96 protein-coding genes, 1 pseudogene and 1 riboswitch (2 of these 98 only partly in view) are annotated in these 114644 nt (G+C 71.1%); of the genes and pseudogenes, 60 read left to right on the forward strand and 37 right to left on the reverse strand.

Annotated features, from left to right (window positions below; translation table 11 throughout):
- The 4 genes in view from murD to ABD093_RS15165 are tightly spaced (at most 35 nt apart) and all read left to right on the forward strand, a layout consistent with a single transcriptional unit that may run on beyond the window.
- Positions 1 to 1030 carry the 3' portion of a UDP-N-acetylmuramoyl-L-alanine--D-glutamate ligase gene (gene murD, locus ABD093_RS15150; protein WP_343925528.1) on the forward strand. It extends 500 nt beyond the left edge of the window, so only the last 1030 of its 1530 coding nucleotides appear in the window; the start codon falls outside the window, past its left edge; its stop codon occupies positions 1028 to 1030.
- Complete coding sequence (ftsW, locus tag ABD093_RS15155; RefSeq protein WP_343925530.1) at positions 1027 to 2574, forward strand: putative lipid II flippase FtsW; 1548 nt, start codon at positions 1027 to 1029, stop codon at positions 2572 to 2574. Before murD ends, ftsW begins: the two co-directional genes overlap by 4 nt.
- Positions 2571 to 3662, forward strand: a complete 1092-nt coding sequence (locus ABD093_RS15160; protein WP_343925532.1) for a UDP-N-acetylglucosamine--N-acetylmuramyl-(pentapeptide) pyrophosphoryl-undecaprenol N-acetylglucosamine transferase — start codon at positions 2571 to 2573, stop codon at positions 3660 to 3662. The genes ftsW and ABD093_RS15160 overlap by 4 nt, the downstream gene beginning before the upstream one ends.
- A 35-nt stretch (positions 3663 to 3697) precedes the next feature.
- Complete coding sequence (locus ABD093_RS15165) at positions 3698 to 5314, forward strand: UDP-N-acetylmuramate--L-alanine ligase (protein WP_343925534.1); 1617 nt, start codon at positions 3698 to 3700, stop codon at positions 5312 to 5314.
- A 103-nt stretch (positions 5315 to 5417) separates the two neighbouring features.
- Here ABD093_RS15165 and ABD093_RS15170 read toward each other — a convergent pair whose 3' ends face one another.
- The gene (locus ABD093_RS15170; RefSeq protein ID WP_226849659.1) at positions 5418 to 5639 is read right to left on the reverse strand and encodes a hypothetical protein; all 222 of its coding nucleotides are present in this window, start codon (positions 5637 to 5639) and stop codon (positions 5418 to 5420) included.
- A gap of 139 nt (positions 5640 to 5778) precedes the next feature.
- Between ABD093_RS15170 and ABD093_RS15175 the strand changes: the two genes are divergently transcribed.
- From ABD093_RS15175 to ABD093_RS15235, 13 genes are all read left to right on the forward strand, one after another.
- Positions 5779 to 6516 (forward strand): cell division protein FtsQ/DivIB, encoded by a 738-nt coding sequence (locus ABD093_RS15175; RefSeq protein ID WP_343925536.1) that lies wholly within the window; start codon positions 5779 to 5781, stop codon positions 6514 to 6516.
- Positions 6517 to 6747: 231 nt separating this feature from the next.
- Positions 6748 to 8076, forward strand: coding sequence for a cell division protein FtsZ (gene ftsZ / locus ABD093_RS15180; RefSeq protein ID WP_193116264.1), 1329 nt, complete (start codon positions 6748 to 6750; stop codon positions 8074 to 8076).
- Positions 8073 to 8807, forward strand: coding sequence for a peptidoglycan editing factor PgeF (gene pgeF, locus ABD093_RS15185; protein WP_193116263.1), 735 nt, complete (start codon positions 8073 to 8075; stop codon positions 8805 to 8807). The genes ftsZ and pgeF overlap by 4 nt, the downstream gene beginning before the upstream one ends.
- A 180-nt stretch (positions 8808 to 8987) precedes the next feature.
- Entirely contained in the window at positions 8988 to 9476 is a 489-nt protein-coding gene (locus tag ABD093_RS15190; RefSeq protein WP_193116262.1) for a cell division protein SepF, read from the forward strand.
- 8 nt (positions 9477 to 9484) lie between these two features.
- Entirely contained in the window at positions 9485 to 9775 is a 291-nt protein-coding gene (locus tag ABD093_RS15195; protein ID WP_193116261.1) for a YggT family protein, read from the forward strand.
- A 131-nt stretch (positions 9776 to 9906) separates the two neighbouring features.
- Positions 9907 to 10623, forward strand: coding sequence for a DivIVA domain-containing protein (locus ABD093_RS15200; protein ID WP_193116260.1), 717 nt, complete (start codon positions 9907 to 9909; stop codon positions 10621 to 10623).
- Positions 10620 to 11255 (forward strand): signal peptidase II, encoded by a 636-nt coding sequence (gene lspA, locus ABD093_RS15205; RefSeq protein ID WP_343925540.1) that lies wholly within the window; start codon positions 10620 to 10622, stop codon positions 11253 to 11255. The genes ABD093_RS15200 and lspA overlap by 4 nt, the downstream gene beginning before the upstream one ends.
- Complete coding sequence (locus ABD093_RS15210; RefSeq protein WP_343925542.1) at positions 11252 to 12175, forward strand: RluA family pseudouridine synthase; 924 nt, start codon at positions 11252 to 11254, stop codon at positions 12173 to 12175. Before lspA ends, ABD093_RS15210 begins: the two co-directional genes overlap by 4 nt.
- 123 nt (positions 12176 to 12298) lie before the next feature.
- Positions 12299 to 13030, forward strand: coding sequence for a hypothetical protein (locus tag ABD093_RS15215; RefSeq protein WP_343925544.1), 732 nt, complete (start codon positions 12299 to 12301; stop codon positions 13028 to 13030).
- A gap of 394 nt (positions 13031 to 13424) precedes the next feature.
- Positions 13425 to 16979, forward strand: a complete 3555-nt coding sequence (gene dnaE, locus ABD093_RS15220) for a DNA polymerase III subunit alpha (protein ID WP_343925546.1) — start codon at positions 13425 to 13427, stop codon at positions 16977 to 16979.
- Positions 16980 to 17076: 97 nt separating this feature from the next.
- Positions 17077 to 17955: an endonuclease/exonuclease/phosphatase family protein gene (locus ABD093_RS15225; protein ID WP_193116256.1), complete on the forward strand. Its 879-nt coding sequence runs from the start codon at positions 17077 to 17079 to the stop codon at positions 17953 to 17955.
- A gap of 22 nt (positions 17956 to 17977) precedes the next feature.
- On the forward strand, positions 17978 to 19264 hold the full coding sequence (locus ABD093_RS15230) for an acyl-CoA dehydrogenase family protein (RefSeq protein ID WP_193116255.1): 1287 nt from the start codon (positions 17978 to 17980) through the stop codon (positions 19262 to 19264).
- A gap of 5 nt (positions 19265 to 19269) precedes the next feature.
- Entirely contained in the window at positions 19270 to 20208 is a 939-nt protein-coding gene (locus ABD093_RS15235) for an epimerase (RefSeq protein WP_193116254.1), read from the forward strand.
- Between the two features lie 159 nt (positions 20209 to 20367).
- Here ABD093_RS15235 and ABD093_RS15240 read toward each other — a convergent pair whose 3' ends face one another.
- Complete coding sequence (locus tag ABD093_RS15240; protein WP_343925550.1) at positions 20368 to 21930, reverse strand: flotillin family protein; 1563 nt, start codon at positions 21928 to 21930, stop codon at positions 20368 to 20370.
- A gap of 123 nt (positions 21931 to 22053) precedes the next feature.
- Between ABD093_RS15240 and ABD093_RS15245 the strand changes: the two genes are divergently transcribed.
- Positions 22054 to 23508 (forward strand): MFS transporter, encoded by a 1455-nt coding sequence (locus ABD093_RS15245; RefSeq protein ID WP_377802323.1) that lies wholly within the window; start codon positions 22054 to 22056, stop codon positions 23506 to 23508.
- A gap of 436 nt (positions 23509 to 23944) precedes the next feature.
- Here the strand turns inward: ABD093_RS15245 and pgi are convergent, their stop codons facing one another.
- Positions 23945 to 25642, reverse strand: a complete 1698-nt coding sequence (gene pgi, locus ABD093_RS15250) for a glucose-6-phosphate isomerase (RefSeq protein ID WP_343925554.1) — start codon at positions 25640 to 25642, stop codon at positions 23945 to 23947.
- 203 nt (positions 25643 to 25845) lie between these two features.
- Between pgi and ABD093_RS15255 the strand changes: the two genes are divergently transcribed.
- The 8 genes from ABD093_RS15255 (at position 25846) to ABD093_RS15290 (ending at position 35527) form a co-directional block, all read left to right on the forward strand.
- Positions 25846 to 27495, forward strand: a complete 1650-nt coding sequence (locus ABD093_RS15255) for a peptide ABC transporter substrate-binding protein (RefSeq protein ID WP_193116250.1) — start codon at positions 25846 to 25848, stop codon at positions 27493 to 27495.
- 138 nt (positions 27496 to 27633) lie between these two features.
- Positions 27634 to 28563 carry an ABC transporter permease gene (locus ABD093_RS15260; protein ID WP_343925557.1) on the forward strand — a complete coding sequence of 310 codons (930 nt, stop codon included), beginning with the start codon at positions 27634 to 27636 and terminating at the stop codon, positions 28561 to 28563.
- On the forward strand, positions 28553 to 29512 hold the full coding sequence (locus ABD093_RS15265; RefSeq protein ID WP_193116248.1) for an ABC transporter permease: 960 nt from the start codon (positions 28553 to 28555) through the stop codon (positions 29510 to 29512). Before ABD093_RS15260 ends, ABD093_RS15265 begins: the two co-directional genes overlap by 11 nt.
- Positions 29509 to 31470: an ABC transporter ATP-binding protein gene (locus ABD093_RS15270; protein ID WP_343925560.1), complete on the forward strand. Its 1962-nt coding sequence runs from the start codon at positions 29509 to 29511 to the stop codon at positions 31468 to 31470. The genes ABD093_RS15265 and ABD093_RS15270 overlap by 4 nt, the downstream gene beginning before the upstream one ends.
- Before the next feature lie 111 nt (positions 31471 to 31581).
- Positions 31582 to 32406, forward strand: coding sequence for a hypothetical protein (locus tag ABD093_RS15275; protein ID WP_193116246.1), 825 nt, complete (start codon positions 31582 to 31584; stop codon positions 32404 to 32406).
- Between the two features lie 115 nt (positions 32407 to 32521).
- Complete coding sequence (typA, locus tag ABD093_RS15280; RefSeq protein ID WP_193116245.1) at positions 32522 to 34444, forward strand: translational GTPase TypA; 1923 nt, start codon at positions 32522 to 32524, stop codon at positions 34442 to 34444.
- A 4-nt stretch (positions 34445 to 34448) separates the two neighbouring features.
- On the forward strand, positions 34449 to 34889 hold the full coding sequence (locus ABD093_RS15285) for a hypothetical protein (RefSeq protein WP_193116244.1): 441 nt from the start codon (positions 34449 to 34451) through the stop codon (positions 34887 to 34889).
- Positions 34886 to 35527 (forward strand): CDP-alcohol phosphatidyltransferase family protein, encoded by a 642-nt coding sequence (locus ABD093_RS15290; protein WP_343925563.1) that lies wholly within the window; start codon positions 34886 to 34888, stop codon positions 35525 to 35527. Before ABD093_RS15285 ends, ABD093_RS15290 begins: the two co-directional genes overlap by 4 nt.
- Positions 35528 to 35573: 46 nt before the next feature.
- Here the strand turns inward: ABD093_RS15290 and ABD093_RS19730 are convergent.
- Positions 35574 to 35798 (reverse strand): annotated as a pseudogene (locus tag ABD093_RS19730) (hypothetical protein); the annotation flags it as partial.
- A gap of 126 nt (positions 35799 to 35924) precedes the next feature.
- Here ABD093_RS19730 and fdxA point away from each other — a divergent pair.
- The 3 genes from fdxA to ABD093_RS15305 are packed head-to-tail and all read left to right on the forward strand — an operon-like array spanning position 35925 to position 38864.
- Positions 35925 to 36254 carry a ferredoxin gene (gene fdxA, locus ABD093_RS15295; RefSeq protein WP_193116242.1) on the forward strand — a complete coding sequence of 110 codons (330 nt, stop codon included), beginning with the start codon at positions 35925 to 35927 and terminating at the stop codon, positions 36252 to 36254.
- A gap of 12 nt (positions 36255 to 36266) precedes the next feature.
- The gene (gene dapC / locus ABD093_RS15300; RefSeq protein WP_193116241.1) at positions 36267 to 37460 is read left to right on the forward strand and encodes a succinyldiaminopimelate transaminase; all 1194 of its coding nucleotides are present in this window, start codon (positions 36267 to 36269) and stop codon (positions 37458 to 37460) included.
- 51 nt (positions 37461 to 37511) lie between these two features.
- Complete coding sequence (locus ABD093_RS15305; RefSeq protein ID WP_193116240.1) at positions 37512 to 38864, forward strand: citrate synthase; 1353 nt, start codon at positions 37512 to 37514, stop codon at positions 38862 to 38864.
- A gap of 139 nt (positions 38865 to 39003) precedes the next feature.
- Here the strand turns inward: ABD093_RS15305 and ABD093_RS15310 are convergent, their stop codons facing one another.
- The 4 genes from ABD093_RS15310 to ABD093_RS15325 form a co-directional block, all read right to left on the reverse strand.
- Positions 39004 to 39696: a glycerophosphodiester phosphodiesterase gene (locus ABD093_RS15310; protein ID WP_193116239.1), complete on the reverse strand. Its 693-nt coding sequence runs from the start codon at positions 39694 to 39696 to the stop codon at positions 39004 to 39006.
- 59 nt (positions 39697 to 39755) lie between these two features.
- Positions 39756 to 40631, reverse strand: a complete 876-nt coding sequence (locus ABD093_RS15315; protein ID WP_193116351.1) for a hypothetical protein — start codon at positions 40629 to 40631, stop codon at positions 39756 to 39758.
- 79 nt (positions 40632 to 40710) lie between these two features.
- Complete coding sequence (dapD, locus tag ABD093_RS15320) at positions 40711 to 41709, reverse strand: 2,3,4,5-tetrahydropyridine-2,6-dicarboxylate N-succinyltransferase (RefSeq protein ID WP_193116238.1); 999 nt, start codon at positions 41707 to 41709, stop codon at positions 40711 to 40713.
- 86 nt (positions 41710 to 41795) lie between these two features.
- A complete protein-coding gene (locus ABD093_RS15325) occupies positions 41796 to 42467 on the reverse strand; it encodes a winged helix-turn-helix domain-containing protein (RefSeq protein ID WP_193116237.1) in 672 nt (223 codons plus the stop codon).
- Between the two features lie 132 nt (positions 42468 to 42599).
- Between ABD093_RS15325 and ABD093_RS15330 the strand changes: the two genes are divergently transcribed.
- Complete coding sequence (locus ABD093_RS15330; protein WP_193116236.1) at positions 42600 to 43871, forward strand: MFS transporter; 1272 nt, start codon at positions 42600 to 42602, stop codon at positions 43869 to 43871.
- Positions 43872 to 43917: 46 nt separating this feature from the next.
- On the opposite strand, the gene ABD093_RS15335 is transcribed toward ABD093_RS15330, so the two are convergent.
- Positions 43918 to 44874 carry a hypothetical protein gene (locus tag ABD093_RS15335; RefSeq protein ID WP_193116235.1) on the reverse strand — a complete coding sequence of 319 codons (957 nt, stop codon included), beginning with the start codon at positions 44872 to 44874 and terminating at the stop codon, positions 43918 to 43920.
- 62 nt (positions 44875 to 44936) lie between these two features.
- Here ABD093_RS15335 and ABD093_RS15340 point away from each other — a divergent pair, with 62 nt between their 5' ends.
- The 5 genes from ABD093_RS15340 to ABD093_RS15360 all read left to right on the forward strand — a co-directional run bounded on the left by ABD093_RS15340 (position 44937) and on the right by ABD093_RS15360 (position 49050).
- Positions 44937 to 46697 (forward strand): FAD/NAD(P)-binding protein, encoded by a 1761-nt coding sequence (locus ABD093_RS15340; RefSeq protein ID WP_193116234.1) that lies wholly within the window; start codon positions 44937 to 44939, stop codon positions 46695 to 46697.
- 58 nt (positions 46698 to 46755) lie between these two features.
- Positions 46756 to 47865 (forward strand): succinyl-diaminopimelate desuccinylase, encoded by a 1110-nt coding sequence (gene dapE, locus ABD093_RS15345; RefSeq protein ID WP_193116233.1) that lies wholly within the window; start codon positions 46756 to 46758, stop codon positions 47863 to 47865.
- 40 nt (positions 47866 to 47905) lie between these two features.
- A complete protein-coding gene (locus tag ABD093_RS15350; RefSeq protein WP_193116232.1) occupies positions 47906 to 48643 on the forward strand; it encodes an LOG family protein in 738 nt (245 codons plus the stop codon).
- Complete coding sequence (locus tag ABD093_RS15355) at positions 48640 to 48801, forward strand: hypothetical protein (RefSeq protein ID WP_193116231.1); 162 nt, start codon at positions 48640 to 48642, stop codon at positions 48799 to 48801. The genes ABD093_RS15350 and ABD093_RS15355 overlap by 4 nt, the downstream gene beginning before the upstream one ends.
- Positions 48802 to 48879: 78 nt before the next feature.
- Positions 48880 to 49050 carry a DUF3117 domain-containing protein gene (locus tag ABD093_RS15360; RefSeq protein ID WP_193116230.1) on the forward strand — a complete coding sequence of 57 codons (171 nt, stop codon included), beginning with the start codon at positions 48880 to 48882 and terminating at the stop codon, positions 49048 to 49050.
- A 93-nt stretch (positions 49051 to 49143) separates the two neighbouring features.
- Here ABD093_RS15360 and ABD093_RS15365 read toward each other — a convergent pair whose 3' ends face one another.
- The gene (locus ABD093_RS15365; RefSeq protein ID WP_193116229.1) at positions 49144 to 49806 is read right to left on the reverse strand and encodes an O-methyltransferase; all 663 of its coding nucleotides are present in this window, start codon (positions 49804 to 49806) and stop codon (positions 49144 to 49146) included.
- 133 nt (positions 49807 to 49939) lie between these two features.
- On the opposite strand from ABD093_RS15365, the gene ABD093_RS15370 reads away from it, so the two are divergent.
- Positions 49940 to 50365 carry a twin-arginine translocase TatA/TatE family subunit gene (locus ABD093_RS15370; protein ID WP_193116228.1) on the forward strand — a complete coding sequence of 142 codons (426 nt, stop codon included), beginning with the start codon at positions 49940 to 49942 and terminating at the stop codon, positions 50363 to 50365.
- Positions 50366 to 50450: 85 nt separating this feature from the next.
- On the opposite strand, the gene ABD093_RS15375 is transcribed toward ABD093_RS15370, so the two are convergent.
- From ABD093_RS15375 to ABD093_RS15390, 4 genes are read right to left on the reverse strand one after another with little or no spacing between them, the layout of a single operon-like run.
- Positions 50451 to 51599, reverse strand: a complete 1149-nt coding sequence (locus ABD093_RS15375) for an Mrp/NBP35 family ATP-binding protein (protein ID WP_343925570.1) — start codon at positions 51597 to 51599, stop codon at positions 50451 to 50453.
- Positions 51596 to 52333, reverse strand: a complete 738-nt coding sequence (locus ABD093_RS15380; protein WP_377802324.1) for a DUF1003 domain-containing protein — start codon at positions 52331 to 52333, stop codon at positions 51596 to 51598. Before ABD093_RS15380 ends, ABD093_RS15375 begins: the two co-directional genes overlap by 4 nt.
- Positions 52333 to 53661 carry a magnesium transporter MgtE N-terminal domain-containing protein gene (locus ABD093_RS15385; RefSeq protein WP_343925572.1) on the reverse strand — a complete coding sequence of 443 codons (1329 nt, stop codon included), beginning with the start codon at positions 53659 to 53661 and terminating at the stop codon, positions 52333 to 52335. Before ABD093_RS15385 ends, ABD093_RS15380 begins: the two co-directional genes overlap by 1 nt.
- Positions 53658 to 55193 (reverse strand): aminopeptidase P family protein, encoded by a 1536-nt coding sequence (locus ABD093_RS15390; protein ID WP_343925574.1) that lies wholly within the window; start codon positions 55191 to 55193, stop codon positions 53658 to 53660. The genes ABD093_RS15385 and ABD093_RS15390 overlap by 4 nt, the downstream gene beginning before the upstream one ends.
- 37 nt (positions 55194 to 55230) lie before the next feature.
- On the opposite strand from ABD093_RS15390, the gene ABD093_RS15395 reads away from it, so the two are divergent.
- Together ABD093_RS15395 and ABD093_RS15400 are read left to right on the forward strand one after the other, a co-directional pair.
- A complete protein-coding gene (locus ABD093_RS15395; RefSeq protein WP_343925576.1) occupies positions 55231 to 56112 on the forward strand; it encodes a PHP domain-containing protein in 882 nt (293 codons plus the stop codon).
- On the forward strand, positions 56113 to 56742 hold the full coding sequence (locus ABD093_RS15400; protein WP_343925578.1) for a MarC family protein: 630 nt from the start codon (positions 56113 to 56115) through the stop codon (positions 56740 to 56742).
- Positions 56743 to 56851: 109 nt separating this feature from the next.
- Here the strand turns inward: ABD093_RS15400 and ABD093_RS15405 are convergent, their stop codons facing one another.
- The 4 genes from ABD093_RS15405 to ABD093_RS15420 all read right to left on the reverse strand — a co-directional run bounded on the left by ABD093_RS15405 (position 56852) and on the right by ABD093_RS15420 (position 61650).
- The gene (locus tag ABD093_RS15405) at positions 56852 to 58789 is read right to left on the reverse strand and encodes a DEAD/DEAH box helicase (RefSeq protein ID WP_343925580.1); all 1938 of its coding nucleotides are present in this window, start codon (positions 58787 to 58789) and stop codon (positions 56852 to 56854) included.
- Between the two features lie 63 nt (positions 58790 to 58852).
- The gene (locus ABD093_RS15410; RefSeq protein ID WP_343925582.1) at positions 58853 to 60700 is read right to left on the reverse strand and encodes a metallophosphoesterase family protein; all 1848 of its coding nucleotides are present in this window, start codon (positions 60698 to 60700) and stop codon (positions 58853 to 58855) included.
- A gap of 6 nt (positions 60701 to 60706) precedes the next feature.
- Positions 60707 to 60928 carry a DUF3107 domain-containing protein gene (locus ABD093_RS15415; protein WP_343925584.1) on the reverse strand — a complete coding sequence of 74 codons (222 nt, stop codon included), beginning with the start codon at positions 60926 to 60928 and terminating at the stop codon, positions 60707 to 60709.
- 71 nt (positions 60929 to 60999) lie between these two features.
- Positions 61000 to 61650 (reverse strand): TetR/AcrR family transcriptional regulator, encoded by a 651-nt coding sequence (locus ABD093_RS15420; RefSeq protein WP_343925586.1) that lies wholly within the window; start codon positions 61648 to 61650, stop codon positions 61000 to 61002.
- Positions 61651 to 61770: 120 nt separating this feature from the next.
- On the opposite strand from ABD093_RS15420, the gene ABD093_RS15425 reads away from it, so the two are divergent.
- On the forward strand, positions 61771 to 65040 hold the full coding sequence (locus tag ABD093_RS15425) for a PD-(D/E)XK nuclease family protein (RefSeq protein ID WP_343925588.1): 3270 nt from the start codon (positions 61771 to 61773) through the stop codon (positions 65038 to 65040).
- Complete coding sequence (locus ABD093_RS15430) at positions 65037 to 68414, forward strand: ATP-dependent helicase (protein WP_343925590.1); 3378 nt, start codon at positions 65037 to 65039, stop codon at positions 68412 to 68414. The genes ABD093_RS15425 and ABD093_RS15430 overlap by 4 nt, the downstream gene beginning before the upstream one ends.
- Before the next feature lie 19 nt (positions 68415 to 68433).
- On the opposite strand, the gene ABD093_RS15435 is transcribed toward ABD093_RS15430, so the two are convergent.
- Positions 68434 to 69414 carry a phosphotransferase gene (locus ABD093_RS15435; protein WP_343925592.1) on the reverse strand — a complete coding sequence of 327 codons (981 nt, stop codon included), beginning with the start codon at positions 69412 to 69414 and terminating at the stop codon, positions 68434 to 68436.
- 49 nt (positions 69415 to 69463) lie between these two features.
- Here ABD093_RS15435 and nudC point away from each other — a divergent pair, with 49 nt between their 5' ends.
- The 3 genes from nudC (at position 69464) to ABD093_RS15450 (ending at position 73264) form a co-directional block, all read left to right on the forward strand.
- Positions 69464 to 70381, forward strand: coding sequence for an NAD(+) diphosphatase (gene nudC / locus ABD093_RS15440; RefSeq protein WP_343925594.1), 918 nt, complete (start codon positions 69464 to 69466; stop codon positions 70379 to 70381).
- A 59-nt stretch (positions 70382 to 70440) separates the two neighbouring features.
- Positions 70441 to 72561: an ATP-dependent DNA helicase UvrD2 gene (locus tag ABD093_RS15445; RefSeq protein WP_343925596.1), complete on the forward strand. Its 2121-nt coding sequence runs from the start codon at positions 70441 to 70443 to the stop codon at positions 72559 to 72561.
- A 409-nt stretch (positions 72562 to 72970) separates the two neighbouring features.
- A complete protein-coding gene (locus ABD093_RS15450) occupies positions 72971 to 73264 on the forward strand; it encodes a WhiB family transcriptional regulator (RefSeq protein ID WP_193116214.1) in 294 nt (97 codons plus the stop codon).
- 337 nt (positions 73265 to 73601) lie between these two features.
- Here ABD093_RS15450 and ABD093_RS15455 read toward each other — a convergent pair whose 3' ends face one another.
- Positions 73602 to 73760, reverse strand: coding sequence for a DUF5679 domain-containing protein (locus ABD093_RS15455; protein WP_010551122.1), 159 nt, complete (start codon positions 73758 to 73760; stop codon positions 73602 to 73604).
- A 530-nt stretch (positions 73761 to 74290) separates the two neighbouring features.
- On the opposite strand from ABD093_RS15455, the gene ABD093_RS15460 reads away from it, so the two are divergent.
- Positions 74291 to 74926 carry a M48 family metallopeptidase gene (locus ABD093_RS15460; RefSeq protein WP_343925598.1) on the forward strand — a complete coding sequence of 212 codons (636 nt, stop codon included), beginning with the start codon at positions 74291 to 74293 and terminating at the stop codon, positions 74924 to 74926.
- Here the strand turns inward: ABD093_RS15460 and ABD093_RS15465 are convergent.
- Positions 74914 to 75516, reverse strand: a complete 603-nt coding sequence (locus ABD093_RS15465; RefSeq protein ID WP_343925600.1) for an NUDIX hydrolase — start codon at positions 75514 to 75516, stop codon at positions 74914 to 74916. The genes ABD093_RS15460 and ABD093_RS15465 overlap by 13 nt on opposite strands.
- On the reverse strand, positions 75506 to 77191 hold the full coding sequence (locus ABD093_RS15470; protein ID WP_343925602.1) for a zinc-dependent metalloprotease: 1686 nt from the start codon (positions 77189 to 77191) through the stop codon (positions 75506 to 75508). The genes ABD093_RS15465 and ABD093_RS15470 overlap by 11 nt, the downstream gene beginning before the upstream one ends.
- Positions 77192 to 77277: 86 nt before the next feature.
- On the opposite strand from ABD093_RS15470, the gene ABD093_RS15475 reads away from it, so the two are divergent.
- Positions 77278 to 78426, forward strand: a complete 1149-nt coding sequence (locus ABD093_RS15475; RefSeq protein WP_343925604.1) for a YlbL family protein — start codon at positions 77278 to 77280, stop codon at positions 78424 to 78426.
- Entirely contained in the window at positions 78426 to 79118 is a 693-nt protein-coding gene (locus ABD093_RS15480; protein ID WP_193116210.1) for an HAD family hydrolase, read from the forward strand. Before ABD093_RS15475 ends, ABD093_RS15480 begins: the two co-directional genes overlap by 1 nt.
- A gap of 26 nt (positions 79119 to 79144) precedes the next feature.
- Here ABD093_RS15480 and ABD093_RS15485 read toward each other — a convergent pair whose 3' ends face one another.
- Positions 79145 to 79684 (reverse strand): hypothetical protein, encoded by a 540-nt coding sequence (locus ABD093_RS15485; protein ID WP_193116209.1) that lies wholly within the window; start codon positions 79682 to 79684, stop codon positions 79145 to 79147.
- A 46-nt stretch (positions 79685 to 79730) separates the two neighbouring features.
- On the opposite strand from ABD093_RS15485, the gene ABD093_RS15490 reads away from it, so the two are divergent.
- The 4 genes from ABD093_RS15490 (at position 79731) to ABD093_RS15505 (ending at position 86427) form a co-directional block, all read left to right on the forward strand.
- Entirely contained in the window at positions 79731 to 80312 is a 582-nt protein-coding gene (locus tag ABD093_RS15490) for a hypothetical protein (protein WP_193116208.1), read from the forward strand.
- 88 nt (positions 80313 to 80400) lie between these two features.
- Positions 80401 to 82083 (forward strand): energy-dependent translational throttle protein EttA, encoded by a 1683-nt coding sequence (gene ettA / locus ABD093_RS15495; protein ID WP_193116207.1) that lies wholly within the window; start codon positions 80401 to 80403, stop codon positions 82081 to 82083.
- A 342-nt stretch (positions 82084 to 82425) separates the two neighbouring features.
- A complete protein-coding gene (glgP, locus tag ABD093_RS15500) occupies positions 82426 to 85065 on the forward strand; it encodes an alpha-glucan family phosphorylase (protein ID WP_343925607.1) in 2640 nt (879 codons plus the stop codon).
- Positions 85066 to 85101: 36 nt separating this feature from the next.
- On the forward strand, positions 85102 to 86427 hold the full coding sequence (locus ABD093_RS15505) for an ABC transporter substrate-binding protein (RefSeq protein WP_319021486.1): 1326 nt from the start codon (positions 85102 to 85104) through the stop codon (positions 86425 to 86427).
- A 5-nt stretch (positions 86428 to 86432) separates the two neighbouring features.
- Here ABD093_RS15505 and ABD093_RS15510 read toward each other — a convergent pair whose 3' ends face one another.
- The gene (locus ABD093_RS15510) at positions 86433 to 86819 is read right to left on the reverse strand and encodes a cupin domain-containing protein (RefSeq protein WP_193116205.1); all 387 of its coding nucleotides are present in this window, start codon (positions 86817 to 86819) and stop codon (positions 86433 to 86435) included.
- Between the two features lie 97 nt (positions 86820 to 86916).
- Positions 86917 to 87010, forward strand: a riboswitch (TPP riboswitch).
- On the opposite strand from ABD093_RS15510, the gene ABD093_RS15515 reads away from it, so the two are divergent.
- The 4 genes from ABD093_RS15515 (at position 86993) to ABD093_RS15530 (ending at position 91609) form a co-directional block, all read left to right on the forward strand.
- On the forward strand, positions 86993 to 88669 hold the full coding sequence (locus tag ABD093_RS15515) for a bifunctional hydroxymethylpyrimidine kinase/phosphomethylpyrimidine kinase (RefSeq protein WP_343925610.1): 1677 nt from the start codon (positions 86993 to 86995) through the stop codon (positions 88667 to 88669). It overlaps the preceding riboswitch by 18 nt.
- Positions 88666 to 90099 carry an MFS transporter gene (locus tag ABD093_RS15520; protein ID WP_319021485.1) on the forward strand — a complete coding sequence of 478 codons (1434 nt, stop codon included), beginning with the start codon at positions 88666 to 88668 and terminating at the stop codon, positions 90097 to 90099. Before ABD093_RS15515 ends, ABD093_RS15520 begins: the two co-directional genes overlap by 4 nt.
- The gene (thiM, locus tag ABD093_RS15525; protein WP_193116203.1) at positions 90096 to 90914 is read left to right on the forward strand and encodes a hydroxyethylthiazole kinase; all 819 of its coding nucleotides are present in this window, start codon (positions 90096 to 90098) and stop codon (positions 90912 to 90914) included. The genes ABD093_RS15520 and thiM overlap by 4 nt, the downstream gene beginning before the upstream one ends.
- A gap of 20 nt (positions 90915 to 90934) precedes the next feature.
- On the forward strand, positions 90935 to 91609 hold the full coding sequence (locus tag ABD093_RS15530; protein ID WP_343925613.1) for a thiamine phosphate synthase: 675 nt from the start codon (positions 90935 to 90937) through the stop codon (positions 91607 to 91609).
- Between the two features lie 4 nt (positions 91610 to 91613).
- Here ABD093_RS15530 and ABD093_RS15535 read toward each other — a convergent pair whose 3' ends face one another.
- On the reverse strand, positions 91614 to 92570 hold the full coding sequence (locus ABD093_RS15535; RefSeq protein WP_193116201.1) for an acyl-CoA thioesterase: 957 nt from the start codon (positions 92568 to 92570) through the stop codon (positions 91614 to 91616).
- Between the two features lie 69 nt (positions 92571 to 92639).
- On the opposite strand from ABD093_RS15535, the gene ABD093_RS15540 reads away from it, so the two are divergent.
- The gene (locus tag ABD093_RS15540) at positions 92640 to 93221 is read left to right on the forward strand and encodes a thioesterase family protein (RefSeq protein WP_193116200.1); all 582 of its coding nucleotides are present in this window, start codon (positions 92640 to 92642) and stop codon (positions 93219 to 93221) included.
- A gap of 27 nt (positions 93222 to 93248) precedes the next feature.
- Here ABD093_RS15540 and ABD093_RS15545 read toward each other — a convergent pair whose 3' ends face one another.
- From ABD093_RS15545 to ABD093_RS15560, 4 genes are read right to left on the reverse strand one after another with little or no spacing between them, the layout of a single operon-like run.
- Positions 93249 to 93689 (reverse strand): globin, encoded by a 441-nt coding sequence (locus ABD093_RS15545; RefSeq protein WP_343925615.1) that lies wholly within the window; start codon positions 93687 to 93689, stop codon positions 93249 to 93251.
- 40 nt (positions 93690 to 93729) lie between these two features.
- Positions 93730 to 94680 carry a mechanosensitive ion channel family protein gene (locus ABD093_RS15550; RefSeq protein WP_193116198.1) on the reverse strand — a complete coding sequence of 317 codons (951 nt, stop codon included), beginning with the start codon at positions 94678 to 94680 and terminating at the stop codon, positions 93730 to 93732.
- Positions 94673 to 95734, reverse strand: a complete 1062-nt coding sequence (locus tag ABD093_RS15555) for a FecCD family ABC transporter permease (protein ID WP_343925618.1) — start codon at positions 95732 to 95734, stop codon at positions 94673 to 94675. The genes ABD093_RS15550 and ABD093_RS15555 overlap by 8 nt, the downstream gene beginning before the upstream one ends.
- Positions 95731 to 96837: a FecCD family ABC transporter permease gene (locus ABD093_RS15560; RefSeq protein ID WP_343925619.1), complete on the reverse strand. Its 1107-nt coding sequence runs from the start codon at positions 96835 to 96837 to the stop codon at positions 95731 to 95733. The genes ABD093_RS15555 and ABD093_RS15560 overlap by 4 nt, the downstream gene beginning before the upstream one ends.
- 106 nt (positions 96838 to 96943) lie before the next feature.
- Between ABD093_RS15560 and ABD093_RS15565 the strand changes: the two genes are divergently transcribed.
- Positions 96944 to 97945 carry an ABC transporter substrate-binding protein gene (locus tag ABD093_RS15565; RefSeq protein WP_343925621.1) on the forward strand — a complete coding sequence of 334 codons (1002 nt, stop codon included), beginning with the start codon at positions 96944 to 96946 and terminating at the stop codon, positions 97943 to 97945.
- 123 nt (positions 97946 to 98068) lie between these two features.
- Here ABD093_RS15565 and pepN read toward each other — a convergent pair whose 3' ends face one another.
- Complete coding sequence (gene pepN / locus ABD093_RS15570; RefSeq protein ID WP_343925623.1) at positions 98069 to 100630, reverse strand: aminopeptidase N; 2562 nt, start codon at positions 100628 to 100630, stop codon at positions 98069 to 98071.
- Between the two features lie 151 nt (positions 100631 to 100781).
- On the opposite strand from pepN, the gene ABD093_RS15575 reads away from it, so the two are divergent.
- The gene (locus tag ABD093_RS15575; protein ID WP_343925625.1) at positions 100782 to 101282 is read left to right on the forward strand and encodes a beta-class carbonic anhydrase; all 501 of its coding nucleotides are present in this window, start codon (positions 100782 to 100784) and stop codon (positions 101280 to 101282) included.
- A gap of 89 nt (positions 101283 to 101371) precedes the next feature.
- Positions 101372 to 103156: an ATP-binding cassette domain-containing protein gene (locus ABD093_RS15580; protein WP_343925627.1), complete on the forward strand. Its 1785-nt coding sequence runs from the start codon at positions 101372 to 101374 to the stop codon at positions 103154 to 103156.
- A gap of 94 nt (positions 103157 to 103250) precedes the next feature.
- On the opposite strand, the gene ABD093_RS15585 is transcribed toward ABD093_RS15580, so the two are convergent.
- The 3 genes from ABD093_RS15585 to ABD093_RS15595 form a co-directional block, all read right to left on the reverse strand.
- Complete coding sequence (locus ABD093_RS15585) at positions 103251 to 103904, reverse strand: ribonuclease FAU-1 family protein (protein WP_343925629.1); 654 nt, start codon at positions 103902 to 103904, stop codon at positions 103251 to 103253.
- A gap of 253 nt (positions 103905 to 104157) precedes the next feature.
- Positions 104158 to 105264: a fatty acid desaturase family protein gene (locus ABD093_RS15590; protein ID WP_343925631.1), complete on the reverse strand. Its 1107-nt coding sequence runs from the start codon at positions 105262 to 105264 to the stop codon at positions 104158 to 104160.
- A 63-nt stretch (positions 105265 to 105327) separates the two neighbouring features.
- The gene (locus ABD093_RS15595) at positions 105328 to 107151 is read right to left on the reverse strand and encodes a sensor histidine kinase (protein WP_343925633.1); all 1824 of its coding nucleotides are present in this window, start codon (positions 107149 to 107151) and stop codon (positions 105328 to 105330) included.
- A gap of 38 nt (positions 107152 to 107189) precedes the next feature.
- Here ABD093_RS15595 and ABD093_RS15600 point away from each other — a divergent pair, with 38 nt between their 5' ends.
- Positions 107190 to 107870, forward strand: a complete 681-nt coding sequence (locus tag ABD093_RS15600) for a response regulator (protein WP_343925635.1) — start codon at positions 107190 to 107192, stop codon at positions 107868 to 107870.
- Positions 107871 to 107901: 31 nt separating this feature from the next.
- Here the strand turns inward: ABD093_RS15600 and ABD093_RS15605 are convergent, their stop codons facing one another.
- Both ABD093_RS15605 and ABD093_RS15610 read right to left on the reverse strand, forming a co-directional pair.
- Positions 107902 to 108408 carry a DNA-binding protein gene (locus ABD093_RS15605; RefSeq protein ID WP_343925637.1) on the reverse strand — a complete coding sequence of 169 codons (507 nt, stop codon included), beginning with the start codon at positions 108406 to 108408 and terminating at the stop codon, positions 107902 to 107904.
- Positions 108405 to 109727, reverse strand: a complete 1323-nt coding sequence (locus ABD093_RS15610; RefSeq protein WP_343925639.1) for a protein kinase domain-containing protein — start codon at positions 109725 to 109727, stop codon at positions 108405 to 108407. Before ABD093_RS15610 ends, ABD093_RS15605 begins: the two co-directional genes overlap by 4 nt.
- Positions 109728 to 109909: 182 nt before the next feature.
- Here ABD093_RS15610 and ABD093_RS15615 point away from each other — a divergent pair, with 182 nt between their 5' ends.
- Entirely contained in the window at positions 109910 to 111214 is a 1305-nt protein-coding gene (locus tag ABD093_RS15615) for a hypothetical protein (RefSeq protein WP_343925641.1), read from the forward strand.
- A gap of 61 nt (positions 111215 to 111275) precedes the next feature.
- Here ABD093_RS15615 and ABD093_RS15620 read toward each other — a convergent pair whose 3' ends face one another.
- Positions 111276 to 113120: an ABC transporter ATP-binding protein gene (locus tag ABD093_RS15620; RefSeq protein WP_193116184.1), complete on the reverse strand. Its 1845-nt coding sequence runs from the start codon at positions 113118 to 113120 to the stop codon at positions 111276 to 111278.
- Positions 113117 to 114644, reverse strand: partial view of an ABC transporter ATP-binding protein gene (locus ABD093_RS15625; RefSeq protein WP_319021483.1) — the 3' portion only. It continues 275 nt past the right edge of the window; the window shows 1528 of its 1803 coding nt (coding positions 276–1803); its start codon lies beyond the right edge, outside the window; the stop codon is at positions 113117 to 113119. The genes ABD093_RS15620 and ABD093_RS15625 overlap by 4 nt, the downstream gene beginning before the upstream one ends.

A 114644-nucleotide genomic window follows, 5' to 3' on the forward strand; every position in this document is an offset into this window, starting at 1 on the left:
CGTCGCCTGCGGCAACGTCGGCCTGCCCGTGATCGAGGCGGCCCTGGATCCCGAGGGCTTCGACGTGCTCGCCATCGAGCTCTCCAGCTTCCAGCTGCACTGGACGCAGAACCTCGACTGCGAGGCCGCCGCCGTGCTCAACATCAGCGCCGACCATCTCGACTGGCACGGCGGCGCCGAGCAGTACGCGCTGGCCAAGGGGCGGATCTTCCACGGTGTCGGCACCGCGTGCATCTACAACGTCGCCGACGAGATCACCAGACGGCTGGTCGAGGATGCCGATGTCCTCGAGGGGGCCCGCGCGGTCGGGATCTCCCTGGGCACGCCCGACCTGTCCGAGATCGGCGTGATCGACGGGATCCTCGTGGATCGAGCCTTCCTCGCCGAGCGGCGCACAGCCGCCGCCGAGCTCGCCACGCTGGAGGACCTCGCCCACCTCGGCCCGCACGGAGCCGGGCCCCACCTCGTGCTCGATGCCCTCGCCGCGGCGGCTCTCGCGCGGGCCCATGGCGTCCCGGCCGAGGCCGTGCGCGACGGGCTGCGGGCCTATCGCGTGGGCTCCCACCGGGCGCAGCTGATCGCGACGATCGACGACATCAGCTTCATCGACGACACCAAGGCCACCAATCCGGCCGCCGCCGCCGCCTCCCTGCACGCCGCGGACCGCGTCGTGTGGATCGCCGGTGGCGACACCAAGGGCGCCGATCTCGATGTGCTGGTCGCCGCTACGACGGACCGCCTGGTCGGAGTCGTGCTGCTCGGCGTGGACGACCAGCCGTTCCGTTCCGCTCTGGGGCGACACGCCCCCGAGGTCCCCGTCCGTCGCATCGATCCGGGTGACACTGACGATGTCGCCGGGCGCTCCCGACTCATGGAGGACGCGGTGCACGCCGCCCGCTCCCTCGCCTCGGCAGGGGACGTGGTGCTGCTGGCACCGGCAGCCGCCTCCATCGATCAGTTCCGTGACTACGCGGAGCGGGGGGATCTCTTCGCGGCGGCCGTCCATCGACTGCCAGGAGCGAGCACATGACGATCGAGGAGACCCGACGGGACACCCGTCGGTCCACCGGCGTCGTGCGTCCCGATGAGGACCAGCCGCTCGGCAGCATCGGCTCCCGCATGCGGGACGGCGTCGGCTCCTGGCTGAAGTCCCCGGCGCTGGACTTCTACGGCCTGATCGTGATCGGCACCCTGCTGATCAGCCTGGGCCTGATGATGGTGCTGTCCTCCTCCGCGGTCCTGAACATCTCCCGCGGGAACTCCGGGTTCGCCGGGCTGTTCCGCCAGGGGACCTTCGCCGCTCTGGGTCTGGTGCTGCTCATCGTCGCCGCCCTGCTGCCTCCGGCCTTCTACCGCAAGGCGGCCTGGCCCCTGCTCGCGCTGGGCCTCGCCCTGCAGTGCCTGGTCTTCGTGCCGGGCTTGGGATGGGCGGTGGACGGCAACCAGAACTGGATCCGCATCGCCGGCCAGACCCTCCAGCCCTCGGAGTTCCTCAAGCTCGCCCTCGCCGTGTGGCTGGGGGCCCTGCTGGCCACGAAGCGGCCGTTGCTGCACAAGCCCGGCCATCTGCTGTTCCCGCTCGTCCCCGGGGTGCTCGCTGCGCTGGGCCTGGTGATGGCTGGCCACGACCTCGGCACGATGATGATCATGGCCCTGCTCGTCGCCGGCGCCGTGTGGGTCTCCGGCGTCCCGCGACGCTGGTTCCTGGCAGCCGGGGTCGCGGGTCTGGTCGCAGTCATCGGCCTGACGGTCACGAGCGCGAACCGCATGGCACGCATCGGGAACTGGATCCACGGGATCTGCGAGGGCGATTCCTGCTACCAGTCCGATCAGGGCCTCATGGGCCTTGCCGAAGGCGGCTGGTGGGGCAAGGGCCCCGGGCAGTCCGCCCAGAAGTGGGGTCGTCTCCCCGCCGCGGAGGACGACTACATCTTCGCGATCATCGGCGAGGAGCTGGGCCTCATCGGCACCCTCGGCGTGCTTCTGCTCTTCACCGTTCTCGCGCTGATCCTCTTCCGCATGATCACGCGGATCGACGATCACTTCATGCAGATCACGATCGCCGGGATCAGCGCCTGGCTGTTGGGCCAGGCCTTCGTGAACATGATGGTCGTCACCGGGATGCTGCCCGTGATCGGGGTGCCGCTGCCGTTCATCTCCTCCGGCGGCTCCGCGCTCCTCGCGTCCATGGCCGCGCTCGGGGTGCTGATCTCCTTCGCGCGCCGTGAGCCCGGCGCCCCCGAGGCGATCAGCGCCCGGATGGCCTCCGTGCGCAGCTCCGTCGGCGTGCTGCCCGCCCCGCGGGACGCCGCGCCCAGCTCCGCGAGGCGGACCGCCAGGTCGAAGCCCTCGTCGGCGACGACGAAGGCCACCGGGAGCAGCAAGAGACACACGGCCGCTCAGAGCGGCTCGAACACGAAGAGCGCACAAAGCACGAAGAACACGAAGAACACGAAGAGTACGAAGGGTGCCCAGCGCTCCAGGTCCTCGGCGGCCTCGGGGACGTCCCGCTCCTCCGCACGGTCGAGCACATCGGCTGCTCGTCGTTCCCCCTCCTCCCGAAGGACCCGATGACCACGACCACTCCGCCCCGCATCCTGCTCGCCGGGGGTGGCAGCGCCGGGCACGTGTCCCCGCTGCTGGCCACCGCCGCGCAGATCGTCCGCCGCACCCCGGAGGCCGAGGTGCTCGTGCTCGGCACCCCCGACGGGCTCGAGACCGACCTCGTCCCCGCCGCCGGGTTCGAGCTGCTCACCATCGACAAGGTCCCCTTCCCCCGGCGCCCGAACGGCACCGCGCTGCGCTTCCCAGGTCGCTTCGCAGGGACCCTGCGCCAGGTGCGGGCGATCCTGCGCGAACGGCAGATCGACGTCGTCGCGGGTTTCGGCGGCTATGTGTGCCCGCCCGCCTATCTCGCGGCGTTCTCCGCCCGCCTGCCCGTGGTCGTCCATGAGGCCAACCGGCGTCCGGGGCTCGCGAACCGGCTCGGTGCCCGCCGCGCCGCCGAGGTGCTCACCGCCTTCGACGGCTCGAGCCTGCCCGGCGCCCGCCGGATCGGGATGCCGATGCGCGACGGCATCGCCCACCTCGATCGTGCTGCCCGCCGCGCCGCCGCACGGGAGGCCTTCGGTCTGGACCCCGACCGGCCCGTACTGCTCGCCACCGGCGGATCCCTCGGCGCCCTGCGGCTGAACACCGCGGTCTCCGAGGCCGCGGAGAGCTTCCTCGACGCCGGCGTGCAGATCCTCCATGTCACCGGGCGTGGCAAGGCGGAGGGCCTCGTCGAGCGGCCCGGCTACAGGGTCGTCGAGTACGTGCTGTCGATGGAGGACGCCTACGCCGCCGCGGACCTCGCCCTGACCCGGTCCGGCGCCGGCACGGTCAGCGAGCTGACCGCCGTGGGGCTGCCCTCCCTCCTGGTGCCGCTCCCGATCGGGAACGGCGAGCAGGCTCTGAACGGGCAGGACGTCGTGGCCGCCGGTGGCGCACTGATGGTGGCGGACGCGGATCTGGATGCTGAGGTGCTGCGCACGCAGGTCCTCCCGCTGCTCCAGGATGCCGAGCGCCTGGGGGCCATGGCAGAGGCGTCCCGCGCCTTCGGCATCTCCGATGCCGCCGAGGTGATGGCCGACGTCGTGACCGGCGTCGCACGCCGAGCCTGACCCGGTCTCCCGACCGATCCGACTACGGTGATCCCATGAGCTCCGCTGCAGTCCCCACCGGCCCCTCCTCGCAGCGCGCGCCGCGCACGATCCTGCGTCCCGGGGACGTCATCACGCAGCCGGCGTGGCCCACGGATCGTGCGATCCGCAGCGTCCACGTGATCCGCATCGGAGGCGCCGGGATGTCCGCCGTCGGCCGCCTCGCGCTGGAGGCCGGGCTCCGCGTGAGCGGCTCGGACTCGCAGGACGGCCAGTTCATCGCCCCGCTGCGCGAGGCGGGCGCCCGGATCACCCTCTCCTTTGACGCCGCGTCCCTGGGTGACGATGTCGACGTCGTGGTGGTCTCCACCGCAGTGCGCGCCGACAATCCCGAGGTGATCGCCGCCCACGAGCGCGGGATCCCGGTCATCCACCGCGCCGCCGCCCTGGCAGGTCTGCTGGCCGGCCGCGACCTCGTGGCCGTGGCCGGCACTCACGGGAAGACCTCCACGACCGGGATGGCCGTGATGGCGCTGCGCGGTGCCGGCCTCGATCCTGCCTGGGCGCTCGGCGCCGCGGTCCCGGACCTCGGTCGCAACGCCGGCTTCTGCGCCGACCCGGTCCTGACTGGGTCGGGCGCGGGTGCCCCGGGCGGCACCGAGGGGTCGGACGCCTCCGGTGCGACCCGCACAGCGAAGAGCGGCTCGACGGCTCCCGTCGTGATCTCGACGGCTCCCGCGGTGATCGAGGCCGATGAGTCCGACGGATCGTTCCTCGCCTTCGCCCCGCGCTCCCTCGTGGTCACCAACCTGGAGCCGGATCACCTCGACTTCCACGGCGACGAGGAGACGCTCACGGCGGCCTTCGACACCCTCACCGGGCAGATCGTCCCCGGCGGACAGCTCGTGGTGTGCGACGACGATCCCGGTGCCCGCGCCCTCGGCGCACGGGCCGCGCAGCGCGGCGTCGCCGTGACGAGCTACGGCACCGGCGCGCACTGCGACTGGCAGGTGCTCTCCGAGAGCAGCAGCGCGGGGGGCACCCAGCTCGAGCTCGCTACACCCCGCGGCACGCTCCGCACCTCGCTCTCGGTCGCCGGGCATCACAACGTGCTCAACGCCCTCGGCGCGCTCGCGGCGTCCGCCGCTGCGGTTCCCGACGCCGAGCTCAGCGCCCTCGCGACGGGCCTGTCCGTGTTCACGGGCGCGTCGCGGCGCTTCGACGTCGCGGGGACCGTCGGCGGCGTCACGGTGGTCGACGACTACGCCCATCACCCCCGGGAGGTCGCCGCGACCATCGCCGCAGCCCGCGGCATCGTCGAGGACCAGGGGCGCGGCGGCCGCGTGCTCGTGGTCTTCCAGCCGCACCTGTTCTCCCGCACCCGGGACTTCGCCGCAGACTTCGCGACCGCGCTGGCCGCTGCCGATCGCACCTGGGTGCTGCCCGTCTACGCGGCGCGCGAGGATCCCCATCCGCGCATCGACGCCCGCACCATCACCGATCACGTGACCGGCGAGGCGGTTCTGCCCGTCGCCGGGCCGGAGCAGGTCGCCGCCGCAGTGCGTGATGCCGCCGCGCCCGGTGACCTCGTGCTCATGCTCGGCGCCGGGGACATCGTCGAGACCACTCCGTCGGTGCTGGCGGCGCTGGGCGACGGTGCGGAGGAGCGCTGATGGCACGGCGTCCCTCGGTGCCACGCCCCCGCACCACCGCACGGCGGCCCAGCACCGCACAGACCCCGCGACGACCGGCGCCGGGAGCGGGGCCGGGCTCGGGTCACGGGATCACGCCCGCACCGGGGGACGGCGCCACAGCGCGCCCCGCGCCGTCGACCCGCCCCGCACGGTCTGCCGGCTCGGCACGCTCCGCACCCTCCGAACCCTCCGCACCCTCCGCGGCCTCTGCGCCGTCAGCATCCTCGACGCGTTCCGCGTCATCGGCACGCTCCGGCACGTCCGCTGCATCGGCTCCCTCGGCCAGCTCCGCTGCGTCTGCCACCTCCGCTGCATCCGCGAACCCGGCGCCCCGCGCCGCCGCGCGCACGCCGCGCACCTCGAGCGCCGCCGTCGGTCGACCGGGCCCGCAGGCGCCCGCCGAGACTTCCGCAGCCGATCCCGGCACCGGGGGCGGCGGCCGGGTGGTCCAGGCCGCGGGGCGCTTCCGGGAGATCGTCGCCGGGCGGCCCTGGCGCCGTCGCCGACGGGCGATCATCGCCGGCGCATCAGGTCTCGTCGTGCTCCTGGTCGCGGCGGTCCTCGTCGCCATCTTCCTGCCGGCCCTCCAGCTGCGGGAGGTCTCGGTCTCCGGCCTCGGCTACGTCCAGGAGGACGAGGTGCGCTCCGTGCTGGATCAGGACCTCGGCGACAGCGTCCTGCTCCTGCCCACCACGGACATCGCCGAGCGCGTCGAAGCGGTGCCGGGGGTCGAGAGCGCAGAGGTGCACCGCTCCTGGCCCGACGGCGCCACGGTGACGATCACCGAGTCGGAACCGGTCGCCGTCCTCACCACGACGGATGGGACCTCCGCCGTGATCGACGGCTCCGGGCAAGAGCTGCCCGCCGACGCAGGGGAGGGCGCCGAGCTCATCCCGCTGACCGTCGACGGAGGATCCGCGGATCCGGAGGGTGCCGCCACCGCACTCAGCGAGGTCCTCGCGAGCATGCCGGACAGCCTGCGCGGCTCCGTCCAGACGATGACCGCCTCGAGCGCGAGCGATGTCCAGCTGGTCCTCGCCCTCGAAGACGGCGGCACGAAGACCGTCGTCTGGGGGGACGCCGCCGATTCGACGCTCAAGGCCGAGGTGGTCCTGGCACTGATCGAGCAGCCCGGCACCGAGATCGACGTCTCCTCCCCGGTCGCACCCGTCACGCGCTGACCCGCCGGTTCGGCCCGGGCAGGGTGAGGCTTTCCACGGTTCGGGGCCGACACGCGCCCGACACGCACCCGTGGTGTTTGCGTGGGAGTGAAGTCCTCCCTAGCGTCAAAGGAAAGAAGAGGTGCCCCGAACTCCAAACCTCGAGTCGAGGTTGAGGGTTTCGGCAGTCGGTGACCAGGCGCGACGCAGGCTCCTCTTCGCAGGTGAACGACAAGAGCAAGGACCTCAAACGTGGCCGGAACCCAGATCTCCCTAGCAGTCATCAAGGTCGTCGGCGTCGGCGGCGGAGGTGTCAACGCTGTCAACCGCATGATCGAGTCCGGTCTCAAGGGCGTCGAATTCATCGCGATCAACACCGACGCCCAGGCGCTCCTCATGTCGGACGCGGACGTCAAGCTCGACGTCGGCAAGGAGATCACGCGCGGTCTCGGCGCCGGCGCCGATCCCGAGGTCGGCAAGCGCGCGGCCGAGGACCACGCCGAGGAGATCGAGGAGGTCCTCCGCGGGGCCGACATGGTCTTCGTGACGGCCGGCGAGGGCGGCGGGACCGGCACCGGCGGCGCCCCCGTCGTCGCCAAGATCGCCCGCAGCCTCGGGGCGCTCACCATCGGTGTCGTCACCCGCCCGTTCACCTTCGAGGGGCGTCGCCGCTCCACCCAGGCGGATTCCGGCATCGCCGGCCTGCAGGCCGAGGTCGACACTCTCATCGTGATCCCCAACGACCGCCTCCTGTCCATCGCGGACAAGCAGGTCTCCATGCTCGACGCCTTCAAGAGCGCCGACCAGGTGCTGCTGTCCGGTGTCCAGGGCATCACCGATCTGATCACCACGCCGGGTCTGATCAACCTCGACTTCGCTGACGTGAAGTCGGTCATGCAGGGCGCCGGCAGCGCCCTGATGGGCATCGGCTCGGCGCGCGGCGACGACCGCGCCCTCCAGGCCGCCGAGCTCGCGGTCTCCAGCCCGCTGCTCGAGGCATCGATCGACGGCGCCTACGGCGTGCTGCTCTCCATCCAGGGTGGCAGCGACCTCGGCCTGTACGAGGTCTCCGAGGCCGCTCGTCTGGTCCAGGAGGCCGCTCACCCGGACGCGAACATCATCTTCGGCTCCGTCATCGACGACGCCCTGGGTGACGAGGTCCGCGTGACCGTCATCGCCGCCGGCTTCGAGAGCGGTGGCCCGGCCCAGCGTCAGGACGTCACCCCGCAGCAGCGTCCGGCCCCGCGCCAGGAGCCGGTGCAGCCGCCGCGCGCCGCCCAGGAGCCGCGTCCGGCCGCCACGTCGCAGCGTTCGCCGTCGGGCTCCGGTGCCGCCGCAGCCCCGGGTGCCTGGGGCCTGCCGCAGCAGACCTTCTCCCCGACCCGTCCGGGGTCGGACGATCCGGAGACCGAGGTGCTCGAGTCCACCGAGGCCGATCAGGAGTACGCCGCGCCGCAGCAGTCGCAGTTCCCGCCGCAGCCCGCGCCCCGCGCGCCGCAGCAGGAGCCGGTGCGCCCCCCGCGCATCGAGGAGCCGCCGTCGGACGATGACGACCTCGATCTGCCGTCGTTCCTCAAGTGACATCAGCTCTCCCAGCACGGGCCTCGCGACTTCGCGGGGCCCGTGCCCTGTTCACGGGGCGTGCCGGGGGAGTGGGGGCCGGCGACTACGCCACCTTGAACCTCGCACGCCACGTCGGCGATGACGACGGCGTCGTCGAGCGCAACCGGGCGCTCGTCGCCGCCGAGATCGGTCTCCCGCTGGTGTTCGTGGATCAGGTCCATTCCGCGGACGTCCACGTGCTGCCCGAGACCGGCCCCGTCCCCGTGCTCACCGCCGATGCACTGGTGACACGTCGTCGCGATGTGGCGCTGGCGATCATGGTCGCGGACTGCCTCCCGGTGCTGCTGTCCGACGAGCAGGCGGGCGTCATCGCCGTCGCCCATGCCGGCCGAGCCGGTCTGCTCGGCGGCGTGCTCCAGAACACCCTCGCCGCGATGGCCGAGCTGGGAGCGGCTCCCGCGCAGATCTCCGCGAGCATCGGCCCGTCGATCTGCGGGCGCTGCTACGAGGTCCCGGAGGAGATGCGCGCGGACTCCTCGGTCGCTCTGCCTGCCACGTGGTCCGTCACACGGTGGGGAACCCCTGCGCTCGACCTGCGTGCGGGCGCCCTCAGCGTGCTGACCGCCGCCGGCATCCCCGCGGCGGAGATCGATGAGGATCACCCCTGCACCCTCGAGCGCGAGGAGTTCTTCTCCTATCGGCGGGAGTCCCGCACAGGCCGGCTCGCCGGGGTCATCCGCCGCCGCTGACCGCCGCCGCACAGGCGAGACATAGGAGGTGGCACGGGGCGCGACACGGGTGGCGACACGCCGACGGCCTCCCTGGGCAGAGGAAACCCCTGCGGTACTTTCGAGGCACAGGGCTCCCACGCACTCCCCGTGCTTCCCCGGAGCCCCGGTCAGCGTGAACAACAAACTGGGAGATCTGCGATGGGTAACTGGCGCAACGCCATGGTCGCTCTCGGCCTCGCCAACGAGGTCGACGATGAATACTACGAGGACGAGCGGCAGCGCCCGGAAGAGGCCGCCGCTCCGGCTCGCCGCACCGAGCGAGGCGCCGAGCCCGCACCCGAACGGGAGGCTCAGGTGACCCCGATCCGCCAGCGTTCGAATGTTGTGGCCATGGCCCCGGCAGTGGAGGAGTCGATGCACCGCATCACCACCATCCATCCGCGTTCCTACAACGACGCGAAGGCGATCGGCGAGTCCTACCGTGACGGCGTGCCCGTCATCGTGAACCTCTCCGACATGCAGGACGGCGATGCCAAGCGCATGGTCGACTTCTGCGCCGGTCTCGTCTTCGGTCTGCGCGGCAGCATCGAGCGGGTCACCTCCAAGGTGTTCCTGCTCTCGCCGGAGTTCGTCCAGGTCGACGGAGATACCTCTGCCGACGAGGGCAGCTTCTACAACCAGAGCTGAGCGCCTTCATGCAGCTTGTCGCGGGAGTGCTGTACCTCGCAGTTCTGCTGTACCTGATCGTGCTCATCGCGCGCCTGGTCCTGGAGTGGATCCAGTCCTATGCGAGGGACTTCCGCCCCCGGGGCATCGTCCTGGTGCTCTTCGAGGTCGTGTTCACGCTGACCGATCCTCCGGTGAAGGGCCTGCGACGCCTCATCCCGCCCTTGCGCCTGGGCTCGATCGTGCTCGATCTGAGCCTCATGATCCTGCTCGTCGTGGGGTGGATCCTGCTCTCGGTCCTGGCCGCTTTCGCGGGCTGACGGGGCGCGCCGCGACCTCGCGGCCCCCTCACGGCTTTCCTCAGCAGTCGTGGCAGGCTCCCACTATCCGCTAGGCTGACGGAACCGCGCGTCAAGCGCACGACGACCCCTGACTGATGAGAAGGTGACCCATGGCTCTGATGCCCGATGACCTGCTGTCCAAGCGGTTCACGCCGGTTCGGTTCTCCGAGGGCTATGACATGGACGAGGTGGACAACTACCTCGATAACGACATCCTGCCGCGCCTGCAAGAGCTGATCGACGAGAACAACCGACTGACCAAGGAGCTCGAGGAGGCGCACAACCGCCTCGCCGAGGTCGAGTCCGCGCCGGCCCCCGTGGCCGCCGAGTCTGCCGAGACCCCTGCGGTCGAGGACGACGTCGTGGCGGACGATGTCGTGGCCGACGAGGCCCCGGCCGCGTCGACGGACGAGTCGGATCTCGACGCGACGGCGGCGAACACCGTCGTGGCAGATGCCCCCGCCGAGCAGTCCTCCGCTGCCGCCGCAGCCGCTCCCGCCGCCGCGGGTGGCGCGGACGCCGCTGGCATCATCGCCCTGGCGAACCGTCTGCACGACGAGTACGTCAAGAACGGTGAGGACGAGCGCGATCGCCTCATCACCGAGGCCAACGACGAGCACAAGCGCATCGTCGGCGAGGCCGAGGAGAAGTCCCGCAGCACGCTGGCCGAGCTCGAGACGAAGAAGGCGGACCTCGACAAGACGATCGAGGGCCTGCGCACCTTCGAGCGCGACTACCGCAACCGTCTGCGCAACTACCTCGAGAACCAGCTCCGCGATCTCGACACGAGCGAGACGCAGGACAAGCAGGCGAACTTCGGTCTGTGAACCACGCTGATCAGTCGTCGACGAGCGCCGGGCCCACGGGGTCCGGCGCTCGTCGCCGTCCGAGCCGGGGTGTGGTCCTCGGCGGCATAGCAGCCGTGGGTGTGCTGCTGGCCGTCGTCGACCAGCTCACCAAGAACTGGGCCGTCGCGAACCTGCCGGAGCTGGACCCCCAGCCGTTCCTCGGCGAGATCCTGCACCTGACCCTGCTGTACAACTCCGGTGCGGCCTGGGGCATGGGCTCCGAGATCACGCCCGTGGTGACCGGCTTGCAGATCGCGATCGTGATCGGCGTGATCGTCTTCGCCGTGCGCTCGGTCCGCTCGCTCTGGTACACGCTCGCCCTGGGCCTGATCCTCGGCGGCGCCCTGGGCAACATCCACGACCGCCTGCTGCGCCCTCCCGGTCCCTTCCACGGCGCGGTCGTCGACTTCCTCGAGCTGCCCCACTGGCCCGTGTTCAACGTGGCCGACATGGCGGTGGTCGGAGGGGCGATCCTCGTCGTGCTGCTCGGCGTGATCGGACTTCCGGCGGACCCCGCCGAGGCCGAGGACACCACGGGGGCCGACGACTCTGCTCGGGCCGATGACGTTGCTCGGGCCGACGACGTCGAGCACCCGGAGGAGACCCGGTGAGCTCCTCGCGCACCCTCATGGTCCCCGACGGGCTGGCCGGTGAACGGGTCGACGTCGGCATCTCCCGGATGCTGGGCCTGTCCCGCACCCGCGCCGCGGACCTCGTGATGGCAGGTCAGGTCCTGGTCGATGGCAGCGTCCCGGCGCGCTCCACCCGGCTTGAGCCAGGCTCGATGGTCGATGTGGAGCTCCCGGACGAGCGGCCCGCCGCGCAGGTGCGACCGCAGATCGCCGACGGCATGAGCCTCGTCCACCAGGACGAGGACATCGTGGTGGTCGACAAGCCCGTCGGCGTCGCCGCGCACCCCAGCGCCGGCTGGTCCGGGCCCACCGTGCTCGGTCATCTGGCCGCGGCCGGCGTGGGTATCCGCACCAGCGGTGACCCCGATCGGCAGGGGATCGTGAGCCGCCTCGATGTCGGAACCAGCGGCCTGATGGTCGTGGCCCGCACCGAGCGCGCCTACACCACGTTGAAGGACGCCTTCCGCGCCCGGGAGGTCGGCAAGATCTACCACGCCGTCTGCCAGGGCACACCGGATCAGGCCGCGGGAACCATCGAGGCGCCGATCGGTCGGTCCCCGAACCACGACTACAAGTTCGCGGTGCTTCAGGACGGCAAGCACTCCGTCACCCACTACGAGACTCTCGAAGCCCTGCACGGCGCGACGCTGCTGAAGGTGCGCCTGGAGACGGGGCGCACCCACCAGATCCGCGTGCACATGGCAGCCCTGAAGCACCCGCTGGTGGGAGATCCGCAGTACGGCTCGGATCCGGGACTCGCGCAGAAGGTGGGGCTGATCCGGCAGTGGCTGCACGCGATGGAGCTGACCTTCGTGCACCCGGCCACGGGTCGCTCCGTCACGTACACCTCCCAGTACCCGCAGGACCTGCAGGACGCGCTCGACGCCCTTCGCGCCTGAGCGCGTGCACGTGCTCGGTCGTGCCCGTGCCTGTGCCCGTGGTCCGTCGTGACCGTGAGCGTGGCCGTGCTCGAGGTCGCGCTTGCGTCGGGGCGAGGGCCGGAGCCGGGGTAGCGTCGAGGCATGACCGACGAGCAGACCTCCACCGCGCTGAGCCCCACGCGGGATGCGGCCCTGGCCCGAGCAGATTTCCCCTTCACGAAGGTGGCGCGACGGCTCGGCATCGACCCGGCTGAGGCCGAGGTCGCCCTGCGGGACGATGACCGTGCTCGCGCCGCGATCGCGCGCACCGTCCACGACTTCCTGGAGGTGGACGACGCCCGTCGGGCCGGGAAGGCGCCCGCCACCGCGATGGCCCTGGACCCCGACTTCCCGACCGGGGTGGGGATGGCCCTGGTCGGCGCGGCCGTGCTGTGGGAGGCCCGCGATCTGGTGCCGAAGGTTGCGCTGAGGGTCGCCAAGGACCACTACGAGGACGGGGCGGACGAGCTCGCCGCGAGCTACATCGCCCTGGTCCAGGAGTCCGTGGACCCGGGGGAGGACAGCCGTGGCGACGCCCTCGCCTGGGCCGCGCAGTCCCTGCTCGTCTCCGTGCTGCAGCGCTCCGGACCCCCGGCCCAGGCCGACGAGATCGCCCGCGACCTCGCCGCCCACGCGATCCCGATCGACCTGTGGCGTGACGACGACCCGAGCCTGCCGGACGACTCCATGTCCTGGCACGGCGGCGCCTTCGTGGGCGGCATCCCGCCGCGTCGGGACGAGCGCAGCCTGAGCTTCGAGGACGTCCACGACTACATGAACACCTTGTTGGCCGAGACGCGCCGTGAGCAGGAGGCCGAGGGCGACGGGGCGTGAGCCTCGCTTCCCACACGTCGCTGCTCAGGAGCAGGCGCCCGCTCCGCGTGCTCCGTGCACAGGTGCCCACTCCGCGTGCTCCGTGCGCAGGCAGTTCGATCGTGCGGTGACGCAAAAGGTGCCATCGGAGTGGAACCTTTCTGAGCATGGCGGGCTGGGAAGCCGGCAGGCTGGGGAGCTGGGGAGCTGGCGGGCTTGCGGCCGGCGGCTGGCGGCTGGCGGCTGGCGGGCAGGCGGGCCGTCGGGGGAGAGCCCGTTCGGGACGCGCAGGGCTGCTTCTGGGGAGTCGGCCTCGAGGCCCCGAATATTCCCGACCCGTCGGACGCGCCGGGGTGACCTCCCCGACGCCCATCTGATGGCATGTCGGGTGTCCGGACTGGCTAGTCTGGAGGGCATGTCCGACGATTTCGTGCACCTCCACGTCCATACCGATTATTCGCTCCTGGACGGGGCCGCGAAGATCGACAAACTCGTCGACGAGACCGTCCGCCAGGGCCAATCGGCCGTCGCGATCACGGACCACGGCTACCTGTTCGGCGCCTATGAGTTCTACAAGACCGCCAAGGCGGCCGGCATCAAGCCGATCATCGGCATCGAGGCGTATGTGACGCCGGGGACCAGCCGTCATGACCGCACCCGCATGCAGTGGGGCACCCGGGAGCAGCAGCTCGCCGGCGACGACGTCTCTGCGCGCGGCGCGTACACCCACATGACCCTGCTGTCGCGCTCCACCGAGGGCATGCACAACCTGTTCCGTCTGGGCTCGGCCGCCTCGCTCGACGGGCAGATGGGCAAGTGGCCTCGCATGGACCGCGAGATCCTCTCCAAGTACTCCGAGGGACTCGTCGCGACGTCCGGCTGCCCCTCCGGCGAGGTGCAGACCAGGCTGCGCCTGGGTCAGTTCGACGAGGCGGTCAAGGCCGCCGGCGAGTTCCAGGACATGTTCGGCAAGGAGCACTACTTCATCGAGCTGATGGACCACGGACTGTCCATCGAGCAGCGCGTGACCAAGGACCTGATCGAGGTCTCCAAGGCCGTCGGCGCGCCGCTGCTGGCCACCAACGATCTCCACTACGTCACCGAGCAGGATGCGACGATCCAGGACGTCCTGCTGTGCATCAACTCCGGCTCGCGCCTGAACGACCCCGACCGGTTCAAGTTCGGCGGCTCCGGCTACTTCCTGAAGTCCGCGCAGCAGATGCGCGAGCTCTTCCGCGAATTCCCCGAGGCCTGCGACAACACCCTGCGCGTCGCCGAGATGAGCGAGGTCGAGTTCCGCACCACGGACGACGGCGCCAACTACATGCCCAACTTCCCGACCCCGGAGGGCGAGGACGAGGAGTCCTGGTTCATCAAGGAGATCCAGCGCGGGCTGGAGTACCGCTACCCCTCGGGCATCCCCGACGAGGTGCAGGCTCGCGCCGACTACGAGGTCCGCGTCATCCTGCAGATGGGCTTCCCCGGCTACTTCCTGGTGGTCTCCGACTACATCAAGTGGGCCAAGGAGCAGGGCATCCGTGTGGGTCCCGGCCGTGGCTCCGGCGCCGGCTCGATGGTCGCGTACGCCATGCGCATCACTGATCTCGACCCCCTCGAGCACGGCCTCCTGTTCGAGCGGTTCCTGAACCCCGACCGCGTCTCCATGCCCGACTTCGACGTCGACTTCGATGATCGCCGCCGCGGCGAGGTCATCGAGTACGTGGAGCGCAAGTACGGCGACGACCGCATCGCACAGGTCATCACCTACGGCGTCATGAAGACGAAGAACTCCCTCAAGGATGCCTCGCGCGTGCTCGACTACCCGTATGCGATGGGGGACCGTCTCTCCAAGGCGCTCCCGCCCACGGTCATGGGCAAGGACATCTCCATCAAGGGGATCTTCGACCCCGAGGACAAGCGCTACGCCGAGGCGGGGGAGTTCCGCCGGATCCACGACGAGGACCCCGACGTCCAGAAGGTCGTCGAGATCGCCAAGGGCGTCGAGGGCCTGACCCGCGGCTGGGGCGTCCACGCCTGCGCGGTGATCATGTCCAGCCACCCGTTGACCGACATCGTCCCGATGATGCGCCGTCCCTCCGACGGCCAGATCATCACGCAGTTCGAGTACCCGACGCTGGAGACCCTCGGCCTGCTGAAGATGGACTTCCTGGGGCTGCGCAACCTCACCGTGCTCTCCGACGCGGTCGCGAACATGGAGCGCAACGGGAAGGTCCCCCCGGACCTGGAGACGCTGCCCTTCGACGATGAGAAGACCTACGAGCTCCTGCAGCGCGGTGACACCCTGGGCGTGTTCCAGCTGGACGGCTCGGGCATGCGCACCCTGCTGCGGCAGATGAAGCCTGACCAGTTCGGCGACATCACCGCCGTCTCGGCGCTGTACCGCCCGGGTCCGATGGGCATGAACTCCCATACGAACTACGCGCTGCGCAAGAACGGCCTGCAGGAGATCACGCCGATCCACCCGGAGCTCGAGGAGCCGCTCTCGGAGATCCTCGGCGAGACCTACGGCGTGCTGGTCTACCAGGAGCAGGTCATGCAGACGGCGCAGAAGGTCGCCGGCTACAGCCTGGGTCAGGCCGACATCCTCCGCCGCGCGATGGGCAAGAAGAAGAAGGCGGAGCTGGACAAGCAGTTCGCCTCCTTCGAGGCCGGCATGAAGGACAACGGGTACTCCACCGCCGCGGTGACGGCGCTGTGGGAGACGCTGATGCCGTTCGCGGACTACGCCTTCAACAAGTCGCACTCCGCCGCCTACGGGGTGGTCTCCTACTGGACCGGCTACCTCAAGGCGAACCATCCCACCGAGTACATGGCGGCGCTGCTGACCTCCACCCAGGAGAACCGCGACCGCCTGGGGCTGTACCTCGGCGACTGCCGGCACCGCGGCATCACGGTGCTGCCGCCGGACGTCAACCAGTCCGACCTGTACTTCTCCGCCGTGGGGGAGGACATCCGGTTCGGCCTCTCGGCCATCCGGAACGTCGGCGCGAACGTGGTCGAGGAGATCATCAAGACCCGTCAGGAGAAGGGCGCGTTCACGTCCTTCACCGACTTCCTGGACAAGGTGCCGCTGAGCGTCTGCAACAAGCGCACCATCGAGTCGCTCATCAAGGGCGGCGCCTTCGACGAGCTCGGCGCGAACCGTCGCGCCCTCGTGCTCATCCACGAGGACGCGGTCGACTCCGTGGTCGACGTGAAGCGCAAGGAGGCCCAGGGGCAGTACGACCTCTTCGGCGACGTCTTCGGCGACGCGGGCGGGGACGACGTGGCGACCGGATCCGCGGCGACCATCGTGATCCCCGACCTGCCCGAGTGGGATCGCAAGGAGAAGCTGGCCTTCGAGCGCAACATGCTGGGCCTGTACGTCTCAGACCACCCTCTGTACGGCCTCGAGCACGTCATCGCCCAGAACTCCTCGACCTCGATCAGCTCCCTCGCGGATGACGGGGCCGTCGAGGACGGTGCCATGGTCACGATCGCCGGGCTGATCACCACCCTGCAGCGCAAGACCACCAAGAAGGGCGACATGTGGGCGATCGCCACGGTCGAGGACCTCGAGGGGTCGATCGACTGCCTCATGTTCCCCTCGACCTATCAGACCGTCGCCACCGAGCTCGCGGAGGACCTCATCGTCTCGATGAAGGGCCGCGTGGACACCTCCAAGGGCATGCCGGAGCTGCGCGTCATGGAGATGACGATCCCGGAGACCGGGGGCGGGCCCGACGGTCCCGTCACCATCGCTCTGCCCGCGATGCGCGCCACGACGAAGGTGGCCCAGCAGCTGCGCGGGGTGCTCGAGGACAACCCCGGCTCCAGCGAGGTGCGCCTGCGCCTGCAGGAGCCCGGCCGCACCACGCTCATGCAGCTCGACAAGCGGCTCTCCGTGAACCCGTCGGCCGCGCTGTACGCCTCGCTGAAGACGCTGCTGGGACCCAGCTGCCTGCAGTGACTCGGCGGGTGAGAACGCCGCGACGTGCGACAGCGCCACGACGGGCGACAGCGCCACGACGGGCCTGACACGACGCGAGTGACACGACAGGAGTGAGATGACAGGCGCGCTGCGGGTCGGGACCTACAACATCCACCACGGGGCCGACGGCAAGGACCGTCTGGACCTGGGTCGCACCGCTGCGGCGATCGCCGCCCTGCGGGCCGACGTGATCGGCCTGCAGGAGGTCGACGTCGGCTACGGTCCCCGATCGGACTTCGAGGACCAGGCGGCCCGCCTGGCGGAGCTGCTGGGCCTGCAGATGTGCTTCGGGGCGGCGATCGACCGTGCCGGCGCCGACAGGGCCAGCGGCGATCGCGCTGTCACCGGCCGGACTGGGGCCGACGTGACCTCTACTCATGGGGGAGAGCGGCAGCAGTACGGTCTCGCGCTGCTGACCCGGCACGAGATCGTCGCGCACGCGATGCATCCGCTGCCCGGCCATCCGGCCCTCGGCGCGCTCCACGAACCCCGCGGTCTGCTGAGCACCACGGTGCACCCAGCTGGCCAGGAGCCCATCGACGTGCTGGTCACGCACCTCGACCACGAGGACCCTCGGCACCGCACCGCGCAGGTGCTGAGGATCCTCGAGCACGCCGCAGCCCTGGAGGGTCCCGCCGTGCTGCTCGGGGACTTCAACGCCGACCCCGGGGCCCCGGAGCTCGCACCCCTGTCGGCGAGCGGGTGGCGGGAGGCCGCCACCGACCTCTCCCCGGACCCGCCGCGCTCGCCGCTGGCCTCGATGCTCGCGGCGGCGCGGCCGCTGGGGAGGTTCCCGGGGCGGGCGACCTTCCCCTCCCGCCTGCCCCTGCGCCGCATCGACTCGATCTGGGCGCGCGGCGGCCTCGAGGCGACGGCGCTCGAGGTCGGACCCAGCCGCGCCTCGGATCACCGCCCCCTGGTGGCGGCCTTCGAACGGGTCCCGACCGCACGCTGAGCGGCACCACTATCGTGGGGACATGAGCGCTCCAGAACCTGCCACGGACCCGGCGACGATCCTCCCCGACGACCTCCTGGACACCTTCCGGGAGCGCGCGGTGGTCCACGACCGCGAGAACACCTTCCCGCGCGAGGACCTCGCCGATCTGCGCGAGGCCGGCTTCCTGCGCCTGCTGGTGCCCTGGGAGCTGGGCGGGCTCGGCGCGAGCCTGCTGGAGGCCAGCAGGATCCAGCGACGCCTCGCGCAGGCCGCGCCGGCGACCGCCCTGTCGATGAACATGCACCTCGTGGTCACCGGCGCAGCCCTGCATGCCCATCGCCTCGGCGTCGGCCCCGTGCGCACGATCCTCGAGGACGCCGCTGCCGATCGCCTGTTCGCCTTCGGCATCTCCGAGGCCGGCAACGACGCGATGCTCTTCGACTCCGGGACCAGCGCCGAGACGGAGGAGGACGGTGGATACCGGCTCACCGGCACCAAGATCTTCACCTCCCTCGCTCCCGTCTGGGATCGCATGGTCGTCCACGGCCGGGTCGCCAGCGCCAGCCTCACGGATCCCCGGCTCGTCTTCGGCGTGCTCGAGCGGACCGAGGACGTCGAGACGCTGGACGACTGGGATACGCATGGCATGCGCGCCTCCCAGTCCCGCACCACCCGCCTGCACGGGGCCCGGATCGAGCCCGACCGGATCCTGACCGACACCCCCGTCGGCCCCAACCCCGACCCCTTCGTGATGGGCATCTTCGGCGCCTTCGAACTGCTGATCGCCTCGGTCTACACCGGCATCGCGGAACGCGCCGTCGCCGTCGGGGCGCAGATCGCCGCGACGCGCCGCAACGTCACCCGGGACCTGGTCCACGCCGACGACCCCGACATCCGCCGGCGCCTCGCCGACGCCGCGATCGGCATCGACGGCTCGGTGCTGCAGATCGAGAAGGTGATGGCCGACCTCGACGCCCTGGGAACGGGGGAGACCGGACCCGGGATCACCGATCACGGAGCACGGTGGTTCCTGCACTTCTCCGGCGTGAAGGCCCGCTCCACCGAGGCCGCGATCAGCGCCGTCGACCAGGTGCTGCGCGCCAGCGGCGGCTCCCAGTTCTTCCGGCGCAGCGAGCTCGAGCGGCTCTCGAGGGATGTGCGCGCGGGCATGTACCACCCCAGCGACGACGAATCCGTGCACGCCACCTACGCGAGGGCGCTGCTCGGTGAGATCGGTGCGACTGGTTCGATCGGTGCGACAACCACGATGGGTACGACGGACACGACCGGTGCGACCGGCACGGCCGACGCCCCTCAGGATCGCTGAGCGCAGTGAAGGTCATCATCGCCGGCGGCTCCGGCACCCTCGGGCGAGCCCTGAGCGAAGCTCTCACCGCTGCCGGGCACGAGGTCGTGGTCCTCACCCGATCCCCGCGCCCGGAACGGGAGCGCGGCATGGTTCGCGACGTCCGGTGGGATGCCCGCACTGCGGGCGGCTGGACCGCCGAGCTCGCCGGCGGAGAGGTCGCAATCGTCAACCTCGCCGGGCGGCTCGTCGATGCCCGGCCCACCCCGGCGACCATCGCGGATCTCACCCGATCCCGGGTCGAGGCGACGAGAGCGCTGGTGACGGCGAGCCGCGATCTGGATCGGCCCCTGCGACGCTGGGTGCAGGCCTCGACCACGGCGATATGGTCCGACGCGGGCGAGGAGAGACTGGACGAGAGCAGTCCGATCCCCATCGGCCTGCCTCAGATGACCGGGGTCGCCGAGCAGTGGGAGCGGGCCCTGGACGGAGCGCACAGCGACCACACGGCCATCCTGCGCACCGGCGTCGTGCTGGAGGCGAACACCCCGGCGCTGGACCGCCTGCTGCTCCTGGCCGAGCTCGGCCTCGGCGGACCCGTGGGCACCGGTCGCCAATGGGTCTCCTGGATCCACGTCCGGGATTGGGTGCGGATCGTCCTGACGGCTCTCGGACTCGAGGGGCCCGAGCTGCCAGCAGGGGTGGTGGTCGCCTCGGCGCCCCATCCGGTGCGCAACGCCGAGCTGATGCGCATCCTGCGCCGGGCGGTCGGCCAGCGGATCGGTCTGCCCACTCCCGCCCCCGTGCTCCGGCTGGGCGCGCTGCTGCTGCGCACGGACCCTGCTCTGGGGCTCACGGGGCGTCACGCCACGTCGAGCGTGCTCGACCGGACCGGATTCCGGTTCGAGCACCCTCATCTCGAAGGGGCAGTCCGGGATCTGCTGCCACCGCGTCCTTCTCGCTGAACTGCGGCCTTGCGCAGCTGCCGCTCGAGGATCCCGGGCGCTCTGCGGCGCCCAGCCCGCTCTGTCTCGTCTCGCCGAGCCGATCCGCTGCCGCGAAGGAAGAACGCCCCGGGCCCTCCGCGAGGAGGGACCGGGGCGTTCCGCGGGACGTCGAGGCGATCAGGCCTCGTCGGCGGGAGCGGAGTCGTCCTCGGCGTCGGCGAGATCGCCGAAGCCGGACGTCTGCTCGGCCTGGTCGGCCTGCTCACGCACCTCGCGGCCGCCATCGGCGGCACGCTGGAGCGTGTCCTGGAAGTCCACACCGGTGGTGGACTTGACCATGTCGAGCACCTGAGCGAGACCGAGCGAGATGTTCTGCCCGATCTTGGACTCACCATCGGTGGAGAACACCGACAGGTTGGAGATGTTCGAGTACGGCGCGGCGAGCTCGTTGGCGACCGCAGGCAGCACCTCGAGCACCTGGTTGAGCACGGCGGCGTCGTTGAACTGCTTGTACGCCTCGGCGCGAGCACGCGTGGTCTCCGCCTCGGCGTCACCCTTGGCGCGGATCGATGCACCTTCGGCGTCACCCTTGGCACGCAGGGCATCAGCCTCGGCCTGACCCTCGAGGCGCACAGCCTCGGCGTCCTTCGAGCGGCGCTGCAGCTCGATCTCGGCCTCCGCACGACCCCGTGCCTCGATGGCGTGGGCCTCGGCGTCCGCGGTGACCTTGCGGGACTCGGCGCGGTTGCGCTCGTCCTGCAGCTGGGCCTCCGACTCGGCGATGTGCGCGTACTTCTTGGAGTCCGCATCCTGCTGCTCGGCGTAGCGCTTCGCCTCGGCCGGCTTGTGGACCTCGGCGATCAGCTGCTTCTCCCGCAGGTCGTTGTTGCGGACCGCGATGAGCTCCTCCTGCTCGATGATCTTCTGCTGCTGCGCGGCGCGCGCCAGCGGACCGGAGGCATCGGCGACGGCCTGACGGGCGTCGGTCTGCTCCTTGATCTCGGCGTTGCGGATGTCGAAGGACTGCTTCGACTCGGCCTCCTGCTGGAGGTTGAGGTTCGTGGCCTGGGTCGACTCACGATTCGCGTCGGACTCGGCGATCGCGGCGCGCTTGGCGACCAGGGCGGCCTCGGGCCGGCCCCAGTCCCGCAGGTACGAGCCGTCGTCCTCGATCGAGGAGATCTGGAAGGTGTCGATGACCAGACCCTGGTTGTTCATCGAGTGCTCGGCCTCTGCCTGCACCTGGCCGGCGAAGGAGGCGCGGTCACGGATGATCTGCTCGACGCTCAGCGTGCCCACCACGGCGCGGAGCGTGCCCGAGAGGATCTCCTGGGTGTAATGGTCGATCTGCTGCTGCTGATCGAGGAAGCGCTGCGAGGCCTTGCGGACGTCCTCGATGTTGCCCCCGACCTTGACCTGCGCGACGCCGCGCAGGCGCAGGAAGATGCCGTTCATCGAGTAGCCCTCGACCTCGACCGGGATCTGGCGCGAGCTCAGGCTCAGCACGAAGGCACGGTCGACGATCGGACGCACGATCGCCCGACCACCGATGATCACCCGGGCGCTGCCGGACTCGAGGTCGATGTCGCCGGTCGGGCTGGCCTTCGCGTTGCGACCGGTGATGATGAGCGCCTCGTTGGGCGCCGCGATCCGGTAGCTGCGCATCAGGATGAGCAGCAGGATCAGGATGACGACGATGATGACGACCGCGCCACCGATGAGTGGTATCAGTGCTTCCATGGGTTCCCCTCGAGTTTTTCAGGCATGCCTCCATCATCCTTTCATCGAAAGGGCAGGGGCGGGGCTGTGCTCCAGGACCGGGGCCGTCTCGTGACCTGACGGCCTGCCGACCGTCGTCTCACGATGTGTCAGATTCGTCCGCATGGCGGGATTTCGGGTCTACAGTCGATCGCCGTGAGTACCGCCCCGTCCCCGTCCCCGTCCACCTCGGCACCCGAAGCCGCCCCCGCGAACACCCGCGGCCGCGTCATCACCGCCTCGATGGTCGGCACGACGATCGAATTCTTCGACTTCTACGCCTACGCGACCGCCGCCTCGCTGGTGTTCCCCGCTCTGTTCTTCCCCACGCAGACCCCGGCGAACCAGCTCTTGAGCTCTTTCGCGATCTTCGGCGTCGCCTTCGTGGCCCGCCCGTTGGGCTCCCTGGTCTTCGGCCACTTCGGGGACCGCGTGGGCCGCAAGACCACCCTGGTCGCGAGCCTGCTGGTGATGGGCATCGCGACCTTCCTCATCGGGGTGCTTCCCACAGCGTCGACCCCCGGCTTCACCGTCCTCGCCCCGGCGATCCTGGTGCTGCTGCGGTTCTGCCAGGGCATCGGCCTGGGCGGCGAATGGTCCGGGGCGGCGCTGCTGGCCACCGAGAACGCCCCGCCCGGCAAGCGCGCGCTCTACGGAACCTTCCCGCAGCTCGGCGCCCCCATCGGGTTCATCCTGTCCAACCTGCTGTTCGTGGTCCTCAGCCTGCAGCTGACCGACGAGCAGTTCATGTCCTGGGGCTGGCGCCTGCCGTTCCTGCTGTCCTCGATCCTGGTGATCGTGGGCCTCTGGGTGCGCCTGAAGCTCATGGAGAGCCCGGCCTTCCAGAAGGTCATCGACGAGGAGCGAGTGGCCGCCATCCCGATCGCACGCGTGTTCCGCACCGCCTGGAAGCCGCTGATCCTCGCTACGGTCGCCATGGTCGCGACCTATGTCCTCTTCTACCTGATGACCGCCTTCCTCATGGTGGTCGGGACCACCGAGGCCGACGAGGGGACCGCCCGCGCCGCCGCCGAGGCCGCCGGCAAGCCCTTCGACGCCGCGGGCTTCGCTCCCGGACTCGGGTACGACCGCCCGCAGTTCCTCACCATGCTGATCATCGGCGTCGTGTTCTTCGGCATCTTCACCCTGGTCTCCGGTCCGCTCGCAGATCGACTCGGCCGCCGCAAGCTGCTGCTGACCGTCACCGCCGCGATCGGAGTCTTCGGGCTCCTCATCGAGCCGATGGTGCAGGCCGGAACGGTCGGGGTGATGGCGACCCTGATCCTCGGTTTCACGCTCATGGGCCTGACCTTCGGCCCGATGGCGGCGTTCCTGCCGGAGATGTTCGCCTCGGACGTGCGCTACACCGGCAGTGCCGTCAGCTACAACATGGCCTCCGTGATCGGCGCGGCCCCCGCGCCCTACGCGATGATCGCCCTGTGGCAGCTGCTGGACGGTCCGCTGTGGCTCGTGGGAGGTTACCTGACCCTCGCGGCGATCATCACGATCGTGGCCCTGCTCATCGGCAAGGAGACCCGCGAGGTCGACTACCTGGCCTGAGCCGCGAGATCGGCTGAGCTGAGGAGCGTGGCCGGACTGGAACCTAGCCTCCGGCCGGACCGTCGTCCTCAGCACGTTGGACGAGTGTGGCCAGCTCGGAACAACGACGGCGCCCCCGGACCTGCTCCGGGGGCGCCGTCGTCGTTCCTCGCGGTGGGCGTGCCCGCCCGTCGAGGTTCTGCAGGGGCTGTCTATGCGCTGAGGTGGCGATATCGCCAGCTCCCCTCAGCATCGGCCCGCGCAGGACATGCGGGTCCACGCGGGACATATCGGCCCGCGCAGGACATGCGGGTCCACGCGGGACAAATCGGCCCGCGCAGGACATGCGGGTCCACGCGGGACATATCGGCCCGCACGGAACATACCGGCCCGCACGGGACATGCCGGGCCGAGCGGAACGTGCCGACGGGCGGTCGCCGGTGCTCGGCCCGTGCGCTCAGCCCTGCTGGCGGTGCTCGTGGTAGTAGCGGATCAGTGCGGAGGTCGAGGAGTCCTCGGCGGAGATCGCCTGCTCATCCCCGGCGACGGCGGGGGCGAGGCCCTTGGCGAGCTGCTTGCCCAGCTCCACGCCCCACTGGTCGAAGGAGTTGATGCCCCATACGACGCCCTGCACGAAGGTGATGTGCTCGTACAGCGCGATCAGCTGGCCCAGCACCGACGCGGTGAGCTTCGGGGCCATGATCGAGGTGGTGGGGCGATCGCCGGAGAACTCGCGGGCCGCCACGAGAGCACCCTCGGTGCCCTCGGCGCGCACCTCCTCGGCGCTCTTGCCGAAGGCGAGCGCCTTGGTCTGGGCGAAGAAGTTCGCGAGGAACAGCTCGTGCACGTCCTGCTCCCCGTCGGCCAGGGCATGGTTCGGGGTGGCGAAGGCGATGAAGTCCGCCGGGATGATCCGGGTGCCCTGGTGGATCAGCTGGTAGAAGGCGTGCTGGCCGTTGGTGCCGGGCTCGCCCCAGAACACCTCGCCGGTCTCGGTGGTGACGAGGGAGCCGTCCCGGCGGGTCGCCTTGCCGTTGGACTCCATGGTCAGCTGCTGCAGGTACGCGGGGAAGCGGTGCAGGTACTGGGAGTAGGGGAGCACCGCGTGGGTCTCCGCCTCGAGGAAGTTCACGTTCCAGATGTTGAGCAGGCCCATCAGCAGCGGCACGTTCTTCTCCGCGGGGGCGGTGGCGAAGTGCTCGTCCATGGCGTGGAAGCCGGCCAGCAGCTCCTCGAAGGTGTCCGGGCCCAGCACGGTGGCGAGCACGGTGCCGATCGCGGAGTCGACGCTGTAGCGGCCGCCCACCCAGTCCCAGAAGCCGAAGGCGTTCTTGGGGTCGATCCCGAAGGCCTCGACCTTGTCCAGCGCGGTGGAGACGGCGACGAAGTGCTTGGCGATGGCCTCCTTCTCCTGCTCGACGGTCAGGCCGGCGTTCTCGCGCAGCCCCTGCAGCAGCCACTCGCGCACGAGGCGCGCGTTGGTGAGGGTCTCCTGCGTGGTGAAGGTCTTCGAGGCGACGATGACCAGCGTGGTCTCGGGGTCGAGATCCCGGGTGGTCTCGTAGGCGTCCGTCGGGTCGATGTTCGAGAGGAAACGGGCGCTCAGGCCGGCCTGCGCCTGGGGCTTCAGCGCCTCGTAGACCATGACGGGGCCCAGGTCCGAGCCGCCGATGCCGATGTTGACGACGGTCTCGATGCGCTTGCCGGTCACGCCGGTCCACTCGCCGGAGCGCACGGAGTCGGCGAAGTCGTAGACCCGCTGCAGGGTCTCGTGGACGTCCTCGTCGATCTGCTGTCCGTCGACCTCGAGGGCGGGGGAGGCGCCGGCGGGGCGGCGCAGCGCGGTGTGGAGCACCGCGCGGTCCTCGGTGGTGTTGATGTGGGCGCCGGCGAACATGGCGTCGCGGTGCGCCTCCACGCCGACCTCACGGGCGAGCTGCTGCAGGAGCTCGAGGGTCTCGGCGGTCACGAGGTTCTTGGACAGGTCGACGTGGAGGTCCGCGGCGTCGGCGCTGAAGCGCTGCGCACGCTCGGGGTCCGCGTCGAACCATTCGCGCAGTGACCCGGTCAGCTCGAGGTTGTGCGCCTCGAGGGAGGCCCACGCGTCGGTGCTCGTGGGATCGATGGGGGCGGAGGGCGTGGTCGGAGCAGTCATGAGGCCATTCAACACCCTTCACGAGAAGAACGTCGTGCCCGGTCAGTGTGTTTTAGCTGCCCTGGTCAAGGTGGTTGAAAAGGGCCCGAGACCGATTTGTGACCGACTGATGGATAGTTCTTGACAGGTGAGGGTGCACACTGAGGGACGCGTCGTGCGCAACGGAGCGCGACGAATCCAGCTCAGTCATCCCAGGAGATCCCATGGCTATTTCGCGACGATCGATGATGCTGGGCACCGCCGCCGGCGGTGCCGCAGCTGTCACCTTGGCCGCCTGCTCCGGCGGCGACACCGGTTCCGGTTCCGGCAGCGATGCCGGCGGAGGAACGGGCGAGCCCATCCTCGCCAACGGCACCGAGCCGGAGAACCCCCTGGTCCCGACGAACACCAGCGAGGTGGGCGGCGGTCGAATCATCACGTCGGTCTTCTCCGGGCTCGTCTACTACGACGCCGAGGGCAAGGTCGAGAACGAGGTCGCGGAGTCCATCGAGTCCGAGGACAACCAGAACTGGACCATCACGATCCGTGAGGGTCTGAAGTTCTCCGACGGCACCGCGCTCACCGCGCAGAACTTCGTGGACGCCTGGAACTTCGGCGCCAACACCGCCAACGCCCAGAAGAGCCAGTCCTTCTTCCAGCCCATCGAGGGCTTCGACGAGGTCGCCGCCGATGACGCGACCAAGGACCTCACGCTCTCCGGTCTGAAGGTCGTCGACGACACGAGCTTCACCGTCAAGCTGGTCTCCACGCAGGCCGACTTCTCCTCGCGCCTGGGCTACTCGGCCTACTCGCCGATGCCGCCCTCGGCTTTCGAGGACATCGACGCCTACGGCGAGGCCCCCATCGGCAACGGCCCCTACATGGTCGACTCCTGGACCCACGACGCCGAGATCGTGCTCGTCCCGAACCCGGAGTACGACGGCCCCCGCGCCGCCCAGAACTCCGGCGTCACCTTCGTCGTCTACGCGGATGACGAGACGCTCTACAACGACATGCTCTCGGGCAACGTCGACGTCTCGGACATCATCCCGACCTCGGCCCTGTCCACCTTCGAGGACGAGCTCGGTGACCGCGCCATCAACGCCCCGGGCGCGGTGTTCCAGTCCTTCACCATCCCGCAGGACGATCCGGACTTCTCCGGGGAGGCGGGCAAGATCCGCCGCCAGGCGCTCTCGTACGCCATCGACCGCACGGCGATCTGCGACTCGCTGTTCTACGGCACCCGCAGCCCCGCGACGGACTTCGTCGCCCCCGTGATCGATGGCGGCGGCGCCACCGACATCCCCGGCGCGGAGGTCCTCGAGTTCGACGAGGCCAAGGCCAAGGAGCTGTGGGCCGAGGCCGAGAAGATCCAGCCCTTCAAGGGCCCCTTCACCCTGGCCTACAACGCCGACTCCCCGCACAAGGACTGGGTCGAGGCCGTGTGCAACTCGGTCAAGAACACCCTCGGCATCGAGGCCACGCCGAACCCGTTCCCCGCCTTCGGCGAGTTCCGTGAGCAGATCACGGCCCGCACGATGGAGGGTGCCTTCCGCTCCGGCTGGCAGGCGGACTACCCCTCCGTCTACAACTTCCTCGGCCCGATCTACTCCTCCGCCGCGGCGGACGGCAAGGGCAGCAACGACGGCGACTACAAGAACCCGGAGTTCGACGACCTGCTGAAGGAAGGCCTCGCCGCACCGGACATCGACGCCGCGAACGAGAAGTTCCACGCCGCCGAGGCCATCCTCATGGAAGATCTCCCGGCCTTGCCGCTGTGGTACCAGAACACCTTCGGCGGGTTCTCGGACCTGGTCTCGAACGTGGAGTACGGCTGGGACACCGTCCCGCTGTACTACGCGATCACCAAGTGATCCTCTGATCGCGACCTCCGGCGGGAGGCGGCCCTGGTGCCGTCTCCCGCCGTCGCACGTCCATGTGCCGGGGCCATGGACGGACGGCTGTTCCCCTTCTTTCCTCGCCCCGCGCTCCCTCAACCGAAGGTGACCGACGTGATCTGGTACATCGGGCGGCGACTGCTGCAGATGATCCCCGTCTTCCTCGGCGCCACCCTCATCGTCTACCTGATGGCCTTCGTCTCCTCCGGCGACCCCATCGCGGCGATCGCGGGTGACAAGCCGATCTCCCCGGCCGTGGCCGACAAGCTGCGCGCGCAGTACAACCTCGACAAACCCGTGCTCATCCAGTGGCTGATCTATCTGGGGAATCTCTTCCAGGGAGACTTCGGCATCGGGTTCAACGGCCGGCCGATCATCGACCAGATCAAGGCGGCCTTCCCCGTCACCTTCCGGCTCGCGATCATCGCCGTCGTGATCGAGAGCGTCTTCGGCGTGGTCGCCGGTGTCATCTCGGGTCTGAAGAAGGGCACGCTGATCGACACCACGCTGCTGATGGTGTCGCTGCTCGTCATCGCGGTCCCCACCTTCGTCATCGGCTTCATCGCCCAGTTCGTGCTCGGCGTGCAGCTCGGCGTCGCCCCGGTGAACGTGGGGCGCGACCCCTCGTGGCAGAACCTGCTGGTACCCGGCGCCGTGCTCGGCGCCGTGTCGTTCGCCTATGTGCTGCGCCTGACCCGCACCTCGATCGCCGAGGTCGCCACCGCGGACCACGTGCGCACGGCGACCGCCAAGGGACTCTCCCGCGGCGGGGTCGTCTCCAAGCACATCCTGCGCAACTCCCTGATCCCGGTCGTCACCTTCATCGGTGCGGATCTGGGTGCGCTGATGGGCGGCGCGATCGTCACGGAGGGCATCTTCAACATCAGCGGCATCGGCTCGCTGCTCTTCCGCGCCATCAACGACGGCGAGAGCCCGATGATCGTGTCCGTGGTGACGCTGCTGGTGATCATCTTCCTGGTCGCCAACCTGATCGTGGACCTGCTCTACGCCGTTCTCGACCCGAGGATCCGCTATGCGAAGTGAACCCGTCACCCGTTCCGTCCGACCCGCGGCGACGCACTTCGTCGCCCCGCTGGACGAGACCCCCCTGCAGGCGGTCGACGCCGTGGACACCACGTCCGCGCCCCGCTCGATGTGGGCGGAGGCCGGCCGCAACCTGGTCCGCAACCCCGTCTTCCTGATCTCCGCGGCACTGATCGTGGTCATCCTGTTCGTCGCGGCTTTCCCGGGTCTGCTGACCGGGCAGGACCCGAACTACGGGGACATCTCGAAGGCCAATCAGCCGCCGAGCAGCGAGCATCCCTTCGGGACCACGAGGCAGGGCTATGACGTCCTGGCCCGCGTGCTCTACGGGACCCGCACCTCGGTGATGGTCGGCTTCTTCACGATGATCCTGGCGACGCTCATCGGCGGCGTCCTGGGTGCCCTGGCCGGCTATGTGGGCGGCGTCTTCGATGCGATCCTGTCCCGCGTCACGGACATCTTCTTCGCGATCCCGCTGATCCTGGGGGCGATCGTCATCGCCAACCGGGTCGAGTCGATGAACGTGCCGATGGTGATCCTGGTGCTGGGCGTCTTCGGCTGGACCAACGTCGCCCGCATCATGCGCGGCTCGGTCATCTCGGTGAAGAACCAGGACTTCGTGACCGCCTCGACGGCACTGGGCGCCAACTCGGTGACCAACCTCGTCAAGCACGTCGTGCCCAACGCGATCGCCCCGGTGATCGTCACCGCCACCGTGAACCTCGGTGTGTACATCGTGGCCGAGGCGACGCTGTCCTTCCTCGGCGTGGGCCTTCCTGCGAGCTCGGTCTCCTGGGGCGGGGACATCTCCGACGCCCGACCGGCGCTGCGCACCCAGCCGATGATGCTCTTCTACCCCTCGATGGCGCTCGCGATCACCGTGCTGAGCTTCATCATGCTCGGCGACGCGGTGCGCGACGCCCTCGATCCGAAGGCGAGGAAGCGATGACCACCTCCACGAACACCGCAGCAGCCCCCGACGCGGGGAGCGCAGCGGGCAACGACCCGCTGCTGGAGATCTCTGATCTCGAGATCACCTTCGGGACCACGAACGGAGAGGTCCGCGCCGTCCGTGGGGCGAGCCTGTCCGTCTATCCCGGCGAGACGGTCGCGATCGTCGGCGAGTCCGGCTCCGGCAAGTCCACGACGGCGATGAGCATCGCCCGCCTGCTTCCGAAGAACGGCTCGATCACCGGCGGCAGCATCCGCTTCGGCGGCCGGGACATCACCGCGGTCCCGACCCGGGAAATCCTCGCCCTGCGCGGCAGCGAGATCGGGCTCGTCCCGCAGGACCCGATGAGCAACCTCAACCCCATGTGGAAGGTGGGCGCCCAGATCACCGAGGCGCTCGCCGCCAACGGGGTCGCGCGGGGGGCCAAGGCCCGTGCCCGTTCCGTGGAGCTGCTCGAGGAGGCCGGCCTGCCCGATGCGGCGCGCCGGGCGAACCAGTACCCTCACGAGTTCTCCGGCGGCATGAAGCAGCGCGCCCTGATCGCGATGGGCCTGGCGGCCCGTCCCAAGCTGCTCATCGCGGATGAGCCGACCAGCGCGCTCGACGTGACCGTGCAGCAGCAGATCCTCGATCACCTCGACACCCTCACCGAGGAGCTCGGCGTGGCGGTCCTGCTGATCACCCACGATCTGGGCCTGGCCGCTGAGCGCGCCCAGCACCTGGTGGTCATGTACAAGGGCCAGATCGTCGAGTCCGGTCCCGCGATCGAGCTGCTGCAGAACCCGCAGCATCCCTACACGAAGCGGCTGATCGCGGCGGCGCCCTCGCTGGCGTCGCGTCGTCTGGTCTCCGGATCGGGCACACCCGCGGCGGAGGAGACGGACGGGGCCTCTGCTGTGCAGCGGCCGACGTACTCCGCCCCGAAGCTGTCGGGTCCGAAGGTCCCGTCGCTGACGGTCTCCACCCCGACGGGCCCCACCCCAACCGACCCGTCGACGCAGGCCGAGCACGCGGGCCCGCAGTTCGGCTACGGCGAGGTGAGCTCCGATGCCGTGATCCAGGTGCAGGACCTCACCAAGGAGTTCCCGATCCGCGGGAACGTGCCCTGGAAGACCACGCCTTTCACCGCAGTCGACAAGGTCTCCTTCGAGATCGAACGCGGTACCACCACGGCGATCGTGGGGGAGTCCGGGTCGGGCAAGTCCACCGTGGCCCAGATGGTCCTGAAGCTCCTCGAGCCGACCTCGGGGCGCGTGCTCTTCGAGGGCAAGGACGTGACCACGTACAAGGGCAAGGAGCTGAAGTCGCTGCGTCGCCGCGTGCAGCCGATCTTCCAGAACCCCTACGGCACCCTGGACCCGATGTACTCGATCTACAACACGATCGAGGAGCCGTTGCGCCTGCACGGCATCGGGGACTCGAAGAGCCGTGAGGCGAAGGTCCGCGACCTGCTCGACAAGGTCGCGCTGCCGGCGGAGATGATGCGTCGCTATCCCAACGAGCTCTCGGGCGGCCAGCGCCAGCGCATCGCGATCGCGCGCGCCCTGGCCCTGGATCCGGAGGTCGTGATCTGCGACGAGGCGGTCTCCGCGCTCGACGTGCTGGTCCAGTCCCAGGTGCTCGAGCTGCTCAACGATCTGCAGTCCGAGCTGGGGCTGTCCTACCTCTTCATCACTCACGACCTCGCCGTGGTGCGGCAGATCGCCGACCGCACGTTGGTCATGGAGAAGGGGAAAGTCGTCGAGCAGGGGACCACCGATGAGGTCTTCCACGCCCCGCAGCAGGACTACACCAAGCGCCTGCTGGCGGCGATCCCCGGCGGCTCCATCCCGCTCGCGGGGTCGGAGACCATCGACGTCGACGCCCCGGACGCGGCGGTCGAGGACGAGCAGGTCGACGGTTCGCCGCAGGACGACGGCGTCATCGACCCGTTCTCCGAGGCGGGCCACGTCTGAGCACTCTCTGATCCGGCGAGCACCTGATCCGAGGAACGATCGCTCCCACGAGCGATTGCTCCTCACAGCGGCTGTTCCCGAGAGTGAGTGAGCCCAGGAGTGAGTGAGCCGATGAGCGAGGACCCCGCTGCGGCGGATCGTGCGCGGGCCGAGGACTCGGCCCGCGCACGAGCGGCGAAGGAAGCTGCCTGGTCCTCCCTCACCCGACCTCGTCTCTCGCGCAGCATCAGCGGTTCGCGGAGCAGTGGCTTCGGCGCGTCCCGCAGCAGCGGCGTCGGCGGCGTTGTCGGCGATCTCCTGCTGGAGATCGCCCTCGCTGTCGGCGTTCATGCGCTCTGGCCGCTGCTCGCGCGCTGGATGTCCTTCCGCCGAGCGGCCGCCCTCATCGCGGGCATCGGGGTCGGGATGCTGTGGGGTGCTCTCGTCATCCCACGGTGGGCGTTCCCCGCGATGCGGGACACCGACGGGAGCATGGTCGGTCCGCTCCTGACGGGCGAGGTGGCGTCGATCACACTCGCACTGCTGCTCCTGGTCTTCGGCGGAGGGATGATCGCACTGCTCGCCGGTCAGCGGCGGCAGCTGGCGGCCTCGGCGGGGGCGGACCGCGGCGACTCTCCCGCCGACGAACCGGTGCAGAATCCGCCGATCCGTCGGGAATCCGTCCGCGGATCGGCTCGGGCGAGTCTTATGAGGGGCGTGAGGTGGCTGGAGCTCGTGGCGATCGCGGCCTCCTGGATGTTCGCAGTCTCCCTCCTGACCTGCTCCTTCTTCTACGCGGATCCGGTCACCGTCGCCGAGCACGTGGCAGGGGAGGAGCCCGGCTCCGTCTGGAGCCATCCGGTCGCCGTCCAGCTGGTGCTCGGGACGCTCATCGCGCTGACCGTCGCCGTGGTCGCGGGTCGGACAGCGTCGAACGTCTCATCGACAGACCGCTGACCTTTGTGCTCCAGGCCGATAGACTCACCGAGGCCCTGGAGCGGGCCGCACAGCGGTGCGGTCAGGCGCTGCACGGTCCCCGACCCGACGCGCAACCTGAAACGAGCCCTCGCGTATGACTCTCCGCCTCCGCAACGACCTGCGAAACGTCGCCATCGTCGCCCACGTCGACCACGGCAAGACCACGCTCGTCGACGCCATGCTGACCCAGGGTGGCGCATTCGGCGACCACGACACGCACGATGAGCGGGCGATGGACTCGGGCGAGCTGGAGCGCGAGAAGGGCATCACCATCCTCGCGAAGAACACGGCGATCCGCTACGTCGGCCCGTCGGCCGCAGGGATCGGCGAGCCCGATGGCATCACCATCAACGTCATCGACACCCCCGGCCACGCCGACTTCGGCGGCGAGGTCGAGCGCGGCCTGTCCATGGTCGACGGTGTCGTGCTGCTGGTGGACTCCTCCGAGGGCCCCCTCCCGCAGACCCGCTTCGTGCTGCGCAAGGCGCTGGCCGCGAAGCTCCCCGTGATCCTCGTGGTCAACAAGGTCGACCGTCCCGACGCCCGCATCGAAGAGGTCGTCGGCGAAGCCACCGACCTGCTGCTGGGCCTGGCCTCCGACCTCGCCGAGGAGATGCCCGACATCGACCTCGACGCCGTGCTGGACGTGCCCGTCGTCTACGCCTCCGGCAAGGCCGGCCGCGCGTCGACCACGCAGCCCGCCGACGGCACCCTCCCCGAGGAGGAGACCGTCGAGCCGCTGTTCAAGACGATCCTCGAGTCGATCCCGGCTCCGAGCTACGATGACGAGGTCCCGCTGCAGGCGCACGTGACCAACCTCGACGCCTCGCCGTTCCTGGGCCGCCTCGCGCTGCTGCGCATCAAGAACGGCGAGCTGGCCAAGGGCCAGCAGGTCGCATGGTGCACGCAGGACGGGACCACCAAGCAGGTCAAGATCACCGAGCTGCTGGAGACCAAGGGCCTGACCCGCGTTCCCATGACCGGCGTGGCCCGTCCGGGCGACATCGTCGCCGTGGCCGGCATCCCCGAGATCATGATCGGTGAGACCCTCGCCGACCTCGCGGACCCGCGCCCGCTGCCGCTGATCACCATCGACGATCCCGCGATCTCGATGACCATCGGCATCAACACCTCCCCGCTGGCCGGCAAGAACGGCAAGGGGCACAAGCTCACCGCCCGCCAGGTCAAGGACCGTCTCGACCAGGAGCTGGTCGGCAACGTGTCCCTGAAGGTGCTCCCCACCGAGCGTCCCGACGCCTGGGAGGTGCAGGGCCGCGGCGAGCTCGCCCTGTCGATCCTCGTCGAGCAGATGCGTCGTGAGGGCTTCGAGCTCACCGTCGGCAAGCCGAAGGTGCTCACCCGCGACATCGACGGGCGCAAGCATGAGCCTGTCGAGCGCATGACCATCGACGTGCCCGAGGAGTACCTCGGCACCGTGACCCAGCTGATGGCGTCCCGCAAGGGCCGTATGGAGACCATGAGCAACCACGGCTCCGGCTGGGTGCGCATGGAGTTCACCGTCCCGTCGCGCGGCCTGATCGGCTTCCGCACCCGGTTCATGACCGAGACGCGCGGCAACGGCATCGCCTCGTCCTACGCCGACGGCTTCGAGCCGTGGATGGGGAACATCGAGTTCCGCGCCACCGGCTCGCTGGTCGCCGACCGCGCCGGCACCGTCACCCCCTTCGCGATGATCAACCTCCAGGAGCGCGGCTCGTTCTTCGTCGAGCCCACCTCCGAGGTGTATGCAGGCCAGGTCGTCGGGGAGAACTCCCGCAACGAGGACATGGACGTGAACATCACGAAGGAGAAGAAGCTGACGAACATGCGTGCCGCATCGTCGGACTCCTTCGAGAACCTGGTGCCGCCGCGCCGGCTCACGCTCGAGGAGTCCCTCGAGTTCACCAACGACGACGAGTGCGTCGAGGTGACCCCCGAGGTCGTCCGCATCCGCAAGGTCCTCCTCGACGCCAACGAGCGCAACCGCGCCCGGTCGAAGGCCAAGTCCGGGAAGTGATCCCGTGACGGACGCGAGTCCTCGGCCGACGAGGCCCACGACGGTCGACACGACCTCCATCCCCGCCCGGATCCTCCAGGTGGTGATGGGGGTCGTGCTGACGGTGATCTCGGTGCTGCTGATGATCACGACGCATCGGATGCAGCTGGATGTGCTCGGCCTGGACCTCCCGGTCGGGCTCCTCCTCGGCGCTCTGTTCCAGATCGTCGCCTGCGTGTTCCTCTACGCCGCGACCGGGGCCCGGCTGCCGCTGCTGGTGCTCGGCGGTCTCTGGGGTCTCCTCGCGGCGCCGTTCCTGGGCAACGGCGCCGGTGGCGGCGTGCTGATGCCGGCCGTCATCGGCGATCAGCCGCAGTACTCCGGGTGGATCGTGCAGGGCCTCGGGATCGCGATCCCGTTCCTCGCGCTGCTGGCCATCACGCTGTGGCGACACCGGCGCCCATGAGCACGTCCCGTCGTCCCGACTGGGCGACGATCCCGAACCTCGTCACCCTCGTCCGGTTCGTGCTGCTGGCCCCGGTGTGCGCGCTGCTCCTGGACAGCCCGGACACCCTTGCCGTGGTGCTCCTCCTGGCCTGGGCATCGACCGACTGGATCGACGGGATGCTGGCCCGCGCGCTCGACCAGACCAGCCGCACGGGCGAGATCATCGACCCGATCGCGGACCGGCTGGGACTCGCCGCCATCACGGCGACTCTCGCGGTTGCGGGACTCCTGCCCTGGCTGGCCCTGATCATCATCGTCGTCGCTGATGTGGCGATGGTGCTCCTGGCCACGCGCGCGGCGCTGGGAGGCCGGCTCGAGGTGTCCCGGATCGGGAAGGCGCGCACCTTCGCGCTCATGACCTCGGTGTTCCTGCTCGTGGCCGCCGCGGCCTGGGCTCCGGGCCTGCTCGGTGCGGTGCGGGTGCTGCTGTGGATCTCGGTGGTGCTGCACGTGCTGTCCGCTGTCGACTACATCCTCAGGGCGACCCGGGCCCCGGCTCAGGCACAGATCCAGGACCGGGCCCAGGCTCAGACTCCGGAGCAGGCGCGGCCCGAGGACGGCGCACCGGCGGGGGAGGAACCTCCTTCGCGGCGATGACCAGGGCCCGCGGGACCCGCCTCTCGCCGCGCCGGGTCATCACCTGGATGGATGCCTCGTCGACCTCCAGGATCGTGCCCAGGGCATCGCTCATCGATTCCCCGTGCGGAGAGGCCTCCCGGTCGATCGCGTAGCGCAGCACCACCCGGGTCCCGACCTGGAGGAACGGAGCCCAGCCGGCGCGCATCCGATGCCCCGGGACAGAGACGTCCCGGGGGTCGTCGAGGGGGCCGTCAGAAGGATCGCTGGGGTGCCCGTCGTGCCTGCTCATCCTGCGAGGCTAGCGCGACAGAGGTGTTCGTCGTGTCACGTCCGCCGCTCGGGCCCCGGATCGGCGGGACCGGGCAGGTCGGGGATGACAGAATGAAGGCGTCTCCCTGCCGGAAGGATGCTGCCCATGACCTACGTCATCGCCCTGCCCTGCGTCGACGTGAAGGACCGTGCCTGCGTCGACGAGTGCCCCGTGGACTGCATCTACGAAGGCAATCGGATGCTGTACATCCAGCCCGACGAGTGCGTGGACTGCGGCGCCTGCGAGCCCGTGTGCCCCGTCGAGGCGATCTTCTACGAGGATGACACCCCGGATCAGTGGGCCGACTACTACAAGGCCAACGTCGACTTCTTCGACGATCTCGGAGCGCCGGGCGGCGCGGCGAAGATGGGCGTGATCGACAAGGATCACCCGCTCGTCGAGGCCCTGCCCGCGCAGACCAATCCGCTGGCCTGACCGATGAGCGACATGTCCCGGACCTCAGACTCCTCCACGGCTTCCCGGACGTCCGCCGGCAGCGTCCGCCGTGGCCTCGCGGCCCGGCTGCCCGCCTTCCCCTGGGACGCGTTGGCCGACGCCAAGCGGCGTGCGTCGGCCCATCCGGACGGCCTCGTCGACCTCTCCGTGGGCACCCCGGTGGATCCCACGCCCACCTCGGTGCAGCAGGCGCTCGCCGCCGCCGCGGACAGCTCCGGCTACCCGACGACCATCGGCACCCCGGCGCTCCGGGCGGCTCTCGTGGACTTCGTGCGTCGTCATCGGTCCGCTCCCGAGCAGCTCGACGTCGACGGCGTGCTGCCCACCGTCGGCTCCAAGGAGCTCGTCGCGCACCTGCCCTTCCAGCTCGGCATCGGAGCAGGAGACGTCGTCGCGTTCCCGCACATCGCCTACCCGACCTACGACATCGGCGCCCGCTTCGTCGGCGCCGAGCCGCTGGCGGTGGACATGGCGGACCTCGCGGCGCGCGGTGATGCGGCATTGCCCGACTCGTCGGACGCGAGCCGCATCCGACTGCTCTGGCTGAACTCCCCGTCGAACCCGACCGGTGAGGTCCTCACCGCTGCGCAGATGGCGGCGATCCTCGACTGGGCCCGCGGCCGCGGCATCGTCGTGGCCTCCGACGAGTGCTACGCGCTGCTGCCGTGGACCGTCGACGAGGTCCCCTCGGTGCTGGATCCGCGCGTGAACGGCGGCGATCTCGACGGCGTGCTGTGCGTGTACTCGCTGTCCAAGCAGTCCAACCTGGCCGGCTACCGGGCGGCCTTCGTCGCCGGTGACCCGTCGCTGGTCGGGGAGCTGGTGGCCGTGCGCAAGCAGGCCGGCATGATGCTCCCCGGGCCGATGCAGGCCGCGATGACCGTGGCCCTCGGCGATGATGCGGCCGTGGCCGCGCAGCGGGAGGTCTACCGCTCGCGCCGCGCCATCCTGGAGCCTGCGCTGCAGGCCGCCGGCGGCACGATTCACGGCTCCCAGGCCGGCCTGTACCTGTGGACGAGCTTCGGCGAGGACTCGATGACCAGCGTCGAACGTCTCGCTGACCTCGGGGTCCTCGTGGCTCCGGGGATGTTCTATGGTGAGGGGGGCGCGAACTCCGTCCGCGTCGCCCTGACCGCGACCGACGAGCGGATCAGCGCCGCCGCCCGGCGCCTCTCGCACCCCTGAACCCTGCGCCCTGCGCGCACCACCGATCCGATACTGCACAACGGAGAGCCCATGGATCACGCGAACCCCTCTGCCCAGCTCACGCACGGCGAGAAGTCCCTCGAGCTGCCGATCGTCCCTGCTGTCGAGGGGAACTCGGGCATCTCGATCGGCCCGCTGCGCAAGGAGACCGGTGAGGTCACCTACGACCCCGGTTTCATGAACACCGCGAACGCGAAGTCGGCGATCACCTTCATCGACGGCGACGAGGGCATCCTGCGCTACCGCGGGTACCCGATCGAGCAGCTCGCGGAGAAGTCCTCCTTCCTGGAGGTCTCCTACCTGCTCATCAACGGCGAGCTGCCCACGAACGGCCAGCTCGACAACTTCGAGGCCCAGGTGGAGCGCCGCACCCTGCTCGACGAGCGCTTCAAGCGCATGTTCGACGGCTACCCGCGCGACGCCCACCCGATGGCCGTGCTGCAGGCCGGCACCTCCGCGCTGTCGACCTTCTACCAGGACTCCCTGGATCCCTTCGACGAGGAGCAGGTGCGGCTGTCCTCCGTACGGCTGCTCGCGAAGATGCCCACGATGGCCGCCTACGCGCACCGCATCGCCCAGGGCCATGCGCTGCTGTACCCGGACAACCGGCTCTCGCTGATCGAGAACTTCCTGCGCCTGACCTTCGGCTTCCCGGTCGAGGACTACATCGCCGACCCGGTCGTGGTGCGCGCGATGGAGCAGCTGCTGATTCTCCACGCCGACCACGAGCAGAACTGCTCCACCTCGGCCGTGCGCCTGGTGGGCTCCTCGCAGGCGAACCTGTTCACCTCGATCGCCGCCGGCATCGGCGCGCTCTCGGGCCCCGCCCACGGCGGTGCCAACGCCGCGGTGATGGACATGCTCGACCAGATGCAGGCCGAGAACATGGACCCGCGCGACTTCATGGAGAAGGTGAAGAACAAGGAGGACGGGATCCGGCTCATGGGCTTCGGCCACCGGGTCTACAAGAACTACGATCCGCGCGCTCGCATCGTGAAGAAGATCGCCGACGACGTCTTCGAGCGCCTCGGCATCCATGACGAGCGCCTCGAGCTCGCGATGAAGCTCGAGGAGATCGCCCTGAAGGACGACTACTTCGTGGAGCGCAAGCTCTACCCGAACGTCGACTTCTACACCGGGCTCATCTACAACGCGATCGGCTTCCCGACGGAGATGTTCACCGTCCTGTTCGCGATCGGCCGCTTGCCGGGCTGGATCGCCCAGTGGCAGGAGATGGTCCACGATCCCGAGACCAAGATCGGGCGCCCGCGCCAGATCTACACCGGTCACTCCGAGCGGTCCTACGTGCCCATGACGGGGCGCACCGGCACCAGCGAGCTGCGCCTGGCAGGGCTCAAGGCGGATCTCGACGGCCGCGACTGATCTCTGCACTGCCCGCGCGAGACGGCGCATGACGACCCTGACCACGACACCCCGCGAGGGGCGCTGAGGTCAGGGTCTCGTCGTCGAGGTCAGGGTCTCGTCGTCGGTGCGACGTGGCGGGACAGCTCGTCGTCCGGGGTCACCTTCCCTGCAGCGCGGCGCGCAGCTCTCCGGCCCGGTTCGAGGTGATGGCGTCGACCCCGAGGGCGGCGAGCTCGCGCGCCCGATCGATGTCGTCGACCGTCCAGCAGGTCACGGCGAGGCCCTGCGTCCGGGCGAGCACGATCGACGCCGCGTCCACCAGCTCGTGCGGCGGGTTCCAGGAGCTCGGCCGCAGCTGCTCGACGAGAGCGTCAGGGAGAGGGTCGAGAGTCTTCCACGTCAGCCGGATCTCGACGGTGGGATCCGCGGCCCGCACCGCCTGCATCGCGGTCTCCTCGCCGCAGAACACGACGTCCACCCCGGCCTCGCGGGCCACGCCCACGGCCGCGCGCGCGAGATCGTCGGCGGGGTCGTCATCGGGGATGTCGAGCAGCAGCCGTGCAGGGGTGGCGGCCAGGGCGTCGCGGAGCAGCGGGACCCCCTCAGGGAGCTCTGCGGTGCGCTGGTCACTCACCGGGCGGTCGATCCCCCACAGGCGCGCGGTGGTCGCATCGTGCAGGAGCACGCAGTCCCCGTCGGCCGTCAGCCGGAGGTCGACCTCGACCATCTCCGCGCCGTCGTGATGGGCGCGCCGGATCGCGGCGAGGGTGTTCTCGACCTCGTGGATCGGGTCGCCGCGGTGGGCGACGATCTGCGGGACGGGCTGCCGGACGGGGAGGGCGTCGCTCATGGGGGAGAGGCTACGCGGGACCCCGCGCACTCCGTCACCCTGCGTCGGCCCCACGGTCGTCAGGACCCGCTGACGAGCACCACGACCTGGTCCGGGTCGCCTCCGTCGATGGCCGACCAGGCCGCAGCCTCCTCACCCCGCTGGGACCGGTCCCAGGTGCGTCCCTGGTAGGACACCTGGACCACGCCGTCGTCCGCCGCGCGGGCGACGGCCCAGTTGGCGACCGCCCAGCCGACGGACGGGTCCCCGTCGGCCCCGATGACCAGCGCCGTCGCGCCTGCGGACGCCGGGACCTGCGGGGCGGAGGCCGCGGCGCCGGACAGCGCGGAGGTGAGCCGGCCCGCCTCGCTCAGGCGCGGGAACTGCCGGGTCAGCTCGGCACGCAGCTGTTCGGGGGAGACGGTGGAGCCGACGTCGTCCAGGGAGCACACCAGGTTCGCGTCGGACTGACCGGTCAGGGCGGAGGCGTACAGGCGCCCCTCGGTCTCGTGGTCCCGATAGGCCTCGGGGAAGCCGCTGCGCTGGACCTCCTGGGCGACGTCGTTGATGTCGGCGGTGGCGTATCCGTCGATCTCCTCGAGCACGTCGTAGAAGGCATTGGTGGAATAGACCGGATCCAGGATCTCCTCCGCGCTGCCCCAGCCCTGCGAGGGTCGCTGCTGGAACAGTCCGAGGGAATCGCGGTCCCCGTGGTCGATGTTCTGCAGCCGCGATTCCTGGAACGCGGTCGCCAGAGCGATCGAGGCGGCGCGCGGGGGCAGACCGCGGTCCACGGCCACCGCGCTGATCAGCGCGGCGTTCGCCGTCTGCTCCGTCGAGTAGCGGTGCGAGGTGCCCAGCCCGCTCGCCGTGCAGGTCCCGGCGTGCGCGGGGGAGCCGTAGCGCTGCAGGGCGAGATAGGAGCCGCCCGCGATCCCGGCGAGCAGCAGCACCATCACCAGGGGGATGACGAGGTGGCGGGTGAACGAGCGCTGTGTGCCCGTGCGTCGCGCCACCTCGTGCCCCCTCGTGCGATCAGTTCGCGTGCAGGGCGGCGTTGAGCTCGACGGTCTGACCCTCGCGGGCCACCGCCTGGACCGCGCCGGTCAGGGAGTTGCGACGGAACAGCAGGTTCGGCACCCCGGAGAGCTCGCGGGCCTTGACGACATGCGGTTCGTCGGCGCCGGCACCCTGCTGGCTCTGCTGGGTCTTCTCGCCGACGACCTCGACCTTCGTGCCGGCGGTGAGGTACAGGCCGGCCTCGACCACGCTGTCGTCACCGAGCGCGATGCCGATCCCGGCCTCAGCGCCCACGAGGGCCCGCTTGCCGATGCGCACACGCTCGGTGCCGCCGCCGGAGAGGGTGCCCATGGTGGAGGCGCCGCCGCCCACGTCGGAACCGTCCTCGACGATGACGCCCTGGGAGATGCGGCCCTCGACCATCGAGGTGCCCAGCGTGCCGGCGTTGAAGTTCACGAAGCCCTCGTGCATGACGGTGGTGCCCTCGGCGAGGTGGGCGCCCAGGCGCACGCGGTCCGCGTCGCCGATGCGCACCCCGGTGGGCAGCACATAGTCGACCATGCGCGGGAACTTGTCGACGCCGAACACGGTGGGGGTGCGGCCGGCGGCGATCAGGCGCAGGCGGGTCTCCTCGAAGCCGGCCACGGCGCAGGGGCCCTCGGAGGTCCACACGACGTTGGTGAGCGTCCCGAAGAGTCCGTCGAGATTCTGGGCGTTGGGCTGCACGAGACGGTGGGAGAGCAGGTGCAGGCGCAGGTAGGCGTCGGAGGTGTCCTCCGGGGCGGCGGCGAGCTCGAGCGCGCGCACCACGACCTCCTGGGTGGTGCCGCGCACGTCGTCGGTGCGGGCGGCGGCGGCCAGCTGTGCGTGCAGCGGCTCGGACTCCGGGGCGGCGGGGGCCTCGCCGAGCTGCGGGGCGGGGTACCAGGTCTCCAGGGTGGAGCCGTCCGCGGCGAGCGTGGCGAGGCCGATGCCCCAGGCGTGGGTGGCGGGGGAGGGCGTCGTCGTAGTCATGGGGTCAGTCTACGAAGCACGGGCTGGGGAATGCCCGTCCTGCCCAGCGACCAGCGGGGAACAGCACATCCTGGTGCGGCTCCGGGTCAGTCGTGGTGCCCGGCGGTGTGCTCGCCGGGCGCCGTGCGGAGGGGGACCGCAGCCCAGAGGACCTGGTACGAGAAGGCCTCGTGCGTGGAATCGGGGTCGCCCGGGATCTCGACGCCCTGCTCGTCACGGTTGAGCGTGTCGTAGTCCGAGAGCGTGGCCTGGATGAGCGCGTTCAGCTCCTGTGCCTGCTCCCTCGAGAGGCGGAGGTCCGAGGCGTAGAGCGAGGTGATGTCCGCGTGGTCCGGGGCCGCCCTCTGCCGCGCGATCTCGGCACCCCAGGCGGAGCGCATCCGATCGAAGGCCGCGAGTGAGGTCGCCCCCGAGGCAGCGAGATACTCGGCATCGATGCTGGTCGGATCGTTGGTCGAGTGCCTGCCGCTGCGGAAGGAGAAGGAGCTCTGGGTCAGCTTCCACACCCGGTCGCGGCGGTCGCGGGCCGCCTCGGGGGCCTCCTCGATCACGCCGCCGCGAGCGAGGATCCGCAGGTGGTAGCTCACAGAGTTCGCGGGGATCGAGAGGTCGGCGGCGACATCGGCCGCACGGGCCGTCCCGCGACGTCCCACCCGCTCGACGATGTCCAGGCGCAGGGGGTGGGCGAGCGCTCGCAGCTGCTCCTGCGTGGCGTGCCGCGGGGGAGTGGTCGCGTCGTCGTCCGAGGTGGAGCTCATGACCCGAGTGTACGGAGTTCGGCGAAGCGTGCACCATGTGATGCGCAGGGGTTGCTGCGCACGGGAGACTGCGCAAGAAGCAGTGCGCACCATTTGTTGTGCAAGGGGCGAAGTCGGTCTACTGTTCTCGGCATGACGACCGCCGCACCCGCTCCGCCGCCCTTGCGCCGCAATGCCGAGTACCGCCGCTGGCTGGTCGGGGACATCTGCCTCGAGCTGGGCACGGGCATCGGCACCTTCGCCTTCCCGCTGGTCACCCTCGTGGTGACCGGCTCGCTCGGGGCGACGGGCCTGGTCGGGATGATCCAGGGGATCGGCGGCCTGGCGGGGCTGATCCCCGGCGGCCTCCTCGCGGATCGATTCGGCCGGCGGCGGCTGCGTCTCCTCGCCGGCTCGACCGGGGTGCTCCTGCAGGCGATCCTGGTCGCGGTGCTCGTGGCGGGCTGGGGAAGCGTCGCGGTGCTCGCGGTGATTGCGTTCCTGGACAGATTCCGCGCCGCGCTGCTGGGTGCGGCCTCTGATGCGATGCTCAAGCAGATCGTCCCGCCGGCGCAGCTGGCGCGCGCCGCCGCTGTCAACGAGGGGCGCGACGCCGCGGTCGAGATGGCCGCGGGCCCGGTGGGCGGCGCCCTCGTCGGCCTGTCCGTGGTGTTCCCGCCGCTCGCCCAGCTGCTTGGGAACCTCGGCTCGGTGCTCGCCACCTGGAGGATGCGGGGCCGCTACCTCCCGCGGGCAGAGGATCACGCCCCCACCCGGGTCCGAGATGATCTGCGAGAGGCCGTGGCCTGGACCCTCTCGCAGCGGGTCCGCATCCAGCTGCTCGGAGTGGCCACCCTGGTGAACCTCGGCATGAACGGTCTGCTGCTGACAGTGCTGCTGCACCTCACCGCCAGCGGCGTCCCGACAGGGCGCGTCGGTCTGTTGAACACGGTGTTCGCAGCCTCGATCCTGCTGGGCGCATTCCTCGCACCGCGCCTGGTGGACCGGGTGTCCACCGGGATGCTGGTCACCGCGCCCATCCTGCTGATGACGGTGGCCGGGGTGTTCGTCCCGTTCGCGCCGGGGCTGCTGGCGATCGGTGCGGCCTACGCGGTGATGGGGATCGGCCTCGCCCCGCTGAACGCCGCGGCCCAGGGCTTCTTCATGCACATCACCCCGGTGTCGATGCAGGGTCGGATCGGCGCGCTGATGGGGATGGTCGCGATGGGGCTCATGCCGCTCGCCCCGGCGGTCGCGGGCTGGGGACTCGAGCTGACCGGTCCTCGACCCACGATGATCCTCTTCGCTGTGATCATCGGGCTCGGTGCCCTGGTGGTGCTGGGCGGGAAGGACCTGCGCCGCGTGCCGGTCGCCTCGCGCTGGGAGTCCTACGCCCGAGAGCAGGGGCTGAGCGCCGGGGACTGACCAGCGCCAGCGCCAGCGCCGTACAGAGCACTGGGCGACCGACGGGTCAGGACTCGCCGAGGCCCGTGTCCTCGAGGAGATCCGGGTTCTGCTCTGCGGCCTGGGCGCCGAACCGTTCCGCGCCCTGCGCGCCGAACCATTCCGCGGCGCGGGCCCGGCGCACGATCTGCTCGAGGCGTCGGCCGCGAAGCTGCACCGCGATCACGGCCAGGAGCAGAGCGAGCACGCCGCCGCCCAGCAGCCACAGGGCCAGCGTGGTGGCCTCGGAGTCGGCGTCGCTGAGCAGCGTGATCAGCAAGATGGCGGCGCCCACACAGATCGCGATCACCCCGGCGGCGACCAGCACGGCTGGGCCCACCCCTCGCAGCAGGGCGGGCCCCACGGAACCGCCCTGCAGCGGGCGACGCAGCGGGAGGCCCCGACCCAGCTGGCCGGGCCGGGAGACCGCCCAGTCCAGCAGCTGGTGATCGCGCCGACGAGTCGCGACCGCGCCCACCACGGCCCCCGCGATCAGGCACAGCACGGTGCCCACCAGGAGCGGGACGATGCCGTCCGGGAGGGCGTCGCGGCTCATCCCGGCGCCGTACTCGGTGCGCAGGGCCGCGACCGTGAAGCAGGCCAGAGCGCCCAGCACCAGGAGCGTCTCGAGGATCCGCAGGGGGAGCTGACGGGCGGAGCGCTCCGCCCGGCTCGCCGAGTCCAGCTCGTCGTCCTGCGGATCGGGGCCCTCCTCGAGCACCACCCGCCGTTCATCGGCAAGATGCTCCACGAAGTCCTCGCCGTGCCCTGCGGCGCGCAGCGAGGGGGCGTACTGGGCGCGCTGCCCGGCGGTCAGCCACGCGGTCATCACGATCGCGTCCGCCCGGGCACGTTCTGTGGGCAGCTGGCTCGAGCTCGCGATTGCCCGGATCCGTGCGGCGTGCTTCCCGCCGAACGGGCCGCCGGACACGGCAGGAGCACCGTGCTGGAGGTGTCTCGGCGGTGGCTGCGGGATGTTCGTCATGCCACATATGCTCCCAGACCGGGACCGTCCAGGAGCGGATCTGCTCGCGCCATACTGGTGCGATGACCGCCGCCACCGACCTCGCCCGCACCGTCGCCGTGATCGGTGCCGGCCCCCGGGGGACAGCGATCATCGAACGGCTGGTCGCGGCGTCGCACCGAGACGAGTGGCACGGCGGGCTCACCGTGCACCTCATCGATCCGTACGTCGGCCGCGGCGGGGCCGTCTGGCGGCACGACCAGCCCGACGTGCTGCTGATGAACACCACCACCTGCCAGACCACGATGTACCCCGACGCCTCCTGCCACCCCCTGGTGCCCTCCTCGCGCCACGAGACCCTGGCCGACCACCTCGCCGCGGAGGGCCTCGCCCCGAGCGACTTCGCCTCCCGTGCGGCCCACGGGCGCTATCTCGCCCACGTGCTGGCCACCGCCGAGGCCGACGCCGACCCCGCTCGCCTGCGGATCGTGCAGCACGCAGCCGAGGCCGTCGACGTCACCGGGCTGGCCGACGGAATCCAGCGGGTGCGGCTGGACGACGGGCGCGTGCTGCGCGCCGACGCCGTCGCGCTCGCCCTGGGGCACCTGCCCACCGCGCTCGGCCCCCGCTCCCAGCAGCTGGCCGACGCCGCCGAGCGCCATGGCCTGGTGCACCTCGCGCCCGCGAACCCGCTGGACGTGGACTACGCCGCCCTGCTCGGCAGGGAGCGGGTCGCCGTGCAGGGGATGGGGCTGAACTTCTACGACGCGGTCGGCATGCTCACCAGCGTCGCCGGCGGCAGGTTCGTCCCCGACGAGGGGGCCCCGTCGGGCCTGCGGTATCTCCCGGGCGGGCAGGAGCCGGTGCTGATCGTCGGCTCGCGCTCCGGCATGGTCTACCGGCCCAAGCCCGACCTCGGCGCGGAGGTGCCCGAGCCCTACACGCCGCAGATCCTCACCGGGGAGCGGGTGCTCGAGATCGCGGTGCGCTCCGCCGGCGTGGACCACGAACGGGACGTCATGCCGCTCATGCTCGCTGAGCTGCGGCGCGCGCTGGAGGGGGCCGGGCACAGCGAGCTCGCCACCGACGAGGCCCTGCTGCACCTGCTGTTCCCCTTCGGGCGGCGCGGCGGGGACAGCGCCGACCCCCATCGGCACACGCGCGACGTGCTGCGACGGGCCCTGGACGACGCAACGGGGCCGGACCCTGCCTGGCTGCTCGTGTACCGCGTGCTGATCGCCCTGCGCGTCCAGGTCAACCGCCTGGTCGATCTCGGTGCCTACACCACCGAATCGGTGCGCGGCGACATCGACAAGCACCTGCGCAATGCCTTCGCCTCCTGGGCCTCGGGGCCTCCGGTGCTGCGCGCCCGCCAGGTGCTCGCCCTGGAGGAGGCCGGTCTGCTCCGCTTCGCCGGCCCACGGATGCACCTGGACATCGATGAGGAGGCAGGGCGCTTCGCGGTGCGTGCGGCCGACGGGACGACCACGCTGTGCGACGGCGTGCTCGAGGCCCATCTGCCTCCGGTGGACCTTCCCGCCTATCGCAGCCCGCTGCTCGGTGCCTGGCGCGAGCGCGGCGAGGTCCAGAAGGATTCCTGGGCCTCCCGCGGCAGCCGGCGCCGGATGCTCACCGGCTCGATCGCGGTGGACGGCCTGTACGCGCCCGTCGGCCTCGACGACACGGTCTACGAGCGCCGGCTGCTGGTGGGCGTGCCGGTGAGCACCGCGCAGCCCGGCTCGGCGATCAGTGCGGAGCCGGGCACGTCCGCCCAGCTCCTGCGCCATGCCGAGGCAGTCGCCCTGCGGCTCGCCCGCGCCGGTGGTGCGCTGAGCGCGGACTGACCCCCGCGCGCGCTGCAGCCTCGCTCGCAGCCCCCGACCGGAGGGGCACAATGGCCGCATGCACAACAGCGTCGCCCCTGCCCTGGACCCCCACGCCGACATCGTCGAGCTCACCGCCGCGATCGTCGACATCGAATCCGTCTCCGGGAACGAGAAGCCGCTCGCCGACGCCGTCGAGGCCGCGCTGCGCGAGCACGCCGAGCACCTCGAGGTGATCCGCGACGGCGACACCGTCATCGCCCGCACCCGGCGCGGCCTGGAGCGCCGCGTGCTGCTGGCAGGCCACCTGGACACCGTGCCGGTCGCCGACAACCTGCCCTCCTCCCGCCGCACCCGCGACGGCCGTGACGAGCTCGTGGGGCGCGGGACCTGCGACATGAAGGGCGGCGATGCGGTGTTCCTCCAGCTCGCCGTCGAGGCCGACGCCGCACCGGTGGACCTCACCTGGATCTTCTACGACCACGAAGAGGTCGCAGCGGCGGACAACTCCTTGACCCGCATCGCCGCCGAGCATCCCGACTACCTCGAGGCGGACTTCGCGATCCTCGGCGAGCCCACCTCGGCGGGCGTCGAGGGCGGCTGCAAGGGCACCATGAAGCTCGAGGTCACCGCCCGCGGCATCGCCGCGCATTCGGCGCGGGACTGGGTGGGGGACAACGCGATCCACCACCTCGCCCCCGTGCTCGAGCGACTCGCGGCCTACGAGGCCCGTCGCGCCGTGATCGACGGCCTCGAGTACCGCGAATGCCTCAACGCCGTCGCGATCTCCGGCGGCATCGCCGGCAACGTCATCCCCGACCTCGCGAGCATGACCCTGAACTACCGCTTCGCCCCGGACACCTCCCCGGAGCAGGCCGAGGCGCATGTGCGCGAGGTGCTCTCCGGTCTCGACCTCGACATCGTGGTCACCGACTCCGCTGCCGGCGCCCTGCCCGGCCTCGGCGATGACGCGGCCCGCGACTTCCTCGCCGCCCTCGGCGATGTGCCGGTCTCCGCCAAGCAGGGCTGGACCGACGTGGCCCGCTTCTCGGCGCTCGGCACCCCGGCGGTGAACTTCGGGCCCGGCGACCCGCTGCTCGCCCACACCGATGACGAGCACGTGCCGCTCGAGGATCTCCGGGTGGCGCTCGCCGCGCTGCGCCGCTGGCTGGGCGTGTCCGCTCGGTGAGCGGGCGCCGCGGGGGCGGCCGCACGGTTACGCTCGGCCCATGACTCCCGAGGAACGAGAACGGCATCGCAAAGGGCCGGTGACCCTGCGCGGCACGCAGCGCCCCGCCCGCACCACGGACCAGCGGCTGCTGGAGGAGAACGCGCCCGGTGACTGGGTGCATTCGGACCCGTGGCGGGTGATGCGCATCCAGTCGGAGTTCGTGGAGGGCTTCGGGGCGCTGGCCGAGCTGGGGCCGGCCATCTCGATCTTCGGGTCCGCGCGCCTGCGTGAGGACGACCCGTCCTACCAGTGCGCCCGCGAGATCGCCCAGGGCATCGTGGACCTCGGCTATGCCGTCATCACCGGCGGCGGCCCCGGCATCATGGAGGCCGGGAACCGCGGCGCCCAGGAAGCGGGTGGTATCTCCGTGGGCCTCGGGATCGAGCTGCCCCATGAACAGGGGATGAACGAGTATGTCGACCTCGGTGTCGACTTCCGGTACTTCTTCGCCCGCAAGACGATGTTCGTGAAGTACTCCAGCGGCTTCGTGGTGATGCCCGGCGGCTTCGGCACCTTCGACGAGCTGTTCGAGGCCCTGTGCCTCATGCAGACCCACAAGATCGACATGTTCCCCGTGGTGCTCGTGGGCCGCGCCTACTGGCAGGGCCTGCTGGACTGGCTGACCAGCGCCGTTCTCGACGGGGGCACGATCAACCCGGGAGACATCGACCTGCTGCGCGTGGTGGACACCGCGCAGGAAGCCCTCGACGTGCTGCGCGAGTCGGCACGGAGATGAGCGCAGCCACCCCCATCGTGCTGCTGCTCCTGCTGGTCGCAGCGGTGGTCGCCGTGCTCATGGTGCTGCTCGCGACGGGCCGGATCGGATCCGGAATCGAGGCTCCTCGGGGGCATCGGCGGGCAAGGCGCCCGATCCGGTCGAAGAACCTGAGATAATAGCCACCGTACGCGCGCTGCCGGAGGCCCCGTCCGGGGGAGCCACTCTGGGCAGCGACACCATCAAGGAGGCACGCCATGGCTGCTATGAAGCCGCGCACCGGGGACGGTCCGCTCGAGGTCGTGGAAGAGGGACGCAGCATCATCATGCGGGTTCCGCTCGAGGGAGGCGGCCGTCTGGTCGTCGAGATCGCCGCGTCGGAAGCCGTGGAGCTTCGTGACGCCCTGCAGGGCGTCATCCCGTCCTGACAGCCGGGCCAGGCCGCCGTCGACAGCCCCGCACCTACCAGGTGCGGGGCTGTCGACGTCTCGGAGGGTCGTGCCGCGGCCGACCCGGTCCGCTCAGGGCGAGACGGGGCGCAGGACCGCGGCGAGCACGCCGTCGCCGCTGCCCGTGAGGGCAGGCACCAGGTCCTCGGACTCGGCGACGGCCCTGAGCAGGGCGCGCACTGAGCGGGTATCCGCGTCGCGGGAGGCCGGATCCGCGACCCGGTCGTGGAAGAGCGCATGCGGGATCACCAGCACGCCGCCCGGGCGCAGCAGGCGTCGGGCATGGGCGAGCAGATCCACCGCATGCGGGGCCTGTGCCGGGAAGCTCACCAGGTCATAGGCGTGATCGGTGAGGCGGCCGACGACATCTCGCGGGTTGCCCGCGATCGTGCGCACCCGCGGCGAACGGATCTTCGCCTCGGTGAACGACTGCCGCGCGGCTCGCTGGTTCTCGACCTCGGGGTCGATCGTGGTCAGCACACCGTCCGGGTGCATCCCGGAGAGCAGATAGAGGGAGCCGACGCCGCTTCCGGTGCCGATCTCGACGGCCGCCTTCGCCTGCACGGCCGCGGCGAGCACGCGCATCAGGGCGCCCGCCCCGGGCAGCACCGGAGTCGCTCCGAGCTCGTTGCCCCGCTCCCTGGCACGGGCGAGGACGCCGTCGTCGGCGAAGAGGATCGACTCGTCGACGAACTCCTCACCATGGGCCCAGCTGGCCACCTTTCCCGACGACATGACTGCATCCTTTCCGTGGGCCCATACGATCTGGCCCAGACTATGTCAGGAACCGGGCGAGGCTGGGACCCCACAGCCGTGCGCGATGCCATAATGGCATTGCATACCAGCGGACGACACATACAGGTGGGACATGGGCGGCACCGGATTCATGGGACTCGGCGGGTGGGAGTTCGTCATCCTCATCGTCGTGTTCCTCGTGATCGTCGGCCCGCAGCGGCTCCCGGGCGTCACGCGCCAGCTCGTGCAGTGGGTTCGCCAGGCCCGTCGATGGGTCGACGATTCCCGGGCGACCGTCGAGGACGAGATGGGCATCGCCATGGAGGATCTCAAGAAGTACGATCCTCGCCAGTACGACCCCCGTCGCATCATCCGGGAGGCCTGGGGCGACACCGATATCGAGGAGCTGCTGCCCAGCAAGGAGTCGCTCTCCGTCGCAGCCGGGGCCGGAGCGGCCGGCGCGGCGTCGAAGGCCAAGTCCTCCAAGAGCGGCAAGTCCTCCAAGGGCTCGAAGGACGACAGCCCTCAGCGGGCCCCCTTCGACCCCGAGGCCACCTGAGCCTCAGCACCTGCCCGGTGACCTGGTCCTCGGACCGAGCCACCGCGCGCCATGTCGGATGCTCACCGCGAGCGGGGTCTGACGCTCAGTGCCGCGCCACGGTGAGCGGCAGCTTCATACCTCCGAGCCCCCGCGGCTTGCGCACCAGCGCCCGGGCAACGCCCTTGAGCGCCATCGCCGTGGGGGAGTCCGGGGCCGAGAGCACCAGCGGCGTCCCCTGATCGGCGCCTTCGCGCAGGGCCGGGTCCAGGCCGATCCGTCCCAGCACGGGCACGTCGTGGCCGACGGCGCCCGCGAGGGTCTCGGCGACCCGGTCGCCGCCGCCGGAGCCGAAGACGTCCATCACGGTGCCGTCGGGCAGGGTCAGGCCGGCCATGTTCTCGACCACCCCGGCGATCTCCTGCTCCGTGGAGCTCGCGAGCGAGCCGACGCGTTCGGCGACCGAGGCGGCCGACTGCTGCGGCGTGGTCACCACGACCATCTGGGCACCGGGCAGCAGCTGCGCGACGGAGATCGCCACATCGCCGGTGCCGGGCGGGAGGTCCAGCAGCAGCACGTCCAGGTCGCCCCAGAACACGTCGGAGGCGAACTGCTCGATCGCCCGATGCATCTTCGGGCCGCGCCACACCACGGCCTGTCCCTCGGGCACGAACATCCCGATGCTCATCACGGCCACGCCGTGCGCCTCGGGCGGCATCAGCAGATCGGAGACCTTGGTGGGCTGGTCGGTGATGCCGAACATGCCGGGCATCGAGAAGCCGTGGATGTCGGCGTCGATGACCCCGACCCGCAGCCCGTCGGCGGCCATCGCGGCGGCGAGGTTCGCGGTCACGGTCGACTTGCCGACGCCGCCCTTGCCGGAGGAGATCGCATAGATGCGCGTGAGCGATCCGGGCTGGTTGAAGGGGATCTGGCGGCGCCCCTGGCGCAGGCGGTCGGTGAGCTCGCGCCGCTGCTGCTCGGTCATGGCGCTCGTGCTCACCTCGACCCGGCTGAGCCCGGGGACCGTCGCGGTCGCCTCGGCGGTGTCCCGCTCGATGCGGTCCCGCATGGGGCAGCCCTCGATGGTCAGCAGCACCTGCACCCGGGCGATGCCCTCGTCGTCCACGGTCACCGAGTCGACCATCCCGAGCTCGGTGATGGGCCGATGGATCTCGGGGTCGATCACCCCGGCCAGCGCCTCATGGATCTGGGCGACGCGGTCGTCGGCGGGCACGGAATCAGTGGCGGTCACAGAGTGTTCTGCTCCTTCGGGAGATCGGTGGAATCGGTGGAATCGGTGTAATCGGCGGCCGCTGCGGTGTCAGCGGTGGGGGAGGTATCGGCGGCATCGCGCGACTCGATGCGCTCGCGCTCGCTCAGCACGGCATCGATCTCCTCCCGCAGGATGGCGCGCAGCGCGTCGGCGTCGAGCGGGGACGCGGCACCGCGGGAGCCCCGGGAACCGCGCCCGCCGGGGGCGTCGCGGCTGTCATTCCCCTGCTGATCGGAGTCGAGCTCCTCGAGCAGGTCGCGCAGCTCGCCGCGCACGAAGTCACGGGTGGCGACGTCGTTGAGCGCGAGTCGCAGCGAGGCGATCTCGCGTGTGATGAAGTCCGTGGTCGCATGGTTGCGATCGTTGGACTGGCGATCCTGCTCGGCCTGCACGCGGTCGCGGTCGTCCTGGCGGTTCTGCGCGAGCAGCAGCAGGGGCGCGGCGTAGGAGGCCTGCAGGGACAGGATCAGCGTGAGCAGGGTGAAGTTCAGCGCGCGCGGATCGAACTGCGCGGAGACCGGGGCCAGGGAGTTCCAGGTCAGCCAGATCGCACAGAACAGCGTCATCCCGACCAGGAAGGCCGGGGTGCCCATCATGCGGGCGAAGCCCTCGGCGCCGCGACCGAAGGCGTCGCCGCGGAAGGGGTTGCGCAGGAGGGCGCTGCGGCGGGGCGACGGATCGTCGAGTGGTGCCGGGTTGTGCTCGGCCATCATCAGCCCTCCTTCGCGGTATCACGGGCGGTGGCCCGGGCGATCTCGGACAGATCGATCTGTCCGGTGGTGGGAACGGGTTCGTCCTGCTCGCGCCAGTCGTCGGGGAGCATATGGTCCAGCACGTCATCGACGGTGACGGCCCCCAGCAGTCGACCCTCCTCGTCGATCACCGGGATCGAGACGAGGTTGTAGGTGGCCATCTCGCGGGTCACGGCGGAGAGCGGTGCGGTGGGGCCCACGGCGACCTTGTCGTTGTCGAGGATCTCGCCCACGGGCCGGTCGGGGCGCTCCCGCAGCAGCTGCTGGAAGTGGACGATGCCCAGCAGCTTCCCGCTGGGGGTCTCCAGCGGGGAGCGGCACACGTGCACGGTCGAGGCTAGGGCGGCATGCAGCGCCTCCCGGCTGATCATGGCCAGGCAGTGCGCGACCGGGGTCTCCGGAGCCACGATGAGCGGCTCCGTGGTCATCATGCCGCCGGCGGTGTACTCGTCATACGCCAGCAGCCGACGGACGTCCTCAGCCTCTTCCGGCTCCATGAGGTTCAGCAGCTGGGAGGCGACCTGCTCGGGCAGCTCCTGGACGAGGTCCGCGGCGTCGTCGGGGTCCATCGCGTCGAGGATGTCCGCCGCACGGGTGGCATCCAGTCCGGTGACGACCTCGACCCGGATGTCCTCGGGCAGCTCCTCGAGCACGTTCGCGAGGCGCTCGTCGGCCAGCTCGCCAGCCAGCTCGATGCGACGCTTCGCATCGAGCTCCTGGAGGATCTCGGCGAGGTCGGCGGGGTTGAGGTCCTGGTAGGACGCGGCCAGCAGATGCGCGGACTGCTCCTCCTGGGTGCCGTAGAGGCCGGTGACCTCGTTCAGCTCCACCGTGAGGGTCTCGCCGCGGGAGACGAGACGGCTCAGCGAGCTGCCGCGACGGGGACGCCGCAGATGCAGCCGGGAGACCTCCCAGTCCTTGTGCCGGTTCTGGTCCAGCGCGATGTCCAGCACCGTCGCCCCGCCGGTGCCGTCGGTCAGGGTCACCGCACGATCCAGCAGGTCGCCGACCACCAGGAGCTCGCCGGAGCGCTTCTCGAAGCGACGCACGTTGAGCACCCCGGTGGAGATCACCTGCCCCGGGGAGATGGCGGTGACGCGCGTGATCGGGAGGAACACGCGTCTCTTGCCGGCGACCTCGACCACGAGGCCGACGGCACGCGCCGCGCCGCGCGACTGCGGAAGCACGACGATGTCCCGCACCCGTGCGACGGCATCCCCGAGGGGGTCGAAGACGGTGGTGCCGACCAGACGTGCCGCGTAGAAGCGGGGCTGCGACGTGGTGCTCACTGCCGGAGCTCTGCGATCCAGCGCTCGACGTCCTCGACCCGGCGCGGGGCGGCCGCGGAGAGGTTCTCCACGCCGTCCGCGGTCACCAGGACGTCGTCCTCGATGCGCACGCCGATGCCTCGCAGCTCCTCGGGGACCAGCAGGTCGTTCTCCTTGAAGTACAGCCCCGGCTCGATGGTGAAGACCATGCCGGGCTCGAGCTCCGCGTCGAGGTACATCTCGCGGCGGGCCTGGGCACAGTCGTGCACGTCCATGCCCAGGTGGTGGCTGGTGCCGTGGGGCATCCACCGTCGATGCCACTGACCGTCGGCGGAGAGCGACTCCGCGGCGGTGCCGGGCAGCAGGTCCCATTCCTCGAGGCGGGCGGCGAGGACCGTCATCGCCGCGGTGTGCAGGTCACGGAAGTGCAGTCCCGGGCGGGCGACGGCGAAGGCGGCATCGGCGGCTTCGAGAACGGCCTCGTAGACCTTCCGCTGGATGGGGGAGAAGGTCCCGGAGACCGGAAGGGTGCGGGTGACGTCCGCCGTGTACAGCGAGTCGATCTCGACACCGGCATCGATCAGCACCAGCTCGTCCTCGCGCACCGCGCCGGTGTTGCGGGTCCAGTGCAGGGTGCAGGCGTGGTCGCCGGCGGCGGCGATGGTGTCGTAGCCGACTCCGTTGCCCTCGGCGCGAGCAGCGGCCGCGAAGACGCCCTCGATGACGCGCTCGCCGCGCTCATGGCCCACGGCCTCGGGCAGGCGGGTGATGACGTCCTCGAAGCCGCGGATGGTCGCGTCGACCGCCGCGCGCATCTGGCGCACCTCGTACTCGTCCTTGACCAGGCGCAGCTCGCTCGCGGCCTCACGCAGCCGATCGAACTCCGCGGTGGCGTCGGCCCCGTCGGGGAGGCCGTTCTGGGTGCGGATCTCCTGGACCATCGCCTCCACGGAGGCGTCGACCGACGGCATGACCGACAGCGACAGCTGGGCCCCGACGTCCTTGGCGAGATGGTCGCGCAGCTCCTCGATGTGGCGCACCTCGATGCCCAGGCGCTGGGAGGCCTCGGCGACGGTGGGACGCCGCCCCACCCACATCTCGCCGTAGCGGGAGTCGGCATAGAACTCCGAGGTGTCGAAGCCGGCGCGGGGGCGGAAGAAGTAGGTCGCCACCGCACGCTCGGGATCCTCGGCCGAGGGCTCGACGACGAGCACGCTGTCGGGTTCCTCGTCGGTGCCCAGACCGGCGAAGTAGGCGAAGGCCGTCTCCGGGCGGAAGGGGTAGTCCGTGTCGTTGGAGCGGACCTTCAGCACGCCGGCGGGCAGGACCAGGCGCGTGGCGGGGAGGCGACGCACCAGGGCGTCACGGCGCGCGGGCGTGAAGTCCGCGGCGTCGCGGCGCTCGGCATCGGGGACGGTCTCGTCCCACCCGGAGGAGATGAACTCGCGGAAGGCCTCGTTGGTGGGCCGCTGGCTGCGGGTGTCTCCGCGGCTGGCGAGGTCCTTCGTGTCGTCCGTGCGATCAGTGCTGGTGTCGGTGCTCTCGGTGCTCACCCCCCGATGGTCTCACGAGGCGGACTACGCTGGGCGTATGAGTGAGCGGTCCAACCAGTCGCGCGCCACGCGCATCGACCTGCATGCCCACACGTCCTGGTCCGACGGCACCTGCGATGTGGCGGGCCTCTTCAGCCGTGCGCGGGCGGCCGATCTGGACGTACTCGCCCTCACCGACCACGACACGGTCGCAGGCTGGCCGGAGCTGCCTGACGCGGTCGCCGCGAGCGGCGTCGCCGCGGTGCCGGGCATCGAGGTCTCGGCCGAGCACGGGAGGCTGAGCGTCCACGTGCTGGCCCTGCTGGTGGATCCCTCGCCGGAGACCGAGCTGGCGGCCGAGATGGCGCGGGCTCGCGCCTCCCGCGTCGACCGCGCTCGCGCGATGGTCGAGCTGATCTCCCAGGACTACCCGATCACCTGGGACGACGTGCGGGCACAGGCGGCCGGCGAGTCGACCGTGATCGGGCGGCCCCACATCGCCGACGCCCTGGTCGCCTACGGGGCCGTCGCGGACCGCTCCGCCGCGTTCCAGGAGATCCTCAAACCGTCCGGGCCCTACTACGTGCCGTACTACGCGCCGTCACCGGTCGCGGCGGTGCGCGCGATCCGGGACGCCGGGGGAGTGGCGATCGTGGCCCATCCCGGCTCCGTGACCCGCGATGCGGACCTGCCCCTGGAGCTGCTCGAGGAGATGGTGGAGGTGGGACTGGCGGGGGTAGAGGTCGACCACCGGGAGCACGATGAGGCAGAACGCACGCGGCTGCGGGACTTCGCCGCCTCGCATGACCTCCTGATCACCGGCGGCAGCGATTACCATGGCGCGGGAAAACCCAACCGGCTCGGAGAGAACCTCACGCAGCCGGATGTCCTGGCCGCGGTCACCCACCGCGCCACGAGCAGCACCGAGGTCATACGCTAAGTGAACCTGGTCGACCTGAGCTTCCTCACGGGAGTGTTCGTCACCCTCTTCGTCATCATCGATCCCCCGGGGACCGTCCCGATCTTCCTCTCCCTGACCAGCACCATGACCGCGAAGCAGCGGTCCCGTGCGGCCCTCGTCGCCGTCGCGGTCGCGATGCTGATCATCACCGTGTTCGCGGTGTTCGGGCGCTTCATCCTCGACTACATGCACATCTCGTTGCCGGCGCTGCAGTTCTCCGGGGGCCTGCTGCTGCTGATCGTCGCCCTTCAGCTGCTGGCCGGCAAGGAGGGCGAGATGGCGGCGAGCGAGGGGGTGAACGTGGCCCTGGTGCCGCTGGGAACTCCGCTGCTGGGCGGTCCAGGAGCGATCGTGGCCGTGATGCTCTTCGTGCAGCAGGCCGGCGGCGAGGCCTCCCGGATCATCTCGCTCGTGGTCGCCATGGTGGCCCTGGCGCTGACGATGTATCTCGCGATGCGCTTCGCGGGGGTGATCGCCCGGGTGCTGGGCGACGGCGGCGTCACTCTCGTCACCCGGATCTCCGGCGTGCTGCTGGCGGCGATCAGCACCCAGATGATCTTCGACGCGATCCGTTCGTTCCTGGTCTCCTGGGGCGTCATCGCCGGCTGAGCCGGCTGATCGGCACGATTCGTGTCCAGGCGTGAGCAGGGCCTGAACAGGACGACGGCCCTGCCGCGAGCTGGTGCTCGCCGCAGGGCCGTCGTGATGTCCTGGAGGATCAGGCGTCGGAACCGGAGTTCTGCGTCTGCTGGCTCTCGCCGCCGCGGCTGCGACCGCGGCCGCCGCGGGAACGACGCCGACGCGTACGGTCCTCGCCGCTTCCCTCGGACGTCTTCTCGTTCCGCGAGCCGGTGTTCTCGCTCCGGGGGCCGGAGCCGCGGGACGAGACAGTGCCGGACGCTGCGTTCTCGGCCGTTGAACCCCTCGACGAAGCGCCGTTCGACGAGGAAGCACCCGAGTCGGAGACGACATCGCCGTTCACCCGGCGGGTGCGGGAGCGGGTACGACGGGGACGATCGTTCGCGCCGTCGGCCGGCTGCTCGCGCGGTGCGCGATTCTCACGAGGAGCCCGCTCTTCGCGAGGAGCCCGCTCTTCGCGAGGTGCCCGCTCTTCGCGGGGTGCGGAGCTGCGCTCTCCGCGCCCGCTGTCGCGACCACCACGACCTCCACGGCCACCGTCGCGTCCGCCACGCCCGCTCTCGCGAACGCCGTCGCGTCCGCCGCGGCCACCGTCGCGTCCGCCACGCCCGCTGTCGCGACCGCCGCGGCCCCCATCGGGACCGCCGAGATCCTCGAGCGTCTCGGCCTCGAGACCGTCGCGGGTGCGCTTGTTCTTGGGTAGCGTGCCCTTGGCCTCGGTGGGGATGTCGAGCTCGGTGTAGAGGTGATCCGAGGTCGAGTACGTCTCGACCGCCTCGGCGGACTCCAGCCCCAGCTGACGGGCGATGAGCCCCCAGCGCGCAAGGTCCTCCCAGTCGACGAAGGTCACCGCGGTGCCCTTCTTCCCTGCGCGACCGGTGCGACCGGTGCGGTGCAGGTAGGTCTTGTCGTCGTCCGGGCAGTTCCAGTTCACGACATGGGTGACGTCGGTGACGTCGATGCCGCGGGCGGCGACGTCGGTCGCGACCAGCACGTCGATCTTGCCGTTGCGGAACGCGCGCAGGGCCTGCTCGCGGGCACCCTGGCCGAGGTCGCCATGCAGCGGGGAGGCGGCGAAGCCACGATCGGCGAGATCGCCGGCCACCCGGTCCGCCTGGCGCTTCGTGCGCATGAAGATGATCGACAGGCCGCGCCCACGGGCCTGCAGGATCCGTGCCATGACCTCGATCTTGTCGAGCTGGTGCGCGCGGTAGACGACCTGCTTGATGTCGGCCTTGGTGCGGGCGCCGTCATCGGGGTCCTGGGCGCGGATGTGCGTGGGACGGTTCATGAAACGACGGGCCAGGGCCATGATCGGGCCGGGCATCGTCGCGGAGAAGAGCATGGTCTGGCGCGTGGTGGGCACGGCCTGCAGGAGCTTCTCGATGTCCTCGAGGAAGCCGAGGTCGAGCATCTCGTCGGCCTCGTCGAGCACCGCGGTGCGCACCTGCGACAGGTCCAGGTACTTCTGGCGCATGAGATCGATCAGACGACCCGGGGTGCCGACGACCACCTCGACGCCGCGCTCGAGCGCCTCGATCTGGGGCTCGTAGGCGCGACCGCCGTAGACGGTGAGGATGCGCACCGGCCGCTTGGCCGACGCGGCGATGAGGTCCTCGGCCACCTGTACCGCGAGCTCGCGGGTGGGCAGCACGATGAGGGCCTGCGGCTTGCCGATGGGGCGGTCGTCCGGATTGTCCTCGCCGGGGGCGATCGCCGCCTGCAGCAGGGGGATGCCGAAGCCGAGGGTCTTGCCGGTGCCCGTCTTCGCCTGGCCGATGATGTCGCGACCGCGCAGGGCGATCGGCAGGGTCATCGACTGGATCGGGAACGGATGGATGATCCCCTTCGCCGCGAGGGCGTCGACGATGTCGGAGCGGACGTCGAAGTCCGCGAAGGTCTGCTGGGGCTCGACGGCGACAGGAGCCTCGTTCGTGTTCGGGGTGCCGGAGCTCTGCTCGACGGCGGGGGAGGCCGACACGGCCTCATCGATGTGCGGGATGGATTCAGGCACCATTCAACTCTCTGGTCATGGGTAATCACTGCCATGGTAGCCCCCGGGGCTCCCTGCCACCCGTCATCAGCCCTCGCCGGCGTCGCTGACCTCGGGGAGCGGACTGACCGGATCCGTCGGGGTGACGCGTTCCTCGTCCGGCAGGCCCTCGCCCGGCTGGACCTCCTGGTCCTCGGGGATCGGGGCCTCGGGCGTCTCGGCACCGTCGGGGACCTCGAGCTCCGGGACCTCCGGCGGCATCTGGGTGCGCTGGATGGATACCGAGACCAGGCCCAGGCCGCCCATGACGATGTCGTCGTAGGCGACGAGGCGCCGGGTGTCCTTGTCGAAGTAGAGCATCCTGGCGGTGAGGTCGAGCGGGGCGTCGCCCTGCAGCACGGGCAGCACACCGCCTGAGGCCAGCGCGCCGCCGGTGGAGCCGACGGTGAACCAGTCCGTGCCCGACCCGTCCCGGTCCAGCTCCACCTTCGAGGTGTGCATGTGGCCCGAGAGCACCATCGGCACGCGACCCTCGAGTCCCTGGGGCTGCGTCGGATCATGCATCAGGGCGAGGTCGACCGGGGCCTCGGGGTGTGCCTCGTCGTAGGCGGTGATGGTGTCCCCGAGCTGGAACCCGCTCGCGGCCATCGCCTCGGTGCCCTCGCGCCAGCCGCCGGCGTCGGAGTCGTCGTCGGCGGCGAAGCGGGGATCGCCGATCCCGGCGATCCGCAGGCCGGCGACCTCGACGACCTCGTTGTCCACGACGGTCGCATTGGGCTGCTCGGCGATCTTCGCCGCGGACGCCGCGCCGTCGTGGTTGCCGCTGACGTAGACATAGGGGATCCCGAGCCCGCCGATCACGCTCAGCTGCTGGGTCTCCACCGGGGTGCCCCAGGAGACGATGTCGCCGGTGTCGATGACCATGTCGATCGCGAACTGCGTGTGCAGCTGTTCGATGACGTCGTAGGCCTGGGGGTTGTCGTGGATGTCGGAGACATGGAGGACCGAGATCAGGTTGTCCTCGTCGAGGCCCACGGGCAGGGAGTCCGCGGCGATGTACAGGGCGGAGACCTGTCCCACGAACTCCGCGAGGGTGCTGCGATAGTTCTGATAGTCGGCTGCCGTCGCCTGCCCGATGTCCGCGATGTAGGTCGCCTGCGACAGCAGGCCGTCGAACTTCGGCTGGTACAGGGAGTCGGGCCGGAAGGTCACGGAGGTCATCGCGACGGAGACGCCCACCAGCGCGACGGCGCTGCCACCGGCGACGAGCGCCCGGCGCACCCGTCGGAAGGTGAGGCCCACGACGAGACCGGCGCCGGCGGCGGCGAACAGGGCGTTGAGGACCGCATTGAGCGCGGCCGCACGGATGATCGCCTCCGGAGCGGTCCGGGTGAGCTCGGTGAAGCCCGTGCTGGAGTAGAAGAGCGCCTCGGCCTTGTCGATGTCGACGCCCTGCACCCGCGCCTCGATGCGCACCGGCGCCGTGTGGGTGTCGAAGGAGACCTCGCCGACGGGAGGCAGCAGGAGCACGGTCTCCGAGGTCAGCGAGGGGCGCAGGTGCACACTCGCGGTCAGCGGGCCGACGTCGGCCCGGGTCGCGGGGACCAGCATGAGGCCGACGATCGCCCCCAGCAGGGCGACGACCGTCGTGGTCGAGATGTGCAGCATCTTGAGGGCGCGCAGGCGGCGACGGCGACGTCGCGTCGAGGTCTCTGCGGCGGACTCCTCGTCGGGGGCCGCCTCCGCAGCGGTCCTGCCGTCAGCCGTCGGGCCCTCGACGGGTGAGTCGGTGGTGGTCGAGTCGTTCTCCGCCGAGTCCATCGCCGTCGAGTCGTCTGCCGCTGAGCCGCTAGGACCCGCACCCGTGGAGGGCCCGTGCTCCGCAGGAGAGCCCGCCGACTCGGACGGGCCGGGCCCCTCGGACGACGAGCTCATCGATGCTCAGCCGAGGAAGCCGACGCGGCGGGGCTCCTCGGTGGAGAGCTCCGCGTACGCGACCTTGGCGCCCGGGACGAGCACGGTGCGGCCCTTGTCGTCGACCAGGGTGACCGGGGAGCCCTCGGCGACCGCGGTGCTCAGACGCTCGAGGAGCTCGTCCGCCTTCTCCCCGGACTCGATGACGATCTCGCGGGGCGAGTGCTGGATGCCGATGCGGATCTCCATGGCGATGTCCTTCCCTCCGCCTCTGAGGCGGGGACGTCCGATGCTGAATGTCAGAAAGCCTACCCGGCGGATCAGGACGAGGAAGGGGCGTCCGCTCCCAGCGCAGAGCCGGTGGCCGCCGTGCCCTCCCGAGGCGTGAAACCGGCCAGTCCGTGCACCATGAAGGCGGACGTGACCTCGAGGATCTCCTCGCGCTCGACATCATCCTGCGCGTCGTGCAGCAGCAGCGCGGTGGTCTGGGTGGCGGCGATGAGCCCCCGTCCGATGATCCTCGACTGCGCCGTGCTCATCTCGCGGAATGCCGTGAGCACCTCGGCCAGGTCGATCGCCATCTGGTCGAGCACCGCGCTCGCCCGCTCCTGCACCTCGTCGGAGATCGACTCGTTGCCGGTGAACAGCCTCAAGGCGTTCTGGACGGAGATCAGCTCGTAGAAACGGGTGATCCCGTAGCGCACCCGCTGCGTCGTGTCGCCCTCGAAGGCGCCGATCTCCCTCACCTCCGCCAGGAGGCCCACGGCGATGATGTCGATGACCTCGAGGTACAGCGTCACCTTCGAGTCGAAGTGCTGGTAGAGAACGGGCTTGGTGACCCCGGCGGCCGCGGCGATGTCGTCCATCGAGGTGCCGTGATAGCCCTTCCGGGTGAACACCTGCGTGGCGAGCTCCAGGAGCTGGGTGCGACGCTGGGCGCGAGGCATCCGTGTGGTGGGTGACGGAGACATGCTCATCGACCTCCGGAGGGGATGACGGGGTCCGAGTGATGCGTGACACTCTACCGCCCCGTCACCGCCCGCCGGGACGGTTCGAACGTCCTCCGCGTGAGGTGGAATAGGGGAATGACGATGAGCAGGACGACGAGCGGCGCGGGGCGGAGCCCGAGCGAGGGGATCCGTCTGCTCGGACCCGACCTGGCCGCCCTCCCGGCGGTCCTCCCCGCCGGGGAGCTCGACGGCCCGCAGCAGGACGCGCTGGAGCTGCTGCTCGGTGGGGCCGACGTCATGGTGCACGGCGGGCCCGCGAGCGGGCGCACGACGCTCGCCCTCGCGGCCGCGGCGCAGGCCGGGGAGAGGACTCTGCTGCTGGCGCCGCGACGCCACGCCGCCGGGCGCCTGCGCGACGCTCTCGCCGTGCAGGGAGCGGGCGAGGTGCGGGCGATGACGCCGCCCGCCCTCGGCCATGCCCTGCTGCGGGCCGACGCCCTCTCCCGCGGTCTCGGCGAGCCGACCCTCGTCACCGGGGCGGAGCAGGACTCCCTGCTGGCGGAGCTGATCGCCGGGCGCGCGAGCTGGAACCTCGAGGTCGATCCGGGGGCCCGCAGCCTGCCCGGTTTCCGCACCGAGCTGCGTGACCTCATCACCCGCGCCACGGAGCTCGGGCTGGCGCCGGCCGATCTGGACCGCCTCGGCCGCGAGCGCGGCCGGCCCGCCTGGTGCGACGCCGCCGCGATCCTGCGGGACTACCTCGGGGTGCTCGATCTCGAGGCCTCCGCGGCCCTGGACGCCGGGCCCCGTCTCGACTCCGGCGGACTGGTGCGCCGCGCCGTGCGCCTGCTCGAGGATCCGCGCACGGCGGCGCCCTTCGACACCGTCGTGGTCGACGACGCCCAGGACCTCACTACCGCCGGCATCGCCCTCGTGGGCGCGCTCGCCGGGTCCGGGGCGAGCGTGATGATCTGCAGCTGCCCCGATGCTGCGGTGGACACTTTCCGCGGTGCCCTGCCGGATGCGGCGGACAGGTTGCGCGATCTGCTGCGCCGGCCGCTGTCCGAGATCACGCTCACCGGTGCTCCGGGGATCGCCCCGGGGATCGTGGCCGGCGTCGACTCCCTGCGAGGCAGGCTTCCGTTGGCCGGCGCCACGGTGGACTCCCGCCGCCCCCGGATTCTCGACGGCCCAGGGAGTCCCGACGGCCCAGGGAGTCCAGAGGACCCCGGCAGTCTCGAGGGTGCCGGGAGTCTCGAGGGCCGGGGGATCGCCGTGCTGCAGGCCGACGACCCGCTGGACGAGGCGCGTCTGATCGGCTCCGCCCTGCGCGATCTGCACCACCGCGAGCAGATCGACTACGACGACATGGCCGTGGTGTGCCGCTCCGGGTCCGCCGTCGCCGACGTCGCCGATCTGCTCTCCCGCACCGGCCTCCCCGTGCGCGTGCCGCGCCGCCCCCAGCCCCTGCGGGAGGTGCCGGTGATCGCGGACCTCCTCACGGTCCTCGAGATCGGCCTCGCCCCGGAGGGGACCCCCGTGGACCCGCAGGTGGCCGGCGAGCTGCTGCGCGGTCCCTTCGGCGATGCGGACACGCTGCGGCTGCGACGCATCCGGCGCCTCCTGCTCAGCGCGCAGCGCTCGGTGGACCCGGCCTCGGAGATCCCCAGCGACCAGCTGCTCGCGCGGGCGCTCGTGGAGCCGGAGGTGCCCGGCCTCCCGGACCCCGAGGACCGGGATCGTGCCGCCGCTCCGGTGCATCGTCTGCGCGCGATGATCCGGGCCGTGCGCGACCATCGCACGGCCGATGCCGAGCAGATCATCTGGGAGGCCTGGGATGCCGCAGCGCTCGCCGGTGGCTGGCGCCGGGCGGCGCTCGGCGCCCCGGGCGACGTCGACGGGGCCCGCGCTCGGCTCGCCGGGTCCCGCCTGGATGCCCTGCTCGAGCTGTTCGCCGCGGCCGAGCGGCTCACCGCCCGTCGTCCCGGTGCGGGGGCCCTGGACCTCGTCGAGCAGATCCGCGCCCAGGCCGTCGTCGAGGACACGCTGGCCCCGGCGGCCGCACCGCGCGGACGGATCGCCGTGCTCACTCCCGCCCAGATCGCGGGCGAGCAGCGAGACACGGTCGTGCTCGCCCGCCTCCAGGAGGGCGCCTGGCCGGACCTGCGCCTGCGCTCGACGCTGTTCGGGGCGGCGGAGCTGTCGCTGCTGGCCGCCGCCCGCTCGGGCGCGGAGCTCCCCTCGGATCCCGAATCGCTGCGGGCGATCCAGCGCAGCCAGGTGATCGCCGACGAGCTGCGGCTCGCGATCAGCGCCATGGCCCGGGCCCGCACCCGGGTGCTGGTCACCGCGGTCCAGGACGAGCAGCTGGAGCCGTCGGCCCTGCACGAGGCGATCGCGTCGCTCGCGGCGCGCGCCGGCGAGCCCTGGATCGACCTCGACCGGCTCCGCCAGGACCCTGGTCCTGCCCCCGATGCCCGGCAGCTGGTCGCGGCGCTGCGCCGGAGGCTCCACGACGAGGACCCGCAGCGCTCGCAGGATGCGGCACTGGCCCTGCACGCCCTCTCACGCGCCGGCGCCCCCGGCACGGATCCGAGCAGCTGGTACCACCAGGACCCCAGCAGCATCGAGCCGCTGCACGACGAGGGCTCCGTCATCGGGCTGTCCCCGTCGGCCCTCGAGCGTGCGGTGGACTGCCCGCAGTCGTGGCTGATGGAGCGCGCCGGCGGCACGCGCTCCGGCGGGCCGGCCCAGCTCATCGGCACCGCGCTGCACCATCTCGCGCAGATCCATCCGCAGGGCCCCGAGGGCGGGACCGACGACCTGCTCGAGGAGCTGCACACCCTGCTGCGGTCGGTGCCCGGCACCGAGACCTGGTCCGGGCGTCGCCGGGTGCGGCGGGCGGAGGACGCCGCCCGCCTGCTCGCGGAGCATCTGCGGACTGCGCCCGACGCCCTCGCCGTCGAGGCCCCTTTCGAGGTGGATCTCGGGCGGGTGCGGCTGCGCGGCAGCATCGACCGGATCGAGGGGGATGCGACCGGACTGCGGGTCGTGGACCTGAAGTCGGGCAAGAACGCGAAGTCCGCGGCCGCCGCGCAGGACGATCTCCAGCTCGCCGCCTATCAGGCCGCGGTGCGGGACGGCGCGCTCGTCGACCAGCTCGGTGCCGACGCCCCGGAGCGGCTGAACGGGGCCCAGCTGGTCTATGTCGGCACCGGCGGGAAGAAGGCCGCCGTTCGCACCCAGATCGCGCTGAGCCAGGCGGAGGACCCGGCCTGGTTCGACTCCCTCGTCGCCCAGGTCTCCGAGGACGTCGCCGGCCGCCAGGTCACGGCACGCCTGAACTCCCATTGCTCCCACTGCGCCGTGCGCAGCAGCTGTCCGCTGCAGCCCGAAGGAGACCAGCTATGACCGAGCACACCAATCCCGGGCGGCTCAGCGCCGGGACCCTCGCCGCCCTGCTCGACCAGCCCCCGCCCACGCCCGAGCAGGTCGCCGTCATCGAGGCACCGCTGGCACCCATGCTGGTCGTGGCCGGCGCCGGATCCGGGAAGACCGAGACGATGGCCTCCCGGGTGGTGTGGCTGATCGCCAACGCGATCGTCGAGCCGCGGCAGGTGCTCGGGCTGACGTTCACCCGCAAGGCCGCCCATGAGCTGTCCGCCCGGATCGCCGCCCGGCTCACCGCTCTGGCCGCCGCGATGCGCGCCGAGGGCCTGACGCTGCCGCCCGGGCTCGAGCGCGGCCACGACGAGCTGGTGGGGCAGCGCCCGCTGGTTCACACCTACAACGGCTTCGCCCTGGACCTGGTGCGCGAGCATGCCCTCGCCGTCGGCATCGACCCCGAGCTGACGATGATGTCGACCTCGGCGTCCTGGCAGCTGGCGCATTCGATCGTCGAGGGCTGGGACGACTCGCTGGACCTCGAGGCCTCGCCGGCCACGCTCACCGCCGCCCTGCTGTCGCTGACCTCCTCGATCGCCGACCACCTCGTGACCCCCGAGCAGCTGCGCGAGCACCTCCAGGAGATCCACGACCACCTCGGCGGGATCCCGCTCCAGGTCGAAGGGCGCCGGCGCACCACCCCCAAGGCCGTCGCCTCCGTGCTCACGTCGCTCGAGTCCCGCCTCGCCCTGATCCCGCTGCTCGAGCGCTACGCCCAGGTCCGGACGGACAGCTCCGCCCTGGATTTCGCCGACCAGGTCTCCCTCGCGGCCCGGGTGGCGCGCGAGGTGCCCGCCGCGGGCGCACTCGCCCGACGTATGCATCGCGTGGTCCTGCTCGACGAGTTCCAGGACACGTCCGTCGCCCAGCTGCAGATGCTCACGGACCTGTTCGGTCCCGGCCATGCCGCCTGCGCGGTGGGGGACCCCCAGCAGGCGATCTACGGGTGGCGCGGCGCCTCGGCGGCCTCCCTCGCGGGCTTCGCGACGACCTTCGCCACCCCGGAGCAGCCCGTGCTGCAGCGCACCCTGTCCACCTCCTGGCGCAATGACGAGGCCGTGCTCGCCGTGGCGAACACGCTGGCCGCACCGTTGCGCGCGGCTGACGCCGGGCTCACCATTCCCGAGCTCCAGGCCCGCCCCGGCGCCGGGGAGGGCGCCGCGGAGATCCTCGAGGCCTCCGACGAGCGCGCGGAGGCCCGCGCCATCGCCGACTGGATCCTCGCCCGCCGGGCCGAGATCGCCGCCGTGGGCCCCGACGGGTCAGGCGGCGCTGCGGGGGAGGGCGGCGCCGCAGATGCCGCGGAGCAGGCGTCGGCCGCCGTGCTGGTGCGCGCTCGCCGCCAGATCCCCGCCCTCGTCGAGGGGCTCGAGGAGCGCGGTCTCACGGTCCACGTGGTCGGCCTCGGCGGGCTCCTGCATCGCCCCGAGGTGGCCGACGTGCGCGCCGTGCTGCAGTGCGCGCACGACCCGGGGCGCGGCGACGCCCTCATGCGCCTGCTCACCGGCCCGCGCTTCCGGCTCGGCGCCCGGGACCTCTCGGTGCTGGGCCGGTGGCGGGACCGGATGGGCTCGCGTCTGCGCCGAGCGGCCGACGCCCCCGGCGGTGAGGACGAGGCCGAGTCCGTCTCCCTCGTCGACGCCGTCGACGACCTCCCGCCCGCGGACTGGACCGACCCGTCGGGCCGCTCCCTGTCCACCACCGGCCGGGACCGTCTGCGGCAGATCCAGCAGATCCTGAGGGAGATGCGGCGCCTGCTGCCGCTGCCCCTGCCGGACCTCGTGACGGCCGCCGTGCGGGTTCTCGACGTGGACCTCACCCTGCTCGCCGCGGACCCGGGCTCGAGCGTGCTGGCGGACCTCGAGGCGCTGCGCGACCACGCCGCGGCCTTCGACCGCACCGCTCAGCGCGGCGGGCTCGGCGCCTATCTCGACCTGCTCGAGATCAGCGAGGACGAGGAAGCGGGGCTCGCCGTCTCCGCCTCGCCCGAGCACACCGAGGAGGAGGGCGACTCCGGCGCGGTGACCATCGTGACCATGCACTCCGCGAAGGGGCTCGAGTGGGACCTGGTGGCCGTAGCCGGCCTCACCGAGGGGTCCGTGCCCTCCTACGACCTGCGACGGGCGAAGACGGACGAGGCGGGCCGGGTGCGGGTCCCGGACAACGGGTGGCTGGACAAGCTCGCCTCGGCGTCGGTCCCCACCGCCCTGCGCGGCGATGCGGACACCCTGCCCGAGCTGGCCTGGGCCGAGGCGGACACCCAGGTCGATGCCGAGGGGCTCATCGAGGACTACCGCTTCGCCCAGGGCGAGGAGTCCCTGCGGGAGGACCGCCGGCTCATGTACGTCTCCGTCACCCGGGCCCGGCGGCGCCTGCTGCTGACCTCCGCCGCCTGGCGCGCAGGGCTGGCCACCGCACGACCCCGCTCCCGCTATCTGGTCGAGATCCATGACCTGGTCCCCGAGCAGTTCCGCACGGTCCAGGAGGTGCCCGAGACCAATCCGCTGGAGTCGGAGCGGCCTCAGGCGCAGTGGCCGCCGCCGCCGGGGGAGCCCGAGCGGCGCCGTGCCCGCGCCGCCGGGATGCTGGACGCGATCCCCGAGGCGGCGACGAAGGGGCCGGCCCCGGAGGTCACCGACCCGGCGCTCGCCGAGATCGTGCGGCGGGCGATCGACGACCTCGAGCAGCAGGCCGCGCCCCCGCTCGTGCACTCCCCGCCGAGGCTGTCCGCCTCCCAGGTCGTGCACCAGGCGCAGGATCCGCGCGGCGCGGCGATCGATCTGCTGCGTCCGCTGCCCCGCCGGCCGTCCCCGGCCGCCGCCCGCGGGACCGCCTTCCACGCCTGGCTCGAGTCCCGGTACGACAGCACGGCGTTATTGGATCTGGAGGACGTCCTGGACCTGGGGGAGGACGAGGGCCCGCATCGCGACGACCTCGCCCTGCGCGAGGCCTTCGACTCCTCGCAGTGGGCGCAGCGCACCCCGATCGTCGTCGAACACCCGGTGCAGACCCGGGTAGGGGAGATCGCCGTGCGAGGCGTCATCGATGCGGTCTTCGAGGATCCCGACAGCCCCGAGAACTCTGACAGCACCGACAGCGAGCGTCCCGGAGCTCGGGGCGTGATCATCGTGGACTGGAAGACCGGCCGGGTGCCGCGCCCCGCTCAGCTGCGGGAGCGAGCCCTTCAGCTGTCGCTGTACCGGCTGGCCTGGCACGAACGCACGGGGCTCCCGCTGGAGCGGATCCGCACGGCGTTCCACTTCGTGGCCGACGACGTCACCCACGAGGTGCGGCGGCATCCGTCCCGCGAACGGATCGCGGAGATGCTCACCGGCGACTGATCGCCCTCGGGCCCTGCCCTCAGGCGTGCTCTTCGCGGGGCCCTGTCTCCTCGCGGGAGCTCATCTCCTCATAGGCGCGCTCGGCCTCGTCCCGGGCGAGCTGCGCGAGATCGGCGTCGAGGTCGGCGATCATGCCGCGGGCATCGGAGACGATCGACTCGTCGCCGGTCTCCAGCCCGTGCGCGAGCCACTCGGCGACCGCGAACTCGCCGAGCGCCTGGGCCCTCTCCACCAGCCGCGGATGCGGCGCGGTGGGCAATTCCTCGCAGTAGGCGGCGTACAGGTCGTCGAAGCGCTCCGGATCCAGCGAGGAGATCAGCCAGGCCAGGTCCGAGGCGGCGTCCGCGACACGGGACGAGGACCAGTCGCGCATGGCGCTGACGTCATCGCCGGAGGCGAAGAGGCTCTCCTCGGACAGGTCGCCGTGGATGAACTGCGCCGTGATGTCCCACAGCTCCTGGTCCTCGAGCAGGGCCTCCCAGCGCTGGGAGACGGCCGCCGGGAGATGACCGCTCTCCGCGGCCGTGGCGATGCGGGTGCGGTGCTCGGCGTGGAGCACCTCCGGGGTGAAGGACTCCACACCGGCCGCTTCGGCCGCATAGCGCGGGACGGTGTGGATGCGGGCCAGGACCCGCCCCAGCGACCGGGCGAGCTCGGGGGAGTGCTGGAGATCGTCGAGCATCAGCGGCCGGCCCACCGGGGCCTCGGTGACGGCTGCGCGGCCGCCCTCGGAGAGCTTCACGAATCCCAGCACCGGGGGGATGATGCCGTGCAGCGGGGTGCCGGAGAGGGCGTCGGCCACCTTCAGATCACGCTCCAGGCGCACGCCGGAGGCGGTCGAGGCGGGACAGAGGACCATGACGCGGCGGCCCTGCTCGCCGACGACCCCGGCCACGTCGAGGTCCTCGATCGGGGTCGCGATCGGGGTGGTCCTGACCGGGATCAGACCGGGGACCGCTGCCGCGGCGAGAGCAGCCAGGGAATACGAGTTGCGATGCACGCGTCCACCGTACCCGGGCGGTCGGCCCGATCCACGTAGGCTTCCGGGCATGGCGAATCTCCGCGGACCGCATCTGCACACCCCACTGACCCTCCTCAGCTCCGACCGGGACGCGCTCAGCCGCGTCGACCCGGCGATGATCGCGCCCGGCGACGACGCCCGGTACCTGGTGTCCCGAGCCGGCGAGACCGCCTTCCAGGAAGCGGAGGACGGCTCCCTCCAGCTGGCCCTGGAGACCGCGGACCCCCGCGCCGGCGGCACCCAGCCGCTCGTGCTGCTGGGAGTGCGGGACGGGCTGCGGATCCTCGCCGTCGAGATCCTCGAGACCAGCGCCGAGATCGACGATCCCGGCCGTGACCTCCGCGACCTCCGGCGCATCGCCGATCAGCTCGATCCGGCCGACGCCGACCTCGCCCTGACCGCGGTGGCGATGGGTGCCTGGCATCGGTCGATGCGGCACTGCCCCCTGTGCGGCGCCCTGCTCGAGGCCGAGGTGGGCGGCTGGGTGCTGCGCTGCCGCGACGACGGCTCCGAGCACTTCCCACGCACCGACGCGGCCGTCATCATGGCCGTGCGCGACAGCGAGGACCGGCTGCTCCTGGCCCGCAACGCGAACTTCCGCAATCGCTTCTACTCGGTCCTGGCCGGCTTCGTCGAGCCGGGGGAGAGCCTCGAGAACGCCGTGGCCCGTGAGGTCGCCGAGGAGGTCGGGATCACGGTCGAGGAGGTCGAGTACGTCGGCAGCCAGCCCTGGCCCTTCCCCCGCTCCCTCATGCTCGGCTACCGGGCCTGGGTCCCCGGCGCGGTCGAGCTCACGCTCCAGGAGGACGAGATCGCCGAGGCGCGCTGGTTCACCCGCGAGGAGCTCGCCGCCGCGCTCGAGGCCGAGGAGATCGAGATCCCCAACAACGCCTCCCTCGGCCGTGCGCTGATCGACGACTGGTACGGCCGCTCCGCCGAGGCGTGAGGGACTCGCCATCCACAGCGGTGCCCGGAACGTCGGGCGCCGCTGGCAGGATGGCACCGATGACCGAACCAGCACTGACCCCCGCACCGACGACCCCCGTACCGGGTGACGCCGAGAGCATCCTCGCGGCGCTCGACCCGGAGCAGCGCGAGGTCGCCAGCACCTTCGGCGTGCCCCTGTGCGTCCTCGCCGGTGCGGGAACGGGCAAGACCCGCGCCATCACCCACCGCATCGCGTACGGGGTGGCCACCGGGCAGCTGAACCCGCGCCACGTGCTCGCGGTGACCTTCACCGCGAAGGCCGCCGCGGAGATGCGCTCGCGACTGCGGGACCTCGGGGTGCCCGCCGTGCAGGCGCGCACCTTCCACTCCGCCGCCCTGCGCCAGCTGCGTCACTTCTGGCCGCGGGTGGTCGGCGGACCCGTCCCGGAGATCATGGCGAACAAGTTCGCCGGCGTGGGCGAGGCCTGCCAGCGCCTGCACCTGAGCGTGGACCGGGCGGCGCTGCGGGACATCGTCTCCGAGGTGGAGTGGTCGCGGGTCACCATGCTCACCCCGGAGTCGTACCCCGAGGCGGCCCCCGCCGCCAAGCGCCCCGGCGTCGCCGGCTTCGACTCGCGCTCCATCTCCCGGATCCTCACCCAGTACGAGGAGGTCAAGAAGGAGCGCGGCGTCATCGATTTCGAGGACGTCCTGCTGCACCTCGTGGGCTTCCTCTCCGAGCGCGCCGACGTCGCCCGGGAGATACGCGGCCAGTACAAGCACTTCGTCGTCGACGAGTACCAGGACGTCTCCGCGCTCCAGCACACCCTGCTGCGGCTCTGGCTCGGAACCACCGACGACGTCTGCGTCGTCGGTGACGCGGCCCAGACCATCTACACCTTCGCCGGCGCGCGCGCCTCCTATCTGCTGGGATTCCGCAGCGAGTTCAAACGGGCCCGCACCATCCGGCTCGAGCGCAACTACCGCTCCACCCCGCAGATCGTGCGCCTGGCCAACACCGTCCTGGACGGCGCCCGCGGGCGCACCCGCGACAACCGGCTCACGCTGGTCGCCCAGCGCGAGGACGGCCCCCCGCCGCTGGTGGAGTCCTTCCCCGACGATCCGGCGGAGGCCGACGGCATCGCCGACCGCATCGGGGCCCTGATCGCCGAGGGCCGCACCGCCGCGGAGATCGCGATCCTGTTCCGCACCAACAGCCAGTCCGAGGCCTTCGAGCAGGCGCTGACCGCCCGGGGCATCGGCTATCTGGTGCGCGGCGGCGACCGCTTCTTCGAGCGCCAGGAGGTGCGGCGCGCCATGGTCTCGCTGCGAGCAGCCACCCGGGTCGAGCAGCTCGACCCGGGCCGCGCCGTGCGCGACATCCTCTCGCAGCAGGGATGGTCCGAGACGGCCCCGGAGACCACCGGGGCGATCCGGGATCGCTGGGACTCCCTGAACGCGCTGGTGGGACTGGCGGACACCGTCACCGCCCGGCCCGGCGCCACGATGACCGACCTGGTCCGCGAGCTCGAGGAGCGCGCCGAGGCGCAGTCGGCACCGGTCGTGGACGGCGTGGCCCTCGCCTCCGTACACGCCGCGAAGGGTCTCGAGTGGCCCGTCGTGTTCCTGGTGGGAGCGAGCGACGGGCTGATGCCGATCTCCATGGCCTCGACCCCGGCAGAGGTCGAGGAGGAGCGGCGACTGTTCTACGTGGCCCTGACCCGGGCCCGCGACCTGCTCACCGTGAGCTGGTCCGCCGCCCGCACCCCGGGAGCCCGGGGGAGCCGTCGAGCCTCCCGCTTCCTGGACGGCGCGCTCGATCATCCCGAGGCCGGCGGGAAGCGCCCGGGAGCCGACGCCCGCCGCACCGGCCGCCGCAGCGCGACCGTCTACTCCGAGTGCAGGGTGTGCTCCCAGGGGTTGGTCTCCGCCCGGGAGCAGCGCCTGGGCCGGCACGAAGGGTGCCCTCCCACCGCGGACCCAGCGCTCCTGGAGGCGCTGCGGTCCTGGCGGCTGGACCGCGCACGGGAGAACGGCGCCCCGGCCTACTCCGTCCTCACCGATGCGGCCCTCGAGGCGCTCGCCGAGCGGCGACCGGGCACCGAGCGCGAGCTGCTCGCCGTGCCGGGCATCGGCCCCGGCAAAGCAGAGCGGTTCGGTCCTGCGCTCCTCGCCCTCCTCGCCGAGCACCCGGCCTGAGGGTGCATCGGGCTGCATCGGGCTCGAACTGGCTCAGCCGGGCTCCCACGGGCTCTGCCGAACCCCGCGCAGAGCCGCTTCTGACGTGCTGAAACCGCAGGTCAAAAAATAGATGTGACTTCTGGTGAACGTGTGTAGACTCATGCTTGTCAATCGTCCACGTCGTGGTCCGGGACACCGGGACGCGCGCATTCGAAAGGGGGTGGCCTCAGTGAACATCATCAGGAATCTCGCAGGAGATGGACTGCGCCCCCTCGGCGCGCCCTCCCTTCTGCCGCGCGTACGGGGCTATGCCCCCGCGGTGCCCAGCCTGAGCTGACGAGGCCTCCCCTCGCTGCCGGTGCGGCACCGCCGCCGCACCTCCGCCCGAAAGGGCTCGTCCCCCGACGATCTTCAAAGCAGCGAGACGATGACTTCTCTACTCACCACATTCCTGAACCCCGCCGACACCGCAGCGCATCTGCTGCCGTGCCACGACACCGCCGCCGCGGACCTCTTCTTCTCCGAGCGTCCGGCTGATCTGGAGCAGGCCAAGAGCCTGTGCGCCGACTGCCCGCTCCTCCAGGAGTGCCGCCAGGGCGCTCTCGAGCGCGAAGAGCCCTGGGGCGTCTGGGGCGGTTCGATCTTCGATTCCGGCCGCATCATCGCCGTCAAGCGCGGTCGCGGCCGTCCACGGAAGAATCCCGACCAGAACGCGGCATGAGGACCGTGACGGTCCCGGATCGCCGAAGGGGCCTGCAGGCCGGCCTGGAACAGCCCGGGGCGGCCTGCAGCGTCCCCAGAGCGGCCGGCAACGCTCACGGGCGGCCCGCAACGTCAGTGGGCGACCCGGAGCGGTCACGGGCGGATCGGCACCGCCCGAGGCCGCATGCACGAGGGGCGAGACACCGTCATGGTGTCTCGCCCCTCGTCGTGCATCAGGCCGGTCGGATCAGGCTGTCTCCAGCCCCTGATCTCCTACCGCTCGTACCTCGCGGTACGTCGATCAGGAGTGTCAGGATCGCCTGATCTCCTACCGCTCGTACCTCGCGGTACGTCGATCAGGCCTTGCCCAGGATGCGGTTGAGCTTCGTGCCGCACTCCGGGCACACAGCCTTCGCCATGCGGCGACCGTTGGAGACGACGACGTTGCCCTCGGCCTCCCGCTTCTCGCGGCACTTGACGCAGTAGAACTCTCCGGCATAGGTCTCGTCGGCCATATCCGCTCCTTGTGGGAATCGATGGTGATGTTCGGTTCCCCGGACGCGCAGCTCTCGCCGCGAGGCCGGGATCGATCCACTGTAACGGGGGGCGGTGGAGCCGAACGAATCGAGGGATGCTCCGAACGGGGCGGCCCGTCGCGCGCTTCGGGATCAGGAGGCTCAACGGAGAGCCGAGGAAGTGCGCGCGACGAACCGACAACGGAGGCCCCGTAGGCGCAAAGAGGCCTGAAGGGCCGTGGGACCCCGGGGGCGCTCAGCACCACGCGCACCTTCCCCGTGTGCGTCCTGCTAGTTATCCCGGGGTCCCACGTGCAGGGAAACCTAGCCCCTGGGAGCGGCACCGGTCAAAGGGCCGTCGGGGACCGACTGTGGACAACCCCGCAATGGGTGTGGACAGGTTCGGGACAGGGTGGCGGCGACTGTGGAGGAAGATGTGTTCCTGCAGGTCACGGCCCCGAAAGGTTTCCTTTCACGGGCTCGGTTGTGGATGAAGATATTTTGCCCCGGATCGTGCCAGGCTTCTCCCCATGAGTGATCTCGTCCTCCAGGAGAACGTCGCCGGCCCTCGCGGGGAGCGGGTGATGGTCCGTCGGTCGGCGCGCCGGCACCGCACGGTGTCGATCAGCCGGCGCGACGGGGATCTCGTGATCGCGATCCCCGCGACGTTCAGCGCGCGGCAGGAACGGGACTGGGTCACGAAGATGGTCGACCAGCTGGTCAGGAAAGAGGCTCGGACCACGAGGACCCGGCGCGGTGATGAGGCTCTCGCCCGGATGGCCCGAGAGGTCAGTGAGGCATATCTCGGGGGCCGGGCCCACCCGTCCTCGGTCACCTGGTCCACCCGCCAGAACCACCGCTGGGGGTCCTGCACGCCGGCCGACGGCACGATCCGGCTCTCGCATCAGCTGCAGGACATGCCGGACTACGTCGTGCGCTCGGTGATGATGCACGAGCTCGTCCATCTCCTCGTGCCGGGCCACGGCAAGGAGTTCCAGGCGCTGATGGCGCTGTACCCCCAGGCGCAGAAGGCGCAGGGCTTCCTGGACGGGTTCTCCTGGGCGCGGAGCCTGCCGTCCGCGGAGCTGGACGGAGATCTGGAGCGCGAGCCGGACCAGGACTCGGTCCGGGATCCGGAGCGACGAACGCAGGCTCAGTCCGAGTAGCTGGCCAGGAACGGGGCGAGCGCGTCGAGCTTCGCCGCCATATCGGGCACGGTGCCCTCGGGCAGGTGCGCGGTGGAGCGGGACGGGCCGCCATCCAGGAGCGGCCAGGGGATCCAGCGCACCTCGGGGGACTCGTCGCTCGTGGCCAGGGGCGTCGCGGAGGCCGGACCGGGGGCGCGCAGGAGGAACTGCACGTCCCAATGCTCCGCGCAGGCACCGAAAGCCGCATCGAGTTGATGGCTGTGCAGGACCGCGGGGCCCGGCCCCACGCGCTCCAGCGCGGACAGGCCGACCTCTTCGGCGACCTCGCGGCGCGCGGCGAGCTCGAAGCTCGTCTCGCCCGCTTCGAGATGTCCGCCGGGCTGCACCCAGAAGCTGCCCTTGCGATGCCACACCAGAGCGATGTGCTCTCCGGGAGCGTCGATCACCACGGCGCTCGCTGTGAGGTGGCGGGGGGCGCCCTCGCGATAGAGGGCGTTCGGGGAGCCCTGCAGCAGCGCCGTGTACTCCGCGGCCATCTCGGGGCCGGGGGCGGCGTCGCGGGCGAGCTGCAGCTCCGCGAACGCCGCCTCGAGCGGATCAGCGCCCATCGGGAGTTCCCGGCTCCTCGTCCTCGCCGGACGTCCCCTCGTCGGGGGCCTGATCGCCGGAGCCCCCAGTGCTGGAGCCCCCATCGCTGGCGTCTCCAGTGCCGGAGCCCCCATCGGCGGAGTCCCCATCGGCGGAGTCCTCGCCGTCACGAGGGCTGCCGCCGTCGGCGTCCCGGCGCAGGCCGCCCTTGTCGTCCTCCCGGGGCGCGGAGCCGGAGTCGGCGCCGCTGAGGAGCTTCTCGAGCTCGGCGTCGAAGTCCGTGGGGATCTCCACGTCTGCCATGCCGTCGGGGACGTCCTGCGCAGCTCCCTGCGGAGCCTGCGGGGTCTGCGGTGCCTGCGGGCGCCCGGAGAGCACTTCGGCGGTGGGCAGCAGATCCGGGTGATCCCAGGTCGCCTCGCGGCCCTGCTCGCCCTCGGTGGCCAGCACGCTGTCCCACCAGGTGAGGGCCTCGCGCACGCGCCGGGGGCGCAGCTCGATGCCGATCGTCCGGGCCAGCATCTGCTCGGCAGGGCCGCCGGCGGCGCGGCGACGCCGCAGCACCTCGCGCATCGCCTCGAGCTCAGGGAGCTTCCCCTCGAGCGCCTTGGTCGTGACGTGATCGACCCACGACTCGATCAGCGCCAAGGTCGTGGCGAGCTCCTCGAGCGCACGCTCCTGGGAGGCCCGTCGGGTGAAGACGAACATCTCCTCGGGGCGCTTCGCCTGCATGGCCTGGGGGTCCGAGAGGTCCAGGTCCCGCACCATCTCGTCGAGGGCGTCGAGGTCCAGGGTGATGCCGCGGGCGAAGTCCTCGATCGCGGAGAACAGCGCCTTGCCCAGCCACGGGGCCGCGCTGAACAGGGCGGTGTGGGCGATCTCGCGGGTGGCGAGGAAGATCCGGGCGGCGGAGGGATCCAGGGAGTGCGACGAGATCAGGTCGTCGACGTTCGCGGCGACCAGCGCCGGCTCGCCGTCGCGACCCAGCGGCAGCGACAGATCGGTGGTGCCCGAGGCTTCGCGGGCCAGAGAGCCGATGGCGTGACCGAACTGGACGCCGAACATCGTGCCGCCGATGCGCTCCATCATGCCGGCGGGATCGCCGGGCAGTCCGGCTCCGTCCCCGCCCATCGCGGAGAGGTCGCCCATCTGGCCCATCTGGGAGGCGATCGCCTCGCCGATCGCTCCGGCCATGTACTTCGCGACGGGCTCGACGATGGTCTTCCAGTGCGGGAGCGTGCGATGCAGCCAGGTGCCGCGGCTGAACACGGCCAGCTCGGCGGTGGGCACATCGAAGGCGATCACGGGATCCAGCCACAGGCGTGCGACCTGAGCGGCCTGGCGCAGATCGTTGAGCTGGGCGTCGGTGGGATTGGGGTCCCCGGGAGTGCCGGTGGGCTCCGGTGCGCCCGGGATGCCGGCCATGCCGGCGGCGGTGCGCCGGGCGATGTCCTCGGCCATCTGCCAGTTCACCGGGCTGTCGCCCTGGGCGGCGAACATGCTCTGCATCTGCGCGGCGGCGGCACGCAGCTGCGCAGGGTCCTGGGGCAGGTTCGCCTGCTCAGCGAGCGCCGACAGGTCCAGCCCGTCGAGGGCGCCCTCGGGGAGTGCGTCCCCGAAGGTCTCCTTGAGGAAGCGCTTGAGCGCCTCTTCGTCCATATCGCCCGGTCCACCCGGGATCGGATCAGTGTTCATGGCCACCTCCAGCAGTCCGTGGGCGCCCAGCGTACCGAGCGCATCCGGGAACAGGGTGAAGGCTTCGCGTGAGGCACAATGTCGGGGTGATAGACGACCAGTCCCGGCCCTCCCGAACCCGGCGGGCCCGCGCACTGCTCTCCCGCCAGGTCGAGGACGCGCAGCTCGCCCGCCCGGTGGCGGCCCTGATCTCGATGGTGCTGCTGTGCCTGATGATCCTGGGTGCCTCGCTGATGCCGGTGCCGTACGTGATCGAGCAGCCCGGCCCGGCGATCGACGTGCTCGGCTCCTACGACGATGAGCAGATCATCGTCATCGATGGCGCGGAGACCTACCCCACCGAGGGTGAGCTGATGATGACCACCGTCTCCGTGGACGGCGGGCCCGGGTTCCGGGTGACCCCGGTCGAGGTGGTCGCCGCCTGGTTCGATCCCACGAAATCCGTGCTGCCTCGTGAGGCGGTCTTCCCCGAGGGGCAGACCCGTGAGCAGACGGTCCTGACGAACTCCGTCGCGATGGGCTCGTCCCAGCAGGGTGCGGTCGCCGTCGCCCTCGAGGAGCTCGACATCGACTTCGACCCCGTGATCATGATCGGCGGGGTCGAGCAGGACGCTCCGGCCGACGGCACCCTCGAGGCCGGTGACGTGATCGTCTCTGTGGACGGACGCAGCGCGACAGATGTCGCCGGCTACCAGGAGCTGGTCCTCGGCACGCCGAAGGGCGAACCCGTCCCGATGACCGTTCGTCGCGACGGTGAGGAGCTCGACCTGGAGGTGCCCGCCGAGATGGTGGACGGTGCCCCGAAGATGGGCGTCGTGCTCACCTCCGGGTACGACTTCCCGATCGACGTCGAGATCGCCGTGGGGGACATCGGCGGCCCCAGCGCCGGGATGATGTTCTCCCTGTCGGTCTACGACGAGCTGACCCCGGGCGCCCTGACCGGTGACCACCAGATCGCCGGGACGGGCACCATCGCCGCGGACGGCACGGTCGGCGGGATCGGCGGGATCCGCCAGAAGATGGTCGGTGCGCACGACTCCGAGGCCGACTACTTCCTCGCCCCTGCCGCGAACTGCGACGAGGTCGTCGGCTACGAGCCCGACGGACTGGACGTCGTCGCGGTCTCCGACTTCGACGGGGCCCTGAAGGCCACCGAGACCATCGCCGAGACCGGCAGCACCGACGGTCTCCCCACCTGTGACGACGTCGCGAAGACGTCGCAGAACGAGGACTGATGAGTAAGCGCAACCGCCGCCGCACCCCGCCGAGCCCCACCGTGGTCTTCGACTACGGGGGAGTGCTCAGCGCCGGACACGACCCGGTTCCGGGCATCCACGACCTGCTCGGCGGCGACATCGGCGCCGTCCGCGAGGCCCTCTGGGCCCACCGCGACAGCTACGACCGGGGTGCCAGCACGCCGGAGGAGTACTGGGGCTCGGTGGCCATGGCCGCCGGCGTCGAGCACCTCACCGAGACCGAGGTCGGCGAGCTCCAGGCTGCGGACAACCGGTACTTCCTGCGACTGGACCCAGCGTCCCGGGAGCTGCTCCACGACCTCGCCCGCAACGGCGTGCGCCTGGCGCTGCTGTCCAATGCCTCCGAGGCGTTCGGCGAGGCGGTGCGTCGCGCCGACTGGTTCGAGGCCTTCACCCTCGCGGTCATCTCCGGCGAGGAGCGGGCGGTCAAGCCCGGGCGGGAGATCTACGAGATCCTGCTGGACGTGCTGGCGCACGAGACCGGGGGAGTGTCGATCCCGTCGGCCGTCGTCTTCTTCGACGACCGCGAGGAGAACGTCGCCGCCGCTCGGGCGCTGGGGATCGATGCGCATCTGTGGCCGCGCAACGGCGAGGAGCAGGCCGACGGCGCCGAGCACGGGGCGGCGATCGCGCGCCGCGTGCTCACCGAACGGGGCGTCCCGCTGGACTGAGCCCCGTTGGACTGAGCCGCGCTGGGTCAGAGGATCTCGCCGCCCATCAGCACCGTGCCGAGGACCCACCACGGCACGAAATGGGCGACGGCCACCTGGCTCCCTGCCGCGACCAGCAGCACGGGCCAGCGCGTGTCGCGGCTCGTGGCACGGACCACGAGCGCCGCGATCAGAAGGAGCAGGAACAGGACCAGCGCCGCCCCGCCGACCAGGAGGCCCGCCGGGCCGGCGATGACACCGAAGGTCGCCGCGGCGGAGAGCAGCACCACCCCGGCTCCGATCCCTCCGATCACGGAACCGGCCACCAGTGCGATCAGACGTTCCCACCAGGCGGTGCGGTCCGGCACCAGCAGGGACCCGAGCTGGAGCACCACGGAGATCACCCCAGCGAGCGCCGTCGCCGAGGTCAGGACCATGACGGCCAGATCGTTGCCCCGGTCCCACCCGAGGTTCTCGAGCATCACCCAGATCGAGCCGACCCCGCCGAGGATCGCCAGGATCGCCGCCAGGACATGGCAGCACAGCAGCAGGGGCAATCGGCTTCGGCGCGGTGCGGTCTCGATCATGGCGGCACCGTAGCGGCTGGAACAGAGCAGCGCCTAGGCTCCAGTCGTGGACGAACCCCCTGTGACATCTCCGAGCGAGCCCTCGAGCCCCCGTGGTGACGCGCTGCTCGTGGGCCTGCACCTGGTCGCCGTGGTGCTCGCGGCCTCCAGCGGCTATCTCGCCCGCTGGTCCTTCCATGCGAGTACCCAGCCCGAGGCTGACGCGACCGCTCTGGAGCTCCTCGTGCTCGTCGCCGTGGCCGGTGGTCTGCTCTCCCTCGCCCTGCAGGTGGCGACGCTCCTGGTGCCGAGCGTCGCCACACGAGGGGCGCGCCTGCTCGCGCACAGCATCGGGGTGGTGGCGAGTGCCGTACCGACCGCGCTCATCGCCCTGGCCGGGCTCCTCACCATGGGGTCTCTGCTCCCTCAGGCCGGGGACGCGATGAGCCTCCTCACCTCGCTGGTGCTCCTGGCCTGCCTGGCAGGTTCCGGCTACCTCTCCATCGCCCGTTCGCAACGGCGCCGGGCGATGCTCCTGCTCGCCGCGGGCTCGGCGCTCGTGGTGTCGTTCTTCAGCGTCTGGTGGTTCGTCAACGGCCTCGCTCTGGCGGTGAACCTGCTGGGGCTCGATCCGGCGACGTCGGGGTAGAGTCGGGCAGGCGACACATCCCGTGCGGCACCGCGTCGCGGCGCGCCGGTGAGAATCCACCAGACCCCTCTCCGAACAGGAACACGCGTTGGCTGAATTCATCTACTCCATGTACAAGGCCCGGAAGGCTGTGGGCGAGAAGGTCATCCTCGATGACGTCTCCATGAGCTTCTACCCGGGTGCGAAGATCGGCATGGTCGGCCCCAACGGCGCCGGCAAGTCGACGATCCTGAAGATCATGGCCGGGCTCGATACGCCCAGCAACGGCGAGGCGAAGCTCTCGCCCGGCTACAGCGTCGGCATCCTCCTGCAGGAGCCGCCGCTGGACGAGTCCAAGACCGTCCTGGAGAACGTCCAGGAGGGCATGGGCGAGCTGTTCAAGAAGGTGCAGCGCTTCAACGCCATCGGCGAGGAGATGGCCGAGCCCGACGCCGACTTCGATGCGCTGATGGCCGAGATGGGCACGCTCCAGACCGACATCGACGCCGCCAACGGCTGGGATCTCGACTCCCAGCTCGAGCAGGCGATGGACGCGCTGCGCTGCCCGCCCGGAGACGAGATGGTCACCCATCTCTCCGGTGGTGAGCGCCGCCGCGTGGCGCTGTGCAAGCTGCTCCTGGAGAAGCCCGACCTGCTGCTGCTGGACGAGCCCACCAACCACCTCGACGCCGAGAGCGTGCTGTGGCTCGAGCAGCACCTCACGCAGTACGAGGGCGCCGTCATCGCCGTCACCCACGACCGGTACTTCCTGGACCACGTGGCCCAGTGGATCGCCGAGGTCGACCGCGGTCACCTGTACCCCTATGAGGGCAACTACTCCACCTACCTGGAGAAGAAGGAAGAGCGCCTCAACGTCCAGGGCAAGAAGGACCAGAAGCTCGCCAAGCGCCTCAAGGAGGAGCTGGAGTGGGTGCGGTCCAACGCCAAGGGCCGCCAGGCGAAGTCGAAGTCCCGACTGGCTCGCTACGAGGAGATGGCCGAGGAGGCCGAGCGCACTCGCAAGCTCGACTTCGAGGAGATCACGATCCCGCCGGGCCCGCGCCTGGGCAACCAGGTCATCGACGCCAAGGACCTCAAGAAGGGCTACGGCGAGCGGGTGCTCATCGACGGGCTCTCCTTCACCCTGCCGCCCAACGGCATCGTGGGCGTCATCGGCCCCAACGGCGTGGGCAAGACCACGCTGTTCAAGACGATGGTGGGCCTGGAGCCGATCGACGACGGCGAGCTGAAGATCGGCAAGTCCGTGCAGATCAGCTATGTCGACCAGAACCGCGAGAACATCGACCCGGAGAAGAACCTCTGGGAGGTCGTCTCCGACGGGCTGGACTACATCCAGGTCGGCAAGGTCGAGATCCCCTCACGCGCCTACGTCAGCCAGTTCGGCTTCAAGGGCCCGGATCAGCAGAAGAAGGCGGGGATCCTCTCCGGTGGTGAGCGCAACCGCCTGAACCTCGCACTGACCCTCAAGCAGGGCGGCAACGTGCTCCTGCTCGATGAGCCCACCAACGACCTCGACGTGCAGACGCTCGGATCGCTCGAGAACGCCCTGCTGGAGTTCCCCGGCTGCGCCGTGGTCGTGTCCCACGACCGCTGGTTCCTGGACAGGGTCGCGACCCACATCCTGGCCTACGAGGGCACGGAGGAGGACCCGGCGAACTGGTACTGGTTCGAGGGCAACTTCGAGTCGTACCAGGCCAACAAGGTCGATCGTCTCGGTGCGGAGGCCGCTCGTCCTCACCGCATGACCTACCGTCGCCTGACCCGCGACTGAGGGCCCGCTCCTCGCGGAGAGAATCCCTTGCCGAGCGCCCCACGATCGATCACCTGGTGATCGGCCGTGGGGCGCTCGGCGTTGAGTCGTCGTGCCGTTGTGCCGTCGAGCTGTCAAGCCATCGGGCCGACGGGCCGGATGCTGTCCGTTCCTGCAGGCGGGAACCACCTCGCCATCCGTCCAGAAAGTTCTTGCAGGAGAGGGGCGTTCGGCGCGTCCGACCGACGGCCGCGAGCCTCGCATCGACGCAGGCTGTGAACCAGGATTCGGCGGCGTGCGCGGCCTGCCGTCCGCGCGCAAGATCGGCGCAAGGGGAACGGTGATCCCGGGTACCCTACGAGCATGAAGCCGCTCTCCACGATCACGGTGTCCTCGGAACTCCCCGGTGCCCTCGAGCCCCTGCGCGAGCTCGCCCTGAACCTGCGCTGGACCTGGCGGCGCCAGACCGCCGACCTCTTCCGCGCCCTCGATGCCGACGCCTTCACCGCGAGTGGCGAGAACCCGATCGCGATGCTCTCGCGCGTGTCGGCGGGACGGCTCGCCGAGGCCGCCCGTGACGAGTCCTTCCTGGGCCGCATGCGCTCCGAGGTCGGCGACCTGCGCACCTACCTGGAGTCCGGCCGCTGGTTCCAGCGCATGGTCCCCGGCGCCTCGGCCTCCGGCGCTACGGCCACCGGTGCCACTGGGACCCCGTCGGTCGCCTACTTCTCCATGGAGTTCGGGATCAGCCCGACGCTGCCGATCTACTCCGGCGGCCTGGGCATCCTGGCCGGTGACCACCTGAAGTCCGCGTCGGACCTCGGCGTGCCGCTGGTCGCCATCGGTCTGCTCTACCAGTGGGGCTACTTCTCGCAGTCGCTGGACCGCTCGGGCTGGCAGCAGGAGAACTACAAGCACAACGACCCCGAGAAGCTCCCCGTCGAGCCCGTGCACGGGGCCGACGGCGAGCAGCTGACCGTCGCGGTCGTCCTCCCCGACGGCCGCGAGGTCACGATTGCGCTGTGGAAGGCCCAGGTGGGCCGGATCCCCCTGCTCCTGCTGGACACCAACCTCGAGGTCAACGACGAGGAGGCCCGGCAGATCACCGATCGCCTCTACGGCGGCGACCACGAGCACCGCATCGTCCAGGAGATCGTGCTGGGCATCGGCGGCGTGCGCGCCGTGGAGGCGTTCGCCGCCGCGACCGACGTCCCCGCCCCGACCGTCTTCCACCTCAACGAGGGCCACGCCGGCTTCTCCGGTCTCGAGCGCGTGGGCCGGTTGATGCAGAGCGGCGCGGGCTTCTCCGAGGCCGTCGCCGAGGTGCGAGCCGGGACCGTGTTCACCACCCACACGCCGGTGCCCGCGGGCATCGACCGCTTCGAGGCGGATCGCCTGCGCCAGTACCTCGGCGCCGACGACTCCGGCATCTCCCGGCTGATCCCGGCGCTGCCGGTCGAGGCCGCCCTCGCCCTGGGCATCGAGGAGGGCGGGGACATCTTCAACATGGCCCAGCTCGGCTTCCGCATCGCCCAGCGCTCCAACGGCGTCGCGAAGCTCCACGGCGCCGTCTCCCGCGCCATGTTCCAGGATCTGTACCCCGGCTTCGACGTGCCGGAGGTCCCGATCGGGTCGGTCACCAACGGCGTGCACCGCCGCACCTGGACCTCGTCGGTCATGGACGACCTGTTCAAGAAGGCCCTCGGCGATGTCGACGTCTCCTCGCTCAGCGACTGGAGCGCGCTGTCGACCCTTAGCGACCACGAGCTCACCGAGGCCCGGGACACGCTGCGCGAGTCCCTGGTGACCATGGCGCGTTCCCATGTCCGGGAGTCCTGGCTGCGCCGCGGCGCGGACGCGGCCGAGCTCGCCTGGACCGATCACATCCTGGATCCCAAGGCGCTGACCATCGGCTTCGCCCGTCGCGTGTCCACCTACAAGCGGCTCACCCTGATGCTCAGCGACCCCGAGCGGTTCACGCGCATCCTGCTGGACCCGGAGCGTCCCGTCCAGATCGTCATCGCCGGCAAGTCCCATCCGGCGGACCGCCCCGGCAAGGAGTTCCTCCAGCAGCTGGTGCAGTTCGCCGACGACCACGGGGTGCGCCACCGGATCGCGTTCCTGCCCGACTACGACATCGCGATGGCCTCCGTGCTGATCGCCGGATCCGACGTCTGGCTGAACAACCCGATCCGTCCCGAGGAGGCCTCCGGCACCTCCGGGATGAAGGCCGTGCTCAACGGCGGCCTCACGTTCTCCGTCTCCGACGGCTGGTGGGACGAGATGAAGGACGACGAGGCCGGCTGGACGATCCCCACCGCGGGCGTCGAGGACCAGTCCGAGCGCGACCGGCTCGAGGCCGAGGCGCTCTACGAGATCCTCGAGGGCCGCATCGTGCCGCAGTTCTACGAGCGCGACGCCCGGGGCCTGCAGCACACCTGGATGACCACGGTCCGGTCCTCGCTGGTGGCGATCGCTCCGCAGATCACCGCGGCCCGCATGGTGCGCGACTACGTCACGGAGCTGTACCTCCCCGCCGCCCGCGCCGCCTCCGCGTTCCGCTCGGATCTCTCGCTCGCCTCGACGTTCACGGCGTGGAAGGCCGATGTGCAGGCGGCCTGGTCCGGCGTGCGCGTCTCCGCGGTGTCGCTCGAGGGCGCCGTCGATCGTGCGGCCTCCAGCAGCTCCGAGAGCTCCAGCCGCGCCGAGATCACCAGCGGCGCCGAGATCACCAGCGGCGCCGAGATCTCCCTCGTGGCCCAGGTAGATCTCGCCGGTCTTCGCGCTGAGGACGTCCTGGTCGAGGCGGTCCTGGGCGCGGTCGACGCCGAGGGTGAGATCATCGACGCCCAGTTGATCCCGCTGCAGAGTGAGGAGAACGGCCGGTGGACCGCTCGTCTTGCGCTCTCCGTCCCCGGCGAGGTGGGATACACCGTGCGGGTCACCCCGCAGCATCCGGTGCTCGCGCACCGTGCAGAGCTCGGCCTGGTCGCGACCGCCTGAGCAGCCCGCAGCATCCGAACGGAAGGTCCCGACCCCGTGCCGACTCGTCGTCAGCTCCTGCTCTCCTCCGCGGCGATGGGGGTGGCCGGGATCGGGGCCCTCACCGGGTGCTCCGAGGAGGCTCCCCCGGACGTCGATGATGCCGACACCCTGCGGATGCGGGTGTGGGACGACGCCGCGGCCTCCGCCTACGAGACGTCCATGGCCGCCTTCTCGAAGGAGTCCGGCATCGACGTGCACGTCGAGGTGATGGGCTGGGACGACTACTGGAAGCAGCTCCCGCTGGATGTCGCGGGGGAGTCCCTGCCGGATGTGCTGTGGATGAACACGGCGAATCTCGCGGAGGCTCATGCCAGCGGTCAGCTGATCGAGGTCGGGGAGGTCGTGGCCGATGCGGCCGCGCAGTGGGAGGAGTCCGCCACCGACCTCTATCGGATCGACGACGCCCTGTGGGGCGTGCCGCAGGTCTGGGACCGGAGCATCCTGGTCGCCCACCAGGAGCTGGTCGAGGCCGCGGGAGGGGACGCCGCGGAGCTGCGTTTCGAGCCCGGCGCCGAGACGGACAGCCTCCGTGACCTCGCCCGAGAGATCACGGTGGACGGTGAGGGCCTGCATCCCGGCGACAAGGGGTTCGACCCCGCGGCTCGCGCGGCGTTCGGGTTCAGCGCGCATCCGGACCGATCGGCGGTGCTGGGACCCTTCATCGCCGGCCACGGCGGCGCCTGGCAGGACGAGAAGGGCGCCTTCACCTTCGCCTCGCAGGAGGGGATCGAGGCCGTGCAGTACCTCGCGGACCTCACGGCGGGCCATCTCGCGCCCGACGGCGCCGAAGCGGTCACCGACGAGACCCTGTGCCAGAGCCTGTTCGTCGAGGGCAAGCTCGGCCTCCTGCAGACGGGAACCTACGACCTCCATGTCCTCGCCGAGGGGATCAAGGAGGCGTTCCCCTGGTCCGTCCACCCACCGGTCGCCGGGGCCGAGGGGCCGCGCCCACTGGTGCACGCGGTCGCGGCGGTCGGGATCACGCCCGACGACGATGAGGAGCGCGAGGAGGCGATCGGGGAGCTGCTGAGCTGGCTGGGGAGCGTGGAGGGACAGCGGCCGCTCGCGGAGAACCGCCTCGGCATCCCCGCCCACCGCGATCTCCACAGCGTCTGGCAGGAGGAGTGGAAGGCCGACGGCGTGGACGTCTCCGTCCTGGCGGAGGCGCCCGGTGACGTGGCCCTCCCGGAGACCGGGAACCGTTCGGCGGAGGGCACAGGGGCAGCGCTCCCGATCATCGCCGAGGTCTTCACCGGCACAGCGACCGCCGCCGATGCGCTGCCGAAGGCTCAGGACGCGGCGGAGGACGCCACCGGCTGATCCGCTCAGTCCGTGGCAGGACCCTCGCGGGTGGCACGGACCTCGATGAAGAGCTCATCGGGGTCGAGCCGTCCCGCGGTCTCCACGATCACGACGACCATGTCCGAGCTCGCCCAGGTCTGATGCACCTCTCCCGGCTCCCAGAAGGCCGCCTGCCCCGCGGAGATCGGTCGGCGCGAGCCGCCGTCGGCCGAGACCTCCCCGTGCCCGCTGAGGACCGCGAAGACCTGCCGCATCCCGGCCGGGTGCTCGCCGAGCGTCCCACCGGCGGCGAGGTGCGCGATCTGGACATGTGCGCGCTCCGCGTCCGTGATCCGCGGCAGGAAGTCCATCGCGACGCCGCTGCTGGCGAAGGCGGTGATCTGCTGCCTCGGAAGGGTCACGATCCTCATGCGGTCATCGTACGGCGGGGGCCGAGGACCGTCGGGCGCCACCGTGGCCGCGCTGACGGACCCTTCGCCGGCCGGACCACGGGCCTGCCTATACTGGCCCGCGGACACGGGGTGCGCCGTCCGGCGCTGAGATCACACCCGTGGAACCTGATCTAGTTCGTACTAGCGAAGGGATGTCCTCAGTGGCTCCGTCGTACCCTGCCCGAATTCCCCGCGTGCTGTCGATCGCCGGCACCGACCCCTCCGGAGGAGCCGGCACCGCTGCGGACCTCAAATCCATCACGGCGGCCGGCGGCTACGGCATGAGCGTGGTGACCGCGCTGGTCGCGCAGAACACCCGCGGAGTGCGCGATATCCACGTGCCGCCGGTCGCCTTCCTCGACCAGCAGCTGCGCGCCGTGAGCGATGACGTGCAGATCGATGCGGTCAAGACCGGGATGCTCGGCACCGCCGCGATCATCGCGACCGTCGCCGCCTGGCTCGACGAGCATCCGCCGCACATCCTGGTGGTGGATCCGGTGATGGTCGCGACCAGCGGGGACAGCCTCCTGGAGCCGGACGCGGAGCAGGCGATGATCGACTTCTGCGCCCGCGCCACCGTGGTCACCCCGAACATCGAGGAGCTCGCCCGGCTGGCGGGGACGGAGCGCGCGGCCGACGAGCAGGAGGCGCTCGCGCAGGCCCGGCAGTGGGCCGCACGGACCGGGGTCGCCGTGGTGGTGAAGACAGGTCATCTCGAGGCTCCGCAGGTCACGAACACGTGGGTGGAGCCCGATGGTCTCGAGCACCGGGTCGACTCGGCGCGCCTGACCTCGACCAGCACCCATGGCACCGGATGCTCCCTCGCCTCAGCGCTCGCGACACGGCTGGGCGGCGGCGGGACCCCGCAGGCGGCTCTCACCTGGGCCACGCAGTGGCTCCACGAGGCGATCGCCCACGGGGAGGCGCTGCGTGTCGGAACAGGCCACGGTCCCGTGGACCACTCCCACCGCGCCCGCAGCCTCGAGGCGGCAGGGGAGTCGACCCCCTGGCTCGAGCCCGGCCGGATCCCGGCGACGCTCGAGACCCCGGAGGACGTGCCGGCCCTCGCGGCGGTCGGTCCTCACGCGGGCACCCCGGATCCCACCGACGCCGGCGCAGTCGGACCTGCCCTAGAGCCCGCCGTCGCACCGGCCGGACCCTGGACGCGCGCCTTCTGGTCGGCGGGGGAGTCCCTCGCGCGAGCCGTCGCGGACTCGGACTTCGTGCGCGCCCTGGTCGACGGCAGCCTCCCCGACCGGGAGTTCTCCTTCTACCTGGCTCAGGACGCGCTGTATCTGCGCCGGTACTCCCGGGCGCTCGCGGCGCTGTCCGCTGCGTCGAGCGAGCCCGAGGCTCAGGTGTTCTGGGCGCATGGCGCGGCGAACTGCCTCACCGTCGAGTCCGCTCTGCACCGCAGCTGGAACGGCGACCGGGAGGAACCCGAGATATCGCCTGTGACCAGTGCGTACACCGACTTCCTGCTGGCCGCGACCCAGGGCGAGGACCGCGTCGTCGCCGCAGCCGCCGTGCTGCCCTGCTACTGGCTCTACGCCCAGACCGGGGCCACGCTGCCGGCTGTCCCGGAGGGCCACCCGTATGCGGACTGGCTCGACACCTACCGCGATCCCGACTTCGTCACCGCGACGCAGGGCGCCCTCGACCTGATCGAACGGGAGCTCTCCGCCGCCGCGCCGGCGGCACGCTCCGCAGCCCTTCGCGCCTATCTCGTCGCCTGCCGACACGAGCTCGAGTTCTTCGACCAGGCACTGCGCCTGGCGGCGCCGGCTCCCCAGAGGCACCGCGCCCTCGCTCTGGACGGTGCGCTGTGAGCGCCCCCGCCACGCCCCGACCCGACGTCGAGCGACTCCCTCCCCAGGGACGGGCAGCGCTGCGGGCCGGAGTGGTCGGCAACTGGATCGACAACATCCACGTGTTCCTCCCGCTCACCGCGCTCGCCCCCGCGATGATCGTGCTCGCCGGTCCCGCGGCGGCGGCCTCGACGGGGTCCCTGATCGTCGTCGCGATGCTGCTGGGCCGTCCGATCGGCGGAGTCGTCTTCGGACGCATCTCCGATCGGCTCGGGCGCACCCGCACCACGCGGGTCGCGATCGCCGGCACCGCCGCCTGCGCGCTGGTGATTGCCGCCATGCCCACCCACGAGGTGCTCGGCGTCGGCACGATCGCCCTGATCCTGGCGCTGAGATTCCTCGGCGGGATCTTCGTGGCCGGCGAGTACTCCGCGGCGATCCCGCTGGCCATGGAGTGGTCGAGGCCGCGCCGCCGCGGGCTCCTGAGCGGGCTGATCCTCTCGATGGCCCCGTGGGCGCAGGCGAGCATCGCCTTCGCCGTCGCGATGCTGCTGGTGATCCTCGGCCCGGACGCCTACGCCGCCTGGGGCTGGCGGCTGCTGTTCGTGCTCGGGGCGGTCGCCTCGCTCGGCATGCTGATCTACTACAGCCGGCAGGTGGCCGACGCCCCGGTCTTCCACCGGCAGGCCCGCAGGGAGCAGGACAGGGCGGAGCGCGACCGGGCGGAGCTGGACCGGACAGCCGCCGCGCGACCACGAGCCGGGCTGCGCGACATGTTCGTCGGCCGCTGGGCACGGACCTTCTGGCAGGTCTTCGTGCTGATGACGGGGCTGTGGCTGCTCACGAACACCACCGTGCTGCTGCTGACCGGCCGCCTCGCGACGGACACCGGGCTGCCCGCCACCGGGGTCTCCCTGGCCATCGGGATCGCGTCGATCGCGCAGGCGATCGTGATGGCGATCGCCGGGCACCTGTCGACCAGCATCGGCCGACGCCGGGTGTTCCTGGTCTGGGGCGCCTGCGCCGCCACGCTCGGCCCCCTGCTGTGGTGGCTCGCGGTCACCTCGCAGAGCGTGGGGCGGGCGGCGGTCTTCGCCGCCCTGCTGCAGGTCATCACCGTCGCCGCCTACGGGCCCGTGGCGGCCTACCTCTCCGAGCGGTTCCCGACGGAGGTCCGCTCCACCGGCTACGGCATGGGCTACAGCCTCTCCCTCGTGATCCCGGCGCTGTATCCGTTCTACCTGCCGGGGATCGAAGCCCTCCTCGGCCGCGACGGGTCCGTGATGGCGCTGATCTCCCTCGGCGGCGCGCTGCTCATCCTCGGCGCCGCACTCGGGCCACGGCTCGGGCCGGGAGAGGTCGACGCCGAGCTCGACCGCGTCGTCGGTGCACCGACCACCACCGTCGACCCCACCTACCCGTCCGCCGGCGAGAAGGAGACCTCCCGATGAGTCCCCTGCAGCACGATCCAGCCCGCGTCGGTGCCCCTGATAGCGCCCCTGACGCGGACCTCGAGCCGATCGCGCACGTCCTCGACGCGGTCCGACGGCGCGAACCGCTCGTGCACTGCCTGACCGCGACCGTCTCCATGGGCCTCGTCGCGGACGGCCTGCTCGCCGCGGGCGCCCGCCCGATGATGACCGAGACCCTCCAGGAGGCACCGACGCTCACCACCCTCGCCGACGCGCTCGTGGTGAACCTCGGGACCCTCAGCACCGACGCGATGGACGGCATCCCGGCAACGGTCGAGGCTGCGGTGCGGGATGGCCGCCCCTGGGTGCTGGACCCGACGGCGATCGGGATCGCCCCGGTGCGCACCCCGCTGGCGCGCACCCTGCTCGCCTCGTCCCCAGCGGTGGTGCGGGGAAACGCTTCCGAGGTGCTCGCCCTGGCCGGTGAGGGGAACGGCGGTCGCGGTGCAGATTCCGGTGCGGATCCCGGGAGCGCCGAGGACGCCGCCGCCCGGATCGCGGCGCGCACCGGCGGCGCCGTCGCGGTCTCGGGGGCCGCTGACCTGATCGTGTCGACCCGAGGTCGCTTCCGTCTGGAGCGCGGGACGCCCTTGCTGACCAGGGTGACCGGCACCGGATGCCTGCTCGCCGCGCTGACCGCCGCGTGCCGGGCGGTCGAGACCGACGATCTGACGGCGGCGCTCGCCGCGAGCACCTGGATGGCGCTGGCGGGGGAGACGGCGCAGGAGCGGTCCTCCCGGCCCGGCTCCTTCCGCCTCCACCTGCTCGACGCCCTCGACGAGGTGGGGCGATGACCCGGGAGCGGCCCCTCACGATGACTGCCACGCAGAGAGTCCCGACGGCAGCTCCGAAGGTTCTGGACCTGCGCTGCTACCTGGTGACCTCCGGTACGGGCCGACGCACGGTCGAGGCGGCCGCGGCCGCGGCGGCCGGCGGTGCCGGGATGATCCAGGTGCGCGCCAGGGCCGCCTCGACCGCTGAGCTGCTCGAGCTCACCTGCACTCTCGCGGCGGCCGTCCACGAGGCGCGGCCCGCGACCCGGGTGGTCGTGGACGACCGCGCCGACGTGGCCTTCGCGGCGCGGCGTCGGGGCGCCGAGGTGCACGGCGTCCACCTGGGGCAGGACGACCTGCCCGTGGCCGAGGCCCGAGCCCTCCTGGGACCGGAGGCGATCATCGGCCTGACCACGGGCACGCTGGCGACCGTGCGCGGGGCCGAGGAGATCCACCACCTGCTCGACTACGTCGGCGCCGGCCCGTTCCGCCCCACCCCGACGAAGGACTCCGGTCGCGAGCCGCTCGGCGTGGACGGCTGCGCGGCCCTCGTCGCGGCGACGCGGCTCCCGGTCGTCGCGATCGGCGGCATCACCCCCGCGGACGTCCCGGCGCTGGCCGGGATCGGGATCGCCGGGGTGGCGCTCGTGCGCGCGATCATGGACGCCGAGGACCCAGCTGGCATTGCCCGGGACGTGGTCGCGGCCCAGTCCTGACGGCTCAGGAGCCGTCCTTCACCCGGATCATGCCCTCCTGGGTCACGGTCGCGACGAGGTCGCCGGAGCGGTCGAACAGCTGGCCGTGGGTCAGGCCGCGCCCGCCGGAGGCTGAGGGGGAGCGCTGCACGTACAGCAGCCACTCGTTGGTATCCACGTGCCGGTGCCACCAGATCGCGTGGTCGATCGTGGCCATGCGCAGACCGGGCGTCATCCAGCTCAAACCCTGCCGGCGCAGGATCGGCTCGAAGGGCGTGTAGTCGCTCGCGAAGGCGAGGATCGCGTCGTGGAGCAGCGGCTCCGCCCGGACCGGGGCGATCATGCGCATCCACACCATCTGCGTCTCGGTGGCCTCCGGGGACTCCGAGGTGGGATCCGGGCGCAGGTAGATCGGGTCGGTGACGTGGCGGATGTCGATCGGTCGCTGGGTGGCCCAGTAGCGGGCCACCGGGTGGTCGATCCCCTCGAGCACCTGGGCGGTGGTCGGAAGCCCCTCGGGATCCGGGGCCTCGGGGGCGCGCTCCTGATGCTCGAGACCCTCCTGCTGCTCCTGGAACGAGGCGGTCATCGCGAGGATGGTGCGCTCGCCCTCGGTGGTCCCGTCGGCCCGGGTGCGGCCCGGCTGGGTGGCCAGCACGCGGCGCACCGAGAAGGAGTTCCCGTCGCGCAGCGCATCGACCTGGAAACGGATCGGGTGCGCCGGATCGCCCGGGGCCAGGAAGTACGAGTACATGGAATGGATGCGGCGCCCCTCGGGCACGGTCCGGCCCACAGCGGTCACGGCTTGGCCCATCACCTGCCCGCCGAACACATGGCCCCCGGGCTGCGGGGAGGAGTCCGCCTGGAAGGCGGCCACGGTCGCGGGCGTGGCGAAGTCCGGGGCGATCTCGATCGCGCGCGGGTCCAGCAGCTCGATCAGGCCCGCTGCGACAGCCGCCGGGTCATGGAGGGGTGCGCTCATAGGACTGATCGTACTGGTCCATCTCGACGGGGGACGGCACGGACCGACACAGGCAATACGATGCTGACCATGGCCGACACCACATCAACGAACCGCAGTGACCATCGTGGGCATCCAGAACCGGCTCCCCGGGTCGAGCAGGCAGAGCAGGTCGAGCAGATCCGGGGCGCGGCGCACGTCGACATCGCGGTCCCCGTCCGCTGGACCGACCTGGACGCCTACGGGCACGTGAACAACGCCGCGATGGTGCGGCTGCTGGAGGAGGCCCGCATCGGGGCCTTCTGGCCGGCGCCCGAGGAGCAGATCGCGCTCGGTGCTCCGGCGCCGGCCGCCGCGCTGCCCGGAGGCGGGGTCGGTTCGACGATCAGCACCGTGATCGCCTCGCAGCGCATCGAGTACGTGCGATCCATGGGTCACCGCCGCGACGGGGCCGTGGTGCGCCTGTGGATCTCCCGCCTGGGCGGGGCGAGCCTGAGCGTGGACTACCTCGTGCTCACGCGCGATGATCCCGACGGCGCGGCGCCCTACGCCCGTGCCCGCACCGTGGTGGTGATGATCGATGCCGAGGCCGGCACCCCGATGCGGCTGGACGCCGCGACACGCGCGCAGCTCGAGCGGTTCCAGGGCGAGGGGCTCACCTTCCGCGACTGACGGGCTCGCCCCGGGCGCCGGACGCCCTCAGGTCAGATGGTCCGGGATGGTCCGCACGGCAGCCGGGGCCTCGCCGCCGTCGACCGTGTTCACCATCGACTGCGCGGCCCGGTCCATGTAGTCCCACAGGGTGTCGGCGTGCAGCGGCGGCAGGTCGAGGGAGTCGATCGCCGTGCGCATGTGCCGCAGCCAGGCGTCGCGGGCCGACGGCGAGACCGGGAACGGGGCATGGCGCATCCGCAGCCGCGGGTGGCCGCGCTGCTCGCCATAGGTCTTGGGCCCGCCCCAGTACTGCTCGAGGAAGGTGCGGAAGCGGTCCTTCGCCCCGGTGAGGTCCTCCTCGGGATACATCGGGCGCAGCACCGGATCCTCGGCGACGCCCTCGTAGAAGCGGTCGATGAGCGCCTCGAACGTGGGGTGGCCGCCGACGGCCTCGTAGAAGCTGATCTGAGCAGGCGGGGTGGTCATGGGAGCTCCTGGAGGTCGGGATTGATCACGGCTGAGCAGATCACGGCTGGGCGATGTCGGTGAAGCGGGGCTGGGCGAAGGAGACGTCGGCCGCGGCGAAGGCGGCCCGGATGCGGCCACGCAGCTCGCGCTCCACACCCCACTGCTCCCCGGGCGAGGTCTGGATGATCACGCGGCGCTGGTAGCGGTTGCCGTCCACGTCGAGCATGCCGCTGATGTTCGCCCCGGACTGGACCAGCTGTGCCCAGTCCGTGTCCTGTGCCAGCTCGTCGGTGACGGAGGTGAGCACCTGGGTGACGATGTCGTCGTCGGCGTCCGCATCGATATCCAGCACCACCACGGCGTTGGAGTAGCCGCGGGAGTAGTTGCCGACCCGGATGATCTCGCCGTTGCGCACGGTCCACAGCACGCCGTCGATCCCGCGCACCTGGGTCACGCGCAGGTTGATCCCCACCACGGTGCCCTCGGCGTACTCGAGGTCCACGTAGTCGCCCACGGCGACGATGTCCTCGAACAGCATGACGATGCCGGCGACGACGTCCTTGATGATCGTCTGCGCGCCGATGCCGGCGGCCAGGCCGATCACGCCGAGCGAGGCGATGACCGGGGCGATGTTCACCCCGATCTTGTCCAGGATCATGACCAGGGCCACGGCCCAGATCATGAGGTGCGCGACATTGCGGGCCACGCTGGAGAGGGTCTCGGCCCGCTGCTCGCGTCGTGCCTGCGCGGCCTTCTGGGCGCGCGCGTCGCGCTTGACGACCGAGCCGGCCACGCTCGAGAGCTTCGTGCCGGAATCGGCCATGGTGCGGAAGAAGCGTCGCAGCAGCCAGCTGGCCACCATGGTGGCGAAGGTCGCGGCGACGAGGATCACCACGATCAGCAGACCGCTGCTGGTCAGCCACCTCACGAGCTGATCCATCACGGACAGCGCCTCGTCGGTGCCGGGGCTGGAGAGCAGGGTTCCGAGGTCGAAGGGTTCGTCAGGCATGGTCCTGACCATAACGCCCACCGGTGCGCAGAGCCTGGAGAGCCGGGGCCAGCAGGAGACCCACGAGATAGAGACCACCGAGCACGATGGTCACCACGCCGACGGGCAGGGCGGTGGGCAGCACGTGCTGGGTCACGAGGTCGGCGCCGCTGAGCAGCACCGCCCCCATCGCGGCGCTCGCCGCGAGCGGGATGCCGGTGCCGCGCACCAGGCGCTTGGCGAGCTGCGGGGCGGACAACGCCACGAAGGCGATCGGCCCGGACAGCGCCGTGACCGCGGCCACCAGCACCACCGCCAGCAGCAGGATCCGACGTCGGGTGCGTTCGACGGCGACACCGTGCACGGCGGCGACGTCGTCGCCCAGCTCGAGCTGGCGCAGGAGGGGCACGCACAGGATCAGCAGGGGAACCACGACGACCAGCAGGATCAGCACGGGGACCAGCCCTGCCCAGTCGATGAGGGACAGCGTGCCCGCGCCCCACATGCTCGCGGCCATGGCGACCTCGTCCAGGGCCTGCAGCAGGATCCACACGTTGACCGCGTTGAGCATGGCGGACATCGCGATGCCGACCACGATCAACCGGAATCCCTGCACGCCGTCGCGCCGCGCCAGCAGGTACACGATCACGGCGGAGCCGATCCCGCCCACGAGGGCGCCGACGGTCGTGGCGGCGCCTCCGAGCAGGCCGGCCGCCGCAGGGGGTGCGACGAGGGTCAGCAGCAGCACGCCGGTGTAGGCGCCGGTGGAGAAGCCCAGCACGTCGGGGGAGCCCAGCGGGTTGCGGGTGAGGGTCTGGAAGATCGCCCCGGACAGGGCCAGCGCGGCCCCGAACACGACCGCAGCCAGGGCGCGTGGCAGTCGCCACTCCAGCACGATGGTGCTCGCGAAGCCGCCGCGGCCGGTGAGGGCCTCGAGCAGCTCGGGCAGGGTCAGCGGGAAGTCGCCGCGGGACAGGGCGATCAAGGTCAGCACGAGGGTGATCAGCCCCAGCACGGTGCAGACGACGACGGAGCGGGTGCGTCGCGCGGTGACCGCGGTCCTCGCGGCGCTCACAGCCCGCTCGCCCGTCGTCGTCGGACCAGCACGATCAGCACCGGGGCGCCGAGCAGGGCGCTGACGATGCCCACGGGCACCTCGCCGGGCCACATCACCACGCGGGCGATGACGTCGGCGAGCACCATGATCACCGCGGACAGCAGCGCGGCCAGGGGCAGCAGCCGGGTCTGGTCCGGGCCCACGATCCAGCGCGCCACGTGCGGGGCCATCAGGCCGAGGAACACGATCGGTCCGGCCAGGGCGGTCGCCGACCCGGCCAGGAGGGTGATCGCCAGGACCAGCAGGAAGCGGGTCCTGCGCACGTTCGCCCCGAGCGAGGCGGCCATGTCCTCCCCGAGGAGGAGCGCGTTCATCGGCCCGGCGAGGGCGAGGGCGAGCACGAGACCGGCCAGCACCACCGGCAGTGCAGGCAGCGCCGTCTCCCACCCGCGCTGCGAGAGGTCCCCGCTCTCCCAGCTCAGCAGGATCGAGTACTCCCGCGGGTTCGACAGGCGGAACGCGGAGGTGATCCCGGCGAGCACTGCTCCGATCGCGACGCCGGCGAGGGTGAGCCGCTCGGGCGTGATCACCCCGGCGCCCAGGGTGCCGATCAGGAACACCGCAAGGGTCGCCACGAAGGCGCCCGCGAGGGAGGCGGCGACGAAGACGACGGGGGAGGAGACCCCCAGGAGCACGATCACGAGCACGATCGCGAAGGCTGCGCCGGCGTTGACCCCGAGGATCCCCGGCTCGGCCAGCGGGTTGCGGGTCAGCACCTGCATCAGGGCGCCGGCGACCCCGAGGGCGGCGCCCGCGCTCAGGGCGATCACGGTGCGGGGCAGGCGGAGGTCGACCACGGCCGAATAGTCCTGGGCGATGACGCCGAGCGCCCGGGCGCGCTCGGGCGAGGACTGGCCGGACCCCAGATGTGTGAGCGAATCGATGAGGATCCGGCTCACCGTCGTCGGGGGCACAAGGCGGGAGCCGACGTAGAGGCTCGCAGCGCAGAGCAGAACCAGCGCGACCAGCGCGAGGCCTGTCGCGACCAGGCGCCGCGGGCGCGGTCCGGCTCTCCTGATGCGGGGCCGGCGCGGGGCCGTGAGGGGTGAGCGTCCGGTCACAATCTGCTTCCCGAGGGGGTGAGGGGCCTGTTGGCCTCCTAGAGGGTAAGGGTAACCTCGCCTACGGTTCACACGGGACCATCACCCATCCCACGGAGCACCCACCATGATCACTCGTCGTTCGCTCGCCGTCGTCCTCGCCGCCGGTTCTGGCCTCGTGCTCGCCGCGTGCAGCGACTCCCAGGCGGAGAACTCCGCCGACGGGCCGACCCGCGCGGGATCCGAGGGCGGGGCGTTCCCGGCGACGGTCGACACGGCCTTCGGCGAGATCACCCTCGAAGCCACTCCCCAGCGCATCGTCGCCCTGGGATGGGGCGACGCGGAGACCGCGCTGTCCCTGGGCGTCCAGCCCGTCGGCGCCTCCGACTGGCTGGCGTTCGGCGGCGATGGTGTCGGGCCGTGGGCCGAGGGCCTGTACGACACGGCGCCGACGATCATCGAGACGCTCGAGCCCTCCTACGAGGCGATCGCCGCGCTCGAGCCCGATCTCATCCTCGACGTGAAGAGCTCGGGGGACCAGGACCGCTACGACCGTCTCTCCCAGATCGCCACCACCGTGGGGGTCCCCTCCGGCGGCGAGAACTACCTCACCACCCCCGAGCAGCAGCTGACGATGATCGCGACGGCCCTCGGGGTCCCGGACGCGGCCGACGCCCTGCAGCGGGAGATCGACAGCCTCTTCGTGGAGGCCGCCTCGCAGCACGAGCAGTGGGACGGCCTGAGCGTCGCCGCCGCCACGCGGACCTCCGAGGGCTGGGGCGCCTACGTCGACGGCACCGAGCGGGTGGAGTTCCTCAAGCGCCTCGGATTCGTCCAGTCCGAGGCGATCGCCGAGCTCCCGGCCACCGCGACCGGCTTCAGCGTGGACGTCTCGGCCGAGCAGCTCGACCTGTTCGACGCCGACCTGATCGTCGCGTTCCCGATCTACATCGAGACCACCGAGATCACCGAGGATCCGCAGTGGCAGGCGATCCCGGCGGTCGCCGACGGCCGCGCCATCGTCCTCGAGGGTGATCTGTCCTCCGCCTACTCGCTGGGCTCGGTGCTCTCCACCAAGTACGCCGTCGAGAAGATGGTCCCGCTGATCGAGAAGACGCTCGACGCCTGAGCACCGGGCTCGCACAGCCGACTGGCTCTGACAGCAGATGGGCGCCGCGCACCGCTGAGGTGCACGGCGCCCATCGGCGTCGAGGTGGGTCAGCTGAGGTGGCTCAGCTGACCCGCGAGGGGATCAGCTGACGTCCGCGGTGCGGACCTTCTCCTGACGGGCCACGGTGTCGCGACCCTCGATGATGATGCGGCGCAGGCCGAAGGGGGCCTCCTCCGCGTCGGCCAGCCACGCGTCGGCGTCGTCGAGCACGCCCTGACCCCCGTAGGAGGAGGGGAAGTAGCCCGAGACGAGACGGTTGGCGATCTCGGTGGACCGCTCCGCCCACACCGCGCTGATCGCCGCGAAGTACCGCTGGCGGTACGGGGCGATCAGGGTCTCGTCGACCACACGGCGGAAGCCCAGGATCACGGCGGTGATCGACTCGTTGGCCAGGGTGTCCTTCTCCATCGTGCGCCGCCAGGCCTTCGCCTTGGAGACCTCCGTGGGCAGGGCGGCCTTCGCGGTCAGGGCGCTCTTGCGGCCGGACTGGGTGTCGTCGGAGGCGAGCTGCTCGTCGATGCCGGCGACGTCGATCCCGCCGAGGACGGCGAGGGAGATCACGAGCTTCCATCGCAGATCGGTGTCGATGGTCCGGCCGGGGAGCGTGACCGATCCGCCCAGGAGACCCTCGAGGGTCCCGCGGTGCTCGTCGGAGCGGGCGAGCCGGGCGAAGGACTCCACGAACTGGAGCTGGGCGTCGGACCCTGCGTCGGCGACCTGGGCGAGCTCCCACACCGCGCTCGCGGCGTCGAGTGTGCGCCCGATGCGCTGATCCGGGGCGGCGTACGGACCGGCGACGGTCTCGAGCTGCTGCAGCAGGGTGCGCACGACGGAGGAGGAGTCCTCGCCGGTGATGTTGGCGAGCACGAGCTGCTGGTAGCGGCGGCTGGGCAGCTCGCCGTCGCGCACCATGTCCCAGGCGGAGGACCACAGCAGGGTGCGAGCCAGCGCATCGTCCAGATCACGCAGATGATCCATCGCGACGGCGAGGGAGTCGTCGTCCAGACGCACCTTGGCGTAGGCGAGGTCGCCGTCGTTGACGAGCCACAGGTCGGCGCGCTTCCCGACCAGGTCGGGCACCTCGGTGAGGTCGCCGTCGACGTCGATCTCCACGGACGACGTGCGCGCGAGCGTGCCGCCCTCCAGCGAGAAGCCGCCCACCTGCAGACGGTGGGGGCGCAGCGTCCGGTGCTCCTGGGGAGCGGTCTGCTGGATCGCGAAGCTGGTCACCGTGCCGTCCTCGGCGCGCTCGATCAGCGGGCGCAGCGTGTTGACGCCGGCGGTCTGCAACCACAGCTGCGACCAGGTGCTGAGGTCGCGGCCGCTGGTGGCCTCGAGCTCGACCAGAAGGTCCGTGAGCTCCGTGTTGCTCCAGGCGTGCTTGGCGAAGTAGGCGCGCACCCCGGCGAAGAACTCGTCGCGGCCCACATAGGCGACCAGCTGGCGCAGCACCGAGGCGCCCTTGGCGTAGGTGATGCCGTCGAAATTGGTCTCGACCGCCTCGAAGTCGACCATGTCGGCCACGATCGGGTGGGTCGAGGGCAGCTGGTCCTGCTGGTAGGCCCAGCCCTTCTCGGAGAGGGCGAAGGTGGTCCAGGAGTCCGTCCAGCGGGTGACCTCGGCGCTCGCGAGCGTGGAGGCGTACTCGGCGAAGGACTCGTTCAGCCACAGGTCGTCCCACCAGCGCATGGTCACGAGGTCCCCGAACCACATATGGGCGAGCTCGTGGAGGATCGTGAGGTCGCGGCGCTCGCGCACCGCGTCGGAGACCTCGGAGCGGAACACGTAGGACTCCACGTACGTGATCGCGCCGGGGTTCTCCATCGCGCCCATGTTGTATTCGGGGACGAAGACCTGGTCGTACTTGCGGAACGGGAAGTCCTGGTCGAAGGCCTCCTCGTAGAAGTCGATACCGGCCTTGGTCACGTCGATGACGTTTTGCGCGTCGACGTGCTCGGCGAGGGAGGCGCGGGCGAACACGCCCATCGGCACGGTGCGACCGTCGCGGGTGGTGATCTCGCCGGTGCCGCCCTGGTAGTTGCCGGCGATCAGTGCGACGAGGTAGGTGGAGATCCGCTCGGTGGGATCGAAGGACCAGGTGGCGGTCTCAGCAGCCGTGCCGTTCTCGGCGGCGGACGGAGCAGGGGTCGGGGCGTTGGAGATGACCCGCCAGTGGGCGGGGGCGGTGACCGTGAGCTGGAAGGTGGCCTTCAGGTCGGGCTGCTCGAAGCAGGCGAACATCCGGCGGGCGTCGGAGACCTCGAACTGGGAGTAGAGGTACACCTCGTCGTCGACCGGGTCCACGAAGCGGTGCAGACCCTCGCCGGTGTTCATGTAGTTCCCCTCGGCGAGGATCCGCAGAACGTTCTCGCCCTCGGCGAGGGCGGGCAGGCGCACCCGGGCGCCGTCGAAACGGGATGCGGGATCGGCCAGCAGCTCGCCGTTGAGCTCGATCTCCTGCACCGCCTTCGCGATGAGATCCACGAACGTCTCCTGCGCCGTGGTGGAGGAGAAGCGGATGGTGGTCTCGGTCAGGAACGTCTCCGGGCCCGTGGTCAGGTCCAGCCGGATGTCGTAGGAGTCGGTGCTGAGGAACGAAGCGCGGCTGCGCGCTTCGTCGCGCGTGAGATTCTCGGATGCCATGGCGTCCATCCTGCCACCGCTGGTGGGGTGATCCTGTGCGATCTGATCTCGAGCACGTCTCGACTCTCGAGCGCAGGCCTGTCGTAGTGGTTGGGAGTGACATAAGGTGAGCTATTGGATACCTGTCGATCCCGACCTCGAGGAGACCCCCATGTCCATCACCGATGAGCTGCTCTCCAGCGCGCAGGACTACGCCGCCTCCTTCTCCCACGGTGATCTGCCCATGCCCCCTGGACGTCAGATCGCAGTTCTCGCCTGCATGGACGCCCGCGTGAACGTCTACGGCCTGCTCGGTCTGTCCGAGGGTGAGGCGCACGTGATCCGCAATGCCGGCGGCGTCGTCTCCGAGGATGCGATCCGCTCCCTCGCGATCAGCCAGAGACTGCTCGGGACCCGGGAGATCGTGCTGATCCATCACAGCGACTGCGGCATGCTCACGTTCACCGACGACGACTTCAAGGCGCAGATCGAGGCGGATACCGGGATCCGCCCCTCCTGGGCCGCCGAAGCCTTCGCCGATCCGGCGGCGGACGTCCGTCAGTCCCTCCGACGGATCGCCGCGACGACCTCCATCCCACACCGGGATCAGGTGCGCGGCTTCGTCTACTCCGTCACCGACGGGACCCTCACCGAAATCGCCGACGACGCGTGATCGAGGGACCCGCCGCCCACGCGTCGCGCGGCTGATCGACCCTGAGAAAACGCCACGACACGCCGGCCTGTCGCCGGTAGGGTCCGACCATGCCCACCGAGGAGGACGATGAAGCTTCCCCGCGCGCCCTCGGGCCTCGAGTCATCCTCGGAGGTGCGTTCTGGAGCCTGCGGCAAGCCGTGCGGACCAACCCTCGGTGGGTAGCCCTGGCGGCTCTCGCATCGCTCCTTCTGGCGCTCATCCCGGCGGCGCAGGTGAGCGTGGTCGCCTGGGTCGTCGAGTCCGCGGCGGGGTCGACCTGGAAGGATGCGCTCGTGCCGGTGCTCGTCCTGACAGCCCTGGTCGGTCTGAGTCAGGTGGTCTCGAGCGCGGAGAACCTGACCGGTCAGCGCGCGAGCCTGCGACTGCGCTCGGACCTCGTGCGACGCACCGCGGCGACCGCAGCGGTGCTCACCCCGCGGCGGATCGCCGACTCCCGCATCCACGCCCTCGTGGAAGGCGGGAGGAACAGCACCTTCGAGCTGGCCCGCGGCCCGATCTCCGTGATCAGCGCGCTGTCCGCGATCGTCGCCGCGATCGCTCTGGGTGCAGCGCTTCTGCCGTTCTCCGCGCTCGCGGCGGGACTCGTGGTCCTCGCCCTCGTCCCCAGTCTGATCACGTTCTCGTGGGCGGCGCGGATGCAGGACGAGCAGTTCGACAAGGAGACCCGCCACGCCTTCCGTGCCCGCTACCTTCTCGACCAGCTCATCGACCGTCGTACGGCGAGCGAGCTCGCGACGCTCGGCACCGGCCCCAAGGTGGCGGTGAAAGCGAACGACGCGCACGGCTGCGCGACCGAGATCCTCGACCGCACCTATGCACGGCTCCTGAAGGGCGACCTGCTCGGGGGCGTCGCCACGGCCCTGCTCCTCGGCGGCGCGCTGATCGCCGTGCTGAATGCAGGAGCTGGGTCCGGAGGACTCATAGCGGGCGTGCTCGGCGTGATCGCCGGACTGCAGGCCACACGCGGGGCGGGGTTCGCGCTCGGCGACGTCATCTCCGTGGCCCCGAAGATCGCCCGCTTCCGTGAGCTGGAAGGGCTCCCAGACGCCGCGCCCACGCAGCATGTCGTCCGCGAGGTCGGCTCCCTCGAGGCGCACGGGCTGTCGATCACCTATCCCGGCGGCGCGAGGCCCGCTGTACAGGGAGCGAGCCTCCGTGCCGTCGCGGGGGAGATGATCGCCCTGGTCGGCGTCAACGGCGCGGGGAAGACCACGCTGGTCTCCGCCCTGATGGGCATCGTCGAGCTCGATTCCGGCGGCCCCGATCACGGCGTCGTCGAGATCGACGGAGTCGACGCCGGCGAGCTCTCGGCTGCTGAGCGCCTGGGGCGCTTCGGTCTGGTCACCCAGGAGTTCGGCCGCTATGAGATGACGGTGCGCGACGCAGTCGCCCTGGGCACCCCGCGCGAGGACCTGGCCGACGAGGAGATCTGGCAGGCCATGGACGCGGCCCGCGCGGGGGATCTCGTCCGACGCCTCCCCGGTGGCCTGGACACGATGCTCGGCCCGCAGTTCGGCGGCGTCGGGCTCTCCGGCGGGCAATGGCAGCGGATCGCTCTGGCGCGCATCCACCTGCGCGGCGCGGGCATCCGTGTGCTCGACGAGCCCACCTCGGCGATCGACGCCGAGGCCGAGCAGGAGGTCTTCGCCCAGCTGCGGGAGACCGCCGCTGGGCACATCACGATCGTCGTCTCGCACCGTGCGTGGACGCTGCGCGGCATGGACCGCATCCACGTGCTGGAGGAGGGCCGGATCGTGGAGACCGGCACCTACGAGGAGCTCCTGGTACCCGGGACCCGTTTCGCGGAGATCTTCGCCCAGCAGCTGTCCTGATCAGCCCGGCCCACAGCGCGGTCCAGCCCACAGTCCAGTCCAGCCCACGTTGCACGGCACGGCACGTCCCGGCGTGATCCGGTCCGTGATCCGATCAGCGTCGCGTGAGGTCGAGATCCCAGGTGTAGTGCGCGGGCAGGGACGGCACCGGCCACTTCGGATCCGGGAAGAAGTATTCGTATCCGGCGGAGAAGGGGTAGGACCAGGCGGCGATGTGCTGCTCGGCCTCGCGACCGGCGGCCCGGATGGACTCGATCTCCTCGGGGGAGAAGTACTCGGTGCGCTCGGCACCCTCCAGCTCGTCCTCATCCTTGTAGTGCCAGTCGCGGCGCGGCAGCACGACCAGGTCGAGCACGAGGTCCCGGGTGCGCACCCCTTCGTCGGTGCGCTCGTACGGGGTCTCGAGATTGATGTAGTAGCAGCCCAGCGAGCCGTCGTCCTTGTAGAACAGCCACACGGAGTACGGCTTGTCCGGCAGGGCGATCATGAGGATGCCGTTCCCGGTCCACAGCTGCTTGGACTGCAGCCGGGGCGCGGTGAACATGCCCTCGTCGCCGGCGCGGCGCAGCGCCGCGCCGGACTCGAGGACGGGCAGCAGCACCTCGGTGCCGGGCGCGATCCAGACCGCCATGCCGCGATCGTCGTCCAGCACGACTGTGCCGGGGCGGACGGTGCGGGTGGAGTGCTGAGAGGTGTAGTAGGTCCAGGTCACCTGGTCGCCAGGCGACCAGCGTGGGGAGGAAGACATGGTGGTGATCCCGGCCGGATCGGCCTCCACGGACGCCCCGTACCGACCGGCCATCGGGCCGGGGCTGCTCTGCCCGTGAAGGGGTAGGCGTATGGGGCGACCATACCGCCTGCCCCTGGACCGTGCGGGCGGCGCGCCGGTTCCGGGCGGCAGTGCCGGGATTGGGAGACGACCGCGGGGAGACGACTGCGGGGCCGCCACCGAGGTGACGGCCCCGCGAGCGGGTCAGGCGATGCTGATCAGGCGATGCTGATCAGGCGACGGAGGCGCCGCGCAGCTGGGCTGCCAGCGGGCAGTCCATGGGATCGGCGTGGCCGAGGCCCACCCGGTTGAGGTACTTGATGATGATCCCGTAGGAGGTGATCAGGTTCGTCTCGGTGTAGGTGATCCCGCGCTCGGCGCAGAACTGCTTGACGATCGGCTTCGCCTTGCGCAGGTTCGCCGAGGGCATGCGGGGGAACAGGTGGTGCTCGATCTGCAGGTCCAGCCCGCCCATCGCCCAGTTCATCAGCAGGCCGCCTTTGATGTTGCGGCTGGTGAGGACCTGGCGGCGCAGGAAGTCGACCTCGAGGCCCTTGGGGATCAGCGGCATGCCCTTGTGGTTCGGTGCGAAGGAGGAGCCCATGTAGACACCGAAGACGGCCATCTGCACGCCGAGGAAGGCCAGGCCCATGCCGAGGCCCAGAGTCGAGAACACGATCGCGGGGAACCCGATGAGACGCACCAGCACGAGTGCCATCTCGACCTTGCGGTGCTTGACCTTCTCGGTCTTCAGCAGAGCCGTGATGCCCTCGTAGTGCAGCACGAAGCCGAACAGCGTGAGGATCGGGAAGAAGGCCCAGCCCTGACGCTTCGCGAACCAGGCCATGAAGCCGGTGCGGGTGGCCTGCTCCTCGGGGATGAACACCAGCACTCCGCCGGCGATGTCTCCGTCACGGCCCACGGTGTTGGGGTTCGCGTGGTGCTTGTTGTGCTTGCGGGTCCACCAGGCGATGGCCAGGCCCACCACGAGGTTGCCGATGATGCGGGCGAACCAGGCGTTGCGCTTGCCGGAGGAGAAGACCTGCTGGTGCGCGGCGTCGTGGCCGATGAACGCCGCCTGCGTGAACAGGATCCCGAAGAGGACGGCGACCGCGAGCTGCCACCAGGTGCTGCCCAGCGTCAGCAGCAGCACGAAGGTGCCGACGAAGGCGAGGCCGAGGAGCACGGTGCGCAGAACATAGGAGCGGACGTTGCGACCCATCAGGCCGGCGTCCTTCACCCGCTGCGAGAGCTCGAAGTAGTCCTTGGTCTGGGCGGCGGCCCGGGACTGGACCGGAGGTCGAGACTGGGCCGGAGGCCGCTGTGCAGTGGTCGTCATGTCGATGACGCTAGTGCTGGGACGAGCCTCCTGGCGTCCCTCCTCGGAGCGAACCTGCACCCCCTACCGGGGTAGGGGGTGCGCGATCGGGATCTGCGCGGAGATCGCATAGCCGCCGTCGGGCGAGGGCCCTGCCTGGACGGAGCCTCCGAGGGCGGAGACCCGTTCGTGGATTCCCGACAGGCCCAGCCCGGAGCCGGGGATGGCGTCATGCTCGGACTCGGGTGCAACATTGGAGACGTTCACCTGCAGCGTCCTCTCCGGGGTCGCCGAGACGGAGACCGAGACCGCGATCGCCGCGCCGTGCGCATGGCGCAGCGCGTTGCTCAGGGCTTCCTGCACCACCCGGTAGGCGGTCAGCCCCACCGTCGGGGGGACCTCCACCGGCTCGAGGTCGGCGCTGATCGAGGCTCCCGTGGCGCGGCTGGTCTCGACCAGGTCGGTGACGTCGGCCAGGCCGGGCATCGGCATGTCGTCGAGGTCGTCGTCGGTGCGCAGGGTGGCCAGCAGCGACCGCATCTCCCCGAGGGCCTGCCGGGAGGAGGCGGCGATGTCCTCGAATTCCTGCTCGGTCTGGGCGTCGAGGCCCGTGAGCCGGAACTTCGCGGTGCCCGCCTGCACGGTGATGACCGACATCGAGTGGGCCACCACATCGTGCAGCTCGCGCGCGATGCGGCTGCGTTCCTCGAGTTCGTAGCGCCGGCGCATATGGTCGGCACCCAGGGACTGGGCCTGCTCGACCTGCGAGCTGATCAGCAGCCACTGCCGCACGGTCAGGCCCAGCAGCACCACGCCGCCGCTGATCGCCACGAGCACCACGCCGTTGGTGGTCACCGCCCGCAGCGAGTCGTCCGCACGGATCGCCGGTTCCGTGATCAGCAGGGAGATGAGGGTGAGCAGGGCGCCGCCGGACCAGGCCGAGACCGCCCAGAACCAGCGGTGGAAGACTGCCAGCACGGTGAGGGTGAGGCAGTGGGCCAGCAGGGCGGTCACCGGCCACGGCCAGGGGAGGGTATCGGGGGCCGAGGCCGTGGCCAGGATGGTCGCCGTGGCTCCGACGATGCTCAGGGAGAGCCCGGCCCACGGCCACCGCACGGCCAGCACCCCGGCGAGGGCTGCGGCGATCGAGACCAGCATCGCCACGGCCGGGTGCACGGAGTACAGGCTGGCCGTGACCGGCCAGCTCACCACCACCAGCACGAAGCTGATGAACGCGACCGTCATCCAGGTCCAGGCCCCTTCCCGCAGCCGGGCGTCCACGGTGTGCACGATCGGCGGTGCGGGGGAGCCGCGGCGGCGGGATCCCGGGACCGCGCCGCCGAGCAGCGGCGCGGAGACCACGACGTCCAGGAGCGCCAGCGCATGCACCATCGCCGGGAAGGAGAGGGCCAGGGCGAGGCCGAGGACCAGGGCGAGCGACCACTGGCCCGGGACCGGGGTCCCGCCCGGTGGCAGCGCCCGCCCCCAGAGCCAGTAGCTGAGGCCGGCCAGGGCGAGCACGGCCCAGGCGAGCGTGACCCCGACGGTCAGCGCGCGCACCGGAAGGGCGATGAGGGCCTCGAAGGCCAGATCGAGCCAGCGGCGCGGATCGGTGACCAGACGCAGCAGCCCGCGCGGGCCGCGCCCTCGTGGCCGATAGCTCGGTGGGTTGACCTCGACGCCCCAGCGACTCAGGCGGGCACGGTCCAGTTGCGCGTACACCGAGGCCAGGGCCAGGGTGAGCGGGAACAGCAGCACCCCGATCCAGACGATCGCGAGCGCGGCGGAGACCGCCGCCAGAGGCAGCAGCACCACGATCGCGAGCAGGGTCAGGGCGAGGCCCGGCAGGATGAGGGCGAGGTCGTGGCCCAGTCGGCGCAGGCTGTGTCGGTCAGGGACGAGGAACACTCAGGGGTCCTCTCGGGAAGCGGGGATACTGTGGCGCCATGGTTCCCCCTGAGCAGGCAGTCATCCGTGTGCTGATCGTCGACGACCAGTCGATGATCCGCGGCGGCTTCGAGGCGCTGCTGAATGCGCAGGACGGGATCGAGGTGGTGGGCACCGCGGGCGACGGCGCCGGGATCGTCGAGGTGGTGCGTCGTCTGCGCCCCGATGTGGTGCTGATGGATATCCGCATGCCGCACGTCGGAGGCCTGGATGCGACCCGCTCGGTGCTCGCGATGCCGGGGACGCCTCCGAAGATCATCATGCTGACCACCTTCGATGCCGATGAGTATGTGTTCGCCGCCCTGCGTGCCGGGGCGAGCGGGTTCCTGCTCAAGGATTCCACACCCGATGAGCTCGTCCAGGCGGTGCGCGTCGTCGCGGGCGGTGATTCCCTGCTCGCGCCCCGCGTCACCCGGGCCCTGATCGCCGATTTCGTGGCGCGTCCCGAGCGCAGCGCCCGCGACGATGCGAGCCTGGCGGCGCTCACGGAGCGGGAGATCGACGTGCTGCTGCTGGTGGCGCGCGGGCTGGCGAACCGGGAGATCGCCCAGGAGCTGGTGATGGCCGAGCAGACGGTGAAGTCCCATGTCTCCCGCATGCTCTCCAAGCTGATGCTCCGCGATCGCACCCAGCTCGTGGTCGCCGCCTACGAGTCCGGGCTGGTGCGGGCAGGGCGCTGACTCCCCGCCGGAGTCGGTCGATCTGGCGGAGTCAGTCGAGCGCCTGCTCCAGGAAGGCGCGCAGCGTGGGGGACAGCTCCGCCGAACGCAGAGCATCCCTCGCGGCGCGCAGCTCGCCGGCCCCCACGTGGGCGCGCAGTGCCTGGACGAGGTCCTCAGCGGTGAGCGATGTGGCGTCGGCCCCGTGCAGGACCCTCAGACCGGTGGTGTCCGAGAGCTCCTCGGCAGCGATCTCCGCCGTGATCGCCGCGGCCGTCTCCGGTGACAGCGGGGCGGGCCCCTGGGCCGCGGCGCGCTGCTCGAGGGCGATCATCCGCTCGTGCGAGCGGGGATTGCCCATCTTCACCCGGCGGGCGGACATCAGCTGGCTGAGCATCGGGGCGCTCACGCCGAGCACCTCGGCCAGGCGCCTCTGCGAGATGCTGTAGAGCGCCATGAGCGCCCGCAGCCGGTCCTGCAGCGGCCGGCCGTAGAGCTCGCGCTGGCGCCGCCGGTTCTCCTCGAGCGTGGTCGCGTCCTTCTCCGCGTCGGTGGTCATCCCAGCGCCGTCCACACGAGCGCGCCGGCGCCGATGAGGCACACCGACGAGATCAGAAGCAGGAGCACCCCGACCCAGGCGCCGCGCCGTGCACGGGGAGCCTGCACCGGCACGGAGCGAGGATCGTTCCGCGCGGCGTCGCCGGCGCGGGGATCCTGCGGGGTCGCCTCCTGCACGAACAGCTCCGTGGCCCCCTGCGGGCGCTTGGCGGTCCGCTCCGGATCCGGAGCGGGGTGCTGATCCGGGCTCGGTGCGCTCCGCCCGTCGGCCGGGATAGAACTGCCAGCTGCGACGGATCCACCAGCGACGGATCCACCGGGTGCGACGGACGCTCCGGTCATCCCCGATCGGGCCTGGAGGCGTTCATGGAGGCCGGGTGCGAGGCCGGCGAGCGTCGCCGGACCGTCCAGCGGCACCTCGCGCAGCTCTCCGCCGGCCTCGATCTGGTCGAAGACCTCGAAGGGCTCGCCCTCGGCGGTGCGGGACCACGCGGAGACGGGTTCTCCCAGGCGGGGGATCGTGTCGCGGGCCCGCGCGGCCGACGGGCGCCGGGCCGGATCCGCCGTGAGCATCGAGCGCAGCAGCTCCCCGAGGGGCGCCGCGGCCGGATCCGCGCTCCCGGCCAGGGCGTCGCTGACCCGCGTCGGCGCGGCCGACGGCTCGGGACGCGCGCGCGGAGGCCGCGGGGCGAGAGCCTCGAGCGCGCAGGCCGCCGCCGCCCACACGTCCTGCGCGGCAGAGGTCCCTCCGCCCGCGAGGATCTCCGGGGCCATGAAACCGGGTGTGCCGTGCACGAAGCCCGTCTCGGTCAGGCGCACGTCGCTCACATGCAGGGCGATGCCGAAGTCGGCGAGCAGCAGGTGCGGGGCCCCGGTCCCGGTGGCATCGAGCAGCAGGTTCGCGGGCTTCACATCACGGTGCACCCACTGGGAGGTGTGCATCGCCGCGAGGGCGTCCAGGAGCTGTCGCAGCAGCTGGGCGACGAGCGAGGGGGACAGGGCTCCGTGGTCGTCGAGGGCTCCGGCCAGGGTGCCTCCGTGCACGAGGGGCATCACCAGCACGACCGTGTCGTCCTCCGCGACCCAGGTGTACGGGGGCAGGAGATGCGGGTGAGCGCCCAGGCCCTGGGCGGTGCCGACCGTCTGCTCGCGCACGAAGCGCAGCACCTCGGCCCCGTCGCGCTGGCGCATGACCTTGGCCGCGCAGATCGCGCCGTACCGCCGGTCGACCGCGCGCCAGAGGGACCCGGAGGCGCCTCGGGCGAGGGGATCGAGCAGCTCGATGCGGCCGGCGATGACATCGGACATGATGGTGGTCATGCTAGGGCACGGCGTCCCGAGGTGACGGCAGCGTTCGCGAAGGCAAATAGAATGTCGGCCGGACCGACTGATCGTCGTGCCCGCCCAGACCCTGACCGCCAGACCCTGACCGCCCAGACCTTCCAGACCACAGGCGCCATCCCTCCGGTGCCCGAGGACCTGATCGACCGCGAGGAGCGCGCATGACCCGCCGAGCACACCGCCGTGGGCTGTTGCCCGCTCTGCTCGCGGCGTCCCTCGTGCTGGTCAGCGGCATGCCCGCGGCGCTCGCGGATCCCCCCGCCGAGGGCGAGCTGCCTGCCTACGCCTATGCGGCCGACGGGGAGCAGGTCGAGGGCGGGGGCTCCCTCGCCCAGGCGGCCGTCGTCGAGCCCGGGATCCACCTCGACAGCTACGCGCAGGGGGCGTCGGAGGAGTTCGGGAGCGGCACCACGAAGTACTACCGGGTCGCGGTCGAGGACGGGCAGCGTGTGCGCAGCTCGGCGACGATCGCCGCCCCGCCCTATCCCGGCGGGCTCCCCGAGGGATACGAGGGCCTGGACCTGCAGATCTCCTATCTGACCGCTGGGGGCGACACCTGCGACGACAGCAGCTCGTCCTCCACCGGCGCGACGATGACCGGCGACGGCCCGATCACCTCGAGCGCCGTCTCCGGCGTCGTCGGACCGGACGGCTGCGCCGGGACGGAGCTGTTCATCCAGGTCACCCGCACCGGACTGCGGGCGGCGGACGAGCCCCTGCCGGTGGAGATCCAGGTCGCGATCCAGCCCTCGGGCATCGGCGGCGGATCGCCGTCGGTCGACGAGGAGATCGAGGATGACGGCGCCTCCCCGGTCGCGCCGGCCACGGATGAGCCGATCGAGCTGGGCCGCTCGTTCTCATCGGCGACCCCGCTCGAGCCCGGCTCCTATGTCGTCGAGCTGGTGCCGGGGGAGAGCGGGCTGGTCCGGATCCCGGTGCAGGAGGGACAGCGCCTGCGATGGCGCACCGAGGTCACCTCCCAGCCGGAGGGCGCGGGGGAGATCTCGCTGTTCGCCTTCAACGCCGCTCGAGAGCCCGTCGCGGTCGGCGGCGGCACCTGGCAGATGTCGGACTACGATCCGATCGCCGGCGGCGGCATGGCCGCGCCGGTGGACCGCGGCAACCGCAGCTCGGAGCTCTCCGGGGTGGAGTCGGCCTGGCTGCCCGGCACGCAGACGATCCAGCTCCATCGCCTCCAGCGGGCGGCTGACGCCGAACCCGCCGGGGACGACCCGGTCACCCTCGTCCTCACCCTCGAGGTCGACGGGGAGATCGCAGCCGATGCCGCCGACGGGACCGTGCTCGAGCTCGGGGACACCACCTCGGGTTCGTCCCCGGGCGGGTTCCTCGGACTCGGCGACGGCCTGGGGCGCATCGCCCTGTTCGTCGGCGCCGGCCTGCTCGCGCTGATCGCGCTGGTGACCGGAGCGGCCGGCATCCTGGTGCTGCGCCTGCGACGCCGCTGAGAGCCTCTCCAGCCTGCCGCCGGGCTCGCCACCGGCACCGGGCTCGCCACCGGCACCCGTCTCAGCCCGCCCAGGCCTCCCACAGCCGCGCGTAGACCCCGCCGCGACCGACGAGCTCGTCATGGGAGCCCTGCTCCACGACGCTGCCGTCGGCCATCACCAGGATGCGGTCGGCGACCATCGCCTGCGACAGCCGGTGGGCGACGATGATCGTGGTGCGGCCCCGGGCCACCTCGAGGGCGGCGCGCTCGAGCACCCGGGCGCCCGAGGAGCCCTCGTCGGCTGTGGCCTCGTCGAGCACCAGCACCGCCGGATCCTGGAGCGCGATACGGGCCAGGGCCAGCTGCTGGGACTGCTCGGCCGTGAGCCGCTCGCCCTTCTCGCCCACCTCGGTGTCCAGACCGCGCGGGAGGCGTTCGGCCCAGACGGTGGCATCCACCCGCACCAGCGCCGCCCACAGCTCCTCGTCGCTCGCCGTCGGGTTCGCCAGGCGGAGATCCTCGCGCAGCGTCCCGCGGAACACGTGGACATCCTGGCTGACGATCGAGGAATGGGCGCGGCCCGCCTCGATGTCGGCGCGGGTGAGGTCCGCGCCGCCGTGCAGCACCCGTCCGTGACGGGGCTCGAGGGTTCCCGCGATGATCGCCGCGAGCGTCGACTTGCCCGCGCCGGAAGCACCCACCAGGGACACCACCTCGCCCGGGGCGATGTCGAGATCGATCGGCCGCAGCACGATCCGCTCCTCGCCGTCCTGGTCGGTGCCGTACGCGTGGGAGACGCCCTCGAGACGGATCGAGGCGTCCACGGGCTTCTCGTCACCTGGGGAGGAGGCCAGGTCGATCGACTCGATGACCCCCACCATCCGGGTCAGGCTCGCCGCCGCGGACTGCACATCGTCCAGCGAGAAGATGAGGTTCATCATCGGCCACAGCAGGCTGATCAGATACAGCGCGGCCGCGGTGACCAGGCCGATCGGTGCGCCGCCCACGTGGACCATGACGTAGCCCAGCACGAGCACCAGGGCGATCGAGAGGTTCTCCGGCCACACCACGATCTTCACCAGGCGGGTCACGAGGGTCATCACGCGCATGCCGAGCACGACGGCCGTCTCCGAGAGGACGGCGACGTGACGGGTCTCGCGACGTTCGATCCCGTAGGCGTGGACGGTGGGGATGCCGTGGATGGCCGAGAGCAGGCCCTGGGCGCGGGCACCCATCGCGACGCGCTCGCGCCGGTAGATGGGGGCGGTCCGCTTCAGGTACCACAGGGCGCTGATCAGGTACATCGGCACCACGAGCACCACCAGGAGCAGCAGCCAGGGGGAGAGCGACACCATGCCGACCAGGGTCACCGCGACGTAGAAGCCCATCTGGATCAGGTTCGGGACCACGTTGTTGACCGCGCGGGCGGTGACGTCGACGTCGTCGGCGACCCGGGAGAGCGCGTCGCCGATCCCGGTGACCTCCATGCTCTGGGCGGGGAGGTCGAGGGCACGGTCGATCACGTCCTCGCGCATCCCGGCGAGCACCCGCTGCCCGAGACCGCTCACCAGCGCCCAGCCGAGCGCCGAGAACGCGGCCTGCAGCACGCCCGCGAGCATGATCAGGCCGCCCTGGCGCCAGATCGCGTCGGAGCCCGCATCGTTCTGGACCAGGTCGACGGTGGTGCCGATCAGTCGTGGCATCCACGCCGCGGCGACCGCGCCGGCGGTCACGACCAGCAGGGTCACGGTGGTCATCAGCCAGAAGCGACGCAGCCTCCCACCGAGATGACGCACCGAGACGCCGACACTGGCGATGGGGAGGATCTGGGCGTGCTCGTCGAGCTGGCGGCGCGCGGTGGCGTCGCTCTCGAGCAGCTCCTCGGGGTCGGCATCCCAGTCGACGATGCTGAGGTCGGCGGTCATCGCTGCACCATCTTCCGGTAGTCGTCGTGGTCCATCAGGTCGTCATGGGTGCCGTGGCCGGCCACGGCGCCGTCGCTCACGAAGGAGACGTGATCGGCCGCGCGCAGCAGGGCGGGAGACCTGGTCACCAGCAGCGTCGCGCGATCGGGGGCGCGCCGCGCGGCCACCAGGGCCTCGGCGATCGCCTGCTCCGTGACGGCGTCGACCGCGGTGGTCGGGTCGTGCAGCACGAGCACGGGGGCATCGGCGGCGACCGCCCGGGCCAGGGCGATCCGCTGGCGCTGCCCGCCGGAGAGGTTCGCGCCGCGGTCCAGGATGCGGGTGTCGTAGCCCTCGGGCAGGATCCGCAGCAGGTCATCGGCGCCGGCGGCATGCAGGGCGGCGTCGGCCCAAGCATCGGGGTCGGAGCCGTCCGTGGGCGCGGCGAGCACGGAATCGGGGGCCCGGGTGGCGAGCTGCTCCCGCAGAGTGCCGTCGAAGAGGTCCACGACGTGGGGCTCGACGAGCAGGTCCGCCCGGGCGGTGAAACGGTTCCCGGCGGTGACCTCGTCGCCGCCCAGGAGCACCGCGGGCTGCTCGGCGCGGCCGGCGATCGCCTCGATCAGGGCCTCGGCGTCGCGGGCATCCGCGCAGGCGACAGCGACGACCTTGCCATCGGGCACGGCGAGATCGAGGCCTCGCAGCGACCCGCTGTCCGGACCGCGCAGCTGCAGGCCGCCGGTTCCCGGGCGGCGCTCGCCGGGGCTGCGCTCCCCGCGCTCGTCGCGCGCCAGGGCCAGGCGCTCCACGGCGAGCTCGGGGTCGTCGATCTCGCGGCCCAGATCGGCCAGCAGATCGCGGACGCGCCGGGCGGAGGTGGACATGCTCGCCCACCACACCGGCAGGCCCGAGAGGCCCTGCAGCATGCTCATGTTGGACCGGGCCACACCGACCACGGCGATGAGGGTGCCGATGCTCATCTCCCCGGCGACGGTCCGCTGCGACGCGATGATCACGACGGCCGCCATCATGGCCGCGGTGACCAGGGTGGTCAGGCCGCTGGAGACCCCGGAGAAGCGGGCGTTGACCAGGGCGGCGTCGAGCGCCGTGCGGGAGCGGCGACGGTAGTGCGCGCGCGCCCTGCTCTGCACCCCAAGGCCCTGGAGCACGCGCAGGCCATGGACCAGGTCGGTGGCGGTGGCGGCGGCGTCGGCCGATTTGGACTGCTGGGCGTCGTAGCGGGCGGACAGCACCGGGCTGATCACGCGCACCACGATCACCATCACGATGATGCCCACGAGCGTCGCGAGGCCCAGCCACAGGTCGAGGATCGCGAGCCACACACCGGCGGCCACGACCACGGCCGAGGCGGGGAAGGCCCAGGGCAGCATGTCCATGATGTCCGAGGCCTTGTCAGCATCGGAGGTGGCGATGGAGAGCACCTCGCCGGCGGGCCGCTCGACCTGGCGGGAACGGGGATCCAGCACCGCCGCGGTCACGGCGACGCGCAGCCGGTGACGCTCGAACATCCGGGCGCGCTGGCTG

This window comes from Brachybacterium tyrofermentans (genome assembly GCF_039526165.1).
Lineage (GTDB): Bacteria > Actinomycetota > Actinomycetes > Actinomycetales > Dermabacteraceae > Brachybacterium > Brachybacterium tyrofermentans.

Bases quoted from the DNA above. Each gene is read 5' to 3' on its own strand.
- ABD093_RS15510 (WP_193116205.1), bottom strand. From the start codon at position 86,819: ATGAGGATCGTGACCCTTCCGAGGCAGCAGATCACCGCCTTCGCCAGC.
- ABD093_RS15315 (WP_193116351.1), bottom strand. From the start codon at position 40,631: ATGGTGCTGCTGCTCGCCGGGATCGCGGGCGGCTCCTATCTCGCCCTG.
- ABD093_RS15450 (WP_193116214.1), top strand. From the start codon at position 72,971: ATGACTTCTCTACTCACCACATTCCTGAACCCCGCCGACACCGCAGCG.
- ABD093_RS15405 (WP_343925580.1), bottom strand. From the start codon at position 58,789: ATGGTGCCTGAATCCATCCCGCACATCGATGAGGCCGTGTCGGCCTCC.
- ABD093_RS15620 (WP_193116184.1), bottom strand. From the start codon at position 113,120: ATGACCGCCGACCTCAGCATCGTCGACTGGGATGCCGACCCCGAGGAG.
- typA (WP_193116245.1), top strand. From the start codon at position 32,522: ATGACTCTCCGCCTCCGCAACGACCTGCGAAACGTCGCCATCGTCGCC.
- ABD093_RS15420 (WP_343925586.1), bottom strand. From the start codon at position 61,650: ATGTCTCCGTCACCCACCACACGGATGCCTCGCGCCCAGCGTCGCACC.
- ABD093_RS15325 (WP_193116237.1), bottom strand. From the start codon at position 42,467: ATGAGCTCCACCTCGGACGACGACGCGACCACTCCCCCGCGGCACGCC.
- ABD093_RS15305 (WP_193116240.1), top strand. From the start codon at position 37,512: ATGGATCACGCGAACCCCTCTGCCCAGCTCACGCACGGCGAGAAGTCC.
- ABD093_RS15605 (WP_343925637.1), bottom strand. From the start codon at position 108,408: ATGACCACCGACGCGGAGAAGGACGCGACCACGCTCGAGGAGAACCGG.
- ABD093_RS15370 (WP_193116228.1), top strand. From the start codon at position 49,940: ATGGGCGGCACCGGATTCATGGGACTCGGCGGGTGGGAGTTCGTCATC.
- ABD093_RS15270 (WP_343925560.1), top strand. From the start codon at position 29,509: ATGACCACCTCCACGAACACCGCAGCAGCCCCCGACGCGGGGAGCGCA.
- ABD093_RS15575 (WP_343925625.1), top strand. From the start codon at position 100,782: ATGTCCATCACCGATGAGCTGCTCTCCAGCGCGCAGGACTACGCCGCC.
- ABD093_RS15465 (WP_343925600.1), bottom strand. From the start codon at position 75,516: ATGGGCGCTGATCCGCTCGAGGCGGCGTTCGCGGAGCTGCAGCTCGCC.
- ABD093_RS15530 (WP_343925613.1), top strand. From the start codon at position 90,935: ATGACTGCCACGCAGAGAGTCCCGACGGCAGCTCCGAAGGTTCTGGAC.
- ABD093_RS15275 (WP_193116246.1), top strand. From the start codon at position 31,582: ATGAGCGAGGACCCCGCTGCGGCGGATCGTGCGCGGGCCGAGGACTCG.
- ABD093_RS15350 (WP_193116232.1), top strand. From the start codon at position 47,906: ATGACTCCCGAGGAACGAGAACGGCATCGCAAAGGGCCGGTGACCCTG.
- fdxA (WP_193116242.1), top strand. From the start codon at position 35,925: ATGACCTACGTCATCGCCCTGCCCTGCGTCGACGTGAAGGACCGTGCC.
- ABD093_RS15455 (WP_010551122.1), bottom strand. From the start codon at position 73,760: ATGGCCGACGAGACCTATGCCGGAGAGTTCTACTGCGTCAAGTGCCGC.
- ABD093_RS15355 (WP_193116231.1), top strand. From the start codon at position 48,640: ATGAGCGCAGCCACCCCCATCGTGCTGCTGCTCCTGCTGGTCGCAGCG.
- ABD093_RS15445 (WP_343925596.1), top strand. From the start codon at position 70,441: ATGACCGAACCAGCACTGACCCCCGCACCGACGACCCCCGTACCGGGT.
- ABD093_RS15545 (WP_343925615.1), bottom strand. From the start codon at position 93,689: ATGACCACCCCGCCTGCTCAGATCAGCTTCTACGAGGCCGTCGGCGGC.
- ABD093_RS15190 (WP_193116262.1), top strand. From the start codon at position 8,988: ATGGGTAACTGGCGCAACGCCATGGTCGCTCTCGGCCTCGCCAACGAG.
- thiM (WP_193116203.1), top strand. From the start codon at position 90,096: ATGAGTCCCCTGCAGCACGATCCAGCCCGCGTCGGTGCCCCTGATAGC.
- ABD093_RS15200 (WP_193116260.1), top strand. From the start codon at position 9,907: ATGGCTCTGATGCCCGATGACCTGCTGTCCAAGCGGTTCACGCCGGTT.
- ABD093_RS15360 (WP_193116230.1), top strand. From the start codon at position 48,880: ATGGCTGCTATGAAGCCGCGCACCGGGGACGGTCCGCTCGAGGTCGTG.
- ABD093_RS15600 (WP_343925635.1), top strand. From the start codon at position 107,190: ATGGTTCCCCCTGAGCAGGCAGTCATCCGTGTGCTGATCGTCGACGAC.
- ABD093_RS15290 (WP_343925563.1), top strand. From the start codon at position 34,886: ATGAGCACGTCCCGTCGTCCCGACTGGGCGACGATCCCGAACCTCGTC.
- ABD093_RS15165 (WP_343925534.1), top strand. From the start codon at position 3,698: ATGAGCTCCGCTGCAGTCCCCACCGGCCCCTCCTCGCAGCGCGCGCCG.
- glgP (WP_343925607.1), top strand. From the start codon at position 82,426: ATGAAGCCGCTCTCCACGATCACGGTGTCCTCGGAACTCCCCGGTGCC.
- dapC (WP_193116241.1), top strand. From the start codon at position 36,267: ATGTCCCGGACCTCAGACTCCTCCACGGCTTCCCGGACGTCCGCCGGC.
- ABD093_RS15340 (WP_193116234.1), top strand. From the start codon at position 44,937: ATGACCGCCGCCACCGACCTCGCCCGCACCGTCGCCGTGATCGGTGCC.
- ABD093_RS15590 (WP_343925631.1), bottom strand. From the start codon at position 105,264: ATGACGACCACTGCACAGCGGCCTCCGGCCCAGTCTCGACCTCCGGTC.
- dapD (WP_193116238.1), bottom strand. From the start codon at position 41,709: ATGACTACGACGACGCCCTCCCCCGCCACCCACGCCTGGGGCATCGGC.
- ABD093_RS15245 (WP_377802323.1), top strand. From the start codon at position 22,054: ATGTGTCAGATTCGTCCGCATGGCGGGATTTCGGGTCTACAGTCGATC.
- ftsW (WP_343925530.1), top strand. From the start codon at position 1,027: ATGACGATCGAGGAGACCCGACGGGACACCCGTCGGTCCACCGGCGTC.
- ABD093_RS15335 (WP_193116235.1), bottom strand. From the start codon at position 44,874: ATGACGAACATCCCGCAGCCACCGCCGAGACACCTCCAGCACGGTGCT.
- ABD093_RS15565 (WP_343925621.1), top strand. From the start codon at position 96,944: ATGATCACTCGTCGTTCGCTCGCCGTCGTCCTCGCCGCCGGTTCTGGC.
- ABD093_RS15480 (WP_193116210.1), top strand. From the start codon at position 78,426: ATGAGTAAGCGCAACCGCCGCCGCACCCCGCCGAGCCCCACCGTGGTC.
- ABD093_RS15380 (WP_377802324.1), bottom strand. From the start codon at position 52,333: ATGATGGCCGAGCACAACCCGGCACCACTCGACGATCCGTCGCCCCGC.
- ABD093_RS15215 (WP_343925544.1), top strand. From the start codon at position 12,299: ATGACCGACGAGCAGACCTCCACCGCGCTGAGCCCCACGCGGGATGCG.
- ABD093_RS15365 (WP_193116229.1), bottom strand. From the start codon at position 49,806: ATGTCGTCGGGAAAGGTGGCCAGCTGGGCCCATGGTGAGGAGTTCGTC.
- ABD093_RS15610 (WP_343925639.1), bottom strand. From the start codon at position 109,727: ATGACCACCATCATGTCCGATGTCATCGCCGGCCGCATCGAGCTGCTC.
- ABD093_RS15230 (WP_193116255.1), top strand. From the start codon at position 17,978: ATGAGCGCTCCAGAACCTGCCACGGACCCGGCGACGATCCTCCCCGAC.
- ABD093_RS15410 (WP_343925582.1), bottom strand. From the start codon at position 60,700: ATGAGCTCGTCGTCCGAGGGGCCCGGCCCGTCCGAGTCGGCGGGCTCT.
- ABD093_RS15255 (WP_193116250.1), top strand. From the start codon at position 25,846: ATGGCTATTTCGCGACGATCGATGATGCTGGGCACCGCCGCCGGCGGT.
- ABD093_RS15195 (WP_193116261.1), top strand. From the start codon at position 9,485: ATGCAGCTTGTCGCGGGAGTGCTGTACCTCGCAGTTCTGCTGTACCTG.
- ABD093_RS15415 (WP_343925584.1), bottom strand. From the start codon at position 60,928: ATGGAGATCCGCATCGGCATCCAGCACTCGCCCCGCGAGATCGTCATC.
- ABD093_RS15425 (WP_343925588.1), top strand. From the start codon at position 61,771: ATGAGCAGGACGACGAGCGGCGCGGGGCGGAGCCCGAGCGAGGGGATC.
- ABD093_RS15585 (WP_343925629.1), bottom strand. From the start codon at position 103,904: ATGTCTTCCTCCCCACGCTGGTCGCCTGGCGACCAGGTGACCTGGACC.
- ABD093_RS15615 (WP_343925641.1), top strand. From the start codon at position 109,910: ATGACCCGCCGAGCACACCGCCGTGGGCTGTTGCCCGCTCTGCTCGCG.
- ABD093_RS15580 (WP_343925627.1), top strand. From the start codon at position 101,372: ATGCCCACCGAGGAGGACGATGAAGCTTCCCCGCGCGCCCTCGGGCCT.
- ABD093_RS15310 (WP_193116239.1), bottom strand. From the start codon at position 39,696: ATGAGCGACGCCCTCCCCGTCCGGCAGCCCGTCCCGCAGATCGTCGCC.
- ABD093_RS15535 (WP_193116201.1), bottom strand. From the start codon at position 92,570: ATGAGCGCACCCCTCCATGACCCGGCGGCTGTCGCAGCGGGCCTGATC.
- ABD093_RS15470 (WP_343925602.1), bottom strand. From the start codon at position 77,191: ATGAACACTGATCCGATCCCGGGTGGACCGGGCGATATGGACGAAGAG.
- nudC (WP_343925594.1), top strand. From the start codon at position 69,464: ATGGCGAATCTCCGCGGACCGCATCTGCACACCCCACTGACCCTCCTC.
- ABD093_RS15540 (WP_193116200.1), top strand. From the start codon at position 92,640: ATGGCCGACACCACATCAACGAACCGCAGTGACCATCGTGGGCATCCA.
- ABD093_RS15550 (WP_193116198.1), bottom strand. From the start codon at position 94,680: ATGCCTGACGAACCCTTCGACCTCGGAACCCTGCTCTCCAGCCCCGGC.
- ABD093_RS15460 (WP_343925598.1), top strand. From the start codon at position 74,291: ATGAGTGATCTCGTCCTCCAGGAGAACGTCGCCGGCCCTCGCGGGGAG.
- ABD093_RS15265 (WP_193116248.1), top strand. From the start codon at position 28,553: ATGCGAAGTGAACCCGTCACCCGTTCCGTCCGACCCGCGGCGACGCAC.
- ABD093_RS15485 (WP_193116209.1), bottom strand. From the start codon at position 79,684: ATGATCGAGACCGCACCGCGCCGAAGCCGATTGCCCCTGCTGCTGTGC.
- ABD093_RS15240 (WP_343925550.1), bottom strand. From the start codon at position 21,930: ATGGAAGCACTGATACCACTCATCGGTGGCGCGGTCGTCATCATCGTC.
- pgi (WP_343925554.1), bottom strand. From the start codon at position 25,642: ATGACTGCTCCGACCACGCCCTCCGCCCCCATCGATCCCACGAGCACC.
- ABD093_RS15225 (WP_193116256.1), top strand. From the start codon at position 17,077: ATGACAGGCGCGCTGCGGGTCGGGACCTACAACATCCACCACGGGGCC.
- ABD093_RS15430 (WP_343925590.1), top strand. From the start codon at position 65,037: ATGACCGAGCACACCAATCCCGGGCGGCTCAGCGCCGGGACCCTCGCC.
- dapE (WP_193116233.1), top strand. From the start codon at position 46,756: ATGCACAACAGCGTCGCCCCTGCCCTGGACCCCCACGCCGACATCGTC.
- ABD093_RS15160 (WP_343925532.1), top strand. From the start codon at position 2,571: ATGACCACGACCACTCCGCCCCGCATCCTGCTCGCCGGGGGTGGCAGC.
- ABD093_RS15330 (WP_193116236.1), top strand. From the start codon at position 42,600: ATGACGACCGCCGCACCCGCTCCGCCGCCCTTGCGCCGCAATGCCGAG.
- pepN (WP_343925623.1), bottom strand. From the start codon at position 100,630: ATGGCATCCGAGAATCTCACGCGCGACGAAGCGCGCAGCCGCGCTTCG.
- dnaE (WP_343925546.1), top strand. From the start codon at position 13,425: ATGTCCGACGATTTCGTGCACCTCCACGTCCATACCGATTATTCGCTC.
- ABD093_RS15515 (WP_343925610.1), top strand. From the start codon at position 86,993: ATGTCCTCAGTGGCTCCGTCGTACCCTGCCCGAATTCCCCGCGTGCTG.
- ABD093_RS15395 (WP_343925576.1), top strand. From the start codon at position 55,231: ATGAGTGAGCGGTCCAACCAGTCGCGCGCCACGCGCATCGACCTGCAT.